This is a genomic window from Mycobacterium sp. smrl_JER01 (assembly GCF_048513595.2).
Taxonomy (GTDB): Bacteria; Actinomycetota; Actinomycetes; order Mycobacteriales; family Mycobacteriaceae; genus Mycobacterium.
The window spans coordinates 340,199-453,011 of record NZ_JBLXXK020000001.1 but is presented as its reverse complement, the minus strand read 5'-3'; the positions used below and the strand labels follow the sequence as shown (position 1 = coordinate 453,011).

At 68.7% G+C, this 112,813-nt stretch carries 111 protein-coding genes and 1 tRNA gene (2 of these 112 cut by a window edge); 55 read left to right on the top strand and 57 right to left on the bottom strand.

Going from position 1 to position 112,813, the window contains the following annotated elements; translation table 11 throughout:
• From ACNUDN_RS02165 to ACNUDN_RS02155, 3 genes are all read right to left on the bottom strand, one after another.
• Positions 1-363, bottom strand: partial view of a DUF7159 family protein gene (locus ACNUDN_RS02165; RefSeq protein WP_419120412.1) — the start only. Its footprint begins 1,341 nt before the window's first position; the window shows 363 of its 1,704 coding nt (coding positions 1-363); the start codon lies at positions 361-363; the stop codon falls past the left edge of the window.
• 230 nt (positions 364-593) lie between these two features.
• Positions 594-1,166 (bottom strand): dCTP deaminase, encoded by a 573-nt coding sequence (gene dcd / locus ACNUDN_RS02160; RefSeq protein ID WP_431959247.1) that lies wholly within the window; start codon positions 1,164-1,166, stop codon positions 594-596.
• 43 nt (positions 1,167-1,209) lie between these two features.
• Positions 1,210-1,629 (bottom strand): ChaB family protein, encoded by a 420-nt coding sequence (locus ACNUDN_RS02155; protein WP_419120411.1) that lies wholly within the window; start codon positions 1,627-1,629, stop codon positions 1,210-1,212.
• A gap of 163 nt (positions 1,630-1,792) precedes the next feature.
• Here ACNUDN_RS02155 and ACNUDN_RS02150 point away from each other — a divergent pair.
• The 3 genes from ACNUDN_RS02150 to ACNUDN_RS02140 all read left to right on the top strand — a co-directional run bounded on the left by ACNUDN_RS02150 (position 1,793) and on the right by ACNUDN_RS02140 (position 4,596).
• A tRNA-Gly gene (locus ACNUDN_RS02150) sits at positions 1,793-1,866 on the top strand.
• A 227-nt stretch (positions 1,867-2,093) separates the two neighbouring features.
• Positions 2,094-3,488, top strand: coding sequence for a GntP family permease (locus ACNUDN_RS02145; RefSeq protein WP_419120410.1), 1,395 nt, complete (start codon positions 2,094-2,096; stop codon positions 3,486-3,488).
• Positions 3,489-3,504: 16 nt separating this feature from the next.
• Positions 3,505-4,596, top strand: coding sequence for an FUSC family protein (locus ACNUDN_RS02140; protein ID WP_419120409.1), 1,092 nt, complete (start codon positions 3,505-3,507; stop codon positions 4,594-4,596).
• 14 nt (positions 4,597-4,610) lie between these two features.
• Here ACNUDN_RS02140 and ACNUDN_RS02135 read toward each other — a convergent pair whose 3' ends face one another.
• The 7 genes from ACNUDN_RS02135 to ACNUDN_RS02105 form a co-directional block, all read right to left on the bottom strand.
• On the bottom strand, positions 4,611-4,991 hold the full coding sequence (locus ACNUDN_RS02135) for a sensory rhodopsin transducer (RefSeq protein WP_419120408.1): 381 nt from the start codon (positions 4,989-4,991) through the stop codon (positions 4,611-4,613).
• The gene (locus tag ACNUDN_RS02130; RefSeq protein WP_419120407.1) at positions 4,988-6,211 is read right to left on the bottom strand and encodes a D-arabinono-1,4-lactone oxidase; all 1,224 of its coding nucleotides are present in this window, start codon (positions 6,209-6,211) and stop codon (positions 4,988-4,990) included. Before ACNUDN_RS02130 ends, ACNUDN_RS02135 begins: the two co-directional genes overlap by 4 nt.
• A gap of 126 nt (positions 6,212-6,337) precedes the next feature.
• Complete coding sequence (locus ACNUDN_RS02125) at positions 6,338-7,291, bottom strand: carbon-nitrogen hydrolase family protein (protein WP_419120406.1); 954 nt, start codon at positions 7,289-7,291, stop codon at positions 6,338-6,340.
• Entirely contained in the window at positions 7,279-8,220 is a 942-nt protein-coding gene (locus tag ACNUDN_RS02120; protein ID WP_419120405.1) for a LysR family transcriptional regulator, read from the bottom strand. Before ACNUDN_RS02120 ends, ACNUDN_RS02125 begins: the two co-directional genes overlap by 13 nt.
• 8 nt (positions 8,221-8,228) lie before the next feature.
• Positions 8,229-9,299, bottom strand: coding sequence for a phenylacetaldoxime dehydratase family protein (locus tag ACNUDN_RS02115; RefSeq protein ID WP_419120404.1), 1,071 nt, complete (start codon positions 9,297-9,299; stop codon positions 8,229-8,231).
• Complete coding sequence (locus tag ACNUDN_RS02110) at positions 9,296-10,654, bottom strand: MFS transporter (protein WP_419120403.1); 1,359 nt, start codon at positions 10,652-10,654, stop codon at positions 9,296-9,298. The genes ACNUDN_RS02115 and ACNUDN_RS02110 overlap by 4 nt, the downstream gene beginning before the upstream one ends.
• A gap of 293 nt (positions 10,655-10,947) precedes the next feature.
• Complete coding sequence (locus ACNUDN_RS02105) at positions 10,948-11,610, bottom strand: GntR family transcriptional regulator (protein ID WP_419120402.1); 663 nt, start codon at positions 11,608-11,610, stop codon at positions 10,948-10,950.
• Positions 11,611-11,763: 153 nt separating this feature from the next.
• Here ACNUDN_RS02105 and ACNUDN_RS02100 point away from each other — a divergent pair, with 153 nt between their 5' ends.
• Genes ACNUDN_RS02100 through madM form a run of 3 tightly spaced genes read left to right on the top strand, consistent with a single transcriptional unit; the run spans position 11,764 to position 15,773 of the window.
• The gene (locus ACNUDN_RS02100; protein ID WP_419120401.1) at positions 11,764-14,577 is read left to right on the top strand and encodes an AMP-binding protein; all 2,814 of its coding nucleotides are present in this window, start codon (positions 11,764-11,766) and stop codon (positions 14,575-14,577) included.
• Positions 14,578-14,605: 28 nt separating this feature from the next.
• Positions 14,606-15,007: a malonate transporter subunit MadL gene (gene madL / locus ACNUDN_RS02095; RefSeq protein ID WP_419120400.1), complete on the top strand. Its 402-nt coding sequence runs from the start codon at positions 14,606-14,608 to the stop codon at positions 15,005-15,007.
• A gap of 1 nt (position 15,008) precedes the next feature.
• Positions 15,009-15,773, top strand: coding sequence for a malonate transporter subunit MadM (gene madM, locus ACNUDN_RS02090; RefSeq protein WP_419120399.1), 765 nt, complete (start codon positions 15,009-15,011; stop codon positions 15,771-15,773).
• Here madM and ACNUDN_RS02085 read toward each other — a convergent pair.
• Positions 15,770-16,657 (bottom strand): lysophospholipid acyltransferase family protein, encoded by an 888-nt coding sequence (locus ACNUDN_RS02085; RefSeq protein ID WP_419120398.1) that lies wholly within the window; start codon positions 16,655-16,657, stop codon positions 15,770-15,772. The genes madM and ACNUDN_RS02085 overlap by 4 nt on opposite strands.
• A gap of 134 nt (positions 16,658-16,791) precedes the next feature.
• Between ACNUDN_RS02085 and ACNUDN_RS02080 the strand changes: the two genes are divergently transcribed.
• From ACNUDN_RS02080 to ACNUDN_RS02060, 5 genes are all read left to right on the top strand, one after another.
• On the top strand, positions 16,792-17,793 hold the full coding sequence (locus tag ACNUDN_RS02080) for a Bug family tripartite tricarboxylate transporter substrate binding protein (protein ID WP_419120397.1): 1,002 nt from the start codon (positions 16,792-16,794) through the stop codon (positions 17,791-17,793).
• Positions 17,790-18,305: a tripartite tricarboxylate transporter TctB family protein gene (locus tag ACNUDN_RS02075; RefSeq protein WP_419120396.1), complete on the top strand. Its 516-nt coding sequence runs from the start codon at positions 17,790-17,792 to the stop codon at positions 18,303-18,305. Before ACNUDN_RS02080 ends, ACNUDN_RS02075 begins: the two co-directional genes overlap by 4 nt.
• The gene (locus ACNUDN_RS02070) at positions 18,305-19,840 is read left to right on the top strand and encodes a tripartite tricarboxylate transporter permease (protein WP_419120395.1); all 1,536 of its coding nucleotides are present in this window, start codon (positions 18,305-18,307) and stop codon (positions 19,838-19,840) included. The genes ACNUDN_RS02075 and ACNUDN_RS02070 overlap by 1 nt, the downstream gene beginning before the upstream one ends.
• 95 nt (positions 19,841-19,935) lie before the next feature.
• A complete protein-coding gene (locus ACNUDN_RS02065) occupies positions 19,936-20,799 on the top strand; it encodes a glycoside hydrolase family 16 protein (protein WP_419124980.1) in 864 nt (287 codons plus the stop codon).
• 104 nt (positions 20,800-20,903) lie between these two features.
• Entirely contained in the window at positions 20,904-22,739 is a 1,836-nt protein-coding gene (locus tag ACNUDN_RS02060; protein ID WP_419120394.1) for a lipocalin family protein, read from the top strand.
• Here the strand turns inward: ACNUDN_RS02060 and ACNUDN_RS02055 are convergent.
• Positions 22,718-24,118: a wax ester/triacylglycerol synthase family O-acyltransferase gene (locus tag ACNUDN_RS02055; RefSeq protein ID WP_419120393.1), complete on the bottom strand. Its 1,401-nt coding sequence runs from the start codon at positions 24,116-24,118 to the stop codon at positions 22,718-22,720. The two genes, ACNUDN_RS02060 and ACNUDN_RS02055, sit on opposite strands and share 22 nt — an antisense overlap.
• A gap of 15 nt (positions 24,119-24,133) precedes the next feature.
• On the bottom strand, positions 24,134-26,725 hold the full coding sequence (gene adhE / locus ACNUDN_RS02050; RefSeq protein WP_419120392.1) for a bifunctional acetaldehyde-CoA/alcohol dehydrogenase: 2,592 nt from the start codon (positions 26,723-26,725) through the stop codon (positions 24,134-24,136).
• Between the two features lie 231 nt (positions 26,726-26,956).
• Between adhE and ACNUDN_RS02045 the strand changes: the two genes are divergently transcribed.
• The 4 genes from ACNUDN_RS02045 to ACNUDN_RS02030 are packed head-to-tail and all read left to right on the top strand — an operon-like array spanning position 26,957 to position 30,063.
• The gene (locus ACNUDN_RS02045) at positions 26,957-27,268 is read left to right on the top strand and encodes a DUF3303 domain-containing protein (RefSeq protein ID WP_419120391.1); all 312 of its coding nucleotides are present in this window, start codon (positions 26,957-26,959) and stop codon (positions 27,266-27,268) included.
• Between the two features lie 22 nt (positions 27,269-27,290).
• Positions 27,291-28,520 carry an FAD-dependent oxidoreductase gene (locus ACNUDN_RS02040; protein ID WP_431959238.1) on the top strand — a complete coding sequence of 410 codons (1,230 nt, stop codon included), beginning with the start codon at positions 27,291-27,293 and terminating at the stop codon, positions 28,518-28,520.
• Between the two features lie 10 nt (positions 28,521-28,530).
• Positions 28,531-29,310 carry an SDR family NAD(P)-dependent oxidoreductase gene (locus tag ACNUDN_RS02035; RefSeq protein WP_419120390.1) on the top strand — a complete coding sequence of 260 codons (780 nt, stop codon included), beginning with the start codon at positions 28,531-28,533 and terminating at the stop codon, positions 29,308-29,310.
• Positions 29,311-29,352: 42 nt separating this feature from the next.
• Entirely contained in the window at positions 29,353-30,063 is a 711-nt protein-coding gene (locus ACNUDN_RS02030; protein ID WP_419124979.1) for a hypothetical protein, read from the top strand.
• On the opposite strand, the gene ACNUDN_RS02025 is transcribed toward ACNUDN_RS02030, so the two are convergent.
• Together ACNUDN_RS02025 and ACNUDN_RS02020 are read right to left on the bottom strand one after the other, a co-directional pair.
• Complete coding sequence (locus ACNUDN_RS02025) at positions 30,052-31,005, bottom strand: L-lactate dehydrogenase (RefSeq protein WP_419120389.1); 954 nt, start codon at positions 31,003-31,005, stop codon at positions 30,052-30,054. The two genes, ACNUDN_RS02030 and ACNUDN_RS02025, sit on opposite strands and share 12 nt — an antisense overlap.
• A gap of 190 nt (positions 31,006-31,195) precedes the next feature.
• Positions 31,196-32,971, bottom strand: a complete 1,776-nt coding sequence (locus ACNUDN_RS02020; RefSeq protein ID WP_419120388.1) for an Hsp70 family protein — start codon at positions 32,969-32,971, stop codon at positions 31,196-31,198.
• Positions 32,972-33,043: 72 nt separating this feature from the next.
• Here ACNUDN_RS02020 and ACNUDN_RS02015 point away from each other — a divergent pair, with 72 nt between their 5' ends.
• Entirely contained in the window at positions 33,044-33,502 is a 459-nt protein-coding gene (locus tag ACNUDN_RS02015; protein WP_419120387.1) for a nuclear transport factor 2 family protein, read from the top strand.
• A gap of 19 nt (positions 33,503-33,521) precedes the next feature.
• On the opposite strand, the gene ACNUDN_RS02010 is transcribed toward ACNUDN_RS02015, so the two are convergent.
• The 3 genes from ACNUDN_RS02010 to ACNUDN_RS02000 are packed head-to-tail and all read right to left on the bottom strand — an operon-like array spanning position 33,522 to position 35,611.
• Positions 33,522-34,220 (bottom strand): L,D-transpeptidase family protein, encoded by a 699-nt coding sequence (locus tag ACNUDN_RS02010; protein ID WP_419120386.1) that lies wholly within the window; start codon positions 34,218-34,220, stop codon positions 33,522-33,524.
• The gene (locus ACNUDN_RS02005; protein ID WP_419120385.1) at positions 34,198-35,010 is read right to left on the bottom strand and encodes an SRPBCC family protein; all 813 of its coding nucleotides are present in this window, start codon (positions 35,008-35,010) and stop codon (positions 34,198-34,200) included. The genes ACNUDN_RS02010 and ACNUDN_RS02005 overlap by 23 nt, the downstream gene beginning before the upstream one ends.
• Positions 34,988-35,611, bottom strand: a complete 624-nt coding sequence (locus ACNUDN_RS02000; protein WP_419120384.1) for an ArsR/SmtB family transcription factor — start codon at positions 35,609-35,611, stop codon at positions 34,988-34,990. The genes ACNUDN_RS02005 and ACNUDN_RS02000 overlap by 23 nt, the downstream gene beginning before the upstream one ends.
• Before the next feature lie 63 nt (positions 35,612-35,674).
• Here ACNUDN_RS02000 and ACNUDN_RS01995 point away from each other — a divergent pair, with 63 nt between their 5' ends.
• Complete coding sequence (locus ACNUDN_RS01995; protein ID WP_419120383.1) at positions 35,675-37,168, top strand: bifunctional phosphatase PAP2/diacylglycerol kinase family protein; 1,494 nt, start codon at positions 35,675-35,677, stop codon at positions 37,166-37,168.
• Here ACNUDN_RS01995 and ACNUDN_RS01990 read toward each other — a convergent pair.
• Positions 37,122-37,787 carry a phosphatase PAP2 family protein gene (locus ACNUDN_RS01990; RefSeq protein WP_419124978.1) on the bottom strand — a complete coding sequence of 222 codons (666 nt, stop codon included), beginning with the start codon at positions 37,785-37,787 and terminating at the stop codon, positions 37,122-37,124. The genes ACNUDN_RS01995 and ACNUDN_RS01990 overlap by 47 nt on opposite strands.
• Before the next feature lie 88 nt (positions 37,788-37,875).
• On the opposite strand from ACNUDN_RS01990, the gene ACNUDN_RS01985 reads away from it, so the two are divergent.
• Entirely contained in the window at positions 37,876-38,358 is a 483-nt protein-coding gene (locus ACNUDN_RS01985; RefSeq protein WP_419120382.1) for a hypothetical protein, read from the top strand.
• A 13-nt stretch (positions 38,359-38,371) separates the two neighbouring features.
• Here ACNUDN_RS01985 and ACNUDN_RS01980 read toward each other — a convergent pair whose 3' ends face one another.
• Entirely contained in the window at positions 38,372-39,892 is a 1,521-nt protein-coding gene (locus ACNUDN_RS01980; RefSeq protein WP_419120381.1) for an HNH endonuclease signature motif containing protein, read from the bottom strand.
• Positions 39,893-40,058: 166 nt separating this feature from the next.
• Here ACNUDN_RS01980 and ACNUDN_RS01975 point away from each other — a divergent pair, with 166 nt between their 5' ends.
• Genes ACNUDN_RS01975 through cysC form a run of 4 tightly spaced genes read left to right on the top strand, consistent with a single transcriptional unit; the run spans position 40,059 to position 45,084 of the window.
• Entirely contained in the window at positions 40,059-41,447 is a 1,389-nt protein-coding gene (locus tag ACNUDN_RS01975) for a sulfatase family protein (RefSeq protein WP_419120380.1), read from the top strand.
• Positions 41,448-41,498: 51 nt separating this feature from the next.
• Positions 41,499-42,302 carry a trehalose 2-sulfotransferase gene (stf0, locus tag ACNUDN_RS01970; RefSeq protein ID WP_419120379.1) on the top strand — a complete coding sequence of 268 codons (804 nt, stop codon included), beginning with the start codon at positions 41,499-41,501 and terminating at the stop codon, positions 42,300-42,302.
• Positions 42,299-43,219: a sulfate adenylyltransferase subunit CysD gene (cysD, locus tag ACNUDN_RS01965; protein ID WP_419120378.1), complete on the top strand. Its 921-nt coding sequence runs from the start codon at positions 42,299-42,301 to the stop codon at positions 43,217-43,219. Before stf0 ends, cysD begins: the two co-directional genes overlap by 4 nt.
• The gene (gene cysC / locus ACNUDN_RS01960) at positions 43,219-45,084 is read left to right on the top strand and encodes an adenylyl-sulfate kinase (protein WP_419120377.1); all 1,866 of its coding nucleotides are present in this window, start codon (positions 43,219-43,221) and stop codon (positions 45,082-45,084) included. Before cysD ends, cysC begins: the two co-directional genes overlap by 1 nt.
• Here cysC and ACNUDN_RS01955 read toward each other — a convergent pair whose 3' ends face one another.
• Complete coding sequence (locus ACNUDN_RS01955) at positions 45,085-45,849, bottom strand: trans-aconitate 2-methyltransferase (protein WP_419120376.1); 765 nt, start codon at positions 45,847-45,849, stop codon at positions 45,085-45,087.
• Positions 45,849-46,181: an ArsR/SmtB family transcription factor gene (locus tag ACNUDN_RS01950; protein ID WP_419120375.1), complete on the bottom strand. Its 333-nt coding sequence runs from the start codon at positions 46,179-46,181 to the stop codon at positions 45,849-45,851. Before ACNUDN_RS01950 ends, ACNUDN_RS01955 begins: the two co-directional genes overlap by 1 nt.
• A gap of 89 nt (positions 46,182-46,270) precedes the next feature.
• Between ACNUDN_RS01950 and ACNUDN_RS01945 the strand changes: the two genes are divergently transcribed.
• Together ACNUDN_RS01945 and ACNUDN_RS01940 are read left to right on the top strand one after the other, a co-directional pair.
• A complete protein-coding gene (locus ACNUDN_RS01945; protein ID WP_419120374.1) occupies positions 46,271-48,289 on the top strand; it encodes a heavy metal translocating P-type ATPase in 2,019 nt (672 codons plus the stop codon).
• A gap of 9 nt (positions 48,290-48,298) precedes the next feature.
• Entirely contained in the window at positions 48,299-49,504 is a 1,206-nt protein-coding gene (locus tag ACNUDN_RS01940; protein WP_419120373.1) for an alpha/beta hydrolase family protein, read from the top strand.
• On the opposite strand, the gene eccE is transcribed toward ACNUDN_RS01940, so the two are convergent.
• From eccE to ACNUDN_RS01880, 12 genes are all read right to left on the bottom strand, one after another.
• The gene (gene eccE, locus ACNUDN_RS01935; protein ID WP_419120372.1) at positions 49,491-50,369 is read right to left on the bottom strand and encodes a type VII secretion protein EccE; all 879 of its coding nucleotides are present in this window, start codon (positions 50,367-50,369) and stop codon (positions 49,491-49,493) included. The two genes, ACNUDN_RS01940 and eccE, sit on opposite strands and share 14 nt — an antisense overlap.
• Complete coding sequence (gene mycP / locus ACNUDN_RS01930; RefSeq protein WP_419120371.1) at positions 50,369-51,763, bottom strand: type VII secretion-associated serine protease mycosin; 1,395 nt, start codon at positions 51,761-51,763, stop codon at positions 50,369-50,371. The genes eccE and mycP overlap by 1 nt, the downstream gene beginning before the upstream one ends.
• A 16-nt stretch (positions 51,764-51,779) precedes the next feature.
• Entirely contained in the window at positions 51,780-53,252 is a 1,473-nt protein-coding gene (gene eccD / locus ACNUDN_RS01925) for a type VII secretion integral membrane protein EccD (RefSeq protein WP_419120370.1), read from the bottom strand.
• The gene (locus ACNUDN_RS01920; protein WP_419120369.1) at positions 53,240-54,115 is read right to left on the bottom strand and encodes an ESX secretion-associated protein EspG; all 876 of its coding nucleotides are present in this window, start codon (positions 54,113-54,115) and stop codon (positions 53,240-53,242) included. Before ACNUDN_RS01920 ends, eccD begins: the two co-directional genes overlap by 13 nt.
• Before the next feature lie 9 nt (positions 54,116-54,124).
• On the bottom strand, positions 54,125-54,412 hold the full coding sequence (locus ACNUDN_RS01915; protein ID WP_419120368.1) for a WXG100 family type VII secretion target: 288 nt from the start codon (positions 54,410-54,412) through the stop codon (positions 54,125-54,127).
• Between the two features lie 36 nt (positions 54,413-54,448).
• On the bottom strand, positions 54,449-54,742 hold the full coding sequence (locus ACNUDN_RS01910) for a type VII secretion protein EsxS (protein ID WP_419120367.1): 294 nt from the start codon (positions 54,740-54,742) through the stop codon (positions 54,449-54,451).
• Positions 54,739-56,328 (bottom strand): PPE family protein, encoded by a 1,590-nt coding sequence (locus ACNUDN_RS01905; protein ID WP_419120366.1) that lies wholly within the window; start codon positions 56,326-56,328, stop codon positions 54,739-54,741. Before ACNUDN_RS01905 ends, ACNUDN_RS01910 begins: the two co-directional genes overlap by 4 nt.
• A gap of 2 nt (positions 56,329-56,330) precedes the next feature.
• Complete coding sequence (locus ACNUDN_RS01900) at positions 56,331-56,639, bottom strand: PE family protein (protein ID WP_419120365.1); 309 nt, start codon at positions 56,637-56,639, stop codon at positions 56,331-56,333.
• Positions 56,639-60,637 carry a type VII secretion protein EccCa gene (gene eccCa / locus ACNUDN_RS01895; RefSeq protein ID WP_419120364.1) on the bottom strand — a complete coding sequence of 1,333 codons (3,999 nt, stop codon included), beginning with the start codon at positions 60,635-60,637 and terminating at the stop codon, positions 56,639-56,641. Before eccCa ends, ACNUDN_RS01900 begins: the two co-directional genes overlap by 1 nt.
• A complete protein-coding gene (gene eccB / locus ACNUDN_RS01890; protein ID WP_419120363.1) occupies positions 60,634-62,178 on the bottom strand; it encodes a type VII secretion protein EccB in 1,545 nt (514 codons plus the stop codon). Before eccB ends, eccCa begins: the two co-directional genes overlap by 4 nt.
• Positions 62,175-64,046: a type VII secretion AAA-ATPase EccA gene (gene eccA, locus ACNUDN_RS01885; protein ID WP_419120362.1), complete on the bottom strand. Its 1,872-nt coding sequence runs from the start codon at positions 64,044-64,046 to the stop codon at positions 62,175-62,177. Before eccA ends, eccB begins: the two co-directional genes overlap by 4 nt.
• 165 nt (positions 64,047-64,211) lie before the next feature.
• Positions 64,212-65,072 carry an oxygenase MpaB family protein gene (locus ACNUDN_RS01880; RefSeq protein WP_419124977.1) on the bottom strand — a complete coding sequence of 287 codons (861 nt, stop codon included), beginning with the start codon at positions 65,070-65,072 and terminating at the stop codon, positions 64,212-64,214.
• Between the two features lie 93 nt (positions 65,073-65,165).
• On the opposite strand from ACNUDN_RS01880, the gene ACNUDN_RS01875 reads away from it, so the two are divergent.
• Positions 65,166-65,795, top strand: a complete 630-nt coding sequence (locus tag ACNUDN_RS01875; RefSeq protein ID WP_419124976.1) for a TetR/AcrR family transcriptional regulator — start codon at positions 65,166-65,168, stop codon at positions 65,793-65,795.
• On the opposite strand, the gene ACNUDN_RS01870 is transcribed toward ACNUDN_RS01875, so the two are convergent.
• Positions 65,792-66,367: a VOC family protein gene (locus ACNUDN_RS01870; RefSeq protein ID WP_419120361.1), complete on the bottom strand. Its 576-nt coding sequence runs from the start codon at positions 66,365-66,367 to the stop codon at positions 65,792-65,794. The two genes, ACNUDN_RS01875 and ACNUDN_RS01870, sit on opposite strands and share 4 nt — an antisense overlap.
• A gap of 130 nt (positions 66,368-66,497) precedes the next feature.
• Here ACNUDN_RS01870 and ACNUDN_RS01865 point away from each other — a divergent pair, with 130 nt between their 5' ends.
• The 9 genes from ACNUDN_RS01865 (at position 66,498) to ACNUDN_RS01825 (ending at position 75,606) form a co-directional block, all read left to right on the top strand.
• Entirely contained in the window at positions 66,498-67,136 is a 639-nt protein-coding gene (locus ACNUDN_RS01865; protein WP_419120360.1) for a TetR/AcrR family transcriptional regulator, read from the top strand.
• A complete protein-coding gene (locus tag ACNUDN_RS01860) occupies positions 67,133-68,269 on the top strand; it encodes an alpha/beta hydrolase (protein WP_419120359.1) in 1,137 nt (378 codons plus the stop codon). The genes ACNUDN_RS01865 and ACNUDN_RS01860 overlap by 4 nt, the downstream gene beginning before the upstream one ends.
• Positions 68,266-69,222, top strand: coding sequence for a 2-hydroxyacid dehydrogenase (locus tag ACNUDN_RS01855; protein WP_419124975.1), 957 nt, complete (start codon positions 68,266-68,268; stop codon positions 69,220-69,222). The genes ACNUDN_RS01860 and ACNUDN_RS01855 overlap by 4 nt, the downstream gene beginning before the upstream one ends.
• A gap of 59 nt (positions 69,223-69,281) precedes the next feature.
• Positions 69,282-71,477 (top strand): acyl-CoA dehydrogenase family protein, encoded by a 2,196-nt coding sequence (locus tag ACNUDN_RS01850; protein ID WP_419120358.1) that lies wholly within the window; start codon positions 69,282-69,284, stop codon positions 71,475-71,477.
• A gap of 113 nt (positions 71,478-71,590) precedes the next feature.
• Positions 71,591-71,800, top strand: a complete 210-nt coding sequence (locus ACNUDN_RS01845) for a hypothetical protein (RefSeq protein WP_419120357.1) — start codon at positions 71,591-71,593, stop codon at positions 71,798-71,800.
• A 9-nt stretch (positions 71,801-71,809) separates the two neighbouring features.
• Entirely contained in the window at positions 71,810-73,036 is a 1,227-nt protein-coding gene (locus tag ACNUDN_RS01840) for a cupin domain-containing protein (RefSeq protein ID WP_419120356.1), read from the top strand.
• A 7-nt stretch (positions 73,037-73,043) separates the two neighbouring features.
• Positions 73,044-73,925, top strand: coding sequence for a ferredoxin family protein (locus tag ACNUDN_RS01835; RefSeq protein WP_419124974.1), 882 nt, complete (start codon positions 73,044-73,046; stop codon positions 73,923-73,925).
• Positions 73,926-73,997: 72 nt separating this feature from the next.
• Positions 73,998-75,248, top strand: coding sequence for an FAD-dependent oxidoreductase (locus ACNUDN_RS01830; RefSeq protein WP_419120355.1), 1,251 nt, complete (start codon positions 73,998-74,000; stop codon positions 75,246-75,248).
• Positions 75,249-75,276: 28 nt separating this feature from the next.
• On the top strand, positions 75,277-75,606 hold the full coding sequence (locus ACNUDN_RS01825) for a hypothetical protein (RefSeq protein WP_419120354.1): 330 nt from the start codon (positions 75,277-75,279) through the stop codon (positions 75,604-75,606).
• A 12-nt stretch (positions 75,607-75,618) separates the two neighbouring features.
• Here the strand turns inward: ACNUDN_RS01825 and ACNUDN_RS01820 are convergent, their stop codons facing one another.
• The 6 genes from ACNUDN_RS01820 to fadD2 form a co-directional block, all read right to left on the bottom strand.
• Positions 75,619-76,893: a cytochrome P450 gene (locus ACNUDN_RS01820; RefSeq protein WP_419120353.1), complete on the bottom strand. Its 1,275-nt coding sequence runs from the start codon at positions 76,891-76,893 to the stop codon at positions 75,619-75,621.
• A 16-nt stretch (positions 76,894-76,909) separates the two neighbouring features.
• Positions 76,910-78,304 carry an NAD(P)/FAD-dependent oxidoreductase gene (locus ACNUDN_RS01815; RefSeq protein WP_419120352.1) on the bottom strand — a complete coding sequence of 465 codons (1,395 nt, stop codon included), beginning with the start codon at positions 78,302-78,304 and terminating at the stop codon, positions 76,910-76,912.
• A complete protein-coding gene (locus ACNUDN_RS01810; protein ID WP_419120351.1) occupies positions 78,301-78,516 on the bottom strand; it encodes a ferredoxin in 216 nt (71 codons plus the stop codon). The genes ACNUDN_RS01815 and ACNUDN_RS01810 overlap by 4 nt, the downstream gene beginning before the upstream one ends.
• An 82-nt stretch (positions 78,517-78,598) precedes the next feature.
• Positions 78,599-78,883 (bottom strand): hypothetical protein, encoded by a 285-nt coding sequence (locus ACNUDN_RS01805; protein WP_419124973.1) that lies wholly within the window; start codon positions 78,881-78,883, stop codon positions 78,599-78,601.
• Positions 78,884-79,025: 142 nt separating this feature from the next.
• The gene (locus tag ACNUDN_RS01800; protein WP_419120350.1) at positions 79,026-79,805 is read right to left on the bottom strand and encodes an SDR family NAD(P)-dependent oxidoreductase; all 780 of its coding nucleotides are present in this window, start codon (positions 79,803-79,805) and stop codon (positions 79,026-79,028) included.
• Positions 79,806-79,933: 128 nt separating this feature from the next.
• On the bottom strand, positions 79,934-81,625 hold the full coding sequence (fadD2, locus tag ACNUDN_RS01795) for a long-chain-fatty-acid--CoA ligase FadD2 (RefSeq protein WP_431959225.1): 1,692 nt from the start codon (positions 81,623-81,625) through the stop codon (positions 79,934-79,936).
• A 55-nt stretch (positions 81,626-81,680) separates the two neighbouring features.
• On the opposite strand from fadD2, the gene ACNUDN_RS01790 reads away from it, so the two are divergent.
• The 6 genes from ACNUDN_RS01790 (at position 81,681) to ACNUDN_RS01765 (ending at position 87,756) form a co-directional block, all read left to right on the top strand.
• Entirely contained in the window at positions 81,681-82,922 is a 1,242-nt protein-coding gene (locus tag ACNUDN_RS01790; RefSeq protein ID WP_419120349.1) for a DNA polymerase domain-containing protein, read from the top strand.
• A 167-nt stretch (positions 82,923-83,089) separates the two neighbouring features.
• Entirely contained in the window at positions 83,090-83,497 is a 408-nt protein-coding gene (locus ACNUDN_RS01785) for an STAS domain-containing protein (RefSeq protein ID WP_419120348.1), read from the top strand.
• Between the two features lie 149 nt (positions 83,498-83,646).
• Complete coding sequence (locus ACNUDN_RS01780; RefSeq protein WP_419120347.1) at positions 83,647-84,837, top strand: acyl-CoA dehydrogenase family protein; 1,191 nt, start codon at positions 83,647-83,649, stop codon at positions 84,835-84,837.
• Positions 84,830-86,059 carry an acyl-CoA dehydrogenase family protein gene (locus tag ACNUDN_RS01775; protein WP_419120346.1) on the top strand — a complete coding sequence of 410 codons (1,230 nt, stop codon included), beginning with the start codon at positions 84,830-84,832 and terminating at the stop codon, positions 86,057-86,059. The genes ACNUDN_RS01780 and ACNUDN_RS01775 overlap by 8 nt, the downstream gene beginning before the upstream one ends.
• 11 nt (positions 86,060-86,070) lie before the next feature.
• Positions 86,071-86,334 (top strand): hypothetical protein, encoded by a 264-nt coding sequence (locus tag ACNUDN_RS01770; protein ID WP_419120345.1) that lies wholly within the window; start codon positions 86,071-86,073, stop codon positions 86,332-86,334.
• Between the two features lie 9 nt (positions 86,335-86,343).
• A complete protein-coding gene (locus ACNUDN_RS01765; RefSeq protein ID WP_419120344.1) occupies positions 86,344-87,756 on the top strand; it encodes an NCS2 family permease in 1,413 nt (470 codons plus the stop codon).
• A gap of 38 nt (positions 87,757-87,794) precedes the next feature.
• Here the strand turns inward: ACNUDN_RS01765 and ACNUDN_RS01760 are convergent, their stop codons facing one another.
• The gene (locus ACNUDN_RS01760; protein WP_419120343.1) at positions 87,795-89,402 is read right to left on the bottom strand and encodes a diflavin oxidoreductase; all 1,608 of its coding nucleotides are present in this window, start codon (positions 89,400-89,402) and stop codon (positions 87,795-87,797) included.
• A 76-nt stretch (positions 89,403-89,478) separates the two neighbouring features.
• A complete protein-coding gene (locus tag ACNUDN_RS01755; protein WP_419120342.1) occupies positions 89,479-90,231 on the bottom strand; it encodes a TetR/AcrR family transcriptional regulator in 753 nt (250 codons plus the stop codon).
• A 9-nt stretch (positions 90,232-90,240) separates the two neighbouring features.
• On the opposite strand from ACNUDN_RS01755, the gene ACNUDN_RS01750 reads away from it, so the two are divergent.
• The 4 genes from ACNUDN_RS01750 to ACNUDN_RS01735 are packed head-to-tail and all read left to right on the top strand — an operon-like array spanning position 90,241 to position 92,689.
• Positions 90,241-90,834: a TetR family transcriptional regulator gene (locus ACNUDN_RS01750; RefSeq protein ID WP_419120341.1), complete on the top strand. Its 594-nt coding sequence runs from the start codon at positions 90,241-90,243 to the stop codon at positions 90,832-90,834.
• Positions 90,831-91,604, top strand: a complete 774-nt coding sequence (gene cobM / locus ACNUDN_RS01745) for a precorrin-4 C(11)-methyltransferase (RefSeq protein ID WP_419120340.1) — start codon at positions 90,831-90,833, stop codon at positions 91,602-91,604. The genes ACNUDN_RS01750 and cobM overlap by 4 nt, the downstream gene beginning before the upstream one ends.
• Positions 91,601-92,239 carry a 5,6-dimethylbenzimidazole synthase gene (bluB, locus tag ACNUDN_RS01740; protein WP_419120339.1) on the top strand — a complete coding sequence of 213 codons (639 nt, stop codon included), beginning with the start codon at positions 91,601-91,603 and terminating at the stop codon, positions 92,237-92,239. Before cobM ends, bluB begins: the two co-directional genes overlap by 4 nt.
• A complete protein-coding gene (locus tag ACNUDN_RS01735) occupies positions 92,240-92,689 on the top strand; it encodes a VOC family protein (protein WP_419120338.1) in 450 nt (149 codons plus the stop codon).
• A 9-nt stretch (positions 92,690-92,698) separates the two neighbouring features.
• Here the strand turns inward: ACNUDN_RS01735 and ACNUDN_RS01730 are convergent, their stop codons facing one another.
• From ACNUDN_RS01730 to ACNUDN_RS01710, 5 genes are read right to left on the bottom strand one after another with little or no spacing between them, the layout of a single operon-like run.
• Positions 92,699-93,223 carry a bifunctional adenosylcobinamide kinase/adenosylcobinamide-phosphate guanylyltransferase gene (locus ACNUDN_RS01730; RefSeq protein ID WP_419120337.1) on the bottom strand — a complete coding sequence of 175 codons (525 nt, stop codon included), beginning with the start codon at positions 93,221-93,223 and terminating at the stop codon, positions 92,699-92,701.
• Positions 93,220-93,957 (bottom strand): cobalt-precorrin-6A reductase, encoded by a 738-nt coding sequence (locus ACNUDN_RS01725; RefSeq protein ID WP_419120336.1) that lies wholly within the window; start codon positions 93,955-93,957, stop codon positions 93,220-93,222. The genes ACNUDN_RS01730 and ACNUDN_RS01725 overlap by 4 nt, the downstream gene beginning before the upstream one ends.
• A complete protein-coding gene (locus ACNUDN_RS01720) occupies positions 93,957-95,429 on the bottom strand; it encodes a cobyric acid synthase (protein WP_419120335.1) in 1,473 nt (490 codons plus the stop codon). Before ACNUDN_RS01720 ends, ACNUDN_RS01725 begins: the two co-directional genes overlap by 1 nt.
• Positions 95,426-96,190, bottom strand: a complete 765-nt coding sequence (cobF, locus tag ACNUDN_RS01715) for a precorrin-6A synthase (deacetylating) (RefSeq protein WP_419120334.1) — start codon at positions 96,188-96,190, stop codon at positions 95,426-95,428. The genes ACNUDN_RS01720 and cobF overlap by 4 nt, the downstream gene beginning before the upstream one ends.
• Before the next feature lie 24 nt (positions 96,191-96,214).
• Positions 96,215-97,084, bottom strand: coding sequence for a LysR family transcriptional regulator ArgP (locus tag ACNUDN_RS01710; protein WP_419120333.1), 870 nt, complete (start codon positions 97,082-97,084; stop codon positions 96,215-96,217).
• A gap of 92 nt (positions 97,085-97,176) precedes the next feature.
• Between ACNUDN_RS01710 and ACNUDN_RS01705 the strand changes: the two genes are divergently transcribed.
• Positions 97,177-98,115 carry a GGDEF domain-containing protein gene (locus ACNUDN_RS01705; protein WP_419120332.1) on the top strand — a complete coding sequence of 313 codons (939 nt, stop codon included), beginning with the start codon at positions 97,177-97,179 and terminating at the stop codon, positions 98,113-98,115.
• Between the two features lie 21 nt (positions 98,116-98,136).
• On the opposite strand, the gene ACNUDN_RS01700 is transcribed toward ACNUDN_RS01705, so the two are convergent.
• From ACNUDN_RS01700 to ACNUDN_RS01690, 3 genes are all read right to left on the bottom strand, one after another.
• Positions 98,137-98,874: a cutinase family protein gene (locus ACNUDN_RS01700; RefSeq protein ID WP_419120331.1), complete on the bottom strand. Its 738-nt coding sequence runs from the start codon at positions 98,872-98,874 to the stop codon at positions 98,137-98,139.
• 170 nt (positions 98,875-99,044) lie between these two features.
• Positions 99,045-99,854: a DUF5718 family protein gene (locus ACNUDN_RS01695; RefSeq protein WP_419120330.1), complete on the bottom strand. Its 810-nt coding sequence runs from the start codon at positions 99,852-99,854 to the stop codon at positions 99,045-99,047.
• A gap of 27 nt (positions 99,855-99,881) precedes the next feature.
• Positions 99,882-100,397 (bottom strand): helix-turn-helix transcriptional regulator, encoded by a 516-nt coding sequence (locus tag ACNUDN_RS01690; protein ID WP_419120329.1) that lies wholly within the window; start codon positions 100,395-100,397, stop codon positions 99,882-99,884.
• Positions 100,398-100,515: 118 nt separating this feature from the next.
• On the opposite strand from ACNUDN_RS01690, the gene ACNUDN_RS01685 reads away from it, so the two are divergent.
• Positions 100,516-100,677 carry a hypothetical protein gene (locus tag ACNUDN_RS01685; protein WP_419120328.1) on the top strand — a complete coding sequence of 54 codons (162 nt, stop codon included), beginning with the start codon at positions 100,516-100,518 and terminating at the stop codon, positions 100,675-100,677.
• 4 nt (positions 100,678-100,681) lie between these two features.
• Here the strand turns inward: ACNUDN_RS01685 and ACNUDN_RS01680 are convergent, their stop codons facing one another.
• Together ACNUDN_RS01680 and ACNUDN_RS01675 are read right to left on the bottom strand one after the other, a co-directional pair.
• Complete coding sequence (locus ACNUDN_RS01680) at positions 100,682-100,975, bottom strand: DUF3618 domain-containing protein (RefSeq protein WP_419120327.1); 294 nt, start codon at positions 100,973-100,975, stop codon at positions 100,682-100,684.
• Positions 100,959-101,336 carry a phage holin family protein gene (locus ACNUDN_RS01675; protein WP_419120326.1) on the bottom strand — a complete coding sequence of 126 codons (378 nt, stop codon included), beginning with the start codon at positions 101,334-101,336 and terminating at the stop codon, positions 100,959-100,961. The genes ACNUDN_RS01680 and ACNUDN_RS01675 overlap by 17 nt, the downstream gene beginning before the upstream one ends.
• A gap of 210 nt (positions 101,337-101,546) precedes the next feature.
• Between ACNUDN_RS01675 and ACNUDN_RS01670 the strand changes: the two genes are divergently transcribed.
• The 9 genes from ACNUDN_RS01670 to ACNUDN_RS01630 all read left to right on the top strand — a co-directional run bounded on the left by ACNUDN_RS01670 (position 101,547) and on the right by ACNUDN_RS01630 (position 108,772).
• The gene (locus ACNUDN_RS01670; RefSeq protein ID WP_419120325.1) at positions 101,547-102,155 is read left to right on the top strand and encodes a LysE/ArgO family amino acid transporter; all 609 of its coding nucleotides are present in this window, start codon (positions 101,547-101,549) and stop codon (positions 102,153-102,155) included.
• Between the two features lie 49 nt (positions 102,156-102,204).
• A complete protein-coding gene (locus ACNUDN_RS01665; protein ID WP_419120324.1) occupies positions 102,205-102,729 on the top strand; it encodes a hypothetical protein in 525 nt (174 codons plus the stop codon).
• A gap of 7 nt (positions 102,730-102,736) precedes the next feature.
• Entirely contained in the window at positions 102,737-103,696 is a 960-nt protein-coding gene (locus ACNUDN_RS01660) for an ABC transporter substrate-binding protein (RefSeq protein ID WP_419120323.1), read from the top strand.
• Between the two features lie 21 nt (positions 103,697-103,717).
• Positions 103,718-104,434: a queuosine precursor transporter gene (locus tag ACNUDN_RS01655; protein ID WP_419124972.1), complete on the top strand. Its 717-nt coding sequence runs from the start codon at positions 103,718-103,720 to the stop codon at positions 104,432-104,434.
• A 120-nt stretch (positions 104,435-104,554) separates the two neighbouring features.
• Positions 104,555-105,238, top strand: a complete 684-nt coding sequence (locus ACNUDN_RS01650) for a 5-oxoprolinase subunit B family protein (RefSeq protein ID WP_419120322.1) — start codon at positions 104,555-104,557, stop codon at positions 105,236-105,238.
• Positions 105,235-106,161: a 5-oxoprolinase/urea amidolyase family protein gene (locus ACNUDN_RS01645; protein ID WP_419120321.1), complete on the top strand. Its 927-nt coding sequence runs from the start codon at positions 105,235-105,237 to the stop codon at positions 106,159-106,161. The genes ACNUDN_RS01650 and ACNUDN_RS01645 overlap by 4 nt, the downstream gene beginning before the upstream one ends.
• A 77-nt stretch (positions 106,162-106,238) precedes the next feature.
• Complete coding sequence (locus tag ACNUDN_RS01640) at positions 106,239-106,781, top strand: GNAT family N-acetyltransferase (RefSeq protein ID WP_419120320.1); 543 nt, start codon at positions 106,239-106,241, stop codon at positions 106,779-106,781.
• A gap of 120 nt (positions 106,782-106,901) precedes the next feature.
• Complete coding sequence (locus ACNUDN_RS01635; protein WP_419120319.1) at positions 106,902-108,044, top strand: uroporphyrinogen-III synthase; 1,143 nt, start codon at positions 106,902-106,904, stop codon at positions 108,042-108,044.
• Positions 108,041-108,772: a sirohydrochlorin chelatase gene (locus ACNUDN_RS01630; protein WP_419120318.1), complete on the top strand. Its 732-nt coding sequence runs from the start codon at positions 108,041-108,043 to the stop codon at positions 108,770-108,772. Before ACNUDN_RS01635 ends, ACNUDN_RS01630 begins: the two co-directional genes overlap by 4 nt.
• Here the strand turns inward: ACNUDN_RS01630 and fdxA are convergent.
• From fdxA to ACNUDN_RS01610, 4 genes are all read right to left on the bottom strand, one after another.
• Positions 108,743-109,096, bottom strand: a complete 354-nt coding sequence (fdxA, locus tag ACNUDN_RS01625; protein ID WP_419120317.1) for a ferredoxin — start codon at positions 109,094-109,096, stop codon at positions 108,743-108,745. The two genes, ACNUDN_RS01630 and fdxA, sit on opposite strands and share 30 nt — an antisense overlap.
• A 100-nt stretch (positions 109,097-109,196) precedes the next feature.
• Positions 109,197-109,544: a nitrite reductase small subunit NirD gene (gene nirD, locus ACNUDN_RS01620; RefSeq protein WP_419120316.1), complete on the bottom strand. Its 348-nt coding sequence runs from the start codon at positions 109,542-109,544 to the stop codon at positions 109,197-109,199.
• Positions 109,545-109,550: 6 nt separating this feature from the next.
• Entirely contained in the window at positions 109,551-112,133 is a 2,583-nt protein-coding gene (nirB, locus tag ACNUDN_RS01615; RefSeq protein WP_419120315.1) for a nitrite reductase large subunit NirB, read from the bottom strand.
• A 121-nt stretch (positions 112,134-112,254) separates the two neighbouring features.
• Positions 112,255-112,813: the 3' portion of an isocitrate lyase/PEP mutase family protein gene (locus tag ACNUDN_RS01610; protein ID WP_431959211.1), read on the bottom strand. It continues 227 nt past the right edge of the window; 559 of the gene's 786 nt are visible here — the last part of the coding sequence; its start codon lies off the right edge, out of view; it ends in the stop codon at positions 112,255-112,257.

Sequence of the window (112,813 nt, the reverse complement as noted above, 5' to 3'; positions counted from 1 at the left end):
CGCGGTCCTCTGGTAGCCGACGGCGCGTCCCACCGCCTGCGCCAGGGAGGCCGCGGCGTGACTTTCCGCGACGAGCATCACGTCGCCGATACCGTGGGCGGCCAGCGCGTCCCGCAGTGCGGTCGCCTCGGCGTGATCGCTCCACGCGACACCGACGGATTTGAGGTGATGGCCCCCGGCCTCGGCGCTCTCCATGGTGCCCAGCACCGCCGCGACGACGTGGTCTGCGGCGTTTGCCGCACCGTCGGCTGACGTGACGTCGAAGGTGTCGTGATCGACGGTGACACCGTCGGCCTTTTCGCCTTCGACCAGCGCCATGCGGACCGTCGTTGGTGTCATCGACACACCAAGTACGATGTCCACTCCACCCCTCCAAGATGTTTGCTGCAGCTTCGCTGTCGGCCCTGCTCACCCGGGCGCGGTCGGCCGACAACTAGATACTTCATCGGTGCGGCCGGCTGATGCGTTACAGCCCATGCTGTTAGCTGGCCGCCGTTGAAGACCTGGCCGGGACACGTCGGCACGAATGACCGGTGGCGCCGGTCTGTCCGACACTACTCGCCGGAATCGAGACCCGTCTGTGACGTTTCGGGTCAGCTGCTCTTGACGAAGTTCTGGTACGAGCGGGACGGGGTGGGGCCGCGCTGGCCCTGGTATTTCGAGCCGACCGAACTGCTGCCGTAGGGGTGCTCGGCGGGGCTGGTCAGGCGCAGCAGACACAACTGGCCGATCTTCATGCCGGGCCACAGCGTGATCGGCAGGTTGGCGACGTTGGACAGCTCCAGGGTGATGTGCCCGGAGAAGCCGGGGTCGATGAAGCCCGCCGTCGAGTGAGTGAGCAGGCCGAGACGGCCGAGCGAGGACTTGCCTTCCAGACGTCCGGCGAGGTCGTCGGGCAGCGTGCAGCGCTCCAGGGTGGCGCCGAGCACGAACTCGCCCGGATGCAGCACGAACGGCTCACCCTCTTTGGGCTCGACCAGGGAGGTCAGGTCGTCCTGGCGCTGCGCCGGGTCGATGTGGGTGTAGCGGGTGTTGTTGAACACCCGGAACAGGTTGTCGAGACGGACGTCGACGCTCGAGGGCTGCACCAGGCTGTCGTCGAACGGATCGACCCCCAGCCTGCCGGCAGTGATCTCGGCCCGGATATCGCGGTCGGAGAGCAGCACCGCACGAGCGTAGCCGTCACAGAGGTGTCCCGGGTGGGTCGACTCAGCGACTGCGTGCCGTCTGGCGGCGGTTGGCCCGCTGGATGGCCGACACCAGCTCCCTCTTGTCCATCTTCGAGCGACCCGAGATGTCCAGGCGACGCGCGACCTCGGTGAGGTGCTTCTTGGTTGCGTTCGCGTTGACACCCTCGGCGGTTTCACCCTTGGCGTCGGGACCGCCGCTGCGGGCGCGCTCATCGGACGGGCCCTTCTTGTCCTTCTTCTCCCAGCGGTCGCCGACCCGCTCGAACTTGCTCTTCAGGGCGCTGTAGGCGACGCGGTAGGCTCGCTCGGCGTCGCCGTACTCCTGCTCGGCGGCGTCGTGGGCCTTGGCGAAGGTGCGTTGGGCCTTCTTGCCCGACTTCTTCAGGGTGCTGGGCAGCTCACTTTTCCTGGGCTTGCCGTTCTTCTTCGTGATCGGCATACCGCTCCTTCCCGGTGGTGGGACACCTCGGTGTCCGCAAGCCGTGATCGTCGGTTGATTCCTGCGCAAATGCAGTCCAGAACCGGCTACCCGGCGAGACGGCGACCAAACGGGCGCCGGCAGCGGCGCGGCCGGCCGCCCTGCTAATCTGTCAAGCCACACCGCCGATGTAGTTCAATGGCAGAACATCAGCTTCCCAAGCTGAATACGCGGGTTCGATTCCCGTCATCGGCTCCATATCTTCCTCGGCATATTTGCCTCACCCTGACTTCTCCTCACCCGCGGCACAAGCGCATCAGCGCGCCGCACCAGATCCGTCTTCAGATCACGCATGGTCGCGCCGCGTCCGGGTACCGGTCGCAAAACCCCACCTCGCGCCGGACGTCGTCACCGCGACCGAACTCGCATGGGGCCGCCAAGACCGGGACGGACCCGGACGCAACGACCACGAGGAGACGAAATCCATGTCCGGTGCCGTGTTGGGGCTCATCGTCGCGGGTGGAGTCGCGATGCTGCTCTTCCTGGTGATGGGCCTCAAGTTGCACGCCTTCGTGGCGCTGCTGGTGGTCAGCATCATCGTCGCGCTGCTCACCGACATCCCGCTGGCCAACATCGCCAACGTGGTCGAGGACGGGATGGGCGGCACCCTGGGCTTCGTCGCCGTCGTGGTCGGCCTGGGCGCGATGTTCGGCGAGGTGCTGCGGTCCACCGGCGGCGCGGAACGCATCGCCGAAACCCTGGTCGACCGCTTCGGCGAACGTCGGGTGCCGTGGGCGTTGGCGCTCACCGGCCTCATCGTGGCGATCCCGGTGTTCTTCGACGTGGCGCTGGTGCTGCTGATCCCGCTGGTGTACTCACTGGCCCAGCGCTACGGGCGGTCGGTGGTGTACTACGGCATCCCGTTGCTGGCCGGCATCAGTGCCGGGCACAGTCTGATACCGCCCACGCCGGGCCCGATCGCCGCGGCGGGCGTCATCGGTGCCGACCTCGGCTGGGTAATCCTGTTCGGCCTGGCGGCCTCCATTCCCGCCGTCATCGTCGGTGGCGTCTTCTACGGCAAGTGGATCGGCAGTCGGATCGAGGTCGGCGTGCCCGAGGAGATGGCCGCCGAGCACGGTCAGCGCGGCTCGGGCAGCGCGGGCGGTGACGGGGGCACCGACGAGGACTGCGAACAGGACACCAGGCCGCGACCCAGTTTCCTGTTGGTGCTGACCATCATCCTGGTGCCGCTGGTTCTCATCCTGCTCAACACCGGGTCCGAGGCGCTGCTCCCCGAGGGCGACACCGTCCGCGAGGTCCTCGGCTTCGTGGGTGACCCGTTCGTCGCGTTGATCGTGGCGGTGCTGCTGGCGTTCTACGTGCTCGGCCTGCGCTACGGCCAGTCTCGCTCCGATCTGCAGAAGGTGGCGACCAAGGCGCTCGAGCCGGTGGGAATGATCCTGCTGGTCACCGGCGCCGGCGGCGTCTTCGGTGAGGTGCTGCAGGAAAGCGGCGTCGGCGACGCGCTCGAAGACGTGCTGCAGGCGACCAACGTCCCCGTCATCCTGCTGGCCTTCGGTGCCGCCCTGCTGCTGCGCGTCGCGCTCGGATCGGCAACCGTCGCGACCGTCACCGCCGCGGCGATCGTCGCACCGACCATCGAGGGTGCGGAGATGTCGGCGCCGATGCTGGGCGCCATCGTCGTCGCGATCTCCGCCGGCGCGACGATGCTCTCGCACGTCAACGACTCCGGCTTCTGGCTGGTCAACCGGTTCCTCGGGCTCACCGAGAAGCAGACGCTGCAGTCGTGGACGGTGATGCAGACCATCCTGGGGCTGGTGTCGTTCGGCGTGGTGCTCGCGGCGACCCCGTTCCTGTGACGGTCCCGCCCGGCTGATGAGTGGCTGGAGTCGGTCCCGACGCGCGGCTCGGCGACTGCGCGACGCCGCACCCGCACTGGCGCAGGCGGCGGTCGCCGCCGGAATGGCCCACCTGATAGCGACCGCGGTGGTGGGCCGCGAGGAGGGGTTCTTCGCGCCGATCGCCGCAGTGCTATGCCTGTCGGTGGCCACCGGCCGGCGGCTGCTGCGGGCCGCGCAGGTGGTGGTGGGCGTGGCGCTCGGTGTCACCATCGGTGACCTGTTGGTGCGAGTGCTCGGCACCGGACCCGCACAGATCGCGCTGGTGGTGCTGCTCGCGGCCGGTGCCGCGGTGGCGGTGGGCGGTGGGCCGCTGTTGGTGAACCAGGCAGCGATCGCCGCTCTGCTGCTGATCGTGTTGGAGCCTCCGAGTGGCCCGATTCCCTGGGCGCGGCCGGTGGACGCGCTGATCGGCGGCGCGACGGCCCTGGCCGTGGCCGCCGTCGGCGCGCGCGACCCGCGTCGCTCGCTGGCCCGGGCCGCCAAACCGCTGTTCGAGGATCTGGCCGCGGTGCTGCGCGGGGCCGCGGACATGTTGCGCAGCGGCGACCGCACCGGCATCGAGGACGCACTGGTCGCCGCCCGCGACCTGGACCGGCGGTTGGAGAACTTCACCGGCGCCCTGGCCGCCGCCACAGAAGCGGTGCGCCTGTCGGGGCGACGCACCACACCGGAATGGCTGACCCGCTACCACGCCGCGGCGCGGCGCGTCGACCTCACGGTGCTCGACGGTCGCACGGTGATCCGCGCCACCGCCAACGCCATCCGGCACGGACATACGGTTCCCGAACCGCTGGTGGATGCGGTGCTGGATCTGGCCCGCGCCGTCGAGGCGCTGCCCGGCCAACTCGACGGCCGCACGACGCCCGACCCCGTCCGGTCACTGGCGTGCCAGGCGGCGACCACCGCATCGGGAGTGGTCATCCGGCCGCATTCGTTGACCAGCAGCGTGCTCGTCGGCGCGATCCGCTCCACCGCCCTGGACGTGTTGTACGCCTCCGGAATGGACCACGTCTCGGGCCTGCAGGCGCTGGAGGATGCGGCCGGCCGCGCCGCCGACCTGGGCTGAGACCGCTGCCCGGGTCAGCCCGTCGCGGGGAAGCCGGACGCGACGAACAGCGAGTCTTCGGCCCGGCGGGTGTCCAGGTGCAGGTGCTGGACGACCACCTCGCGGTCCGACCGCACGACCAGGCCGTAGGGCGTGTCGTAGGGCACCGCTTCCGGATCGATCAGGTCGTTGACCCGCACGCGGCACACCCGCTGGGCGGCGACCTCAATCTCGTAGGGGCCGACGGGATCCTGGTCGTCGTGGAACACCGTGATCGTCAGCTGAGCCGGGTTGGTCCCGGTGTTGAGAATGCAGAGTTCGTCGCGGCTGGTGAACTCCGGTTCGCGCCCAGTGCTGTCCGGTGGGATACGGCCGGCCGGAAACACCCAGACGGTGGCGCCCAGCGCGTCGGTCATGCCGCCTCCTCGTCCAACAGGTGGCGCAGGTGGTCGTTCAAGAACGTTCCCTGCGGGTCGAAGCGTCGCCGGGTTTCCCGGAACGCGTCGTAGTGCGGAAGTGACTGGCGCAGTTGATCACTGCCCGCGGAGTGTTTCTTACCGAAGTGGGGCCGCCCGCCGTGCGCGACGAGGATCGGCTCCATGTCGCCGAAGTACTCTTCGTAGGGCAGCGTGTTGTTCTGCAGTAAGGCGATCGTCATCGAATCCCGGCCCGAGAACGGGCTGAGATAGCCGTCGTCGGCCGCGACGCTTCGGCACAGAATGCGCCAGCCGACGTTCTGCCGGTGCCGGTCCTTGACCCGGGCGCGGACCTCGGCGAAGCAGTCGCCGAAGGCCTCGACCGGGATCGCGTACTCCATCTCGTCGAACTTCATGCCACGCTCGGCCGGTTGGACGAAGCGGCTCCAATCGAGTTGGTCCTTGCGGAGATTGCTTTTATCGCAGCCGCCGAGACGATCCAGCAGCTCCAGTGGCTCCCGCTCCGGTTCGTTGAGGGTGCGCAGCTGGGCCTCGTCCCGGCGGTGGTGCCAGTAGAAGTCGAAGTTGCGGTTCTGGTCCATCAGTTCGTCCAGATGCTCCAGACAGTCGTCGATGTGCACGCACCACTCCCGGCGGCGCAACCGCAGCGCCGGCACCACGCGCAAGCGCAACTGGGTGAAGATGCCCAGCGCCCCGAGGGCGACCCGGCCGGCCCGCAATTCGTCGTCGTCCGGACCGACGTCGCGCACCCGTCCGTCGCCGGTGACGATGCGATAGCCGAGCAGGTTGCTGGAGAAGTTTCCGAGCCGGATGCCGGTGCCGTGGGTGCCGGTGCCGATCGCACCCGAGAGTGCCTGGTAATCCACGTCGCCGTAGTTCTCCAGCGCCAAACCGTGTTCGTGCAGGCCGTCACCGACCTCGACGAGGCTGGAGCCGCCCCGGATCACTGCCTCGTGTCGCTCCTTGTCGACCGAGACGACCCCACTCATGCGGTGCAGATCCACCAGCACGTCGTCGGTTTCGACGAGCGGCATCGAGGAATGCCCTTTTCCGACCGGGCGCACGCGGCGCCCCTCGGCCGCGCAGTCGGCGACCAGTTCGGCGACGTCGTCCTCGCTCTGCGGCTCGACGGTCTGCCCCGGGGTGAACCGCAGACTTTCCGACCAGTTCACCCATTCTCGCTGTTCCGTGGACTTCATTCGGCTCGGTCCCCTTTCATCTGATCGGGGTAGTGCCCGCAGCGAACGCGCTTACACCTCAGTTGGCCGAAAGACCTCGCCCTGTCCGGATCAGCCCGGGTCTCCCACAGCCCCGCACACCTCCGCTCAGGGTGCGATCCCCTCTGCGCGCGGCGAGGCCGAGGAGAACCCCACGGCGTTCTTGGCCTCGGCATCGACAAGCAGCCGGAAGATGTCCGCGCGGGCGTAATGGCCCACCGCGTCGAAGTCGAGCGACTGCCGCGCTATCTCGTCGGTGTCCAGATCGGCGTAGAAGATGCGCTCCTCGTTGTAGACCGGACCGGCCAGCACCTCACCGCGCGGCGAGATGACCGCGCTGCCGCCGCGCATCAGGATGTCCTCGGGCGCGGTGCCGAACTGCGGGTGATAATCCTGCGGATAGTCGCTGCGGCGCATCACCTGACACGCGGTGATGACGAAGCAGCGGCCTTCCAGGGCGATGTGCTGCATGGTGCTCATCCAGGTGTCCCGATCGTCGGCAGTGGGTGCGCAGTAGATCTCGATGCCCTTGCCGTACATGGCGGCTCGCATCAGCGGCATGTAGTTCTCCCAGCAGATCACGCTTCCGAGTCTGCCGGCCGGGGAGTCGACCACCGGCATCGTCGAGCCGTCCCCGAACCCCCAGATGAGACGTTCGGCTCCCGTGGGCATCACCTTGCGGTGATATCCGGCCCGGTCGCCGTGCTCGTCGATCATCACCACGGTGCAGTAGCAGGTTCGACCAGCCCGCTCGACGATGCCGATGACGACGAAGATCGATTCCAGCCGGGCCGCCTCGGCAATCTCGGCCAGTTCCGGCCCGTCGAGTTCCACCGCCCCCTTCCAGGAGCGCAGGTAATCGTCACGCCCCTGCTCGGTGCGGCGGCCCACCGGGCTCCCGAAGTCCAGCCCCTTGGGGTAGGTGCCCAGAAATGCCTCCGGGAACACCACCACCTGGGCGCCGGATCGGCCCGCCTCACGCACGGCGGCGACGGCCTTCTCGGTGGTCGCGACGCTGTCGAATGCGACGGAACCCAGCTGGGCTACTGCTATACGTACCATTGATCATCCTTGAGTTCGGTTGCGATGCCGTCGATTACACGAACCATCCATTGCAGTGCGGGCGAATTGTCCTGCGACTGGTGCCAGAGCGTGTTGACGGTGAATCGAGGGAGTTGGATCGGTGGACGGCTGACGGTCAGCTCGAAGGACTCGGCGAAAACCCTGGCTGCGAACTCGGGCATCGTCGCGACCGCCGGCACCCTGCTGAGCAGAAACGGCACCATCGCGAAGTGCCCGGTCGACGCCGTGATGTGGCGCGTCTGGCCTTCGGCCTGCAGCACGTCGTCGACGATCCCGCGGGTTCCGTCCGCGGAGATCATCAAGTGCGGCAACGCCAGATAGTCGGTGTAGGAGAGCTCACCGCGCCGGTCGATCAGAGCGGGGTTGTACACACACGCATACGACGATTCGAACAGATCTCGAGACCGGATCTCCGACCCCCACGCCGACGACGCCGCGATGCCGATGTCGATGTGCCCGGAGGTGACCAGTTCCTCGACGCCGGCACGACGAGTCTGGATGCAGTGCGCCGACGAGCTGGGGCTCATGGCGGTGAGTGTCTGGATGATCTTCGGCATGAAAACAGACTCCAGGTCGTCCGACATCCCCAGCCGGAACACCGCCCGCTCGCTGGACGGGTCGAATGACGGTGCACCGTCGATGGCCTCGTGCAGGTTCACCAGCCCCGCCGAGATGGCGCTGTGGATCTGACGCGCCTTGGCGGTGGGGGCCATACCACCGGTGGCACGGACGAAGAGCTGATCGTCGAACATCTTGCGCAGGCGTTGCAGACTGGCACTCACCGCCGCCTGGCTCATGTTGAGACGCATCGCGGTTCTGGTGACGTTCAACTCTTCCATCAGCACCGCGTAGACGACCAGTAGGTTCAGATCGTGCCGGCGCAGGTGGACGGGGCCCTCGGTGACCATCTGGGTTCCTATTCCACGGCGAGTACGTTTCGGGCCGAGGGAAGCAGCCCGGTGGTGGGGTCGCAGTTCACGTATTCCGCTCGGGCACTGCTGGGTTGGATGAACACCTCGTGCCACGTGGTCACTTCACGATCCGCGCCGTACTCGCGGTTCTTGGCGATGGCGTGCTCGTAGATCGCGTGGTGGGTCGGGTGGTTCTCGGCCCACGCCTCCAGATCCGTCAGACTCTGGAAGTGCGCGTAGGTGCTGGTTTCCCGCCGTGGCTGCAGAGTTTCGCGGTCGAGGCTGGTCATGACGCGCAGCGCGAGCGTTCCGGTGGCTTCCTTGTGGTCGGAGAGGTGGCGCATCCCGGCCGACAGCTTCGGCTCCAGGCTGTGCTCATAGTCGGCGAGTTGCTCGGCGCCGGCGGTCGCCCAGAACTGCCCGGACCTGATGATCGCCATGTTGTGGTGTGACTCGGCACGCAGCCGGCGGCCCCGCGTCTCCCGGTAGGTGCTGGGCGACCGTTGTGGTTGTGCGACTTCCAGCGGGTCGATCGCCGACACCGGCAGCCGGTCGCGTGCCGCTCCGAAGTAGCCGTTGACCGTCATCGGCTCGACCTGCGTTCCGAGACAGGCCGCGAGCCCGAATCTGCCACGCGGATCGGAGTAGATGGTCTCGGCGTGGTCGAGCGGGACCTGTGCCACCTCGTGCCAGGCTCCGAAAGCGATTGAGCCGGCGTCCAATCCGTCATACCAGCGGCCCAGCGCCGAGGACATCAGCCACTGTTCGTGGTGGGTCGGGTCGCGCCAGTAGGCCAGGTGGATGATGTTGAGCAGGCCGGCATCGTCGGTACAGGTCAACAGTTCCCACGCTTCCGGCGCGAACTCCTCGGGATCGTCATGGGACACCCGCAGCCGCTCCAGGAAGGCCTGGACGCCCACCGATTCCCATGATTCGACCTGGATGGCGAGGTAGTCGCTGGTGATCAGCGTGATCGGCTCGGTGTAGACCAGGGTCCAGCGCGGGGCCCGCGGCTGGTGGCCGTCGGGCTTTCGCGCCGGCAGCAGCCTGGGATAGCTGATGTTGCTCCAGGTCATGGTGTGCTCATCTCCCTTTGGCGTGCTTTCGATGTCCAGGTGCGGTAGGGCCATTGCACGGTTCCGAGGTCAGTGCCGCGGGTCTCCTTCACCAGCAGTCCGCCGACGATGGCAAGACCGGCGAGCGCGGCCGTCCACACCCAGAACACCCAATCGTTTCCGCTGTCGGCGGACCAGGTGAGCAGATAGGGTGCGGTCCCACCGAACAACGCCACCGACACCGACGTGGCGAAGGCAACGCTGGTGGCCCGGATACGGGTGGGGAACAGCTCGGAGATGAAGGCCGGATACATCGCAGCCCCCATGGCCCACACGCTCATTCCGACCGCCTGCGCCACGAACAGCGTCCACGGCTCGTCGGTGATCATCGCCGACAGAGGATAGAAGAGGACAATGGCGAAGACGCCGAACGCGATGATCATGGGGCGCCGGCCGAACCGGTCGGCCAGCCGGCCGCACAGCACCAGCGACCCGAGCGCGACCGCCTGGGCGAGCAGGCTGGCGGTGAAGGCGTCGGTGGGATCCATCCCGCGGTCCGCGATGGCCAGGGAGGACGCGAAGATGGCCCAGATGTAGTAGGCGCAGTTGTGCCCGCAGGAGAGCAGAACGACCAGGACGCCGGCTTTGAACTTCCGACCCGGCGACCACCGGGGGCCTGCGGCCGTGTCCTCGGACATGTTGTCCTGGCCGTCCTGGGCCTGGAATTCCTCTGTTTCGGTGGCGGCACGGCGCAGCACCAGAACGAACAGGCCGAAGGCGGCCCCGAGCACGAACGCGTACCGCCAGCCCCCGTCGGCGACGGCCTGCTGGCCCATGACGCTGTTGAACAGTGCGCCGAGCATGGTCGCCAACATGACGCCGAGGGTGACGGCGAAGAACACCGAGCTCGACCACAACCCTCGTTTGGCCGGTGGGGCGAGTTCTGAAACATAGGTGTACGAGACCCCGGATTCGCCACCGTGCGCGAGTCCTTGCAGCAGGCGGGCGAGCAGCAGCAGCACCGACGCCCACACCCCGATGCTGTCGTAGCTCGGGATCAGCGCAATACCCAGACTCGCCACCGACATGGTGCTGATCGTCGCGACGAGGACGAATTTGCGGCCCCGGGCATCGGCCAGCCGGCCGAATACCAGACCTCCCAGCGGCCGGGCCAGAAATCCGGCAGCAAATACCGCCAGGGTCGACAGCAGAGCCGACGTCGGTTCGGAATTGTCGAAGAAATGGGCCGCGATGTAGGTCGAGAAGACCGCGTACAACGTCCAGTCGAACCACTCGAGGACGTTACCGGCGATGGCCGCACGCAGCGATCTCAGTTGGTTCTTCGCAGGCGGCGCATGAACATTGGGGGCGGACACTAGTGTCCCTCCTGTGTGTGGGTTCGGATGTGAACACGCCCGGGTCGCGGAGAATGTGAGTTCCGGGCAGTGCATTGCGCGCAAACCCAGATTAAGTGAGATTCACCGTGAGCAGAAACAACTTGTCGTTATAGTGAATATCGCTCAGCGTGATGTTACGACGTTGTTAGCCCGTCGTTTCGGACTCCTGACACCGCGCAAGCGGACACCACTGGCCCGAAATAGTTGCTCGCACAAGGGCTTAATCCAGTTCCTGCGCAAATAGCGACTACCCCAACGATTTCCGGGCCAGGTCAGCTGGCCGAGAGATCCCGCCACTTCCGGATCAGGTGGCCGAACTCCTTCACCTGAACCAGAACGTGGTCGCGGGCGGCGTTCTCGGCCGTGCCGGCATCGCCATCGGCGATGGCGTCGGCGATCGCTCGGTGCTCGGCCAGCGAGCGCCGCATGCGATCGGGGACGCGCAACTGCAATCGCCGGTAAGGCTGAAGTACCCGCTTGAGGGCGTGGGCTTGTTGGCGCAGGTACTCGTTGCCGCAGGAGTCATAGACGATCCCGTGGAAGCGAGCGTTGGCGTAGTAGTAGGCATCGGCGTCGCCGCTGATCGCGTGTTGTTCGCATTCCTGTAGCGCGAGTTCGAGTTCGGCCAGGGCCTCACGATCGATCCGGCCGGAGGACAGCCGCGCCGCCATACCCTCCAGCTCGGCCATCACCTCGAAGCGTTCCGACACCTCGGAGATGCTCATCTCGGTGACGTAGGTGCCCTGTTTCGGCCGGATCTGCACCAGCCCCGACCGCTCCAGTGCCTGCAGGGCTTCGCGGATCGGGGTCCGCGAGCACCCGAACTCCTTCTCCAACTGTGCCGGGTCCAGCCTCTGGCCTGGGCGGTAGTGCCCGTCGACGACGGCGTTCTCCAGCGCGTCTCGCACGCGCTGAGATTCCGGTACCCGAACCATGCCCACCTCCGCGGCCCAGATTATCCGACGGCGGGGGTGGTGTGACCCAGTTATATCCGCTAGGGTACCTGTTATATATATCACGCCAGTGTATGTATATGACCGCGCTCACCGGGGCGCCTCGGGTCAGCGCTGGCGGTCAGGAGGACCCGGATGGGATGCGAAGAGCGACGGCCACTCGCCCGGTTGCTCGCCGCCTGCGAAATCCTGATGAGCGACGTCGGCGAGGCGTCGATGCGCGCGGTCGCCGCATCGGCGCTGGCCGCCTACGCAGAGCTCGACGACGCCGACAAGCTGCGCTTCTTCGGCCATGTCACCACTGCCTACGACGTCGACGCCGAGCAGGTTCGCTCCGCGTTCCACCGCTGGGACGGCGCCCGCGGCACCGGCGAGCAGGCCGGCGACGAGCTGGTCGAACTGTTCGCCGTGGTCGAACCGGCGCGTCAGCAGCTGCTCCGGCGCATCAACCACGCACCCGGCGCGACGCTCGCCCTGGTCGAGATGCGCGCCGATCTACGCCGGCTGATGCGGCATCATCCCGAGCTGCGTCCACTGGATCACGACTTCCACCACCTGCTCACGTCCTGGTTCAACCGGGGCTTCCTGCAGATGTCGGAGGTCACCTGGGACTCACCGCCCGCGCTGCGCCGACATCTGCTGCGCTACGAAGCGGTGCACCCGATGGCCACCGAAGCCGAGCTGCGCAGGCGACTGCTGCCCGAAGACCGGCGGGTCTATGCGTTCTTCCATCCCGCGACCCAGGACGTTCCCCTGATCTTCGTCGAGGTCGCTCTGGTGCAGGGCATCCCGCACCACATCGCCCCACTGCTGGAGCCCGGACCGGCACTGGACCCGTCGGCAGCAGACACCGCTGCGCTGTACTCGATCAACAACGCTCTGGACGGACTTGCCGGAGTCTCCTTCGGCAGCTTCCTGATCAAGCAAGTCATCGAACAGGTGAGCCGGCAGCTGCCGCACCTGCGCGATTTCGTCACCCTCTCCCCCATCCCCGGCTTCCGGCACTGGCTCGCCGACCGCGCCCGCGACGACGCCGAATTACGTTCGCTCGCAACGGCCCTGGAGGCCATCACCGATCCTGAGGAGCTCACCCCGGCCGAGACCGACCGGATTCGTGGCCGGCTGCTTCCTGCCCTGCTCGCCTACCTGACCGCCGAGCGGCGCGCCGACGGACGGCCGGTGGATCCGGTCGCCCGCTTCCACCTGGGTAACGGGGCGACCGCGTGGCGACTGAACTGGCCGGCGAACACCTCAGCAAGCGCCTGGCGCCAGTCCTACGGGGCGATGGTCAATTACCGCTACGAACCCGGCCTGCTGGAACGCCGCCACGAGGACTTCGTGCGCCGCCGCACCGTGGCGGTCAGCGGACCTCTCCAGGAACTCCGCGGCACCGTCCGAACGCCGCAACCGACGAAAGGAACACCGCCGATGGCGTCCTACCGCACCATCTACCGATCGTTCGCCGAGCAGGCGCAACGGCATCCGGACAAGCCTCTTTTCGAGCTGCCCGACCGACAGTCGGTCAGCTACTCCGAGACAGCCGAACTCACACACCGGATCGCGGCCCGGCTGCGCGCCGACGGGGTGCAACCCGGAGACCGGGTGGCGATGCAGGTCGCGAAATCACCTGAGGCCATTGCACTTTACCTGGCCACCTTGCAGATCGGCGGCGTCTTCCTGCCGCTCAACACCGCCTACACCGGCTCCGAGATGCGGTACTTCCTCGCCGACGCGCAGCCGCGGGTCCTGGTCTGTTCCCCGGACCGCGCCGAGGACTACGCCGTCGATCAGGACGGGCTGGTTGTCGAGACGCTCGGCGAATCCGGCGACGGCAGCGTGCTGGACAGCGAGGAGGGGTACGACAGGGTTTTCGACGCCGGAGCCGGCGATCCCGCCGCGATCCTCTACACCTCCGGGACCACCGGGCGTTCCAAGGGTGCGGTGCTGACGCACGAGAACCTGGCCGCCAACTGTCAGGCACTGCTGGATGCGTGGCACTACACCGCCGAGGACCGGCTCATCCACGCCCTACCCATCTTTCACATCCACGGGTTGTTCGTCGCGGTCAACATGACGCTGGCGGCCGGTGCCTCGATGTACTTCCTGCCGAAGTTCGACACCGAGGCGATCCTCGACCTGTTGCCGCGCGCCACCGTGTTGATGGGGGTGCCGACCTTCTACACCCGGCTGCTCAAGAGCGAGCGGCTGACCAGACAACAGTGCGCGCACATGCGGTTGTTCGTTTCGGGTTCGGCACCGCTGCTCGCCACCGATCACACGGCGTTCGCCGAGCGCACCGGGCACGCGATCCTGGAACGGTACGGCATGACCGAAACCGGGATGAACACCACCAACCCGTACGACGCCGGACCGCGTAAGCCCGGAACAGTCGGAAAGCCGTTGTCAGGTCAGGAGATCCGCGTGGTCGACCGCGAGACCGGACAACAACTGCCCGACGGCGAGGTCGGCATCGTTGAGGTCCGTGGGCCCAACGTGTTCTCCGGATACTGGCAGATGCCGGAGAAAACGGCGGCCGAGTTCCGGCCGGACGGCTTCTTCGTCACCGGCGACCTGGGCCGTATCGACGAGGACGGCTATCTGTGCATCGTCGGCAGAGACAAAGATCTGGTGATCTCCGGCGGATACAACATCTATCCCAAGGAGATCGAGGAGCTGCTCGACAGCCACCCCCAGGTGCTGGAGTCCGCCGTGATCGGCGTGCCCCATCCGGAGTTCGGCGAAACCGTGGTGGCCGTGGTCGTCCCGACACCGGGTGAACAGCCCCGGGACCGCGAGTTGCTGGAGTTCGTCGCCGGCGACCTGGCACGGTTCAAACAGCCACGGGCGGTGCGCGTGGTCGAGGCATTGCCCCGCAACGTCATGGGCAAGGTGCAGAAAGCCGAACTTCGCAAGCGCTACGCCGATCTGTTCGACGGCGTGGACGCCTGATCCCCATTTCCCAGTCAGGAGTACAACGATGGTTCTCTATGGAGTGGCAGCGCTGGCCCTCTGCATGCTCGCGGGCATGCTGGTCGGCGAACTGCTCGGTATCGCGGTAGGTGTCGACGCCAACGTCGGCGGAGTCGGCTTCGCCATGATCATGCTGATCCTGGCCACCGACTGGCTACGCCGAAAAGGGCTGTTCCCCAAACCAAGTGAGCAGGGCGTGATGTTCTGGAGCGCCATGTACATCCCCATCGTGATCGCGATGGCCAGCATCCAGAACGTCAAGAAGGCGATCTCGGGGGGGCCGATGGCCGCGCTGGCGGGTCTGGGAGCGCTCGCTGCAGGCGCCGCACTGGTTCCGCTGTTGTCCCGGATCGGGGAGAAAGCCGAACCGCTACCGCCGATGACCGAAGAAGAGAAGCAGGAGGCCTGAGATGGATGTGCTGAGCTCGGTCTTCGAAAAGAACCACCTGCTGGTGGCGTTCGTGGTGGTCGGGGCATTGATGCTGCTCTCCGGCTGGCTGTCCAAGACGTTGACCCGCGGCCGGCTGCAGGGGTCGGCCATCGCGATCATCCTCGGTCTGGCACTGGCCTACTGGGGCGGTGCGGTGACCGGCGGCGACCAGGGATTGGCCGATATCGCCATGTTCTCCGGGCTGGCCCTGATGGGTGGCGCGATGCTGCGCGACCTGGCGATCGTGTCCACGGCCTACGGTGTCGATCTGCAGGAGATCAAACGCTCAGGACTCGCCGGCGCCCTGTCGATCGTGCTGGGCGTGGTGGTGTCTTTCATCGTGGGCGCCGCGGTCGCCGCGGCGTTCGGCTACCGGGACGCCGAATCGCTGGCGACCATCGGGTCGGGGGCGGCCACCTACATCGTCGGCCCGGTGACCGGGACCGCGGTCGGCGCCAGTTCCGAGGTCATCGCGCTGTCGGTGGCGGCGGGCCTGGTCAAGGCCGTGGTGGTGATGGTCGGTACGCCGATGATCGCCCCACTGATCGGCTTGAACAATCCGAAGTCGGCGATGGCCTACGGCGGCCTGATGGGCACCACCTCCGGGGTTGCCGGCGGTCTGGCCGCCACCGACAAGCGGCTGGTGCCCTACGGAGCGATGACCGCCACGTTCTACACCGGCATGGGCTGCCTGCTCGGCCCGTCGGTGCTCTACGTGGCACTGCGGGCCATCGTGGGTGGTTAGAGCACCGCTCGGCGCCACATCAACGGGTTCAGCGATCGGTAGGGGTCGGTGCTGCGCACCACCTGCAGATCGCCGAGCACCGTTTCCAGCGCGGCCTGTGTGCGTTCCTTGACCGTGGCCTCCCACGTCGCGGCGCTGCGGCGCGGTGGCCGGGCCGTCTCGATGGGCTCCCCGAAGCGCAGGTACATGCGTTGTGGCCGCGGCACCAGGGTGGGCCCGATGCCCTGCACGAGCGGCATGGCCATCTCGGACTTACCCGAAAGCTGTTGCGCGACAGCCTGGCTGAATCTTCCCAGCGCGCCGTCGCGGGTGTTGAGGCTGCGGTAGACGTCGTCCCCACCGACCAGGCCGACCGGCACGATCGGGTAGTCGTGGGCGATCGCCACCCGGGCGAACCCGCTGCGGCCCTGCCACCTGAGCTGATACTCCTCGCCCATGAACTTCGAGATCTCCCGTCCGCCGCCCGGGAAGACCAGGATTGTCTGATCGTGGCGCATCAGCTCGGCGGCGGTGTCGGGATGACCGATCACCGCGCCACAGGCGGCCAGCAGGTCACCGGCGAATCCCGTCAGCTGGGCGAAGCCCCGTTCGGCCAACGGCCGGACCCGGACCCCGAGCTCGCGGTAGGTGAAGTACGGGGTGAGCAGCACCTCCGGGTAACCGGCCTGAGTGTGGTTGCCCACCAGCAGGAACCGTCCGTCACGCGGGAGCGTGGCCAACCCGTCGACATAGGGCCGGTACAGGCCGACCAACCAGTCGAGCCGATCCACACCGCGCAGAATCCGGTCGGTGAGCCCGCGCACCCGCGGCGTCGGGTTCATCACCTTGTCCAGATCCTCGGCGCTCACCGCCCTCGCCTGCCCGGCACCCGGTGGGCGTCCCATATCCGCTCCTTCGTTCGCGTCGCTCGGGTTCACAACGATCGCAGCGACCAATATGTTCATAAGGGTGATCTGAGTCACAGAGTGCGGAAGGATCACCGGGTAGCTCGACATCGAGGGACGTGGAGGGGATTGCCTTGCGGGTCACAGCGGCCGTGCGGTGGACCGTCGGCCTGCTCTGCGTCTGCGTGCTGGTGGTGGCGGCGGCAGTGGAGGCCAACCGGTCGGGATCCGGCGCCGACGCCCGCGCCAAGCTGACGTTGATCGCCCCGGCCGCAGCCGGTGGCGGGTGGGATCTGGTTGCGCGGGAATCCCAACAAGCGTTGCGCACCGACCGGATCGTCAACAACGTCCAGGTCGTCAACATCCCGGGCGCGGGCGGGACGATCGGGTTGGGGCAGATGTCGCGGCTGGCCGGGGACTCCAGCACCATGATGGTGACCGGCACCGTCATGCTCGGCGGCATCACGCGCAACGCCTCACCGGTCGACCTGTCGGACATGACCCCCATCGCGCGGCTCGCCGAGGATTTCGAAGTCATTGCTGTCCAAGCGGACTCGCCCTTCCAGACGATCGATGACCTGGTGGGGGCCTGGCGCGCGGACCCTGCCGCGATGCCCATCGGCGGCGGATCGGCGGGCGGTATCGACCATATGATCGCCGCCCAACTCGCGGTGGCCGGCGGCATCGACCCGGGTGAGGTGCGCTATGCGGCTTATGCCGGTGGCGGCGAACTCACCATCAATCTGCTCTCCACCGCACCCGGCACCCCCAACGTCGGCATCAGCGGCTACAACGATTTCCGGGATCTCCTGCTCGACGGCCGGCTGCGCGCGTTGATGGTGGTGGCACCGCAGCGGCTGGAAGGGCTCGACGCGCCGACCGCCGACGAGGCCGGGTACCCGGACGTCGACCTGGTGAACTGGCGCGGCTACGTCGCACCGCCCGGGATCGACGAAGCGCACCAGGCCGAGCTCATCGACATCGTCACCGAGATGGTCCGAACCCCTCAGTGGGAGAGCGCCGTCGAACGCAACCGCTGGGAGGAGTCCTTCCTCACCGGCGACGAGTTCGGCGCTTTCCTGGTTACCGAGCAGGAACGGGTGACGACCATTCTGCAGGATCTGGGGTTGGTATGACGACAGACGACCAGGTCTCCGCCGATTCGGCGAACCCCGCCTCACCGCAACGGTTCTGGGCCGGCAGAAGCGCGTTGATCATGCCGGCGCTGCTGATCACGCTGGGGGTGTTCCTGATCTGGGGGATCGTCGACATGGAGGTCGCCGACGACTCGGAGATCTTCGGGCCCAAGGCTTTTCCTGCCATCACCGCCGGGCTGTGCTTTGTGGTGGCGGCGCTGCTCACCGTCAGCATCCTGCGCAATCCCGAGCTCGGCGGGCCCGAGCAGTCGAGCAACTGGCGGGCCGCCGGCATCACGATCGGCTCGCTGGTGGCGTTCGCGGTATTGCTGCAACCGGCAGGCTGGATCATCGCCGGGGCCGTGGTGTTCTGGGGTGTGACCGTCGGCCTTGGCAGCACCCGCTACGTCCCGAACATCCTCATCGGGCTCGGAGCCTCATCGGTGATGCAACTCATCTTCAGCGGATTGCTCGGCCTGAACCTGCCCGCGGGCGTCATGGGGCTCTTCTGATGGACGCATTGACCGGTCTGCTCGGCGGATTCGCCGAAGTCCTGACACCGACCAACCTGCTCTACGTTCTCATCGGTGCGCTGATCGGCACGGCGGTCGGCGTCCTGCCCGGTCTGGGCTCGGCGATGGCGGTGGCGCTGCTGTTGCCCGTCACGTTCACGCTGGACCCGTTGGCGGCCCTGGTCATGTTCGCCGGAATCTACTTCGGCGGTCTGTTCGGCGACGCGATCGCCGGGATCCTGATGAACACCCCGGGCAACTCGACCGCGATCGCCGGTTCCATCGAAGGTCACCGGATGGCACGGCGTGGCCGCGGCGCGCAGGCGCTGGCCACCTCGGCGATCGGAGCCTTCATCGGCGGCATGATCGCCACCGTGCTGGTGGTGTTCTTCGCACCGGCGCTGGCCGACTGGGCCACCAAGTTCGGCCCCGGCGAGTACTTCGCGCTCGCCGTGTTCGCCTTCATCGCGACCTCGGCCGTGGTGTCGGAATCGGTGCTCAAGGGGCTGGCCGCGCTGCTGATCGGCCTGGTGCTGGCGATGATCGGCACCGACCAGGTCAGCGGATCGCAGCGCTTCACATTCGGCAGCGTCGCGTTGTTCGACGGCGTCAGCATCGTGGTGATCACCGTGGCCATGCTGGCCGTGGGCGAGGTCATCTACGTCGCATCCCGCATCGGACGCCCCGATGATCGCAGCTTCACCCCGTCCTCGGGCCGGCCCTTCCTGTCCCGGGCCGAGTACCGCGACGCGCTGCCTGCCTGGTTGCGCGGCACGGCGATCGGGGTGCCGTTCGGCGTGATCCCGGCCGGCGGCGCGGAGGTGCCGACCTTCCTGGCGTACGGCCTGGAGAAGCGACTGGACCAGCGGCGGGCCAAGCCGCTGTTCGGCACCGGCGCGATCCGCGGGGTGGCGGCCCCCGAGGCCGCCGGGAACTCGACGGCGGGTACCGCGATGGGCGCGCTGCTGGCGCTCGGGTTGCCCACCTCGGCCACTGCGGCGCTGCTGCTGGCCGCGTTCCAGCAGTACGGCATCCAACCGGGGCCGCTGCTGTTCAGCCGCAACGCCGAACTCGTCTGGGCCCTGCTGGCCAGCCTGATCATCGGGATGGTCGTCCTGCTGATCCTCAACCTGCCGTTCGCCCCGCTGTGGGCCCGGCTGCTCACCATCCCCAAGGAGTACCTGTACGCCGGTATCGCGATGTTCGCCTGCTTCGGGGTGTACGCCGCCAGCGCAGCCATGGTCGATGTGCTGTTCATGCTGGTGCTCGGGCTCATCGGGTTCGGTATGCGCCGCTACGGCGTGCCGATCGCCCCGGTGCTGATCGCGGTGATCCTGGGCCCGCTCGCCGAGTCGTCGTTGCGGGCCGCGATGAACAACTCACAGAACAATCCGCTGACCCTGGTCAGCACACCCATCACCATCACGCTGTACACGCTGCTGGTGATCGTCATCGGGATCAGCGCGTACAACAAGCTGCGCCTGCGCTCACAGCTCAACCGCGCCAACGCCGAGGACGACGTCGAGATCAGCTGAGCCGACCCCGGCGTTTCGGGACGCAGATCCCGCCACACCGGCGGTTTCGCGACCCAAATCGCGCCCGCTGCGTTTACCGTTTGGGGGTGCCAAGCGTGGATCGTCGCAGCGCCATGTTGATGCTGGGGTTCGGGGTGGCGGCTGCCGCTCTGCCGCTGCCCAGCGCCGGAGCCCAACCGGTGATCGGTGATGCGCCGGCTCCCGGACCGGGCGGACCCGGGGTTCCCGAGGCCGCCGTGCCCGGGTTGCTGTTCGCCGACGAGTTCAACGGCCCGGCCGGTGCACCCCCAGACCCTGCGTCCTGGTTCATCGTCCCGGTCCGGGAGACCATCCGGAATCCCGTCGAATGGGACAAGCCCTACAACATGGGGCGCTACGTCACCGACCAGGAGCACGTCTTCCAGGACGGGGCGGGCAACCTGGTCATCCGCGCCACCCGGGGTGAGGGCGCCAACATCCAGGAAAAGTACGCCAGCGCGAAGATCGTCGGGAACTGGCGGGGCGGCGTCGGGACGACGTGGGAAGCCCGGATGAAGCTCAACTGTCTCACCGACGGCGCCTGGCCGGCGTTCTGGTTGATCAACGACAACCCGGTGCGCGGCGGTGAGATCGACATCGTGGAGTGGTACGGCAACCGGGACTGGCCCTCGGGCAGCACCGTGCACGCAAAGCTCGACGGCACCATGTTCCAGACCCACAAGCATCCGATCGACGGAGACTGGCATACCTGGCGTATGACCTGGCAGCCGGCCGGGATGTATTTCTGGAAGGACTACCAGCCCGGGATGGAGCCCTTCTTCACGGTTCCGTCCAACTCGTTGCCGGAATGGCCTTTCAACGATCCCGGATTCACCATGGCGCCGGTGTTCAACATCGCCGTCGGCGGTTCCGGCGGTCGTGAACCGGCCGGTGGCACCTATCCCGCGGAGATGCTGGTGGACTGGATCCGGGTCTTCTGACCGACGGTTCCGGCAGTCGCAGCCGAGCGGGTGCATCATGACGTGTCGCTGACGTCGGCGACAATTCTGTTCACCGGGGACTGATCCCCGGTTACATTGCCGCGGTGACATCGACACGATGGGCGCTCTGGTTGGGGACCTTCGGCGCCGGCGCCTGCATCGCGCTGGGGACCGGGGCCGGTATCGCCGCGGCCGAGTCCGACTCGCCCGCCGGCACGGCGCCGTCGGGTGAACCGGCGTCACAGACCGCCGGCTCAGACACCCGAGCGCACACCGACGACACCGACACCGACACCGACGCCGCGGACGAAGACGCCGAAACCGCAGACACCGCAGACGCCGACGCCGACGCCGAAACCGCCGACACCGACGCCGACACCGACGCCGAAACCGCCGACACCGACGCCGACGCCGACGACGCCGAAACCGCAGACATCACCGAAACCATCACCGCCACCGAAACCGCCGCGAAAGCCCCCGAGCACACTCCGGTCGAGGACACTCCGGTCGAGGACACTCCGGTTCAGGACGGCCCGGTTCAGGACAGTCCGCTCCAGTCCCTGGCAGCGCCCGCCACGGTCACCGGCGTCAGAACCGGTCAGGCCAAGCTGACGATCCCCGTGACGTCCAAGGGCTTCACCACCCGCGCCGACTGGTACTTCCCCACCCAAGCGGACGGTTCGGTCTCGGCGACCGGAGTGATCTGGCTGCAGCACGGATTCCTCGGCACCAAGTCGTTCTACTCGGCGCTGGCCAAAACGCTGTCCCAGCAGACCAACAGCGTCGTGGTGGCCGCCAACCTGCCCTCGTTCCCGTCGTTGCGCTGCGGCGGCTGCTGGATCAACGGGGTTCCCACGCAGCAGGCCGTCGCGGCGATGTTCCTCGGCGACCGTGGGGCGCTGAACGTCAGCGCGAACGCGGCGGGCCTGCCCGGCCCGCTGCCGGAGGACTTCATAATGTCCGGGCACTCGGCCGGCGGTGGTTTCGCCACCGCTGTCGGCGGCTTCTATGCCGCCGATCCCGGCAACGATCGGGATCTGCGCGGTGTGGTGATGTTCGACGGCTTCTCGTTCACCGGCGTCGTCCCGGGTGCGTTGCAGAAGCTGGCCGATCCCTATGTCCCGGTCTACCAGGTCGCCGCGCCGCCCCAGTTGTGGAACCTGTTCGGCGCCACCACCAAGGAGCTGGTGGCAGCGCGCCCGGACAGGTTCGTCGGTGCGACGCTGGCCGGGGGCTCGCACGTCGATTCCCTGATCGGCAGCAACCCGCTGATCGACTTCTTCGCCCAGCTGGTGACCGGCTTCTCCCCGGCCGCCAACACCGCAGCGGTCTACACGCTTGCCACCGGCTGGATCAACGACATGTACCAGGGTCTGGGTCCGCTCGACGGCAACGGGATCTACGGGGCGCCCGACGAGTACATCGTCATGGGCGACACCGCCGCCGTGGTGCTGGCCCCACCACCGGTGGTCGACCTCGACCGCTATCTGGGCACCTGGTTCGAGGTCGGCAGCGTCAAACAGTTCTTCTCGATCGGACTGGTCAACACCAAGGCCGTCTACAGCCTCAACCCCGACGGCTCGATCAAGGTGGTGAACTCCGGGAACTACTTCGTCAACAACGGCCCGAAGTCCTCCATCGTCGGGTCGGCCCTGCCGGTGGACCCCGACAACAACAAGCTCAATGTGCGGTTCTTCGGTCCCGCCTCAGCCAACCCGCCGGGTAACTACTGGATCGTGGATCTTGACCCCGACTACCAGTGGGCCATCGTCAGCGACCCGAGCGGCTTCAGCGGGTTCCTGCTCACCCGCAGCGCGGTGGTGTCCGCCGCCTTCTACCAGGAGCTGCTGGATCGGGCCTCGGTGAAGGGAGTGAAGGGACGGATCACGCCGACCCGGCAACCCGGTGCGGGCCAGGGTCACGTCGCCGCCGAGGCCTGAGTGGCGTCCTCCAACTCGGTGAGCACCCGCTCGGTCAGCGCGACGAGCGAACCGATGTCAGGCACCACGTCGCTGCCGGAGACGTAACCGAACGTCACCCGGTCGGCGTAGGAGCACATCGTCACGTTCAGCGCCTGCCCGTCGATGGCGGTCGAGACCGGGTAGATCTCTTCCAGATGCGCCCCGTTCCAATACATCTCGACGTCAGGACCGGGTACGCCGGAGATCGAGACGTTGTAGCCGCGCCGGATGCGCGGCGCGAACGGCACATTCGCCGTCAGCACGGTCCACGCGATGCTGGGCGCGAGGAGCAGCATCGTCGCATTCGGGCCGCGGTCGGCCACCTGGCGCTTGACCCACGACATCGCCCGATGGATGTGCTGCAGCCGGGCGGCCGGATCGGACAGGTCGGTGCCCAACGGGCACAACTGCAGACCGAACAGGTTGCCGTGTTCGTCCTCGGCGGCGCTGTGCTCACGGCCGCGCACGGTCACCGGGCAGATGGCCACCAGCGATGCCTTCGGTAGCTCGTCGCGTGCGAGGAGCCATTCGCGCAGCACTCCGCCGACCACCGCGGTGAGCACGTCGTTGCCGGTCACCCCGGCTGCGGCCTGGACCGCGCGGATACGGGATTTGGGCCAGCTCCCGCCGGCGAAGGTGCGGTCCCGCCCGACCCGGCCGTTGAACCTGGTGTACGGGGCAGCGAGCGGCAGCACCGCGGTCCCCGACACGAGACTGGTTGCCACCGTGGACACTTCGCCCAGGGCCAGCTGCAACGTGAACCGGGCCAACGCACCGGCCAGGGACAACGGATTGGGAATCGGGCCACCCCGGCCGGCGCCGCCCCGGCCTGGCTGCTTCGCCTCGTTGGCGTAGATCGGCCGCATGCAGCGCCGGTCGGGGTCGGAGCTCAGCGCGTCGGCGATCATCGCCAATCCGGCCACACCGTCGATCACGGTGTGGTGCACCTTGATGTAGAACGCGAAACGGCCATCTGGCAGACCGTCGATGATGTAGGCCATCCACATCGGCCGGGACCGCTCCAGGGGTTCGCTGTGCAACCGGCTGATCAACTGCCACAGCTCGTCGCGGTCAGCTCCGGCGGGCAGGCTGCACCGGCGCAGATGCGCTCGCATGTCGACGGTGTGGTCGGTGCGCCACACCCACAGGCCCGCGGTGTCGATTCCCGCGTGCGGGTGCCGGCGGAATCTCGGATCCAGGTCGGCGGTCTCGGCCAACGCGGCCCGGTAGAGCACGTCGGCGTAGTCGGGTCCGGCTCCCGGCGGCGGGCACAGGATCAACACCGCGGCAGTGTGCAACGGTTCGGAGAGCACCTCCGCGGTGATCATCGCCGCGTCCAGCGGTTCCAGCGGTTCCATCGGCCGGCACCCCACTCACTCCGGCGCAGCGGGCCCGTCGTAGCCCAGCCGCAACAACTCCGCGATCTCACTCACCAACGGCATCCTCGGATTGGTGCGATTGCTCAGATCCTCGAATGCGGTCATCGCCAGTTCGGGCAGGCCCGCGGCGAACGCATCCTCGGGCACGCCGAGTTCCTTGAGTGAGCGCGGCATCCCGACCACCGCCAGCAGGTTCCCGACGCCGCGGAACAACCGGTTCCGACAGTCGTCGGGATTGTGGCCACCGAAGATGAGTCGGCCGATCTGGGCGTATTTGTCGGGGGCGACGTAGGCCGAGTAACCGGGTGCGGGCATGAACTTGCTCGGCAGCGCCGCGTTGTAGCCGAGCACGTGCGGCAGGAAGATCGCGTTCGCCCGGCCGTGCGCGATGCCGAACCGCGCTCCCACGGCGTGGGCAAGCGCATGGTTGGTGCCGACGAAGGCATTCGAGAAGGCGAGCCCGGCCAGCGTCGCGGCGTTCGACATGTCGGTCCGCGCGGCCAGATCCTGCGGATCGGCATACGCCCGGGGAAGAGCGTCGAAGATGAGCCGCGCCGCCTGCGCGCACAGCGCGTCGGTGTACGGCGACGCGAAGATCGAGACGGCCGCCTCCAGCGCATGGGTCAGCGCGTCGACGCCGGTGTCCGCGGTGAGGGTGGGCGGCATCGAGGACGTCAGCACGGGGTCGACGATCGCCAGGTCGGGCACCAGGCTGTAGTCGACCAGCGTCTGCTTTCTGCCACGGACGGTGAGCACGGCCGCCGGTGACACCTCCGATCCGGTGCCCGACGTCGTCGGGACGGCGACCAGCTGCAGCCGGTGCCGGTCGGTCGGATACTCCGCCACCCGCTTGCGGGGGTCCAAGAACGGCATCGTCAACTCGTCGAGCGTCTTCTCCGGGTGTTCGAAGAACAACCGCATCGCCTTGCCGGCGTCGAGCACCGACCCGCCTCCGACCGCGATCAGCACCTGCGGTTGTGCGCGCTCCAGCGACTGCACCCCGCGCCGGATGGTCACCTCGTCCGGTTCCGGGGGCACCTCGGCGAACACCTGCACATGGTGGGCGCGCAGTTTGCCGCGAATCAGGTCGGCCACACCGCGCTCGTCCCCGTCGGCGTCGGTGACGATGATGGCGGACTCACAGTCGAGGTCGCGCAGGTTCTCCAGGGCTCCGGCGTTGAAATAGGTGTTCGACGGCACCCGGAACCACTGCGGTGGGGTCCGGCGCCGTGCGACGGTTTTGATGTTGAGCAGCTGTCGATAGTTGACGTTCTCGGTGGTACTCGACCCGCCCCAGGTTCCGCAGCCCAACGAGAACGTCGGAGTCAGATTGTTGTAGACACCTCCGAGGGCACCGACCGCGGTCGGTGCGTTCACCAGGATGCGGCCGGTCCGCACCGCCGCGCTGTAGGCGTCCACCACGGCCGGGTCGTCGGCGTAGACCGCCGAGGTATGTCCCAGCCCGCCGTGTTCGGTGACCAGTACCGCGACGTCGATGGCGTGCTCGACATTGCGGGCCCGGACCACGCCGAGGACCGGCATCAGCTTCTCGGCCAGCAGCGGGTGCGCGGCGAGCTCGCTCAACTCGGCGGGCAGCGGCGCCAACAGCACCGTCACCGTGGGCGGCACCGTGAATCCCGCCCGCGCGGCCAGTTCCGGGGCCTTCTGTCCCAACGCATCGAGTGAGATGGTGTCGCCGCATCCGAACGCGAACCGGATGATCGCGTCGGTCTGCGCGTCGGTCAGCAGGCGGGCACCCATCCGCTCGAACTCCGCGATCATCGCGTCGTAGATCTCATCGTCGATGATGCAGGTCTGCTCCGCCGGGCAGATCACCGACGAGTCAAAGGTTTTCGAGATGAGGATGTCAACGACGGCGCCTTTGACGTCGGCTGTTCTGTGGAGGTAGATCGGGGCGTTTCCGGGACCCACGCACAGTCCCGGTTTGCCTGCGGCGTTCGCCAGCGCGACGATCCTCGGCCCACCGGTGACCCAGATGAAGTCCACCTCAGGATGTCTGAACAGGTAGTGGGTCACCTCGTGGTCGGCGTCCGGGATGACTTGAAGCGCACCGGCCGGCATTCCGGCCGCCTCGGCGGCCTCGCGCAGGATCTCGACGCTGCGTTGGCAGCACCGGACCGCGTGCGGCGAGGGCCGGAAGACGATGGCGTTGCGGGTCTTCGCGGCGACGATCGCCTTGAACAACACCGTCGACGTCGGATTGGTGACCGGGGTGATCGCCAGCACCACACCGATCGGTTCGGCGATGCGCACGATGTTGTTCTCGACGTCTTCCTCGACGACCCCGACCGATTTCTTGTCGCGTAGGTAGTCGTGCAGGAACTCGGTGGCGACGTAATTCTTGACGACCTTGTCCTCGAACACTCCGAAGCCGGTCTCCTCGATCGCCACACCGGCCAGTTCGGCCGCCGCGCGGAGGCCGGCCCGCACCATGGCTTCGACGATGTCGTCGACCTGGCACTGGTCGAGTTTGCGGAACTCTGCGGCCGCGGCGGACGCGGAGTCGACCGTCGCGTCGATGCCCTCGGGGGTCCACGCTCTCGCCGGCCTGTGTGTAGTCGGCATAACCCGAACCTTTCGCCAGTGCTTGCCGGCGCCATCGTCGGTGACACCCCGCGGACTCCGATAGAGGCGAAAGTCCCCGCGCCGATGTCGTTCGGGGTAGCTAAACCCCATTGTGCGAACTAACTTTTGGGGGTTCAAGGAGCCGACGACGGGCTCGGCGGTTTCACCTCCGCGCCACCGTCGGCGGAGGACACTTGGCTCGGGCGATCCGCCCAGCGACAGGAGGATCCGATGAAATACGCCATGACCTGGACGTCGCGTCTCGGCGCTTCCGGGAAAGACAACGAAGAAGCCCTGCAGCGCGCTCTGGAGCTGTTCTCGAAGTGGCAGCCGCCGGCCGGCACGACCTTCCACCAGTTCGTCGGACGGGTTGACGGTGAGGGCGGATTCGCAATCGTGGAAACCGTTAATCCGACCGAACTACTCACCGAGACAATGAAGTTCGCTCCGTTCAACGCCTTCCAGATCCATCCCGTGGTGGACATGAACGAATGGGCGCAGGCAGCCCAACAGGGAATCGACTACCGGAGTTCCATCGACTGAGCGCACATGTCACCATGATCGGGTGAGCGGGAGAACCACCTGCGCCATCGTCGGTGGCGGGCCGGCGGGCATGGTGCTGGGTCTGCTGCTGGCCCGCGGCGGCGTCGATGTCACGGTGCTGGAGAAGCACGCGGATTTTCTGCGTGACTTTCGTGGTGACACCGTGCACCCCAGCACACTGCGGCTGATCGACGAACTCGGACTGTGGCCGCGATTCGCCGCCCTACCGCACAGCCGGCTGCAGCGCGCCACGATCGAGCTCACCCCGGGCCATCCGGTGACGATGGTGGACTTCGGCCGCCTGCGTCAGCCGCATCCGTATATCGCGATGGTGCCGCAATGGGATCTGCTCAACCTGCTCGCCGAGGCCGGACAGGCCGAGCCGACGTTCACCCTGCGGATGCGCACCGAAGTGACCGGACTGATCCGCGAGCGGGGCCGCGTCGTCGGGGTGCGGTATCAGGGAGCCGACGGGCCGGGGGAACTGCGCGCCGACCTGACCGTCGGCTGCGACGGTCGCGGTTCGGTGCTGCGCGAGCCGGCCGGGCTACAGGTACGCGAGTTCCCGGTCAGCTTCGACGCATGGTGGTTCCGGCTGCCCCGGCCGTCCGACGACACCATCTTCACGCTGCTGCCCCGGATCGCCCCGGGCAAGGCCATGATCGTCATCCCGCGGGAGGGCTACCTGCAGATCGCGATGCTGATCCCGAAGGGCGCCGACGCCCGACTTCGGGCGCGCGGACTCGATGCGTTCCGCGCCGACGTGCTGGCACTGCTGCCCGAGGCCGGGTCCACCGTCGACACCATCACCACCCTCGACGACGTCAAGCATCTCGACGTCCGGGTGAACCGGTTGCGGCGCTGGCACACCGCGGGGTTGTTGTGCATCGGCGACGCCGCCCACGCGATGTCACCGGCCGGCGGCGTGGGCATCAACGTGGCCATCCAGGACGCGGTGGCCGCGGCCCGGATACTGGCCGCACCGCTGCGCAGCGGTGCGGTAACCGATCGCGACCTGGCCGCGGTGCGACGGCGCCGGGTGCTTCCGACCGCACTCACCCAGGCCGTGCAATGCCAGGTCGACAAGCGGTTCCTGGGTCCGATCCTGCGCGGTGAGTTGTCCGGCCCGCCCCCGGGCGCGGTTCGTACCGTGGCGCGGGCGCCGTGGCTGAGCGTGCTGCCGGCGTTCCTGGTCGGGGTGGGGGTACGACCCGAACGCGCACCCGAGTTCGCGAAGCGGGCGCCCGCGTAGGGTCGGCCTGGTGACCGACGCCGCCGCCAACCCGTTCGATCTCACCGGCCAGGTGGCCGTCGTGACCGGCGGCGGGTCCGGGATCGGGCTGGGTATGGCCGAGGGTCTGGCCCGGGCCGGCGCATCGGTTGCGATCCTGGGCCGCTCCGCACCGCGGTTGGATGCCGCCGCGGCGGCGTTGCGCCGCCACGGCAACGCGGTGCTGCCCCTGGTATGCGATGTCACCGACGAAGCGGCGGTCACCGACGTGATGGCCCACATCAGAGCCGAATTCGGTTACCTGGATTCATGTTTCGCCAATGCCGGGGTGGGCGGAAGATTCACCCCGGTACTCGACACCTCATTGGCCGAGTTCCGGGAGGTCACCCGCGTCGACCTTGACGGGGTCTTCGTCACGCTGCGTGAGGCGGCCCGCCAGATGATCCAGGCGGGCCGGGGCGGCAGCCTGGTCGGGGTGTCGAGCCTGGGTGCGCTGCAGGGCATGCCGCGTCAACCGGCCTATGCCGCGTCCAAGGCCGGCGTGACCTCGCTGATGGACAGCCTCGCCGTCGAGCTGGCCAGACACCGGATCCGGGCGAACACGATCCAGCCGGGCTGGTTCGACACCGAGATGACCGCGCATGCATTGGCCGACGAGCGGTTCGGTGCGCGGGTGCTGCCACGGGTACCACTGCGCCGCTGGGGCGCCGCGAACGACATCGCGGGTGTCGCGGTGTACCTCGCGTCCCCGGCCAGTGCCTACCACACCGGCGATGTGCTGCGTCTGGACGGCGGCTACCTGAAGTTCTGACGTTTGAGGATCCGGTCGGCAGGACATGAAAAGACGGTGACCATGCTGCCGACCCGGTTGCCGACGCCGGCTGTCCAGATCACCGATGCCGGCGTCGAGGCCGCTCTGACTGCCGCGGTGCGCATCATCAATCCGTTGCTCGACGGTCTGGCCGGGCTGGATCCGCTCGCGCTGAAACGACGCGACGACGGTGTCGGCCGGCTGCTCAACGCCGCCGATCTGCCCGGCACCCCGGCCTGGGACGAGATGAGCACCGACGCCAGGATCCACTGGTGGGTGTGGCGCGTCGGCGCGCTGAACAATCTCGGGGTGGCGTTCCCCGGGGCGTTCGGGATTCTGGCCCGTCGGCTGCCGATCCAGGATCTGCTGGGGTTCGTGAGCCAGGCCACCGTGCTGTGCGCGGTGGCCGGTGAGCTCGGCGTGACCGACCATCGCACCCAGGTCCGCATGCTGGCCTCGGTGCTGTGCGACCGCGACCTGTCGGTCGTGGTGTACGAACCGAACACCGGTCAACCGCTGGCAGAGATTCCGCAGCATCCGCTGGGGTTGGTGCGGGCATTGTGGAATCTCATGGGTCTGTTCGACGCCATCGGCGACGAACTCGCCAAGCGACCCCACCCGCGTGCTCCGTTCCGGATGCTCGGCCTGATCCCGGGTGTCGGCGCGCTGGCCGCCTACTTCGGTGAGTGCGGTGCCTTGGCACGCGCGGCCAAGATGGGACGCGGCTGGCTTGAGCGCCGGTCACAGCCCTAAGGACTGCTGCGCGGCGTGCAGCGTGCTCGCCGAGGCCTGCAGTCCCGCCAGCTCCGGCTCCGAGAGCGGAACCTCCAGCACCTGACCCGCACCCCGGGCGGTGACCACCGTCGGCAGCGACAACGCCACCCCCGAGATGCCGTGCGCGCCGTGTTGCACGGTGGACACCGGCAGCACCCGGTGCTGATCGCCGAGCACGGCCTCGACGATGCGCGCCGTGGAGAGCCCGATCGCCAGGTTGGTGGCGCCCTTGCCTGCGATGATCTCGTACGCGGCGTTGACGACCTCCGCCGAGATGCGGTGCCGGTTCGCCTCGTCGAACACCGGGGCGCCGTCGCGACGGAACCGCGCCGCGGGCACCCCTCCGACCGACACACTCGACCACAGCGAGATCTCCGAGTCTCCGTGCTCACCGACGATGAACCCGTGCACGTTGCCGACCGCCAAGCCGGCCCGCTCGGCGATCAGATAGCGAAACCGGCTGGAGTCCAACACCGTTCCCGATCCGAACACGTGCCCGGCCGGGGCGTCGACAGACTGGGCGGCAGCGAAGGTGACCACGTCGACCGGGTTGGTCACCAGTACGACGACCGCATCGGGAGAATGTGCCAGCAACTGGGGTGTCAATGTCTTGGCCATCGCCACGTTGGCCGCCGCCAGCTCCAGCCGGCTCTGACCCGGTTTCTGTTTGGCCCCTGCTGTCACGACCACGACGGCTGCATCGGCCGTCACGGCGATGTCGTCGGAGCCCGAGATCCGGCAGTGCGGGACGAACTGGCTGCCATGGTTCAGGTCGAGCATCTCGGCCCGCACCTTGGCGGCGTTGACGTCGTAGAGCGCCAGCGATCCGGCGGAGCCGCGGATGAAACAGGCATACGCGATCGCGGTGCCCACGCTGCCCATCCCGACGATCGCGACCTTGGTGTTCTGTTCGACGGCCATGCCCTCATTCTCGTGCAGGTCGCCCCGGTCAGCCTCCTACGCGCGGCATCGAGATCGGCCCGATCGGCTGTCCCCTCCGCAGCCGATCGAACCGACGCTGCAAACATAGGCGTGCGGCCACCCGGGAGGAATCGGGGAAATCCCTATTTCTTGACGCGGGAATGACCACCTGGACGCCCGACTGCGCCGGTCAGGGTGCGTCTGGAACCGGGATGGGGATGGGGACCGGGACGAACGGCACGTCCAGATAGGTCGTGGTCACCGGATTGGTCGTCGGGGGCGGGGTCACCGGGTTGGTCGTCGGGGGCGTGGTCGTCGGGGGCGGGGTCGTCGGCGGGGTCGTCGGGGGCGGGGTCGTCGTTTGCGGGGTCGTCGTCGTGGGGGTGGTGGTCGTCGTGGTGGTCGTCGTGGTGGTCGTCGTCGTGGTCGTGGTGGTGGTCGGCGTCGTGGTGGTCGTGGTCGGCGCGGTGGTGGTCGGAGCCACCGTCGGCGGCGTGGTCACCACCGGCGGTGCGACCGTCTCCGGCGGGGGCGGCTGCACGGTCTGCTGCGGGACGGTGACCGTCTCTGCAGGCGGCGGTTCGGCCGACGGCACCAAAGCGCTGCTCAGCGGCACGTTGCCGGGTGTCGGCGTCGTAGGCTCCGAACTGTCGACGCTGGTCAGCGCGATGGCGGCACCGCCGACCGCGAGCAGGGCCAGCGCTGCCACCACTCCCGTCACCGACAGTGGCACACGCGGGCCGGACGCGGTCTCGCGGTCCCGGTCGTCGGGCGGGATGACCTCGGTTTCGTAGGCACCCGAGAGCGCATACGGATTCGGCCGCTCCTCGGGAATCTCTCCGGTGTACGGGACGACATCATCGACCGGTGAATCGTCCTGCGACCAGGCCAGCGCGTAGGTGCTGTCCGCCTCGGGGGTGGCGACGGTGGCCGTCTCGGCACTTCGGCCGTACGCGGCGACCAGCGCGGCGCCGGCCGCCGCATCCAGCGCGGGCCGCGGGGTGGTTACCACGGGAACCTGCAACCGCTGTGAAACCTGTTCGGTGACAAAGGGGATAGCGGCACCGCCACCGACAAGCGCGACCGTGGAGACGCTGCTCCAGCCGATGCTCTGACGCGCGAGGGCGTCCTGAAGTGCGCCGAAGACACCGTCGAGCGGGCGGGCGATCAACTCCTCCAGCTCACCCCGGGTCAGTCGGATGTCGCCGTAGAAGCCGGGCAGATCGGCTGTCACCTCGGTCGCGGTCTGCACCGAGAGGCGCTCCTTGGCGGCCCGGCACTGCTCCCGCAGCGCGCTCAGCGATCCGACCGCGGCGGTCTGGGCCGGGTCGACATCCCCACCGACACCGACACCGTCGAGCACATGGGCGAGCACCGCCTGATCGATCTGATCACCGGCGAAGTCGGGGAACCGTTCGGTCCCTCCGATCACCGTGAACGCCGATGCCGCGTCGACGAGCGTGATGCTGGTTCCGCCACCGCCGAAGTCGAGCAGCACCGCCACCCCGCGACGGTCCAGACCCGGGTTGGCGTTCAGCGCGGTCAGCGCGGCCTCGCAATCCGGGATCAGCCGCGGACGGGTCCCGCCCGGGCTGAGCACATCGCTGGCCCGCAGTGTGTCGGCGAGCGCCGCGGTCATCTCCGGTCGCCAGTAGGACGGCACGGAGATCGCGACGTCACCGGGGGCCTGCGCCGACGCCAGCCCGGCCATCGTTTCCAGCGCCTCGACCACCAACTGCTCGGCCGGATAGCTGTTCCCGTCACCGGCGACCAGCGGTACCGAGTCGCCGACGCGCTCGACGAACCCGTGCAGCATCACCCCGCCGGGACGAGCAGCGTCGGCACCGACCTCGGGGGCGGCGTGGCCGTACAGGGTGAGCACGGAGCGCCGGATCACCGGCTGGCGGCCGACTGTCGCCGCGGCGAGGTTGGTGGTTCCGACGGACAACCCCAACGCATCGCTCATAACTCAGGCCACCCTAGACGATTTCGCGACCGCAGCCACGAAACCGCTACGCGGTGTGCTGCAATGTCGGCCATGAGTGACATCGATGACATCAAACTGGTCAAGTACCGCTACCTGCGCGCTCTGGACACCAAGCACTGGGACGAGTTCGCCGACACTCTCACCGAGGATGTCATCGGTCGCTACGGCGAGTCCATCGGCGAGGAACACCACTTCACCAACCGCGACGAACTGGTGGATTTCATGCGCAGCTCGCTGGGTGCGTCGGTGCTCACCGAGCACCGGGTGACCCACCCCGAGATCACCGTGGACGGTGACGAGGCGACCGGCATCTGGTACCTGCAGGACCGGGTGATCGCCCCGGATTTCCACTTCATGCTGATCGGGGCCGGTTTCTACCACGACCGTTACCGCCGTACCGCCGACGGTTGGCGGATCAGCGAAACCGGCTACGACCGTACCTACGACGCGTCGATGAGCACGGAGGGGCTGAATTTCAAGGTCAAGGCCGGCCGCGCGCTGAATCTCTGACTCACTCGGTATCTCTGACTCACTCGGTGATGGCGATCATCGCGCCGGGTCGGAGCCAGCGCATGATCGTCACCAGGGTGGCGTCGTCGATCGCGACGCAGCCCGCGGTGGCGCCGCCGTCGGTGCTGTGCACGAAAAATGCGCCGCCCTTGCCGGGAATGCGTTCCTTGTTGACACCCATCACCACTGCGTGCGCGTACTGCGGGATGTCGAGGTTCTCGGTGCCGGCGCTCAACGACGTGTCGAACGGGCAGTTCTGCCTGTCGCACACCTGCATGGTGTTGTAGGTCGGGCTGGACATGTCGCCGTCCCACCAGTGATTCGGACCCACCTGCACATACCTGAGACCACCGCCGGGATCGGGCTGCGTACCGAAGGCGAAGTCCAGTGTGTAGATCCCCTTCGGTGTCATCATCGACCCGTCGAAGTGATTGGGTGACATGCCTTTCTGGCCGATCTTGGCCGGTATGCCGACCCCGCCCGCCACCGGCTGCCAGCCGGCCGCGGTGCGCTGCCAGACGTCGAGTTTGGCGTCGGATCCACCGGTGCCGGTGACGGCGAGCACCTGGGTGGCCGGCCCGACCGAGTTCGCGAACCACGGCGAGAACGCGGCCGCCTGCGGTGCGGCGAGGAAGGCGCACAGCAGCGTCAGGCAGACCGCGATCGGTAGCCGGCGCGCGATGGTGCGGCGACGATCAGGTCGCGCAGCTTTCGGCATGCGTCAACTGTGCCATCCACGTGTGCCATTTCCGGGTTTCTGCGTCGGCGGTGTCGGCGGCGCCCTCCCCGTACAGATAGAGGCTGATCATCAGCCTGGTTCGGCCCCCTGCCAGGCAGCCCCCCACCACGGCGATGCCCGGGCACGGCGCGTCCAGCCGCACCATGACGTCGCGGAAATCGGGGGTCTGCTGGATGCGTTCCACCACGCCGGCCAATCGCGGTGCCGCCTTCGGGCTTTCGACCTTCTGCCCCACATCGACTCCAGCGACTCCCAGCGCGGGCGCCAGCGCTGCCCATGCCTGTACCAGGCCTCCGGGGTGGGTGGTGGCCACCATCGCGTTGGCCGCGGGCTGTCCCGCGAACTCGCGCAGATACAGCCGCAGCACCTCGAAGAACCCGGGCCAACCGGTCTCGAAGCTCTCCAGTTCGCCATCCCAGTCGTCGCGATCGGTGAACAGACTGTGCACCATGCGGACCACACAGCGGTCGCCGGAGTGGCTCGTCACCACCACCTCGGTGGCCACCGGTGGCGCGTCACCGCTCCACCCGTGCTCCTGGTAACCCAGGCGCTGCGGGGGTTCCCATTCGGTGATCACTCCGGAACTGGTCTGGCCGTCACCGAAGTCGAAGTGGATCTCGCCGCCCACGCGTTCGTCGACGGTGGTCGGTGTGAACCAGGCGCTCATCCCCGGGCCGGTGGCGATCGCGGCCCAGACCTGCTCGGGAGTACCGGGGACGAGGAACTCCATCTCGACGCGGCGGTGGTCACCGTCCTTCTTCAGCACCATCTGGCTCTCCTTTCGGTTGTTCGCCGGCCGGCATCGGGTAGGCGGCCAGCACCACCCGGTGCGCGCGCCCGCGCGGGTCGGATTCGTCGTGGTAGCGCGCGACCAGCGTGGTCACGGCGTCGGCCAGCTCTTCGGTGAACGCAGCCCGGTCGGCGGCGGAGCGGAACCGCACCGCGGTGTCGATGGACAGCGTGGCCAGTCGCTTGTTCTTGGCCCTGGCGGTGCGCCACAGCTCGCCGACCTCCTGGACCGCGCGGGCGGCGACCGCGATCAGGTAGCTGGCCGACATCCGGTCGCGCGTGCGATCAGGATCGGCCGAGATGGGGCCCAGTGCACCGGGTGCGATGACGTAGGACGAGGCCGTCGCGACCAGCAGGCGCTCGGTCAGCCCGCCCCACCGGCGTTCCCCGGCGGCCTGTACCAGCTGGTGGGTTTCCAGGGCCCGCAGGTGATAGTTGACCTTCTGGCGGGAGATACCGACCCGGGTGGCCAGGGTGGCCGCCGAGGCCGGTTCGCCGAGTTCGGCCAGCAGCCTGCCGCGGATCGGGTCGAGCGCGCTGACGGCCGCCGCGGGGTCGGCGATCACTTCGACATCGAGCACGCACCCACTATCGGCGTTGACAAATAAATTTGTCAATAGGTTCCGGCGGCTAGGTTGGGCGTCATGGACCTTCTGCCTGGGCGACGTCGCGGCCGTGGCATTCGACAGATCGGGGCCGGCCTCGGCACGTTGGACCGCGAGGTCTTCGAGGCGGTGGCAGAGTCGCCGAGCCCGCTCATCGATGCCGTGATGCCTCCGCTGACCAGGGCCGCAGACCATTCGAAGCTGTGGTTCGCGATCGCGGCCGGATTGGCGGCGTTCGGCAGTCCCTCGGTGAAGCGCGGCGCGGTGCGCGGTGTCGCGTCACTGGCCGTGACCAGCCTGCTCACCAACCAGGGGGCCAAGCGGGTCTGGAAGCGTGATCGACCGAATTGGAGCTTCGTTCCGCTGGCGCGCCAGACCCACCGGCATCCGACCTCGAACTCACTGCCCTCGGGTCATTCAGCCAGCGCCGCGGCGTTCGCGGTCGGGGTCGGGTTGGAGAATCCCCCGGCGGGTCTCGGGCTGGCATTGCTGGCAGGGCTGGTCGGAATGTCGCGGGTGGCCACCGGCGCGCACTACCCCGGTGACGTACTGGCCGGTTTCGGCATCGGAGCCGGGATCGCGGTGCTCGGAGCACGGATCGTGCCCCCGATCGTGGAAACCCGACTGCCCAGCGCAGATCCGCTGCGCGTGGAAACACCGCCGCGTCCCCACGGAAAAGGCGTCACCCTCGTCATCAACCCGGCCTCCGGCAGCGGCACCGGCGCGCGGGTACTCGACGAAGTCCGCGCGGCGCTGCCGGACGCCGAGATCGTGGAACTCGACGAGGACGACGACGTGGAGGAGGTGCTGCGGTCGGCCGCTGAGCGCGCAGAGGTGTTGGGCATCGGTGGCGGCGACGGCACGGTGGCCGCGGCCGCGGCCATCGCCATCGAGGTCGGCGTACCGCTCGCGGTCTTTCCCGCGGGCACGTTCAACCACTTCGCCAAGGACATCGGGTGCGAGACCACCGCGCGAACGGTCGCCGCGATCCAGCAGGGCATGGTGTCATGCGTCGACATGGTGTGTCTGAACGAGAAGCAGATGGTGATCAACACTGCGAGCATCGGTGCGTATCCGCGGTTCGTCCAGACCCGCGAGAAGTTGGAACACAAGATCGGTAAGCCGCTGGCGGGGATCTACGCGATGTTCTACACGCTGCGCCGCGGCGAACCGGTCCGGATCTGCTACGACAACAAGACGTTGCAGACCTCGCTGTTCTTCCTGGGTAATTCCACCTATCTGCCAACGGGTTTCGCTCCGTCGCGGCGCACCCGGATGGATGACGGCCTGCTCGACGTGCGCATCCTGGAGACCGGGCGCCGCTTCAGTCGACTGCGGATCCTCACCGCAGGGGTGCTCGGCCGACTCACCCGCAGTCCGCTCTACCACGAGCTGCGGGTACCGGAGTTCGCGTTCCGTTCCGTGGACGGGCCCACAGTGCTGGCGCTCGACGGCGAGGTGGGCACCGAATTGTCCGAGGCGAGCTTCAGCGTGCGCTATCGAGCGCTGCCGGTGTTTCGTCCTGTGCCGTGACGGCCGGCCACGGCGGCACCAGCAGCAGGCACACGACGAAGTAGGCGTACCCGAGGGCCCAGCCGGCGATGACGTCCGAGGGGTGGTGCACGTTGAGCACCACCCGGCCGGCGCCGATGGTGAGTATGACCACGATTCCGAGCGCGATGAGCCAACCGCGCAGCCCCGGGCGCACCGCCGGCAGTGCCACGGTCAGCACCGCGGCAACCGACACCATCACGCCCAGGGCGTGACCCGACGGAAACGAGGTCGACAGCGCGGACACCATCGCGGTGTCCGGCCGGGGCCGGTCGACGATGTACTTGGCGGCCTCGGTCAGCACACCGCTGAGTTCCACGCTGAGCAGCAGGAACACCGCGAGCCGGAACCGGCGGCGGATCAGCGCGACCACGATGACGACCATGACCGCCACCCGGAACGCACCAGGACCGAGAACAGTGCAGAACACGTCCCACGCCGTCACCCAGGCCGGGCGCGCGTCGCCGAAGCGGTATGCCGGGTCGAGCACGTCGGCGTCGATACCGGCCAGCCAGGACCAACCCTGGACATAGCCCATCCACATCAGCAGGTAGACCCCGACGGCCGCCGCAGCGCTGCCGAGGAGCCAACCGGTGTGCATTCTCACGTGACCACCTGTACCACCTGCACCACCACGCTGTACCAACACACGGTCCCGGAGCGCTCGGGTGCTGAGCTACCGTTCGAAGATGGCCGTATTTCTGCGGAAGCTGTTCCGGATCGGCAAGCTGCCCAGTGCGTTGCGCGCCGAGGTCGAAGCCGAGGGCGTGTTGTTCATGTCCGAATACGTGGCTGTCACCCGCCGCTTCAAGGGCACCGTGCCGGGGCTGCGCTCCGGGGGCAGCATCGCCAGCTACGTCGGTTCGCTGGTCGTGACCAACGAACGCGTACTCGCGACCCTGTCGTCGTTGCCGAAGCTCGCCGGCCGAACCATCGACCTGCGCTGGGATGCGCCGGAGTCCGGCGCGGTGAAAGCCGAGCTGTCCGAAACCGGGCTCACGCTCGACGTGGATGTGGCTGCCGTCGACCCGCGCTGCTCGGGCGAGCTGTCCCTGCATTACAAGGAACACCTTCCGTCGGACGTGCTGGCACGGCTGACCCGCAGAACGCTGGCCTTCGACGTGCCACCCGAGTACATTTTCCGCGCCGTCGGGGTCCCGTATCACCCCTGACCCTTCGGCCCGGTCAGAAGAGGGGATCATCGCAGTCCTCCCCCGGCGATCCGCAGACCTCCCCCAGCGCCTCGTTCTCGCGGCGCTGATCGGCGATGTGACGAGCGCGGTCCTGCGCGCGGGTCCGCGTGCGTCGCGGCATACCCAGCCCGGTGGGCCGGGTTCCTTTTTCGGGGCTGCCCGGTTCGACCACCACGGGCGCCGTCGGCCGGCACAACGCCGGGAACAGCACCCTACTGCCGGGATGCGTGGTGAAGATCTGGCCGCCCGGCGATGTCCACTGCAGTGTGCCATCCGGGACCTGGACGTCACGCCAGCCCCAGAAAGTCTTGAGCAAGTGGTGTTTTCGACATAGCGCCTTGAGGTTCGACGCCTGCGTCGGCCCCGCCGGATAGGCGATCGTATGGTCGATGTCGCAGCGATCGGCGGGTACGTCACATCCCGGGAACCGGCATGTCATGTCCCGGCACCGGACGAAGTCGGCGAGCTTGCGGGAGGGCAGGTGACGCGGCTCCGGCGGCGACTGCCCGGGATGGACCAGCCGCCGGATCACCGCGGTGACCGCAAGTGTCGCCGTGACCAACGGCCCGGGCAGCAGCGCGCCACCGATGATCACCGCGGGCTTGGTCTGCGCGGGCCCGGTCGGGATCGGCGGCGCGAGCAGGTGGCGGTCCTTGGCGGATCCGACGGGTTTTTCGCCGTGCACGAGCACCGGCGTGGAGTCCGACAGACTGGACTCTTCGGCAATCACGTGCACGACAACCGATGACGGTGTGCGCTGTGCAGCAACGCAATCAGCAAGACCGCACTGGCACACCAGGCGGTCTGCCTTGTCGGCGAGGGCCCCCAATGCATCTGACCGGAGTTGGTCGAGTGTGCGGGGGTCCCGAGTGCACACACTGCCGGCCATCGCATCCAGTCGGCGGTCCAGTAGCTCGCCGTCCTGGGCGCTCAACACCGCTTCCACGAAGCACAGCCCGGACCCGTCCTGGGCCCGGGTCACCTCCACGTGTCGTGAGCGGGCCGACCCTTCAGAGCGCACCACTGCCGACGGATCGAACCGGTCGACCCAGTGGTCGACGGCGGCATCGGACTTCGCCGCAGATTGTGGCCCCCATCCGATGATCTCGGCGGCGACTTCGACGTCGACCTTGGCCATCGCATCGGCATCGACGATCAGCCGAGTACGCTTCACCACCGACCTCACCAGCCGTAGCGAGATCGCACCGGAGGCGAAGACCTCCGACACCCGAGGCAAACGCTGCCGCAACGCCCAGGCATCCAGCAGCTCGTTGGACGCGACGCCGAGCGAGACGCTCTGCGCCGCGGCGACCTCGGCCGAGACCGCAGCCCAGTTGTCCAGGCACCACTGATCACGCTCCGCACTGTCCTTGTCGGCCAGTCTGTCCTCCAGCAGGTCGGCCATCGCCGACAGCCGGCGTGCAGCGGCGGCGTTCTCGAGCCGAGCCCACGCCCCGACGGCCTCGGCGGCTCCCCTGCACCGCTGCGCCTCTTCGAACACTTGTTCGATCATGTTTTCGATATTACGAACAGGCGGGGCCCTCACGCTCCTCGACTGTGCCGCCCTGTGGATGAAATCGGCATTGGGGATAACGTTGCACAGGACAACTTGCCTGTGCGCTCGCCGCCGCCGGCACGAAGATGCCGGCAGGTGGAGTATCGACGAAGAAGGGACGGCAGTGACCACACCCCGCCGGGACAACGTCCTGCTCGTGCACTGGCATGACCTCGGCCGCCACCTCGGCGCCTACGGGCACCAGGACGTGTCCAGTCCACGGCTCGACCGCCTGGCCGCCGAAGGCATCCTGTTGACCGCCGCACACGCGACGGCGCCGTTGTGCAGCCCGTCGCGGGGATCTCTGTTCACGGGTCGATATCCGCAGAGCAACGGTCTGGTCGGCTTGGCCCACCACGGCTGGGAGTACCGGGCCGGAGTCCGCACACTGCCCCAGATTCTCTCCGAGAACGGCTGGCATACAGCGCTCTTCGGGATGCAGCACGAAACCTCCTACCCGGCCAGACTGGGATTCGACGAGTTCGACGTCTCGAATTCCTACTGCGAGTACGTCGTCGAGCAGGCCGCCCGGTGGCTCTCCGACGCCCCCGGCACGCCGTTTCTGCTGACCGCGGGGTTCTTCGAGACCCACCGCCCCTACCCCCACGACCGATACCCCCCGGCCGACCCGAACGCCGTCTCGCTTCCGGACTATCTGCCCGACACCGACGACGTCCGCCAGGATCTCGCGGACTTTTACGGATCGATCACCGTCGCCGACGCCGCGGTCGGACAACTCTTGGACATGTTGGAGGCCACCGGCCTCGACCGCACCACGTGGGTCGTCTTCGTCACCGACCACGGGCCGGCACTGCCGCGGGCCAAGTCCACCCTCTACGACGCCGGCACCGGAATCGCGATGGTGATCCGGCCACCGCGCAACACCGATGTCACCCCGCGGGTCTATGACGACCTGTTCAGCGGCGTGGACCTGGTTCCGACACTGCTGGAATCGCTCGGCCTCGACATCCCTGACGACGTCGAAGGTGTCTCGCACGCAACGCAATTGGCCGGTGCCGCGGCGCAACCGGCACGAACCGAGGTCTTCACGATGAAGACCTATCACGACTCGTTCGACCCGATCCGGGCCATCCGTACCAAAGAGTTCAGCTACATCGAGAACTACGCGTCGCGGCCACTGCTCGACCTCCCGTGGGACATCGCCGACAGCGCACCGGGCCGGATCGTCGAACCCTTGTCGCGGGCGATGCGTCCCGCGCGTGAGCTCTACGATCTGACCGCCGACCCCGCCGAGACACACAATTTGCTGGAGCGCGGCGCCACCGACCCTGCCGAGGCGGTTGCCACCGAGCTGTCCCTGCTCCTCAACGACTGGCGCGAGCGGACCGGTGACGTCATTCCCTCGGACTTCGCCGGGACCCGTGTCGCCGACCGCTACACCCGCACCTACGCGCACATCAACAGGATCGAATTGCCCAGTCGCTCAGCTATTTCGACCGGAAGAGGGATAGACATCGACCGTAGCTCCGGGCAAGGGTTTCCCTCACGCTGATCGTAAAACCCGCCCGTGCCGCCCCGGCGGAATGCGGTTATGCTCTCGCGCATGTCAACCGGCGCCGCGGCGTACTTGGTGCTCGCCTCCCAACGCAGTGGTAGCACGTTGCTGGTCGAATCTCTGAGAGCCACCGGTGTCGCCGGCGAACCCGGTGAGTTCTTCCAGTACCTGCCCACCACCAGCCAGTCGCCTCAACCCCGACAATGGTTCGAGGGTGTCGAGGACGAGTCGATCCTGCGATTGCTCGACCCACTCGACGAAGGCAGACCCGACCTGGCTCCGCCGGAGATCTGGCGCGACTACGTCCGCACCGTCGGGCGCACCCCGAACGGGATCTGGGGTGGCAAACTGATGTGGAACCAGACACCGCTGTTGGTGCAGCGCGCCGCGGGACTGCCCGACCGGTCCGGTACCGGGCTGTTGTCGGCGATCCGGGACGTCGTCGGTAGCGACCCTCTGCTGATTCACGTCTACCGTCCCGACGTGGTTTCCCAGGCGGTTTCGTTCTGGCGTGCGGTACAGACCCGGGTCTGGCGCGGGCGCCCCGACCCGGTGCGCGACGCCCGTGCCGAGTACCACGCCGGCGCGATCGCTCACATCGTCACGATGCTGCGCGACCAGGAAGCCGGATGGCGCAACTGGTTCGCCGAGGAGAACGTCGCGCCGATGGAGGTCCCCTACCCCGTCCTGTGGCGCAACCTCACGCAGATCGTCGCCGAGGTCCTGGAGAAGATCGGCCAGGATCCGCGCCTGGCGCCCGAGCCTGCACTGGAGCGTCAAGCCGATCAGCGCTCCGACGAATGGGTGGACCGCTACCGCGCCGATGCCGAGCTGAAGGGCCTGCCGTCATGACCACAGGCACATACGAGACCGTGCACGTCGACGAGCTGCGCCTGCTGGAAGCCGAGGCCGTGCACATCATCCGCGAGGTTGTCGCCGAGCTGGAGCGCCCAGTGCTGCTGTTCTCTGCCGGCAAGGATTCGATCGTGCTGTTACGGCTGGCGGAGAAGGCCTTTCGGCCGAGCCCACTTCCCTTTCCGGTGATGCACGTCGACACCGGGCACAATTTTCCAGAAGTGATCGACTTCCGGGACCGCAGGGTCACGTGGGAAGGGCACAAACTCATCGTCGCCTCGGTGCAGGAATCCATCGATTCAGGGCGGGTCCCTGATCCGGGGCCCGGAGCGTCGCGCAATCGGCAGCAGACCCGTACCTTGCTCGACGCACTGGAAGCCGGCCGGTTCGATGCCGCATTCGGTGGCGCCCGGCGGGATGAGGAGCGAGCCCGCGCCAAAGAGCGCATCCTCAGCTTCCGTGACGAGTTCGGCCAGTGGGATCCCCGGGCACAACGACCCGAACCGTGGTCGCTGTACAACGGGCGCATCCGCAGAGGCGAGCAGGTCCGGGTCTTCCCGCTGAGCAACTGGACCGAGCTCGACATCTGGCGCTATATCGAGCTGGAGAACCTTGCGCTGCCGTCGATCTACTTCGCCCATGAACGGGAGGTTTTCCAGCACGACGGCATCCTGCTTGCGGTCTCCGAGCACACCCGTCCCGAGCCGGGCCACACCTCCTCGGTGGAGTGGGTGCGGTACCGGACCGTCGGTGACCTGACGATCACCGGCGCCGTGCGCTCGACGGCAACGACCATCAGCGACGTGATCGCTGAGATCACCGCGGCCACCGTGTCCGAGCGCGGGGAGACGCGCGCCGACGACCGCACATCGGCCGCTGCGATGGAGGACCGCAAACGTGAAGGGTACTTCTGATGAGCCCACAGACAAGACAGCTATTGCGGATCACTACCGCGGGGTCGGTCGATGACGGTAAGAGCACCCTGATCGGCCGCTTGCTGCATGACACCGACAGCCTGCCGACCGACCATCTGGAAGCGGTGACGGATGCTGAGGGCGTCGCCGACCTGGCCGCACTCTCCGACGGTCTACGCGCTGAGCGTGAACAGGGCATCACCATCGATGTTGCCTACCGGTTTTTCTCCACGGACACCCGCAGCTACATCCTCACCGACACCCCCGGCCACGAGCGCTACACCCGTAATATGTTCACCGGCGCCTCCAATGCCCATGTCGCCGTTCTGCTGGTCGACGCCCGCGCCGGTGTGCTGCGCCAGACCAATCGTCACGCCCGCATCGCGAAGCTGCTCGGTATCAAGCACTTCGTCGCCGCGGTCAACAAGATCGACCTTGTCGACTTCGACCGCAGCAGGTTCGAAGATGTCGAGGCCGAACTGCAGCGGGTGGCGGCCCGACTGGGTGGCACCGACATCACAGTGATCCCGATCGCGGCGAAGCTCGGGGACAACGTGGTGCACAGATCCGGCAAAACACCCTGGTACCAGGGCCCGACCTTGTTGGAGTATCTGGAAGCAGTGGAACTGGTTGCACCGCAGGCGCAATCACGCAGCCTCCGGCTTCCGGTGCAGTGGGTGTCACGACCCAGTTCGCAGCAGCGCAGGCGCTACACCGGCCGCTTGTCCGCGGGCACCCTCGGTGTGGGAGACCCTGTCGTCAGCCTGCCCGCAGGCACCCGGTCCACTGTCACCTTCATCGACACACTCGACGACGACCGGACCACTGCCGTTGCCCCGCTTTCTGTTTCGATCGAACTTGCCGACGATATCGACATCGGTCGTGGCGATGTTCTGGTCAGCGGCGAAGTCGACGCGGTGTTACCGGTCCTGGCTCGCGAACTGGACGCGACCGTGTGCTGGTTTCGTGACACCCCGCTGCGCGCCGGTGACCGTCTCGCGCTGAAGCAGGGCACCCGCACCGTGCGTGCCACCGTACAGGCGTTGCACTCCCGTCTGGATCCCGAGACGCTCGACGATCTGGACAACCCGGTGGAACTCGTGCTCAACGACATCGGCTCGGTGACGCTGCGCACAAGTTCGGTCGTCGTCACCGATCCGTACGCGGAGAACCGGGACAGCGGCGCCTTCATCCTCATCGACGAGACCTCCAATGACACCGTGGGAGCCGGCACCGTCCTGGAGCCGCGCGAGGTGAAGCCCGGCGCGCAGACTCGTAACGACATCCGCTGGCACCCTTCCTCGTTGGACCGGGAGTACCGCCGGTCGGCGACAGGACAGCGCGGTGCAACAATCTGGTTCACCGGTTTGCCTGCATCAGGCAAGTCCACGGTCGCCGTCGCGGTCGAACGCGCACTGGTTGATTCGGGCCAGGTGGCCTATCTGATCGATGGTGACAACATTCGTCATGGGTTGTCCGACGATCTCGGTTTCACCGCCGGTGATCGCGCCGAGAACATCCGCCGCGTAGGGCATCTGACCCGATTGTTCGCCGATGCCGGGGTAGTTGCACTGGCGTCGTTGGTGTCGCCGTTGAAGTCGGACCGGGAGATCGCCCGCGCCCTCAACGACGCGGCGAAACTACCGTTCATCGAGGTATACGTCGCAACGCCGCGAGAAGAATGCGAGAAGCGCGATCCCAAAGGTCTCTACGCCCGAGCCCGCGCCGGTGAGCTGAAGGGGTTGACCGGCGTCGATGCGCCTTACGAGCCGCCGGAGAACCCCGACCTGGTGCTCGACACCACCGGCGCGGAGATCGATGGCCTGGTTGCGCAGGTCATCGATCTCCTCGACTCCCGTCGGTAATCACTTCACCTGCACCACAACGAAGATCCGCCGGAACGGATAGAAGGTGACACCGTCGGCGCGCTGCGGGTAGGCGGCGGCCAGCATCGGGGCCAACTGGGATCGGAAACGCCCCCACTGCGGGGCGGTCAGGGCGGCGCGCACCGGACGCAGCGCCGTACCGTCAATCCACTCCAGCACCGGGTCCTCGCCGGTGAGCTGATGGACGTAGGTGGTCTCCCAGGCGTCCACCGCGCAGCCGGCTCCGGTCATCAATCCGGCATATCCTGCCGGCGCACGCACCACATCGTCCTTCTCGAACGGGAAGTCCTGCAACGCTTCCGCCCATTCCGGCCGGCGCACCAACTCACGAACCGCACGGTGGGAGGGGGCATCGAAATTCCCCGGCACCTGGAACGCGATCCACGAGCCCGCGGGCAGCAGGGCGGCCCAACGGGTCAACAGCTCGGTATGCTCGGGAACCCAGTGCAACGTCGCATTGCTCACGACGACGTCGGTGTCGGCGGCCGGCGTCCAGTCGCGGACGTCGCCCACCTCGGCGGCCACCCCGCGCCGCCGCGCCGCATCGACCATCTCCGGTGCGCGATCCCACGCCTCGATCACCGCCGCCGGCCAACGCACCGCCAGCGTCTCGGTGAGATTGCCTGGGCCGCAACCCAGGTCGACGATCCGGCGCGGATTGTGGGCGTTCACCCGGTTCAGCAGTTCGTGATAGGGCCGGCCGCGGTGATCTGCATAGGTCAGGTAGACCTCGGGGTTCCACATCAGCGAGGCGGTGAGGGTTCGCGCGTCGCGGCGCCGAACAACGCCTGGTTGAGAATGCGCAACACATCGCCGTCGACGGCCGAGTAGTACACGAAGGTGCCCTCGCGCCGCCCCTTCACCAGGCCGGCCAGTCGCAGCTTGGCCAGATGCTGGCTCACCACCGCAGGTGCCACGTCGGCGAGCTCGGCCAGGCATGCCACCGAGGTCTCCCCCTGCAGTAGGGCCCACAACACCTTGATCCGGGTGGGGTCGCTCAGCATTCGGAATGCGTCCGCAGCCCTGAGCACCTCGTCGTCGTCGGGCATCGAGAAGCCGGGAATCGCGCTGTGCACGGGGCCAGCATACTCTCAATACTTCTGATCAGTTGTCAAGCTGATAATGTGTCTATGAATATGCGCGTATATGCCGATAATGTGGCGGTATGTCTTGCGCCACCCACTGCCCGCCCGGGGACGCACCCGCGCCACCTCCACACCCCCATCCGGGGGTCGTGGCCCACGCCGGGCACGAACACGAGAACGAACAGCACACCGATGCCGGCGACCGAACACCGAGCCTGATCGCAGGCGCCCGGGGCCTGCCCGAGGTGCGCTGGGCGCTGACGGCGCTGATGTTGTTCGCCGCCGGCGGCGCCGCCCACCTGGCGGGCGCCCCGGACTGGCTGTTCTGGTCGCTCTACCTGGCCTGTTACCTCAGCGGCGGATGGCTCCCCGGACTGGAGGGGGCCAGAGCACTGCGCGGGGGCACCCTCGACGTCGACCTGCTGATGGTCGTCGCGGCGATCGGGGCCGCGGCCCTGGGGCAGGTTTTCGACGGGGCTCTCCTGATCGTCATCTTCGCCACATCGGGTGCGCTGGAGGCGGTCGCGACCCAGCGGACCGAGGACTCGGTGCGGCGACTGTTCGACCTCGCTCCCCCGACCGCGACCCGCCTGACCGCCGGCGGCGACGAGGAGTCGGTCGACAGCGCCAGTCTCGATGTCGGCGATGTGCTCATCGTCCGGCCCGGCGAGCGGATCGGTGGCGACGGCGTCGTGCTCGACGGTTCCGGTGAGGTCGACCAGGCCAGCATCACCGGCGAGTCCTCGCCGGTGATCAAGACCCCGGGCGATGGGGTGTTCGCCGGAACCGTGAACGGGACCGGTGCGCTGCGGGTTCGGGTGACCCGCCCGGCAGCCGACACCGTCATCGCCCGCATCTCTGCGATGGTCACCGAAGCCAGTGCCAGCAAGGCGCGCACCCAGCTGTTCATCGAGAAGGTGGAGCAACGCTATTCGGTGGGCATGGTCGTCGCCACTGTCGCGCTGTTCGCCATCCCGATGTTGCTCGGCGAATCGCTGCAGTCCGCACTGCTGCGCGCGATGACCTTCATGATCGTGGCCTCACCGTGTGCCCTGGTGCTGTCCACCATGCCTCCGATGCTGGCCGCGATCGCCAACGCCGGCAGGCACGGAGTGCTGGTCAAGTCCGCGGTGGTGCTGGAGAAACTGGCCACGGTGGACCGGGTGGCATTCGACAAGACCGGCACTCTGACCACAGGCACTCCGCAGGTGGTCGCGGTCCTGCCGGTGCCGGACTCGGGATGGTCGCATGCCGAGCTGCTCTCGGTGGCCGCCGCCGCAGAAGCGTCGTCCAGCCACCCGCTGGCCGGCGCCGTCGTCGGCGCGGCACGGGCCGCGGGGGTGCGGTCCCGGCACGCGACCGAGTTCTCCTCCGCAACCGGCCGGAGCGTGACCGCGACGGTGGACGGCCACGTCGTCGAGGTGGGCAGTCCGGTGCTGCTCGACGACTCGGCAGCGGCCCGCGCCACCGTCGAAGAGTTCGAGGATGCCGGCTACACCGCGGTCGTCGTCCGGATCGACGGCCGCAGCGCGGGGGTACTCGGTCTCGCCGACCGCGCGCGGCCGGAGGCGGCCGACGCCGTCACCGCACTCACCGAACTCACCGGTGTCCGACCGGTGCTGCTGACCGGTGACAACGCACGCGCGGCCACCCAGCTGGCCGACACGGTGGGCATCACCGACGTCGGGGCGGGCCTGCTACCTCAGGACAAGGCCGCCGCGGTGCGCGACCTCGAGGCCGGCGGCGCCCGGATGCTGCTCGTCGGCGACGGGATCAACGACGCCCCGGCGATGGCAACCGCCCACGTGTCGATCGCCATGGGGCGTACCGGCTCGGACCTGGCGCTCGACACCGCAGACGGCGTGATCACCCGTGACGACCTGTCCACGCTGCCCGCCGTGGTTGCGCTGGCCCGGCGCGCGCGACGGGTGGTGGTGGCCAATCTGACCATCGCCGCAACGTTCATCGTCGTCCTGGTCACCTGGGATCTGGTCGGACATCTGCCGCTCCCGTTGGGTGTGGCCGGGCATGAGGGATCGACCATCCTGGTGGGCCTCAACGGTCTGCGCCTGCTCAGAGAGCAGGCGTGGCGGCGCTGACCGGCTAGCATGCCCCACGTGGAGCCTGACAGCGTGCCCGCCGAGGCGTCGCCCATCCCGGTTCCGGACGTGCCCGGCGCCGATGCCACCGCACGCGGTCTGCCCAGACGGGTCGACCTGACGCTCAAGCAGCGCCTGATCGTCGACTCGTCGGCGGTCGCCGATCTGGCGCTGCGCACCTCCATCGCCTCGCTGCTGAGCGTGACGATGGTGCCGGGGGTGGCCGCCGCACTGCGCGGCTCGAACACCACGACCGAGCGCGAACACCTGAAGTTCTACGCCGAACTGGCGGCCGCCCAGGACCCGGCGCTGGCCTTCCCCACCCCGGCGTCGCCACCACGGGTGTCGTCGAGGCCGGCCGACCCGATTGCGGAATGGGTGGCCCGCGGCACCGTCCGCAACATCCGCTTCAACAGCAGCTTCCAGGCGGTCAACCCGGCCTTGCGGGACCAGTGCGCGGGTTTCGTCCGCAACAACGTGGTGCACGCCCAGCACTGGCGTCACGACGACGGGCCACGGCCCACGCTGTGCCTGATCCACGGCTTCATGGGATCGGCTTACCTGTTCAACGGGCTGTTCTTCTCGCTGCCCTGGTTCTACCGCAGCGGTTACGACGTGCTGCTCTACACGCTGCCGTTTCACGGGCGCCGCGCCGAGAGGTACTCCCCGTTCAGCGGACACGGTTACTTCGCGCACGGCATGGCCGGTTTCGCCGAAGCGATGGCGCAGGCGGTACACGACTTCCGCTCGATCATCGACTACCTCGAGTTCACCGGCGTGGACCGCATCGCGTTGACCGGAATGTCGCTGGGCGGATACACCGCCGCCCTGATCGCCAGTGTCGACGACCGGATCCAGGCGGTGATCCCGAACGTGCCGGTCGTCACCCCGGATCGTACGGTCGAGGAGTGGTTTCCCGCGAACAAGGTTGTCGCACTGCGTGATCGGATCGCACGAACCGATTCCGAACTGGTCGGCGGCGCCACCAGGTACTCGTCACCGCTGAACTACCGACCGCTGGTTCCCAAGGATCGCCGGCTGATCATCGCAGGGCTCGGCGACCGGCTGGCGCCCCCCGAGCAGGCCGAACTGCTGTGGCGGCACTGGGATCGCTGCACGTTCCATTGGTTTCCCGGCAACCATGTGCTGCACGTCAGCCAGCCCGACTACCTGCGCCGGATGACCCGCTTTCTCGGTGCGTTCATGTTCGACTGAGCGGAATCGGGGTCGCGGCGCCGAGCAGGCGCCGATGCGATCCGGGCGCGGAAGCGGCCAACGCTGCTGCGTGGCGTCCGTGCTCGGGGGTCAGCCCGGCCAGCGGGGCCCGGGCACCCGGTCGTTGCGAGGTGCGCAGCACGCACACTGCCGCGAGCGCGGGCCGGGTTCTGCTGCCGGTGAATTCGACGACCGTCCAGGTCTCGGCGGCGTCGGCGGCGCGCACCGCAGACAGCGTCTCGTCGAGTCGCTCGTCGACGGTGATCCGGTAGGCCACCAGGAAGCCCTGGCCGTCGTCGACACCACGCCATCGCTCGGTGGCCGAGGCGGACACCGGGGCGTCCGGGGTGTCGTCGACCACCACCTCCCAGCCGGCTTCCCGGAGATGGTCGGCAAGCCGGCGGCCGGCCAGTTCAGCGGTGTCCCGCAACGGGATCCGGGCCGACCGGGCGGACAGCGCCGCGACGTTGTCGGCCGCGCCGAGGGTCAGACCCACCCAGGTGACACCGGTACCGGCCACGTCGCGGCTGGTGATGCGAACCTTGTCGAAGCTGATGCCGTAACGGTCCAGGTAGCCGGCCGCCAGATCCAGCGGCAACTCCGCGGTCATCCTCGGTTCGATGCGCAGGGTGACGGTGGCGTACTCGTCGGACGTGCCCGGCGTGCGGATCCTGCCGCGGCGCAACAGCATTGCCAGCCGGCGTCCTACCACGGTGGTCAGGAATGCGCCGCGCCAGCGCGCGAACAGCACGATCACCACCGCGACGGAAACACCGAGCAGCCACCTGTCGGGCACCGACTGCCACGGGTATGCCATCGCCGCGGCAACGGCGAACAATGCGGCCAGGGTGAGCCGGACGGTCATCACGATGTCTCCTTACGTTTGCCCCGCACCACGCCTGCGGCCAGCACGATGAGTGCCAGCAGACCGACCCCGGTGAACGCGACGGCCCGCGGCACCGGATCCCTGGGCGGGGCGGCGGGCGGGGCGGCAACCGCTTCGGTGATCGAACCCGGTGAGCGCGGGCCGATCTGTTCGGCGGATGGGATATTCCACGTCAGCGCTGCGACCGGGTCGATACGGCCGGCGCCCACCAGGTTCGACGGCGATCGGGCCGCCGATCGCGCGGTACCGGTGAGACGCTCGACGACCTGCCCGGCGGTCAGGTCCGGAAACCTGCTGCGCACCAAGGCCGCGACACCTGCCACGTACGCCGTCGCATATGCGGTGCCCCGGATCGGGTCGAATTCGTCCTGGTTGTTCGGCATACCGTTGGCCAGCCCGCCGGCCGCGTCGTTGCTCACCGACGCGATGGCCTCTCCGGGGGCGGCGGTCCCGACCCAGGGCCCGGCCATGGTGAACGACGACGGCGTGCCGTCGGCGCGCAGGGAGCCGACCGACAGCACGAAGTCGTGCCACCACGCCGGAATTGACACCGCGCCCACCCCGGACCAGTTGCGCGGATCCGAGGGTGTCGCCGGATCGGACAACGGATTCGAGCCGCATCCGGTCGCGGAGGTGCCCCCGCCGTCACCCGCGGCCGCGACGATCACCACGTCCTTCTCCACCGCGGCGTAGCGCAGTGCTGCCCCGAGTTCGGTCTGGTCGAAGTTCTTGCCGGCCGGCACACAGGTCACCGCGGAGACGGCGATCACCCGGGCGCCCAGGTCCGCGGCACGCACGATCGCGCGCGCCATCGCCTGCGTTTCGAGGTTTGCGCGGGTCAGAGCGGGGTCCTCCCCGCCGGCGCTCGGCGCGTAGCGGGCCGATGCCACCCGGATCGCCAGGATCCGGGCTGCCGGCGCCACCCCCGAGAAGCCGTCGGTCGCAGGCTTTCCGGCGATGAGCCCGGCGACCAGGGTGCCCTGACCGTCGCAGTCGGTCAGCCCGTCGCCCGATGCGACGTAGTCGCCACCGGCGTCGACGTCGGGAAGCCGCGGACCCGGTGTGACCCCGCTGTCGAGCACCGCGACCGTCTGACCCTCACCCCGGCTGTAGGTCCAGGCCTCGTCCAGGTTGAGCGCCAGCTGATTCGGGTTGACCGCCCCCGGGTCGGTCCCGGGGAGCACGGCGCTCTCCACACACGGATTACGCTGACTCATGGCGCCGACCGGACCGGCGCTGCCGCTCGGCGGGGGCACGGCCGGATCCAGCTCAGGGGGTGCTATCGCGGCCGCGGGCGAGGCACCGGCCGCCAGCACGGTGGCGGTCACCGCTGTCAACGCACCCACGCGCCGGATCACCGTTCGATGGATCATTGCTGCGGAATCACTCTCAGAATCCGTTCAGTGCCCAGGCGAAAAGCCCTACCAGGTAGGCCATCACCGGGATCACCGAGGCGTCTACCGCCGCGGCGGCGAAACCGAGCAGCCGGCGCATGGGCAGCGAATACGTCTGCGGTTCGGCGATGCGTGGGTTCAGGGCGGCCACCACCCACGCTGCGGCCAGCACCACCATCGCCCCCAGCGCCCACCAGGCCGCGGTGTAGCGGCCCGACACCGCGAAGATGCCCAGCAGCGCGACGGCGACCAGGAACGGCTGGCCGAGCAGCCACGCCTTGCAGGACGCGGAATCCCAGACCCGCGCCCGCAATACGGCGCCGAGAGCGCTGGCCCCCACCAGGAACCACGCCCACGGCGACGCACTGCCGTCGCCTCCGAGACCGGGCCACACCACGAACACCGAACCCGCCGCCGCGAGCAGCACCCCGGCGGCGATGAAACCCGTCTGATGCGCGTCGCTCACCCGGATACGACGGGGCAGGTCGGCGAGCACCCGCAGCGGCGGTGCCGACGGGGTGGGGTCCCCGGGCGCGGGAATCACCGGCACCGGCAGGCGGGCGCACATCGCGGACAACTGCGCGGCCTGCACCGTGACGAACAACGCCACCAGGATCAGCAGGCAACCGATGTGCACCGGCGTCAGCGTCCACAGCGCCGCTGCCGCGGAGACCAGCAGCACGCCCAGCGCGGAGGCGGCCGCAGTGGTGAACAGTGCGACCGCACGCTCCCCGACGGTGATGCTGATGACCGACCAGGCCGCCACCCCGGCTGCGCCCAGCACGATGTTGGACGCGCCGAAGGCCCCCGGCACGGCGAGGGCGAAGGCCGCTGCCACCGACGGCAGCGCAGCGGCGGCCAGCACGGTGGCCAGTCGCGGCGAGCGGGCGCGGGCCACCAGCGCACCCAGCACCGCCCCGATGGCCACTGCGCTGACCGCGAACAGGCCGACCAACGAGTCGGTGAACACCCGGTGCGCCACAGCCAGACCGGTGGCCACCAGCAGCACCGCGATCACCGCAGCGGTCGCTCCGCGTCGGATGTGGGCTGACCCCCAGGGCTTTTCACGGGAGGTGGAGAAGATCATCGCGGCGTCGGCGATGTCCTCGACGATCCGGGGTGCGGGCGGACCCGCCGGCACCGGCTGCAGCGCCAGCAGATCGCCGTCGACCACACCGACGGTGTTCAAGGTGGCGTCCAGACTGAACGGTGCACCGCCGATCGGTGCGAGGCTGAGCTGCTGGGCAGCACCGGACGAGTCGTCGCCCGGCGCCACGATGCGCTGCACCGCGGGAATGATCTCGCGCAGCGCGAGTGCGGCGGGCAACGCGATCTCGGTGATGCGACCGGGCTGCTCGCCGCTGTCGTCGTCGCCGAGCGCGGCGGTCAGTACGGCGACGCGGACGATCGGTATGGCGACGCCGGCGGCGCCGACGGCGGTCGCGGTGTTCGGATCTAACGGTGGCATATCTCTTCTCTCCGGCTTCTGGTGTCGACCGTGCGGTCCTCGAAGTCTCTGGTGACGGCCTGGTCCGGGAACCACGGCCCGTCCGGCAATGCTCCGGTCAGCCGCTCCACCGCGGCGGCCACGGCGAACGGCGTGCCCGGCGCGAAGGTCGAGATCCATTCGCCGTCGGGGGCCCGGGTCGGGCTGACGAGCACCCGCCCGGCCGTCGTGTCGACAATGCTGACCCCCACGTCGGTGCTCAGGCGGTGTCCGTCCCGGTGCTGGCCGGCCACGATCTCGACGTAGCTGCGGGACTCCTCGAACGCGGCCACCACCACAGGGCGCGCGGACGGGGGGACACCGAGGTAGTCGAGCAGCTCACCGACCGGGGTGCCACGGCGGATCTGGTCGTCGGCGCGGGCACCGACCCGAGCGGGCAACGAGAACTCGGGGAACTGCGCGGGCGCCCGGCCGGAGAGCCCGGCGGTCAGCACCGGCACCAGTGCCTGCGGATGATCGAGCTGCATCTCGGTCAGCGTGACCAGACCTGCGCTGCGCATCGCGACGACCGTCCGCGACCCATCCCGGGCGATGATGCCGCGCAGCATAGCCCCGCGGGTGCCGACGAATCTCAGCTCCAGCCACTGCAGCGGTCGGCATACCAACCGAATCCACCGTGCCACCGCAGGATTCACGGTGCGGTCGGCACTCATCACACCCAGATCCATCAGTCGCTGCAGCTGCTCATCTTCGAACCGGGCCCGCTGTGAGTGCTCACTGTAGGGCGGGGTGATCGCCAGCACCCAGGGGAAGGTGCCGGCACCGAGAATGTCCGCCAGGAACCAGGCCGTCTCGGCGTTCAGTTCGACGGCATCAGCGCGCACGGGTACCGATCAGCCCCACTTGGCGCCTTCGGCCTGATCGCGCGCGGCCATCGAGGTGGTGTTCATCTCGTGGGTACTGGCCATCGCGCGATAGGCCCGGACCAGCTCCTCCATGGCGGCGTTCCACTGCGCCTGCCAGGCCTGGTACGTCATACCGGTATCGCCCTGCCAGGCACTCTGCAGCGCGGTCTGTTCGCCGGCGATATCGGCACCCACGGCGTGCAGCGCTCCGGCGTAGCCGTTCATCTCGCCGGCGTGCGCGAGCATCGCCGGGTAGTTGTACATGATCTGCGACATTGCGGTCTCTTCTCCTGTGGTGGTCGGCGGACGGGGTCAGATTGCGGTGTAATTGCTTGCCGCAGCGGCATCTTCGGCGACATAGGAGCCCGCGGCGTCACCGATGTTGGCCTGCGCCAGATCCAGCAGGGCGTTGATCTTCGCCGAGGCCTCCACGAAGCGGGCGTGCGCGGCCTGGAACGCGGCCGAGGACTCTCCCATGTGGAAGGCCTGAGCGGACTGCGCTGCCTGTTCGGCCTGGGCGATGGTGCTGCGCATCAGACCTGCCTTCGCGCCGAAAGCGGCCTCCGACGCGACCAGTTGCGGGATGTGAGCGTCCAGCATGCTCATGGTTGTTCCTTTCCATCGGGGTGTCCATCGGGGTGGTCGTGATGATCATCGGGCTCGGTGTCGGCGTCCCAGCCGGTAGGCAGCATCGGGGCTTTCGGTCCGCCCCCGAACGCGTCGCCGGACAGCGCGGTCAGCCCCGCGGCTCGTTCGGTCTCCCTGGACACGGTGCCGGCGAAGCCCATCGGACCCGCTCCCCGTCCGGTGGCGGTGATCCGCGGCTCCCGGGGTGCCGGCGGTTCGTCGTCGGGTTCGGGCTCGTAGTCGGCGTACGCATCGGCGTAGGCGCGGCCGGTGATCTCGTCCTTCTGCCGGCGCCTGCGCTTGCGCCGCTCGGCAGCCGAGGCCGCCACGCCGGCCGCCGCGGCCGGGATGCCCGCGGCCGGAGCCTTGGCACTGCTGGAATCACGCACTGTCGGCGAGAAACCCGTGCCGGGGTCCCGGCCGGCCACGGCGTACGGCACAAACGGGGCGGCGGCGGTCGCGGGAGCACCGGGAGCCGGTGCGGTTCCGGTGGTGACGGTGCTGACCGTCGCCGCCACGCTGCTCGGTGGTGGAGGTGCGGAGATCGCGACCGCGGGACCGGGCTGGTCGGCGCGGGTGGGAGCGGGCGCCGGCGATGCTGCGGGCTCCTCGGCGGGGGTGTCTTCGGCGGGGGCCGGCAGGTTCTCCAGCAGGTACGCACCGACCCCGAGCACGATCGCGAGCGTGGTCGCCAACAGCGGCAGCAAGAGCAGTGACGGATACAGGATCGACGCTCCGACCCACGAGATCGCCTGATAGGCCACGGCCGACAGGAACGGCCCCCAGACGATCAGCGCCTGCGCCGGGTTGGTCAGGAAGTCGGTGATGAGCCTGATCGTGTTGCCCAGCGGATCGCGCAGGAAGTCGAAGATCGGCTCGAACAGGGTTCTCAGCAGCTCACCGTAGGCCCGGATCAGGTCGGCGATGATGTTCGACAGGTCCAGGGCAGAGCCGGCCTCGGCGGCCTGGACCTGGGCGGCGGATGCGGTGGCGTCGGCGGCGGCCCGCCCTGCCTCCCCCACCCCGGGCGTCAGCACGAACGGTGCCGGCGTCGCGGCGGGGCTCGCGGCCAGCGCGGCACCGGAGACGGCCTGGTAGGTCGCCATCGTGGTCGCCGCCTGGATCCACATCCGGACGTAGTCGGCCTCGTTGAGCGCGATCGGGATGGTGTTGATGCCCAGGAAATTGGTGGAAACCAGCACGGCGTGGGTGGTGTGGTTGAGCGCCAGTTCGGGCAGCGTCGGCATGGTCGCCAACGCGGTGGCGTACGCCGCTGCCGCGGTCTCGTGCTGCACCGCCGAGGCGGCACTGTTCGCACTCTGACGGGCCAGCCAGGCCAGGTAGGGGGTGTGCGCCGCGACATACTGCTCGGAGCTGGGACCCTCCCAGGCACCGCCCTGCACCCCGGCCAGAATGCCGGTGAGTTCTGCTGCCGCCGAGGCGTACTCGGCGCTCAGCGACTGCCAGGCCGCCGCCGCGGCGAGCAACGAACCCGGGCCGGGGCCGCTGCTGAGCAGCGTGGAATGCACCTCGGGTGGCAGCGCCATCCAGACCGGGGAGGACACCCTCAGCCCCGGGCGATCAGGTAGGCGGACGCGGCCATCGCGTCACCGCCGGCGTAGGACGCCGCCGACTCTGCGACCCCGAGACCGGACCGTCCGAGCTCCTCGACGCCGTGGGCGGCCACGGTCTGGTGCTCGGCCGCGGTGGCACTGAAACCTGCTGCGGTGTGCAGGGATACCGTATCCGCCGCCGGCGGGAGCACTGCGGTGACCACGGGCGCCGCGGCGGCGTGTGCCGCCGCCATACGGGCAGTGAGTGCCTCCACCGCCGCCGCGGCGGCGGTCAGGCCCTCAGGGACTACACGCAGGGTCATCAGCTGTATTCCTTTCCGCTGCGGCCGGATCGGGCGGCCGTGTCCTCGGCCAGTGGGTTGACGAGCTGGACGAACGTCGGGCTGTCGGTGTCGTCGAGCAGCATGGCCCGGCCGACCGGCAGCCGGGCGAAGCGGTGACCGCGGATCTTGCCGCTGTCCTGCGGGTTGCCCGACAGCAGCAATGTCATGGCCTGCAGATCGTTGAGGCGGCGCAGCAGCGGTGCGGTCATCACCGCGTGTGCCGACCCGGCTGCCCGTGCGGTGACGATCACGCGCAGACCCAGATCCGACGCCTGCGCCAACAATCCGATCAGCGCGGTCCACGGCCGCTGCCCGGCGAAGGGGCCGCTGACGGCGGGACCGTCGGGTATCTGGTCGACGTCGTCGATGATCAGGTAGTGCAGGTGGCTGCCCGCACCGTTGGAGCCGGCACGGAAGTCCCACCGGCTCAACTCCTGTGGGCTCAGACCCGCAGGCGGACGGCGTTTTTCGAGCAGCGCCGACAGCCCGAGCATCGCCGGGGTGATCCGGTCGATGTTCGGCGTGTACTCGTTGTCCGGGAAGAGGGGTTCGTCGACCAGTTGCAGGCGACGGTCGATCACGGTGAACGCGACCTGGTCGGGGCGTGAGTTCTCCCGGATCGTGCGGATCAGATGCCGCAGCAGGGTGGTCTTGCCGGTTTTCGCATCGCCGAACACCATCATCAGCGGGTTGTCGGTGAAATCGACGGTGACCGCGGCGAGGTCCTCTTCGCGCCGGCCGACGACCACTCGCTCCGGGGCGGGGTAAAGCGTCGGGAAGGCAGCCGGTGACAGGTCCTTCGGCAACAGCCGGACCGGCGGCGCACTCTGGTCCGGGTAACGGGCATTGAGTGCGGGGATGGACTCCGTTGCCGGAGCGGCGAACAGGAAGTGCTCGGCGGCCATGGTGAGGCCGCGCCCGGGTTGATCGGCGGGCACGCTCTCGGCGGGCCGGCGCAGGGCAGCGTCCTTGGCGACCACCCGCACATTGCTGTCCCGGGCGTCGTGCAGCCGCAGCTCCAGTCGAAGTCCGAGCCCGTCGCGCATCGCCAACGGCACCTCGAGCCAGTTCGGGGTGGTGATCACCACGTGGATGCCGTAGGACAACCCGGTGTTGACCAGCTCGGTCACCTTGGCCAGCAACGGGTTTCGTGCGTTGAAGGTGTCGGTGTTGTCCCGGCTGAACGCGTAGAGGTTGTCGATCAGCAGGAAGACCTCACCGTAGCCGTCCCGGTATCCGCCGCCGCCCGCGGTGGCGCTGTGCTGCTGACGGGCGCGCAGCAGTTGCTCCAGCTCCCCGAAGGTACGCCGGATGCGCTCGGGCTCCAGCGGGGAGGCCACGCTGCCGACGTGGGCCAGGCGCTCCAGTTCTCGCAGCCGGCCGCCGCCGTAATCCAAGCAGTAGAAGGACACGTCGCCCGGCGCGTGCAGGGCTGCTGCCGACAGCACGAATGTCTGTAGCGCGCTGGACTTCCCGGACTTCGGGCCGCCGTGGATCACCACATTGGCGGCCGCCGAGGTGGCGTCGAAGACCAGCGGATCGCGGCGCATCTGGAACGGACGGTCGATCTCACCGAGCGGCCAGCGCCACTGCCGCGCATCGACTCCGGAGCGCTCGAGCACGTCGCGCAGCGGGATGGGATCGTCGAGCGGGGGCAACCACAACTGCGGCGCGCGCGGGCCGTAGTGGGCCAGTTGCTCACCGATCGTGGTGATCAACTTGCGCGGTGGCAGCACGTCGACATCGGCGCCATCGTCGACGATCACCGTGTCCGGTTCCGGATCGACCCACCCCGCGCTGAACAGCTGCGGCTTCGGGACGGCGTGCACCACGATGGACCGGTCCACCCGGGGTGGTTCGTAGATGCCGTCGACATAGGTGCTGCGGAACTTGATCGGCCGGGCCCCGGGGGCGGGCACCAGGAAGCCTTCCCCCTTGTGGTCCCGGCCGGACTCGATGTGGTAGGCGTCCTCGACACCGATGATCTGGCGGGACACGCTGGGGCTGGCCACTTTGAGGCCGATCCGGTACGAGGTGTTCTTGTCGATGTCCTTGATCCGACCGACGTCGAGCGTCTGAGATGCGAACAACAGGTGGATCCGGAACGACCGGCCTTTGCGGGCGACGTAATCGAAAAGTTCGGCATACTCCGGGTGTTCGGCCAACATCAGCGTGAATTCGTCGGCCACCACGAACAGCGTCGGTATCGGCGGCAGGTCCGCGGCCGCTCCGACGCCGGAAGCGCGGGCGTTCTCGTACTCGGTGACCGAATTGAACGCGCTGCCCTGGACCCAGCGGCCGCTCTCCTTGAGCAACTGCTCACGTCGGGCCACCTCGCCACGCAGTGTGTCGGCGAATCGGTCGGCCAGTGACCGCTTCTCGGCCATGTTGGAGATCACCGCGACCACCTGGGGGAAGTTGCGGAAGATATCGGCCCCCGCCTCACCCTTGAAGTCCGCGTAGATCACGATCAGCCGGTCCGCCGGGTGGGTTGTCAACAGCGACAACAGGATCGCCATCAGGGTCTGCGATTTGCCCGATCCGGTCATGCCGATCATCAGGCCGTGCGGGCCCATCCCGCCCTCGGCTTCGTCCTTGAGGTCGAAAATCAGCGGTTCTCCGGTCGCGGTCACCCCGATCGGCACCCGCAGTTCGTCGTCTCGGTTGCGGGGCGCCCACAACGCGGCGACGTCGAGCGCGGACGCATCCGCGATGCCGAGCAGCGTGGTGAACGCCGCGCCGCCCGTGCTGGCAGACCGGCCGTGGTGCGGGTTGGAATCCCACCGGGCGAGCCGCCGCGCGAGGTGCCGAACATCCTCGGATGCCATCCGGTCGGCGGTGTCGACGAACGGTGCCCAGCTCCCGTTCTGCCACCGCTCGATCCGTCCCGACGCCAGACGCAGCACCGGCCGTTCCGGATCCGCGTACTGATCGGGGTCGGGTTCGGAGTCGGTGCGGTGGATGACGGTCATGCCGGACAGGCCACGGCCGACGAACTGGCCGGGGTCGGCGGCGGGATCGTCGAGCACCACCAGCAGATGCCGGGTGTCCACGGGCCCGTCACCGGTGAACGGGCCCCGTCCGGCCAGCGCCGGGGCCAGCAGGCCTAGTAGGTCGTCGGGGTCGGCGGCCAGGTAGCGGGCCCGGCCCACCCCGTCCACTTGTCCGGGTACATCGGTGTGCGGCAACCACTTGAGCCAGGACCACGAATCGGTTTCCAGGCGGGCACCGGCGAACGCGACGCCGAGCACCGACGGGTCGTGCCAGGTCACTGCCTGCGCGATCCAGGCCCGGACCGCGCTGGTGAAGTCGGCCTCCGCACCGACCACGGTGATCCGGGCCACCTTGGTCAGGTCGATGCCTGCGGGGGCGTCGTGAACGGTGCGCTGGGTGTCGAGCAGGCTGCGCAAAGTGCTGTGCGACACCGGTTCCAGGTCGATCTCATCGGCGGTGTCCTTGACCCGCAGCGTGGTGGCCAGCGGTTGATCGTGCAGGCCGGTGCGCAGCACCAGGAAGTCGGGGTCGTGCGGATCGCGCTCCCACTGCCGCCGAGTGCCGGCCACCGCGCCGAGGGCGTCGGGCGCCGGGTGCGACCATTGCAGCGCGGCTCGCTGCTGGTCGGCGTGCGCACGCACGTTGTCGCGCACCACCGACAGGTACCGCAGGTAGTCGGCGCGCTCGGCGTCGACCTCCTCGGTTCGCATCTTGTTGTCGGTTCCCCGGTACAGCGCGGTCGCCGCGAGCAGCAGTACGAACGGGAAGAACAACATGGTCGGCGAGACCATCCGCAGACCGGTCGCCACGAGCGCGACGATCATACCGACGATGAGGATGACGATCAGATACGGCAGCGCACGCCGCAACAGCGACGGCGGCACCACCCGCGGCAGTTCCGGGGGCGGCTCGATGGTGACGGTGCCCCTGGGGACTGCCGGCGCGGGCACCCGCTTGCGGTGCTCGAAGATCAGCCTGCTCATGGTCCCTCCAACGCAGAGGTCGTCTCCACCCGGGCCGGTGCCGGGTTGGGGGCCAGCGAATCGTGGGCCAGCAGCGCGTCGGCCCGCGACAGGGTCGGCCCGGCGGCGAACTGGGACAGCACCGACCACGGGATCGGCAGCGGCGCGGTGGTGAGCCCGAGGGCGGCCACCGAATCCGTGCCGCCAGTACCGGTCTCGGGGCCGGTCTCGATGCCGTAGCGCACGCCGGTGTCGCTGATCCAGAACAACGATCCGCCGCTGTCGACGAAGTAGCCGCTACCCGGCGGGAGCGCCACCCGGTCCGCGGGTCCGCCCGGGACGCCGGAGCTGACCAGTTTCACGGTGTGCACGTCTTCGGCGATCGGCAGCATCGCGCCGGATCGCAGGGTCACCGAACTCTCCCGGGCGCCTTCGGGTTGCGCCCACGTCGAGCAGACGACCGGGCGGGCAGCGAGGTCGACGAGGGTGACCCGCTCACTCGGGTAGGCGGCCGAGTCCACGCCGGTGACCTGCGGGATCCGGGCCACCACGTCGGCGTCGAGCCGCGGCGGCTGGGCCAGCCCGTAGGAGTTGGTGTTGCGCAGGATCGCCGCCACCACCGGCGAGATCGGCTGCACACCGTCGGCGAGGACGACATAGTGCCGGAGGGCGGTGTCGGTGTCGTAGGAGACCACGACGGCGCCGACCGGAAGGGGTTCTGGCAGCGCGGCCGCCGACGGTTGGCCGGCGTCGGCGATCACCGGCGTGACCAGGGCCGGGGCCTCGGGGATGGCGTTGAACAAGCCATCCGAGATGGGTTGCGGCGCAGCAACGTCGGCACCGATGCCGAGGCCACTGGTGACCGCGCGGTCGGCGAGGTCGACCGCGCTGCGCTTGCCGTCCCACAGCAGCCAGGTCCGGCCGCCGTTCTCGACGAGCACGGCGGTCCCGGCGGGCAGCACCGCGGCCCGCTCACCGCCGTCGGCGGGCGCTCCGGCGATCAGCGTGACTCCGGTGGCTGCCCCGGTGGCGGCGTCGCACACCGTCCAGTAGGCGTCCCTGCTGGTGGTGGCAACCATGCGTTCCGGCGCACCGGGGATACCGATCATGTTGCCGCGGGCGAGCCTGTCCAGTTCACTGCTCTTGACCATCGTCGGATTGTCGGGCCGGCCGGTGATCAGACGAGCCGAGGCGAGGTTGAGCACCGGGTGCAGCTGCTCACCGAGACGGACGTAGAGCGCCGCGGTGTCACGGTCGGCGAGCACGGCGTCGGTACCGGCGGCACCTGACGGCCGGATCAGCGAGAACAGGAAGCAGCCGATCAGTCCGGTCACCAGGATCAGCGCGCCGACCAGCACGGAGCGGGACTGGGTGCGCAGCGGGTCCACCAGCATCCGGGTGTCGTGCAGGGCCACCCCGGATGCGATGCGGCGCATCACGAATCGCCACCCGGTGACCTGGTGCCGGGTGACGAACCCGCGCCGATAGTTGACCCGATCGGGGTTCTCGTTGTCGGGCGTGCGGGAGCTGAACGACCGCCGCTGCTCGTCGGGCGTGCTCACAGTTGTTCCGAAAGATGTTGGGGCATGGACAGACCCAGCCCGCGCAGCAGCGGACCGGCCGAATTGGCCACGTCGGTGGCGGTGATCGTCATCAGCTCGTCGTCGGTGAAGTCATCCGAATCCGAGTGGTCGAGCCGGTACTCGCGCTCCTCCTCGGAGCGCTCGACGAGGTTACGGACGAAGCGGCCGTTGCCGGCGATGTCGAGGCTGCGCCGATCCACTCCGGCGGCATCGGGTGTGGTGGCCTGCGCCAGATACTCGAAGAGCTGCTCCATGTTTCTGCGGGCCGCGTCCTCGAAGCGCGAGTCACGCTTCTCGGCCATCCGGGTAGCGATCTCGACGAGCTCCTTGCCTGAGTACGAGGGGAAGTCGATGCTTCGGGTGAATCGGGACCGCAGGCCCTCGTTGGTGTCGAGGAAGGTGTCGAGGTCTTTGCGGTATCCGGCGACGATGACGACCAGACGGTCGCGGTCGTTCTCCATCCGGGCCAGCAGCGTGTCGATGGCCACCAGTCCGAAGTCGTTTTTGGCACCGGTGGACACCAGGGCGTATGCCTCGTCGAGGAACAGCACTCCGTCGAGAGCGCTGTCGATGATGGCGTTCGTCTTGGCCTCGGTCTCACCGATGTGCTGACCGATCAGATCGGCCCGGTGCACCTCACGGACGGTCTCCTTCTTCAACAGGCCGAGACCGCAGTAGATCTTGGCGACCACGCGGGCGATGGTGGTCTTACCGGTTCCGGGCGGGCCGGCGAACACCAGGTGGTTGGTGCGCTGCGCCACGGCGAGCCCGCGCTCCTGGCGACGGATCGCCATGGCCACCGAGCTCTTCAGGCGTGCCACCTGGTACTTGACCTCGTCGAGGCCGATGAACTCGGCGAGTTCGGCTTCGGCCTCGATGAGCAGGTGGGCCTTGCGGTCCTTGGCGCCCGGGTCGACGAAATCGGCCTCGCCGGGCTCGGTCGCGGGATCCCACGGGTTGCTGCGTGCCTCGATGCGTGCCGCGGTCGTGGTCGGGATGCCGAAGCTGGTGTCCGACAGCGCCTCCTCGATCTGCGCGTTCTCCGGATTGGCGGCGTAGATCTCCTGCAGCAGCTCGGTGGCGTCGTCGTCCTCACCCTGGGCGCGCAGGCACAGCGCCTGGACCAGGGCGCCGTCCACGGCCGCGGCCGCCACGGGTCCCTCGGGCCGTTCCAGATGGGACAGTGCGGGCGCGAACATACCCAGCCGGGCCAGCGCGGTGCCGAGCGCCACCCGCGCGGCATGCGCGGGGGTCTCTGCGAGGGACCGGTCGGCCACCAGCGGGGTCAGCATTCGGACCACATCGGACCACCGCGCTGTCCGGTAGTGCAGCACCGCACGCACCCAGCGTGCCTCCCACCAGGCCGACCGGTGTTCGAGTAGCCCGGCGATGAGTTCGTCGGCTTCCTCGTAGCGGCCCGCGTCGCACAGCCGCACGGCGTAGGCCAGCGCGAAGTCGTCCCGGGTGGTCGCACGGAACTCCAGGTACAGCCCGGTGTCGTAGCCGAATCCCAGCGCATCGGGCGCCAGATCCACCTGCTGCTGCAGCACCCCGGCTGTTCCCGATGTTTGCCACACGGCTTCGATGACCTGCGGGGAGGTGGCGCCCGCGGCGGCCAGCCCGGTCCAGGCGTCGCACTGTTCGTGCGCGATGCGCGTCAGCGCGGCGAAGCCGCTTCGGGCCGCGGCCAGATCAGCAGGTCGCCGACGGTCGTGTACCGACAGGCCCAGCGCGCGGCAGCAGGTGGCGAACCTGCTGACGACATCCGGATCGACGCGCAGCGCCGACCCCGCGTCGACGCGCGTCGGTGCGCCCGCGCCCGCGATCGTGTCACTCCCAGATTCCATGAACTGTGTTCGCGGCGCGTGATCCGCGACGTGCCCGGATCCCGTCCCCCGCATCTCCTTGCGACGACTTATGTATGGCTAAGCTAACTTTTGCTGAAGTTAGCATCGCATAGCCTAAGTGTCGAGACGCACGCGGCGCTGGGTGCCCGTGAACCGGGTCACCGATCAGACCAGCGGGCGGCCGGTCCGCATGCGCCAGTCGAGGTCGGCGAGCAGGATGTTGAACGGGAACTCGCGGACACACCGTGGTGAGACGCGGTTGATCAAGCGCAGCGCCGTCATCAACCGGTCGAACCTGCGCTGGTGCAGCGGGTCCCAGGGCAGCCGCATTTCCTCACGGAAGCGCTGCGGCAGGAACCCGGTGGTGATCAGCAACGCCACCTTGTCCAGTTGACGTTGCAGCGGCCCCGGCAACGCAAAGCCGGGTAGCCGAGACGCCGCGATCGGATAGAGGAACTCCCGCACCGTGTCGTCGATGTGCACCTCATCGAGCGCTGCGTGCCAGTAGCGATCGAAGGCGGCGCGGTCCGGCGGCCACATGTCCTCGGGCACCTGCAACATCGTCGCCAGAGCGCGCCCCTGCAGATACAGCCGGTCTGCGCTGCGCTCGTCGAGCTCCCCGCCGAACAACCGGTGCACGTCGACGACACCCTGGTAGAGGCAGGCACCCACCCAGAGCTGCAATTCCTTGTCGAAGGCGTGGTAGGTCACCGGGCTGTCCTCGGTGGAGTACACCTGCGCATGCGCCCGGTTCACCGCGCGCCGGAAGGCCGCCTGCTGTTCGGGCGTGCCGTTGGTCGACACCGCCAGATAGGTGAACGTGGTGCGGGCCCGCTTGATCGGGTGGCGGTCGATGCGACCACTCTCGACCCGGCTCTCCACCACGCCGTACCCGACGCCCGGACGGGCCAGCTGCATGATCACGTTGGCCGGACCGGCGAGCAGGCCCAACCCGAGCATGCCCTCGTCTCGGGTGGAGCCCCGATCTTTGTCCTGAGCTGCCGACGCGCGGACCGGTTCGTCCAGAGTCACGAGCGGATCTCCTCTCGGCGGGCAGGACGGGGCAATTCTGCGAACGCCTGTTTCCTGATATTGCCCCTCACTGTGACGGGTGTCAATATGGGTTTCATGGGTCAGGTTCGTCCGTACCGCGGCGTCCAGGCGCCGCAGCGGGTCGCCGAACGCCGGAGGCGCCTCTTGGAAGCCGGTCTCGACCTGCTCGGTGGACAGTCGACTCCGGCGGATCTGACGGTGCGGGCCATCTGCACCCGGTCCGGGTTGGCCGCGCGCTACTTCTACGAGAGCTTCCCGGACAAGGACGCTTTCGTCGGGGCGGTCTTCGACTGGGTCGTCGCCGACATTGCGGCCACCACCCAGGCTGCCGTCGCCGCGGCACCGGCCCGCGAGCAGAGCCACCAGGGTATGGCCAACATCGTCGGCACCATCTCCGGCGACGCCCGGGTGGGCCGACTGCTGTTCAGCACCCGCCTGGACAACCCGGTGGTGGTCCGCAAGCGCGCCGAGTCCGGAGCGCTGTTCGCCTTGCTGTCCGGCCAACACGCCGGTACCGCGCTGCACCTGGAGGCCAACGAACGGATCCGGGCGGCCGGCCATTTTGTGGTCGGCGGGGTGGCCCAGACGTTGAGCGCGTGGCTGGCCGGCGATCTGGACTTCACCCCGCACCAACTGGCCGCGCAGCTGGGTGCGTTGATCGACCGACTGGGCGACCCCGCGCTGTACCGGGATTAACCGGAGATCGGCACCCGGCGGTCCGCGCCGGTCTTGGGCACCGTGGCCGCGTCAGCCTCCCCGAATTCCTTGGTCCAACAGGCGAATTCGAGGGTGATTCCGTCCGGGTCGAGGAAATAGAACGACCGCACGTACACCCCGGGATGCAGAGTTGCCGATACCTGTGCCGGGCTCTCATCGTGATTGAGGATCGGCCCGACACGCACCCCCTTGTCCTTGAGGCGCCGGCGGTACTCGTCGAACTTGTCGGCAGGCACGTGAAAAGCCAGGTGATTCATGGTGCTGACGGCGCTGACGATATCCCCGATGCCCGGAATGGCCTCCGGTGACGAGATTCCCGGAACGCGGTCCGGGGCGTCGGCGAACCAGAAGAACGCCACACAGTCACCGTTGCCCGCGTCGAAGAAAAAGTGCTGCCCCATGCCGCCGGGAAGATCGAGCGACTTGACCAGCGGCATCCCCAGCACGTTGCTGTAGAAGTCCACCGTGCGCTGCATGTCCGAGCACACCAGGGCTACGTGGTTGATGCCGCCGAGTTCGAATTCGGTGTTGCGATTGTTCGGCTTGATCACGTTCGCACCTTCCCTGACCGTCCGAGGCCTGGCCACGGAGCGAAACTGAATCTAACATCAGGTTCAGTTTCAGTTCAACGATCCGCCGGGTCCGAATCGGTTCGAAAGGGGCAGCGCACGTGATGGCCACGTGAGTGTCAGTCCGCGCGAGGAACTTCCGACGCTGCGCGGGCGCCAGACCCAGGCCGCGATCGACGCAGCGGCGCGCGCGGTCATCGCACGGAAAGGGATCCTGGCGACCACCGTCGCCGATATCGCCGGTGAGGCCGGCCGGTCCACGGCGTCCTTCTACAACTACTACGACTCCAAAGAGGCGATGGTCCGCGAGTGGGCCGTCCGCTTTCGCGACGAGGCTCGCAGCCGCGCGCAGGCGGCCGCCCGGCCCGGCCTGAGCAACCGGGAGCGGTCCCACCACGCCGCAGCAGCGCACTGGAACACCTACCGCAACCGGCTCGCCGAGATCATCAGCGTCAGCCAGCTGGCGATGATCAACGAGGATTTCGCCGAGTACTGGAACCAGATCTGCTCGCTTCCCATCGCGCTGATCACCTCGTTGGTCAAACAGGCACAGCGACAGGGCTTCTGCCCCGGCAACGATGCCGGACTGGTGGCAGTGGCGTTGGTGTCGATGCTCAACCAGTTCTGCTACACCCAACTGTCCGGGGTGGGGGGCCGTCCCGTGACCGACGTCGACGACGAGGCCTGCATCAAGACCCTCGCCGACATCTTCTACCGCACCATCTATCACTCGGAGGGCGTCCAGCCATGAGCCGAACAAGCTCTGCCACCGCCGCCGGAGTCACCCGCGAGTTCGTCGGGCTGGACTCTCCCACCGCCCGGCGGGCCGGCTCCGGCGGACATCCGTGCCAGGGCCTCTATCACCGCGGGATGGGCCGCAAACCCCGGGTCGCGATGGTCGCGACGCACTACCAGATCGACTTCTCCGAGCATTATCTGGCCGACTACATGGCCACCCGCGGCATCGGCTTCCTGGGCTGGAACACCCGATTCCGCGGATTCGAGAGCAGCTTCCTGCTCGACCACGCCCTCGTCGACATCGCCGTCGGGATCCGCTGGCTGCGCGACGTTCAAGGTATCGAAACCGTGATCCTGCTGGGCAATTCCGGCGGCGGGTCCTTGATGGCCGCGTATCAGGCGCATGCCGTGGACGGGCACGTCACACCGCTGGACGGGATGCACCCAGCCGCCGGCCTCGACGACCTGCCGCCGGCCGACGGCTATATCGCCAGCGCCGCGCACCCCGGACGACCCGATGTGCTCACCGCGTGGATGGACGCCGCCGTCGTCGACGAGAATGACGCCGTGGCAACAGATTCCGACCTCGACCTGTTCAACGAACGTCACGGACCCCCTTACGACGAGGAGTTCGTCACGAGGTACCGGGCCGCCCAGGTCGCCCGCAACGAGGCGATCACCGACTGGGCTGAAGCGGAGCTGATCCGGGTCCGTGCGGCCGGTTTCTCCGACCGGCCGTTCACGGTCATGCGCACCTGGGCCGACCCACGCATGGTCGACCCCACCCTCGAACCGACGCGGCGACCCGCCAACATGTGCTACGCCGGCGAGCCGGCCAGGGCCAACCGCTCCACGCACGGCATCGCCGCGGCATGCACCCTGCGCAACTGGCTGGGCATGTGGAGTCTGCGGCACGCACAGACCCGCGCCGAGCCGCACCTGGCCCGCATCACCTGTCCCGCGCTGGTCATCAACGCCGACCAGGACACCGGCGTCTACCCCTCCGATGCGCAGCGGATCCACGACGCGCTCGGCAGCGCCGACAAGACGATGTGCTCGGTCGACACCGACCACTACTTCACCACGCCGGGCGCCCGGTCGGAGAAGGCCGATACGATCGCCAGGTGGATCGCACGCCGGTGGTGAGAGTCCTCGCACACTTCGACCCCGGTGGCGCCGACAGCAGGGTCTCGAAATTCCTTGCTCCATACACCGATTGGCTCGATCTGCGGTTCTGCGCCGAAGATGACGAGGAGACCTTCTACCGGGAGCTGCCCGAGGCCGAGGTCATCTGGCATGTGCTGCGCCCGCTTTCGGGGGAGGACCTGGCCCAGGCCCACCGATTGCGCCTGGTACAGAAGCTGGGCGCGGGCGTCAACACCATCGACGTGGACGCCGCGACGGCACGCGATGTCGCGGTGGCCAACATGCCGGGTGCCAATGCCCGATCGGTCGCCGAGGGCACACTGCTGCTGATGCTGGCCGCGCTGCGCAGGCTGCCCGAGCTGGATCGCGCAACCCGGGCCGGGCACGGCTGGCCGCCGGATCCGACGCTGGGCGAGACGGTACGCGACATCGGCGGTTGCACCGTCGGACTGATCGGTTACGGCAACATCGCCAGGCAGGTCGAGCGCATCCTGCTCGCGATGGGCGCCGAGGTGATTCACACCAGTACCGGCGACGACGGCAGCCCCGGCTGGCGCACCAGAGCGGACCTGTTGACGCAGAGCGACATCGTCTCGCTGCACCTGCCGCTGACCGACGCCACCGCCGGCCTGCTCAACCGCGCGGAGCTGGGCAACATGAAGCCGGGCGCGGTGCTGATCAACACCTCCCGGGGGCCGATTGTCGATGAACGCGCGCTGGTCGAGGCCCTGCGCACCGGGCGGCTCGCCGCCGCCGGACTCGACGTGTTCGCCGTCGAGCCGGTGCCGGCCGACAACCCGCTGCTCGGGCTGACCAACGTGGTGCTCACCCCGCACGTGACATGGTTCACCGCCGACACCATGCGCCGGTATCTGGAGTTCGCGGTGGACAACTGCGAACGACTCCGTGACGGCCGCGACCTCGCCAACGTGGTGAACCAGGTATCCAGGTAACCTCGGTCCCAACCAACCGGTTGGGACGAGTCACAACGATGTGAAGAGGTGCAGCAGCAATGCCCATCGCGATCCTTGAAGAGCACAACGACCTCGCCGACTCGGTGCGGGCCTTCGTCGAACGGGTGGCCCCGTCCGAGGTGCTCCACGAAGCGCTGGAGAACCCGGTCCCCAACCCACCGCCGTACTGGAAGTCGGCAGCCGAACAGGGCTTGTCCGGGGTTCATCTGGCCGAGTCGGTCGGCGGGCAGGGCTTCGGCATCCTCGAACTGGCCATCGTCGTCGCGGAATTCGGCTACGGAGCGGTCCCCGGCCCGTTCGTCCCGTCCGCGATCGCCAGCGCGCTGATCGCCGCCGACAACCCTGACTCCGCGATGCTGGGCGACCTCGCCTCGGGTGCGGTGATCGCGTCCTACGCGATCGACTCCGGGCTGACCGCGACCCGCCACGGTGCCGGTCTGGTGATCCGTGGCGAGGTGCGGGCGGTACCGGCCGCCGCGCAGGCGTCGCTGCTCGTGCTGCCGGTGGCCATCGAGTCCGGTGAGGAATGGGTGGTGCTCGACGCCAGCAACAACCCAGCGCTGGAGATCGAGCAGGTGCGCAGTGTCGATCCGCTGCGGCCGGTGGCCCACGTTCGGGCCAACGCCGTCGAGGTCGGCGACGACCGGGTGCTGGCCAACCTCAGCCGCGTCCACGCGCGCGCCCTGATCTCGACACTGCTGTCCGCCGAAGCGATCGGTGTCGCCCGCTGGGCCACCGACACCGCATCGGCGTACGCGAAGATCCGTGAGCAGTTCGGCCGCCCGATCGGCCAGTTCCAGGCCATCAAGCACAAGTGCGCGAACATGATCGCCGAAACCGAGCGGGCCACCGCCGCGGTCTGGGACGCCGCCCGCGCGATCGATGAGGCGCGCGAAAACTCAGCTTCCGCTTATGAATTCGCGGCCGCAGTGGCGGCCACGCTGGCGCCGGCGGCGGCCCAGCACTGCACACAGGACTGCATCCAGGTGCACGGCGGCATCGGCTTCACCTGGGAGCACGACACCAACGTCTACTACCGCCGCGCCCTGGTCCTGGCGGCGTCGTTCGGGCGGGCCTCGGACTATCCGCAGCAGGTCGTCGACGTCGCCACCACGACCGGGATGCGCCCGCTGAACATCGACCTCGACCCCGAGACCGAGAAGCTGCGCGACGAGATCCGCGCCGAAGTCGCCGCGCTCAAGGAGATTCCGCGCGAGAAGCGCAACGCGGCCATCGCCGAGGGCGGCTGGGTGCAGCCGCACCTACCCGTCCCGTGGGGTCGGGCATCCACCCCGATCGAGCAGATCATCGTCGCCCAGGAGTTCGCGGCCGGTCGGGTCAAGCGTCCGCAGATGGGCATCGCGGCGTGGATCATCCCGTCCATCGTCGCGTTCGGCACCGACGACCAGCAACAGCGTTTCCTGCCGCCGACGTTCCGCGGCGAAATGATCTGGTGCCAGCTGTTCTCCGAACCCGGCGCGGGTTCGGATCTGGCCAGCCTGACCACAAAAGCCACCAAGGTCGACGGCGGGTGGCGGATCACCGGCCAGAAGATCTGGACCACCGGTGCGCAATTCTCGCAGTGGGGTGCCCTGCTGGCACGCACCGACCCGAGCGCTCCCAAGCACCAAGGCATCACCTATTTCCTGCTGGACATGGCCAGCGAGGGCGTCGAGGTCAAACCGCTGCGCGAGCTGACCGGCAACGCCATGTTCAACACGGTCTTCATCGACGACGTGTTCGTGCCCGACGACATGGTGCTCGGTGAGGTCGACCGGGGTTGGGAGGTCAGCCGCAACACGCTGACCAACGAGCGGGTCTCCATCGGCAGCAGCGAGCCGCCGTTCCTGCCCAGCCTGGACGATTTCGTCGCGTTCGTCGCCGAGGGGCAGTTCGATCAGATCGCGCAGAACCACGCGGGGATCCTGATCGCCGAAGGGCACGCCGCCAAGATCCTGAACATGCGGTCCACACTGCTGACACTGGCCGGGGGCGACCCGATGCCCGCCGCCGCGATCTCCAAGCTGCTGTCGATGAAAACCGGTCAGGGGTATGCCGAGTTCGCGGTGTCCTCGTTCGGCACCGACGCCGTCGTCGGCGACCCCGGGCAGCCCACCGGCCGTTGGGCCGACTACCTGCTGGCCAGCCGCGCCACCACGATTTACGGCGGCACCTCGGAGGTGCAGCTCAATATCATCGCCGAGCGTCTGCTCGGGCTGCCCCGCGACCCGTAGGCCGTCGGCAGAGTCGGTCGAGCCTGGCGTTTCAGCTCTGTCGCGGCGGGGCAAACCCTCCTGGCGCGCGCAGTCCGCGCTCCGCATGACTCGACAGTGAAAAGAGAAACCTCATGGCGTTAGACGACGACGACATCACCACGTCCTCGGCCGGCGGCGAGGGACCCGCCGACGGCGGGAGCAACCCCGAAGGCCACGACGGCGGCGCTGACGGCACCGCGACCGGCGAAGGACCCGCCGACGGCACCGCGGCCGGCGAGGGAACCGCCGACGGCGGAAGCAACCCCGAAGGCCACGACGGCGGCGCCGACGGCACCGCCTGAGTCACTGCCGTGCTCAGCCGTTGCATCGGCGTCGACCCCGACGTCTTCGCCACCGAGTACTGGGGGCGTAAGCCACTGCTGAGCCCGGCCGACGCGCTACCCCGCGATTTCGCCGACCTGCTCTCACCCGAGACGGTGGACGAGCTGATCGCCGAACGCGGGGTCCGCGCGCCGTTCATCCGGCTCGCCAAAGAGGGACAGGTACTGGCCAAGGAGTCCTACCTGGGCCCGGGTGGCTTCGGCGCCGAAATCGCCGACCAGGTCGACTCGGGCAAGGTCGCCGCGCAGTTCGACTCCGGCGCCACCGTGGTGCTGCAGGGGTTACACCGGTTGTGGCCGCCGCTCATCGGGTTCGTCGCGAAGATGGTGACCGACATCGGCCATCCGGTGCAGGCCAATGCCTACATCACCCCACCGGGCAACCGGGGTTTCGACTTCCATCACGACGTGCACGACGTGTTCGTCCTGCAGGTGTCGGGCGGTAAACGCTGGGTCGTGCACGAACCGGTCCATCGCCATCCGCTGCCGGATCAGCCGTGGACCGACTTCCGGGACCGGATCGCCGAACGGGTGGCCGCCGAGCCGGTCCTCGACACCGTGCTCAACGCAGGGGATGCCCTGTATCTACCGCGCGGCTGGGTGCACGCCGCGCAGGCGATCGACACCACCTCGATTCACCTCACCATCGGAGTATCGGCGACTACGGGCCTCGATGTCGCGCGCGCCGTGGTCGAGGAGCTGGGGCGCTTCGACGAATTCCGCGCTCCGCTGCCGATCGGCACCGCTCCCACCGACCGGGACGCCGTCCAGGCGACTACCGCCAAGGTGATCGCAGCGATGGTCACCGCGCTGCGCGACACCGCCGAAACGTTGAGCGCCGAGGCCGCCGAACGGTTGGCCGCCCGGCACGGGTCCCGCACCCGGCCCGAGGCCCTGCGCCCGCTGGCGATGCTGCGCGCCGCCGAAAGCGCAGGCACGGTCGCGGTACGGATGCGACGCGGCCTGCAGACCCGCCTGCGCCGAGACGCCGACGGCCGGATCATCGTCGCGACGGCCGACAAAACCCTCACGTTCCCGGCGTCCTGCGCGGCCGCGCTGGAGCAGATCCTCGGCGGCCGTCGCAGCTCCGCGGACACGCTGCCCGGCCTGGACGCCGCGGACGGCGCCGTCGTGATCCGGCGCCTGCTCCGCGAAGGCGTCGTGGTGCCGGCGGAGGACACCGCGGCCGCTCCCTAGGCTGGCCATCGTGACCGAGCAGCGGCTGCCGTGCAGTGCGGAATCGCTGGCGCGCGACGAGCCGATGTACGGCACCGCCTCGGCCGGCACGTCCTGGCTGCTGCTGGAGTTGGAGGGCGGCTGGGGTCCCTCTGCCTTTCTGCAGTCACCGGGCTGTATCGACGCCGGTCTGGGCCGGGCGATCGTGCGCCGCGCCGAAGCCGCCGGCATGCGGATCGCCGCGATCCGCCGGCACGGTCGTCGCCGGCAGCAGCCGCGGTGGCGGTGGTTCGTCGCCAGATCCGAGGTGGGACGGCACGCGCTGTTCCACGGTGAGGTGGACAGCGCGAGCGACTACCTCGAGCTGGACCTCACCGGCGGTGACGGCACAGAGTCGGGTGACCCGGTCGTCGCGGTGTGCGCACACGGCAGACACGATCAGTGCTGTGCGGTGCGCGGGCGTGCGGCGACCGCTGCAATCACCGCCCGGTACCCCGAAATCACCTGGGAGTGTTCACATCTGGGTGGCGACCGGTTCGCCGCGACGATGCTGATCCTGCCCGAGGGACTCTGCTACGGCCGGGTGGACAGTACCGACGGCGCCGAACTGGTCGCGCTCTACCTCGCCGGCCGGCTCGACGACCGCTTCCTGCGCGGCCGGACCTCGGTCCCGCCCGCTGTGCAGGCGGCCCAGCACTTCGCGCGCGTGGCCCGTGGTGATGACCGCATCGAGGCCTGGCAGCCGCTGTCGGTCGAGCCGCTCGACGGTGCCGTCCGGGTGCTGCTGGCCTCCGAGACCGGGCCCGTCGAGGTCTGGCTGAACCAGCAGATGAGCGAACCCCTGTTCTCCCAGTGCCGGGCCACCGCCGCCGGCCCGGTCCGCAGGTTCACCCTGCGGTCGCTGCGTTGAGGACTCTTACCGGATGGTGACGTCACCGTCGCGGCGCGCCGGACAGCGGGCCGGTACGGGTATGTACGGGCCATGACGCACGGCGATTACGAGGTCCTCGTCATCGGAGCCGGCCTGGCCGGGCTGAGGTGCGCATCCCTGCTGGCCACCACCGGAAACGCGGTGGCAGTCTGGGAGTCCGGCGACGCGGTCGGCGGCCGGGTGCGCACCGATGTGGTCGACGGCTTCCGGTGCGATCGCGGTTTCCAGGTGCTCAATCCGGCCTACCCCGAAGTGCACCGCGCTCTCGACGTTTCGGCACTGCGTCTACAGTCGTTCGCCCCCGGGATCGCGGTCCGCGACACCGACCGCGCCCGGCACTGGTTGCACCCGCTGCGCGCCCCGCGTGCGCTGCCCCGGATGCTCACCGACGGCGGACTCAGCCCGCGGCAGGTGTTGTCCCTGATGCGTTGGGCCGCACCGGCTTTGCGGCCCGCAGCGCTGACCGCGGCCCGCCACGACGGGACCGTGGCCGAGGCCCTCGACCGAAGCGGCGTGCACGGGCTGCCCCGCCGGGTGGTGGACCGGTTCCTGGCCGGTGTGGTGCTCGACGACCGGGGCTCGACCTCCAACGCATTCACCCTGCTGCTCGCGCGCATGTTCGCTCTGGGCGTGCCCGGTCTGCCCGCCGCGGGAATGCAGGCACTGCCACGACTGCTGGCCGAACCGATCATCGACCGAATCGCGCTGAACCGGCAGGTGACCCGGGTGGCACGCGACGGTCGAGGATGGGCCGTCACCGACGGTCGGGACACCGTGCGCGCACCGCACGTCGTCGTCGCCACCGACCCGCGAACCGCCGAAACCCTGACCGGCACACCGGCACCGGCGATGAAGGGCGTGGTCACCGACTGGTGGGCCACCGACGATGTTGCCCCACCCGGGCCTGCCCTGCTGTGGGTCGACGGCAGGCCGAACCCGCCCGGGCCGGTGGTGAACACCGCGATCATCAGCGGGGTGGCACCCGGGTACGCACCCGCGGGACGGCACCTGGTCGCCGCGTCCGCCCTGCTCGGCCCGGGCGGGCAGCCCGCACCGGAGTCGGCGACCCGTGCGCACGCGGCCGAGATCCTGGGCGTCGACGGATCACGATGGTCGTTGGTCACCCGCCATGTGGTCGGCGAGGCGTTGCCGGTGCAGCCGCCGCCGCTGCGGGTCCGCCGCCCGGTGCGCACGCCGGACGGGCTGTGGGTGTGCGGTGACCATCGCGACACCGCTTCCATCCAAGGGGCGCTGGTCAGCGGCCGCCGGGTCGCCGAGGCAATCGCAGGCAGCCACGCATAGGCCACCCAAACCGGGGAACACCATCGGGATGACCAACGATCGTGATTTCGCCGAGAAGCGCCTGGACCATCCCGGGTCCCACCGCGCCGCGGTCACCTACGCGCTCACCGTCGTCGCCGTGGCCGCCGTGGCCTTCGCGTTCTTCGCGTTCGGGGCCCGGGATTCGGTCTTCGCCGCCGCGCTGGTCCCGGCCTCCCTGTTCCTCGGCGGGGTCGGTGCGCTGATCCGCGCCTACCGCGGATGGAAGGCCAGCAGCGGCTGGACCTCCTGGCAGGGCGCGGCCTGGTTCCTGTTGTTGCTGATGCTGGTGACCCTCGCAGTGCCCGGCACCGCCATCATGGCGGGCGCAGTCGAGTGAGCGCGCGTCGAGTCAGCGTGCTCGGTCACCGATGCCCTCGATGTCGATGAGCACGTGCCGCGGACCGCGGAAGATCTGACTCTGCCGGTACGGCGGGGGGTCGGCAACCAGGCGGGGCCGGTGCACACGCCGCAGGAAGATCTCCAACGCCAGGTTGACCTCCAGGCGTGCCAGCGGACCTCCCACGCAGGTGTGAATGCCACTGCCCCAACCGAAGTGCTCGTTGTCCGGGCGGAAGACGTCGAAACGGTCCGGGTCGGCGAACCGGCGCGGATCACGATTGGCCGCGCCGTACATCAGATGCACCGCCGCACCCTCGGGGATCACGGTGCCGCCCACCTCGATGTCGGCAGTGGCGCTGCGGCTGGGGAAGAACTGCACCGCCGACTGCAGGCGCTGCACCTCCTCGATCGCCCGGGGGATCAGCTCGGGGCGGTCGCGCAGCAGTTCGACCGTGCCGGGGTTACGCAGGAAGGTCAGCACGCAGTTGGAGATGGTGTTGACCGTCGAATCATGGCCGGCGATGAGCAACAGCACCGCGTTGGCCAGCGCCTGGCCGGGCGGCATCGCACCGTCCGGCCCGGACGCGTCGTTCACCAGCGCGGCCAGCAGTCCCCCGGCGTCTCCGCCCCGGTAGCCGTCGATCAACCCGGCCAGATAGTCGCGCAGCTCGGCCTGAGCGTCGCGGGCCTTGGCCGCGCGGAGCTGCCCCTCGGTGGTGGTGGCGTCGGGACCGAGGTCGACACCGGCAAGCATGTCGAAGATCCAGGCGTGAAAGCGTGGCTCGTCGGCCAGCGGCACCCCGAGGATCTTGCAGATCACCATGACCGGTACCGGATAGGCGTAGTCGTCGACCACGTCGATCCTGGTGCGCGCGTCGGCTTTCGCCCGGTCCAGCAGCTCGTTGCACAACGCGACGATCGCGGGCTCCATCCCGGGGATCAACTCGGGCGCGTGCGGCGGGGCAAAGTGCCGGCTGACCTGGCGGCGCGCCCGATCGTGACTGGGCGGGTCGGTGACGATCAGGCTGGGCTCGGAACCGTAGCCGCCGACGTCGTCGGCCGGCTCGGCCGGTGCCCGCCCGCCGTGCAGCGGACTGCGCCGGATGTCGGAGCTCACCCGCGGGTCGTGAGCGAGCGCGAGTAGTTCGTAATAGCCCGTCACCACGTAGAGGTCGTCGGCCACCCGGGCCACCGGCGTCTTGCGCAGTTCGGCGAAGAACGGATACGGGTCGGCACGGTGGGCGAAGGCCATCGCCTGCGCCCACGCCTGCGCTGCGGTCGTCATCGGGTTTCCTCGGGCGTCACCGGCGCAGGAATTCCGCGCCGCGTTCAGTGGGGTCGTGCCCGGTGAGAACCACATCGGGAATCCCGGTGGGCACCCGGGGGTCCGGGAAGCGGGCCGGTACGGGCTCGCTGCGCACCGGACGGTCGAAACCGGGCGGCGGGGGCGGGAACGGCGCCGAGCGCTGGATCAGATCGGCGTAGTACGGCAGCCACTTGCCGTGGTTGAAGGTGACCGCTCCAACGATGCGTCCGCGCCGGCCGTATGCCGCCGCGAAGCGGAACTCCTCGGGTGAGCCCTGGGTGAAGACGATCTCGTCGCCGAACGAGCACACCCCGACGCCCTTGATGTTCACCCCGAACTGGCCGGACCAGAACGACGGCAACGGCAGGTGCGGGCGGCGGCCGGTCTCGAGGTTGATCATGTTGTTGGCCGCGACCTCGCCGCCGGAGACGGCGTTGTCCCAGTGTTCCAGCGACATGAACTGGTATTCGTAGAGCACGTGTGGCGCTCGGGCGACGTCACCGGCGACGAAGATGTTGTCGGTCACCACCCCGTTGACGTCGAAGGCGCGGCAACCGGCGTCGCAGGCCACGCCCCAGAACCCGGTCGCCAGTCCGGCATCGTCGAGCCATTCGACGTTGCGGATCGAACCCAGCGAGGCCACCACCACGTCCACCGGCAGGGTGGTGCCGTCGGACAACCGCGCGTGGCGCACGTGCCCGGCGTCGTCACCGTCGAGGCCGAGCACCGATACCCCGGTGCGCAGGTCGACTCCGGCCCCTCGTTGCAGTTCGGCGGCCAGCTCACCGATCACCCCACCCAATGCGCCGACCAGCGGCGCGGGCCCGCGTTCGGCGACCGTGACGGCCAGATCGAGGTCGCGGCACACCGAGGCCATCTCGGACCCGATAAAACCCGACCCGACGATCAGCACCCGGGCCGGTCGGGCACGCAGCGCAGCCTGCAACGCGGCGGCGTCATCGCTGGTGCGCAGCGTGAACACGCCGTCCAGGGCGGCCTCGTCCGGATTCGGCCACTGCCGTGCGCGCACCCCGGTGGCGATCAGCAACCGGTCGTACTCCACCGCCGAACCATCGGCCAGCAGGACGCGTCTGGTGCGGCGATCCAGACCGGTCGCGGCGACACCGAGGCGCCAATCGGCGTCGACTCTGCGCAGCCGCGGCAGCTTGGTGTGGTCGGCCGCGACCCAGCCCTTGAGGACCTGTTTGGACAGCGGCGGCCGGTCGTAGGGTTCGTGCGGTTCGTCCCCGATGATCGTCAACGGTCCGCCGAACCCGCCGTCGCGCAGTGCCTCCGCGGCCCGCAGACCGGCCAACGAGGCACCCACGATGACGATGCGGCCGGTCCTGCGGAACGAGTCGACGAGTTCGCCGATCAGGTCGGCGGTCACACGCTGTCCCTGTCCTCGGGCGGGTCGACCTCGACGACGATCGCCTGCACCGGACAAGACGCGGCGGCGCGCAGCACGCGTTGTCGCTGGGAGACATCGGGATTCGGGTCGTAGGCCAGTGCCTCTTCACCGAGCATCTGCAACACTTCGGGGGCCAGCGGAACGCACTGCGCGTAGCCCTGGCATCGGTTGAGGTCGACCACGAGTCGCATCGGAGTCGCTACCCGCAGCGCCGGCGGCAGTCGGCGGACGGCCCGGGGTGGGCCAACGGCGCCGGGCTCGGTCCGGTGCGCACTAGACGCAGCCGCTGACGCTGATCCGACGCCCGACGCTGGCGCAGACGTTGATGTCGGGCGGAGGGGGCGGCGGCGGAGGCGGCGGTGCGGCCTGATAGTCCTCGGGCAGCGGTGCGTAGGCCGCAGGTGGTGCCACCCAGGGGGCCACCGCGTCGGCGACGTTCCCACATCCGCTGACCGACACGAAGCGGCCACCCACCCCGGCGCACACATCGGCACTCGCGGGCGCGGACTCGGCCAGCAACGTGAACCCGGCGATGCCCGCACACACGAAGGCCAGCATCGCCAACCCACGACGCAGCCGACCGTGACCCAGAGGTTCCATGCGCCAATTCTGACGCGGTGGTCAAAATACGTCTCGACTTCCGCGACATCGCGGGGGAATTCGCGCGATGTTCACCCGCGTCTGCAACCGCTGGTTCTGATCAGGGCAGGATCGCGTCGACGTAGCCGCCGTCGACCCGCAGCGCACCACCTGTGGTCGCCGACGCCAGCGGCGACGCCAGGTAGGTGACCATGTTGGCGATCTCCTCCGGCTCGATCAGCCGCTGGATCAGCGACTGTGGCCGGTGCGACCGCATGAATTCGCGCTGCGCCTGTTCCCAGGGCAGGTCCTTGTCGACCAGCTGGTAGACGAACTCCTCCACCCCGGCAGTGTGGGTGGGCCCGGCGATGACGGAGTTGACGGTGACACCGGTGCCCGCCGCATCCTTGGCGAAACCCCGGGACAGCGCCAGCAGCGCGGTCTTGGACACCCCGTAATGGATCATCTCCTCGGGGATGACGATCGCCGAATCGCTGGCGATCTGCAGCACCCGGCCCCATCCGCGCTCCACCATGCCGGGCAGGTACTGACGGATCAGCCGGGCCGCGGCGAGCACATTGACGTCGAAGTAGCTGCGCCACTGGTCGTCGGTGATCTCGCGGGCAGGCACCGCCCCGAAGATGCCGAGGTTGTTGACCAGGATGTCGACGCGCGGCAACGCTGCGAGCAGATCCTGCGCACCGTCAGCGGTCGCCACATCAGCGGCGACCCCGACGGTGTCCCCGCCGATCGTCGCGACCGCCTCGTCCACCCGGTCCCTGTTACGCCCGTTGACCACCACCTGGGCGCCGCTGGAGGCGAGCCGCCGGGCGATGGCCAGTCCGATCCCCTGGGTCGAGCCGGTGACGAGTGCGGTCTTTGCGGTCAGATCGATGTTCACGCAGCGGTACGACGATCACCGGCCCCCAGGTATTCCAACCCCGGTACCCGCGCGAGCGTGCACGAACTCTTGAAATCCTGCGGCGCGGCGGCCGCAGACACGCTCGCTCGCGGATCAGGCTCGAGGTATCAGTCGAGGCCCATCTCGCGCAGCTGGCGCTTGAGGATCTTGCCGGTCGGATTGCGCGGCAGCTCGTCGAGGAAGACCACGTCACGCGGAACCTTGTAGCGGGCCAGGTTGTCACGCACGTACGCCTTGATCGCGTCCTCGTCGATCGACGCACCCTCGACCCGGACCACGAAACAACGCAGCCGAGCGCCCCACTCGGTGTCCTCGACCCCGAGCGCGGTCGCCTCCACCACCTCGGGATGGCCGCTGACGAGGTCCTCGATCTCGGCGGGGAACACATTCTCGCCGCCGGAGACGATCATCTCGTCGTCGCGACCGCTGACGTAGAGCAGATCGTTGTCGTCGAAATAACCCACATCGCCCGATGACATCAACCCGTCGATGATCTGCTTGCCGCCACCACCGGTGTACCCCTCGAACGGGAAGAAGCTGCCCACGAAGATCCGGCCCACCTCACCTTTGGGCAACTCGTGCCCGTTGTCGTCGAGGATCTTGACCTTCATCCCCTTCACCACCGGGCCCACCGTCGCCGGGTTGATCGAAAGGTGCTGCGGTCCAGCGATTGTCGCGAACGACACCTCGGTCGAGCCGTACAGGTTGTAGATCACGGGTCCCAGTTCCTTCAACGCCCTGGTCGCCAGCTCGGCACCCAGCTGGGAGCCGGAGACGAACACGATGCGCAGCGAGGACAGATCGGGCTTCGGCGTGGTCTTGTCGAGTTCGTCGAGCAGCCGGGACAACATCACCGGGACCACGACCATCGCGGTGGCCCGGTGCTTCTCGATGTCGGCGAGCACCGTGGCCGGCTTGAACCGCCGGCGCAGCACCAAGGTGGTGCCCAGCATCGTCGCGATGGTGGCGTGCAGGAAGCCCAGGGCGTGGAACATCGGCGCCGGCAACGACGTCACTTCCCCGCCCTTGAACGGAACCGATGACAACACGCCACCGATCGGGGCCAGCGACGGCGGCGCACTGCGATTGGCGCCCTTGGGGGTGCCGGTGGTGCCACTGGTCAGGATGATGATCGAGGAATGCCTGGTGGCTTTGGGCGGCGGGTTCGAGCTGGTGCGCGCGATGAGCTCCTCGAGGGTTTCGTCAGTGCTGCCCGACGGCTCATCCTTGTCCGGGTTGACGCCCAGGGCGCGCAGCTTGCCGAGTTCGGGCTCGGCCTGGGCGACCGCCGCGGTGTACTCGTCGTCGTAGATGACGAGCTTCGCGCCCTCACGCTCGGACACCTCTTTGATCTGCGGACCGGAGAACTCGCTGTTGAGCAGGATGATGCGCGCGCCGGTCTTCGCCACGCCGAACCACGACACCAGGAACCACCGGTGATTGCGGGCCAGGATCGCCACGCCGTCACCGCCCTTGACGCCTTTGGCGCGAAGGCCGTTGGCCACCGCGTTGCTCGCATCGTCGAGCTCCTTGAACGTCATCTCGCCGAAGTCGTCGATGACCGCTGTTCCGTTGGGATTCCGGCGCGCGTTCAGGCCGGGCATCATCCCGAACTCGCCCCACCGGCGGATGTCGGCCACCAGCGCGGCGATGTTCTGCGGCGGCTCCAGCCTCAACGCACCGGCGGCGAACATCTTGCGCGCGTAGTGCAGTTCAGCCGAACCCCGATCCCACGCCTTCCCGACGGTCTGCTGGATCTTGGCGGCGGCCTGCAACGGGACATCGCTGAGCTTGGACATGCGTCAACCTTATGTGACGAGGGTCGCACCGCGGCCTGGAACCTACGATGAAGCAATGGCCGCTCGCGAGTCGTTCGAGATCGCGGGTACCCGGGTGCCGATCACCAACCCCGACAAAGTGGTCTTCCCGGATCTGGGATTGAGCAAGATCGACCTGATGCGCTACTACGCGGCGGTGGCCGACGGCGCGCTGCGCGGCGTCGCGGACCGACCGATGATCCTGAAACGTTTCGTCAAGGGCATCGAAACCGAAGCCGTATTCCAGAAGCGGGCCCCCGAGAAGCGGCCGGACTTCGTCGATGTCGCCGAGTTGAAGTACGCGTCGGGGACCTCGGCCAAAGAGGCGGTACTGCACGACCCCGCCGGACTGATCTGGGCGGTGAACCTCGGCTGCGTGGACCTCAATCCCCATCCGGTGCGCGCCGACGACCTTGACCATCCCGATGAGCTGCGGGTCGACCTCGACCCGATGCCCGGCGTCGGATGGCGTCAGATCCTCGACGTCGCCTTCGTCGCGCGCGAGGTACTGGAGGACCACGGGCTGGTGTCGTGGCCGAAAACCTCGGGCTCGCGCGGCTTCCACATCTATGCGCGCCTCCACCGCCGCTGGCCGTTCACGCAGGTCCGCCTCGCCGCCGAGGCCGTCGCCCGCGAGGTCGAACGGCGCGCACCGGAGTCGGCGACCGCGCGGTGGTGGAAGGAGGAGCGGCACGGAGTGTTCGTCGACTTCAACCAGAACGCGAAGGACCGCACCGTCGCGTCGGCCTACTCGGTGCGCGCCACGCCGGACGCCCGGGTGTCGATGCCGCTGCTCTGGGACGAGGTGGCCGGTTGCCGCCCCGAGGAGTTCACCGTGCACACGGTGCCGGCCCGGTTCGCCGAACGGGGGGACCCGTGGGAGGGCATCGACGACGCCGCGGGCGGGTTGGACGCCCTGCTGGACCTGGCCGACCGGCTCGGTCCGGCCGAGAAGGCCCCCCGGGGCGCCAGGAAGTCCACGGACGGCCGCCGGGTTTCGGTGATGCCGTTGATCGAGATCGCCAGGACCAAAACCAAGGACGAGGCACTGGCCGCGCTGCAGCAGTGGCGCCAAGCGCATCCCGCGGCGGCCGAAAAGCTCACGCCCGCAGATGTTCTCGTCGACGGCATGCGTGGCCCCAGCTCGATCTGGTACCGGATCCGGATCAACCTCCAGCACGTGGCGGAACACGACCGCCCGCCGCAGCAGGAGCTGCTGGCCGACTACGACCCGTGGGCCAACTACACCGGACGGCAGCACCACCAGCCGCCGACCTGAAGGTTACCGGGGAGAAAGTTACCGGCGAGTTTGCTGAGCGTCGGCGGGAGCAGTTCTTACCGAAGTATTAGTAGATACACCCAGCCGCCTTAGATTGCCTCACTACCTTGAGTTATGTGACGCCACCGACGGCGCGCTGTGTCACCAACAGATCGAGGGAGGCTGCGATGTACGGCAATCCGACGTTTCACTGCGATGGCGCCGGCATTCGGGCGCACTGCCGTCAACTGGCCACCGTGGTGACGATCGCGGGTCATCTCGACGGCGCCAACGTCGAGCGGGCCAGCGAATACACCGACCGCTTCATCCTTGCCGAGAAGCCCTTCGTCCTCGACCTCAGCGGCGTAAATTCCTTCACCCGCGAAGCTGTTTCGCTGCTCTTCGCCGTCGACGACGTGTGCACCGCCGCCGGTGTGGAGTGGTCGATGATCGCCAGCCGCGCGGTGGAACAGACCCTGCGCGACGCCGGCATCGAGTTCCCCGCGGCGGGCTCGGTGCCCGAGGCGCTCAACCACTTCGCCGATGCGATGGTGGCGCGCCGTCAACTACTCCCCCTGCTGACCAAGACTGCGTAAGGATCACTGTGTTACTTGATGTTCGATGGCTCCGGTACCTACTCCAGCGTCGCCACAGGTCCCAGTTCGAGCACCTCGCCCTCACCCATTCCTGACCCGACCGACCCGTCGGACGACGAGGGCGGCCCACCCTGATTTAGTGTGCAGGCATGGGCACTGATGCCGACCGGGTTGCCGACGCCGCCCGCCGGGTGGTCGATGAGCACAACCCCCGGACCGTTCCTGTTCAGGAGTTTCTCGGCGCCTGTTTCGACGCCGGTCTGTCCTGGGTGCACTTTCCCGAAAGCTTCGGCGGTCTGGGGGTGTCACGCGGACTCCAGGCGGTGGCCGACCGGATCCTGCAGGGCGCCGGCGGTCCGGTGCCGCTCGGGCTCAACCCGATGGGCTACGGCATGGCCGCACCCACGGTTCGCGAGCACGCCCAGACCGACTCTGTCCGGCAACGGCTGTTACGGCCGCTGGCGACCACCGAGGAAATCTGGTGCCAGCTGTTCTCCGAACCCGGCGCCGGCTCCGATCTCGCCGGTCTGGCCACGTCGGCCGTGCTCGACGGCGACACCTGGGTCATCAACGGCCAGAAAGTGTGGACCAGCCTCGCCCACCGCGCCCGGTGGGGACTGCTGCTGGCCCGGACCGACCCCGATGTGCCCAAGCACAAAGGGCTGACCTACTTCGTCATCGACATGCACGGCGACGGGGTCCAGACCCGGCCGCTGCGACAGATGACCGGGCACGCCGAGTTCAACGAGGTCTACCTGAGCGACGCCCGCATCCCCGACACCTACCGGCTCGGTGCCGTCGGCGACGGGTGGCGGGTGGCGATGACCACGCTGATGAACGAGCGCAGCGCCCTCGGCGGCAGCGGCAGCAGACGCGGCGCCGGCACCATCTCCGATGCGGTCGCGTTGTGGGCGTCGCGTCCCGACCTGCACACCCCGGTGCTGCGTGACCGGCTCAGCAGTCTGTGGCTCCGATCCGAGGCGCAGCGGCTGACCTCCGAACGGTCCCGGGCGGCGGCCACCGTGGGCGGCCCGGGGCCGGAGGGCTCGATAGGCAAGCTCGTCGGCGCCGAACTCAATCAGCACATCTACGAATTCTGCATGGACCTGCTGGGTCCCGAGGGGATTCTGTACGACGGGTACGGCACGGACCGCACCTCCACCGACGGCGCGGACTGGCGGGGCCCGATCCAACAGCGGTTCCTCCGCAGCCGCGCCAACACGATCGAAGGTGGCACGTCCGAGGTGATGCGTAACATCCTCGCAGAGCGGGTCCTTGGCCTGCCTGGAGATCTGCGCGCCGACGCCGGGATGCCGTGGAAGGAGGTCCCGCGTGGCTGACTCGACGCCGTCCACTACCCAGGGGCACACCGAGCTCGCCGGGCGCGAGTTCGTGTTCACCGAAGAGCAGGGCCAGCTGCGCGCCGCGGTGCGCAAGTTCTGCGCCGACCACATCGACGAGAACGCCGTCCGCGCCCAGATGACCTCCGATCCCGCATTCGACGCGAAGATCTGGACTCGGCTGGGTTCGGAGCTGGGAGTGCTCGGAATGTCCGTCCCGGAGACCGCCGGAGGCGTAGGCGGCACCCTGATCGACCAGGCCGTGGCGGTGGAGCAACTGGGCGCCGCACTGGCCTGCGGCCCGCTGTTGGGCACCGTGTATCTCGCGATCCCGGCACTGGTGGCGTCCTCGCAGCCCGGGGACCTGTTGGCGCCGTTGATCGAAGGAACCCGCACCGCCGCTTTCGCCGTACCCGACGACGCGGCACGATTCGAACCCTCAGCTGTCACGGTCGACGCCACCGGCGCCGACGGTGGCTGGATCCTCAACGGCACCGTCCCCCGGGTGGTCGACGCCGGCAGCGCCGACGTCATCCTGGTCGCTGCGAACGCGCCCGACGGACCGGGGCTGTACGCCGTCGAGACGACCGACACCGCGGTGCAGCGCATACCGCTGACCACTCTCGACCTGACCCGGCGCCAGGCCACGGTCGGGCTCGTCGATGCGCCGGCCCGGCTGGTGGCCGGCCCCGCCGAGGCCCAACGCGTGATCGACCATGCGTTTCAGGTCGGTGCGGCGCTGCTGGCGGTCGAGCAGGTGGGCGCCACCCAGCATCTGCTCGACCTCACCGTCGACTACGCCCGCAGCCGGTTGCAGTTCGGCAGACCGATCGGATCCTTCCAGGCCGTCAAACACCGTCTCGCCGACGACCTGGTCGCGCTCGAACACGCCCGCTCCACGGCGTATCACGCGGTGTGGGCGCTCACCGACGGGTCCGACGATCCGGCGCTGGCGGTGAGCATCGCGCAAGCCACCTGCTCGGCGGCGCTGCTACGGGTTGCGAACGACACCATCCAGGTACACGGTGGTATCGGCTTCACCTGGGAACACCAGGCGCACCTGTATTACAAGCGGGCCTACACCGATGCCGCGCTGCTGGGCGGCGCCGAACAGCACCGGGCCCGGGTGGCCGAGCTGGTGCTCGACATCGGTTCGGAGAAGGCCCTGGAAAAGTCCCTGGAGAAGGACGCACCGCGCGTGGCAACCGGACTGCCGAGCTGAGAGGAAGCGAAGTGAGACATCGAGTTTCGCGATATCTGGGCGCGGCGTTCGTCGCGACTGCCGCCACCGTGGCGCCGTGGGCGGCGACGGCGCTCATCTCTGCTTTGACGCCGTCTGTGGCGCAGCCGTCCACGGCGGTCGCCCAGTGCCCGCCCGGTCAGACCGGGGTGATCTACGGGTGTGCGCCGTTCTGTGTGGAAGGCAAGTTCCTCGACACCCAGACGGGACTGTGCACGCCGGTCGCACCACCCCCACCCCCCGCGCCGCGGTACTAGGAACCGCCGGTGAACGCAGTGGACCGTTTCTTCGAGATCACGGCCCGCCAGTCCAACCTGACCACCGAGATCCGCGGTGGCGTCGTCACGTTCATCGCGATGGCCTACATCATCGTGTTGAACCCGATCATCCTGTCGGGGTCGGCGGACGTCGAGGGCAACACCCTCGACTTCGCGCAGGTGTCGGCGACGACGTCGCTGGCGGCCGGTGTGATGACGATCCTGTTCGGCGTGATCGCCCGGTTGCCGTTCGCGCTGGCCGCGGGTCTGGGCATCAACTCGTTCCTGGCCACCACCGTGGTCGGCGAACTGACCTGGCCCGAGGCGATGGGCCTGGTGGTGATCAACGGCCTGCTCATCGTGCTGTTGGCGGTCACCGGTCTGCGGCGCATGGTGTTCGACGCGGTGCCCATGCAACTCAAACTCGCCATCACCGCCGGTATCGGACTGTTCATCCTGTTCATCGGGTTGGTCGACGCCGGCTTCATCTCCTCGACCGGCGTCCCGTCGCCGCCCGTCGGTCTGGGCAGCGGTGGACAAGGCTCCATCAGCACCATCCCGACGCTGATCTTCGTGCTCACACTTCTGCTGACCGGCATTCTGGTGGCCCGCCGAGTGCGGGGCGGTATCCTGATCGGACTGGTGGTGGGCACCGTCGTCGCGGTCGTCGTCGAGGCGATCTGGCATCTCGGGTCGGCGGTCGACAATCCCGGCGGGTGGAGCCTGTCGGTTCCGACGCTGTCCGGATCGCCGTTCGCGCTTCCGGACCTGTCGCTGGTCGGTGAGGTCAGCCTCAACAGTTTCAGCCGCATCGGGGTGCTCGCCGCGGTGATGCTGGTGTTCACGCTGGTATTCGCCAATTTCTTCGATGCGATGGGCACCATGACCGGGCTGTCGAGGGAAGCCGGACTGTCCGACGACCGGGGCACCTTTCCGCGGTTGCGGGGCGCGCTCGTCGTGGAGGGCGCCGGCGCTGTCGTCGGCGGTGCGACGTCGTCGTCATCGAACACCGTGTTCATCGAATCCGGCGCCGGCATCGAGGAAGGAGCCCGCACCGGGCTGGCCAACGTGGTGACCGGCGTGCTGTTCCTGGCCGCGATGTTCATCTCACCGCTGGCCTCCATTGTGCCGACCGAGGTCGCCGCCGCGGCGCTGGTGGTGGTCGGCGCGATGATGGTCTCGCATCTGCGCCACATCGAGTTGTCGGAGTTCTCGGTCGCGTTGCCCGTCGTGTTGACCGTCGCGGTGATGCCGTTCAGCTACTCGATCGCCAACGGAATCGGTGTCGGCTTCATCAGCTGGGTGGTGATGCGCACCGCAGCGGGCAAGATCCGTGAAGTGAGCCCGCTGTTGTGGGTCGTGGCGGCCGGCTTCACGATCTATTTCGCCCGCACCCCGGTGGAGTCGCTGATCGGCGCCTGAACGCCCATGACCGCCACCGGCTTTCGGCGGCCGGACTCTCAGTACACATCGCGCAGATAGCGGTGCGTGGTGATCAGATCGTTGACGTAGGCGTGCGCATCGTCGTCGCTGCACCTACCGGCGGTTCTGACGACCTCGTGGAGCGCGCGGTGAACGTCCCTGGCCATGTGTTCGTCGCCGCACACGTAGAAGTACGCACCATCCTGCAGCCACCCATAGAGCTCGCCGGCATGCGCGGACATATGGTGTTGCACATAATCTTTCGCGAAGCCTTCGCGAGAGAAAGCGCAATTCAGGCGCGTGAGCACGCCGGCCCGGTGCAACGAGATCAGTTCGTCACCGTAGAGGAAATCAGTCGTCCGGCGCCGGGCGCCGAAGAACAGCCAGGATCGCCCCGCGGCCGCCGTCGCCTGCCGCTCCTGCAGGAACGCGCGAAACGGTGCGATTCCGGTACCGGGGCCCACCATGACGATCGGCACGTCGGCAGCCGGTAGTCGAAAGGAGTCGTTGGGAACCAGATGGATTCGCACGTCCCGGCCCCGTTGCGCGAGGAAACCCGATGCGACACCGCGATGGGATCGCCCGCGGGCCCGGTACTCCACCGCGGCCACCGTCAGGTGAATGCACCGCGGGTGCACCAGCGGGCTGGATGCGATCGAATAGTCCCGGTGTTGCAGCGGTCGCAGTGTTGCGACGACGTCGTCGACGCCGAGATCGGCGAGCGTGAGCAGGTCGAGAACGTCGCGTCCGTGCGCCCAACGACTCAGCGCGACAGGGTCGCCCCCGGACAGTATCGCCGCCGCCGCCGTGTCCCGGGTGTGCGCCGCAACCAGCTGTCGCAATGCCGCGGTGGGAATCCGGATCTCCAGATGCTCCGTCAGCAGAGTGCCCAACGGGTGTTCCCGCCCGACCACCCGGTGATCGAAGCCCACCCCCAACCTGCCCAGGATTGCCGCGACGAGGGCCGGATCGTTGACCGGGTGCACCCCCACCGAATCGCCCGCCTGATACGCGATACCGCTGCCAGCGAGGTCGATTTCGTAGTGGCACACCGTCTTGTCCGATGCCGGACCGGTCAGCCGGTGCGCGGCGACCAGTTGGGCCGGATACGGGTTGGTCCTGGTCCACACCGCAACCGGCGGTCCGGCAACGCCTTCGGGGGCCGGAGCGGACGTCGTCGGGGGACTCGCCTCGGCGAGCAGTCGCACCACGTGCGAGGTCCAGGCCTCGGCGGGCTCTTCGAACTCGAGATCACAGTCGACGCGCTCGGCGAGCCGGCGGGCCCCGAGCTCTTCCAGACGGGCATCGATGATCTTGCCGGCATTGCAGAACAACGGATAGAAGCTGTCCCCCAGACCCAACACCGCGTAGGTCAGATGGTCCAGACGCCGGCTGCTCTCGGCGCTGAGCTCCTCCCAGAACACCTCGGCGTCGTAGGGCACCTCACCGTCGCCGTACGTCGCGGTGATGACCACGAAATGGGTGACCGAGGCCAACGTGTCGAGGTTCAGATCGTTGAGGTATTGCGGTTCGACGTCGATGCCCGCTGCCGCGGCAGCCTGTGCGAACCTCTTCGCGACCATGGTGGAGTTCCCGGTCTCGGTGGCGAAGCCGAGCACCAACGAGAACCGCGGATTGTCAGGCATCGGTCGTGTCACCCTTTCCGACTGCGGACGAGTTAGGGTGACCTTACTTAGGAATGCCCCCGCCGTGCGGGCTTCCTCATCCCGCCCTGGATCCCCTCGTGGCGTGCTCTGCGGCGACACCGGCGATCACCGCACGCAGCTGTCGCTGGATGTCGGCGCGGCTGATGGAATCGGGCGAGTCGGTGGCAAACGCGAAGGCCAATCCGCCCAGGTAGGTCAGCACCACTGCAGCCTGTTCGTCGAGGAGGGACTGGTCCAGCGGTGCACTTCGGTCGTTCTGCAGGGCCAGGAGCAGGCGCTCCACCAACGCCCGATAGCTGTCGGAGACCTGCGCGAACCCGGCGGCGATATCGGCATCGCGGTTCGCGAGCATGGTCAGCTCCAGCCGGGCGCGGGTGCGCGACAACACCGGTTCTTCGCGGATACGCAGCAGCTGATCGGCGAGCAATCCCAGGATGATCTCGCCCGGGCTGTCGGGGGCGTCCTTGAAGGTCTCGGCGAAGACCTCCGCGTCGTAGCGCACCAGCTGGTCGGCGACGCCGTGCAGCAGCGCCAACCGGGTCCGGTAGTAGAAGGACGTCGTTCCATCGGGCACGCCCGCGCGGCGATCGACCTTGAGATGGCTCAACCCGCGGGGACCCTGTTCGGCCAGCAAGGCGATTGCGGCGTCACACAGCAGGTGACGCCGCTGCGCGGCATTGTGCTTTCGACGGGTGTCAACGTCCTCGATCTTACGGCCGCGCCCGGACCAGCCGCCCCAGCGCGGATTCTGCACCATCGCAGCCACCGCGGTCGGGTGGATCGGATCGTGGCCGCGCGCTACTGCCACAATCGAGGGATGACGACCGGTGAACGGCCCAGTTTGCGGGAGCGCAAGAAGTCGCGCACCCGCGAGACCGTCCGGCGGGAGGCGTTCCGGTTGTTCCAATTGCACGGCTACGCCCAGACCACCGTCGACCAGATTGCGCAGGCCGCCGACGTCTCTCCGAGGACGTTCTTCCGGTACTTCCCGACCAAGGAATCGGTGTTGTTCTCCGATGACCTGCTGGCGCCGATCCTCGAGGCGTTCCTGGCCGCCCCTGCGCAGCTGTCCCCGGTGGCCGCCTACCGGCACGCGGCCGCCGAGGTGTTCGCCGCGATGGCCGGACCCGAGTTCGATTTCGTGATCGCCCGCCAGCGGCTGCTGTACGCGCTTCCCGAAGCGAAGGGGGCGTTGTGGAATGAGCACGTGAAGGCGATCAGATTGCTCGCGGCGGCGATCGCTCAACGACTGCGGCGACCGGAGGACGACTATCAGATGCGGGTGACCGCCGGCGCGATCATCGGGGTGTTCATGGCTTCCTCCGACGACGCACCGCTGGACGGCGAGGAATTCCTGCGTGCACTCGAGATCCTGGACCAGGGTCTCCCCGACGCGCCCGCATATCGATGACCGATCGTGCGGTGCATTTCGTCGGCGCGGGGCCGGGCGCGGCGGATCTGCTGACCGTGCGCGCCGCCCGGCTGCTCGCCGACGCCGGACTGGTGCTGTACCCGGGCTCCTACCTCGACCCGGCCATCCTCGCCGACTGCTCACCGGAAGCCGAACTCGTCGACACCGAGCACCTCGACCTCGACGCGATCGTCGGCCGGCTGGTCGACGGGCACCGGGCCGGTCTGCCGGTGGTGCGGTTGGTCTCCGGGGACCCGTCGGTGTATTCGGCGATGTCCGAGCAGACACGCAGGCTCGACGCGGCCGGGGTGCCGTGGGATGTGACACCCGGGGTGCCGGCCTATGCGGCGGCGGCCGCTAGGGTGGGTCGCGAGTTGACCGTCCCGCTGATCGCGCAGTCGGTGGTGCTGACCCGCACTCGGCAGCGCTCGACCGCCATGCCGGAGGCGGAGTCGCTGACAGCGTTTGCCGCCACCCGGGCGACGCTGGTCCTGCACCTAGCGATCACCCGGGTTCGGGAGCTGATGGCCGAGATCGAACCCGAATACGGCCCGGATTGTCCCGTCGTCGTGGTGTACCGGGCATCCCAGCCGGGGGAACTGGTGCTGCGCGGTACCATCGCGGACATCGCCGACGCGGTGCAATCGGCCGCGTTGCGGCAGGCCGCGGTGATCCTGGTAGGGCGGGCCCTGGCGAGCCGGCCTGATCCGGCCGCCGGTGAGAGCCACCTGTACGACCCGGCACGCACCCGCGGCGGGCAGACACCGTGAACGAAGGTGCCGCGGCGTTGTACGACGTCATCAACCGTCGCCGGGACACCCGAGGTGAGTTCACCGGCGCGCCGATCCCCGACGATGTGCTGCAACGGGTGCTGCTCGCCGCGCATGCGGCGCCCTCGGTGGGGATGTCCCAGCCGTGGGATTTCGTTCTCGTACGGTCACCGCAGACCTTGCGCTGCTTCCGAGATCACGTGGCTGCAGAGCGCGAGGCGTTCGCGGCGCAACTGTCCGGCGAACGGGCCGCGACATTCGACCGGATCAAGATCGAAGGCGTGTGCGAGTCCGGCCTGGGAATCGTGGTGGGCTACGACTCCACCCGCGCGGGTCCGCAGGTACTGGGCCGGCATGCGATTCCCGACGCCGGTCTGTACTCGGTGGTGTGCGCGATCCAAAACCTTTGGCTGGCAGCAACTGTCGAGGGTCTCGGGGTCGGCTGGGTCTCGTTCTACCGCGAAGAGTTCCTGCGCTCCCTGGTCGGGATGCCCGACCATGTGCGGCCGGTCGCCTGGTTGTGCGTCGGTCCGGTGGCCGACCTTCCCGACGTCCCGGATCTGGAGCGCTTCGGCTGGCGCGCTCGCTCCTCGCTCGAGGCGGTACTGCACCAGGAGCGCTACCGGGCGCGTTGAATGGAGGTCATGGCGGTCCGCGAGATCCAGGTGACGTTCGACTGCGGCGACCCCGGCGCGCTGGCCGGGTTCTGGGCCCAGGTCCTCGGCTACGTCGTGCAACCTCCGCCGGCCGGATTCGACAGCTGGGAGGACGTCCTCGCGTCGATGCAGGTGCCGCCCGCGCGATGGAATGACGCGTCGGCGCTGATCGACCCCGAGGGGCGGAGGCCGGGGGTGTTTTTCCAGCGCGTGCCTGAGGGCAAGTCCGCCAAGAACCGGGTTCACCTCGACGTGCGCGTGGCCGAGGGTCTCGAGGGCGCCGAGCGGATGGCCGCACTGGAACGGGAGTGCACGCGGCTGGTCGCGCTGGGTGCGACCCGCCTCAAACGCCATGAACCGGTCTCGATGCTGCAGGGTGGCCACATCGTGATGGCCGATCCGGAGGGCAACGAGTTCTGCCTCGACTGACCGCGCCCGTCAGATCTTGAGCACCCGGCCGGCGATCACCAGATGCACTTCGTCGCAGACCGCCGCGACCCGCTGATTGACGGTGCCGAGCAGATCCCGGAACAGCACCCCGGACCGGTGCGATGGCACCACCCCGAGCCCCACCTCGTTGGTCACCACGACGACCTGACGCCGTGCGGCCAGCGCGTCGCACAGCGCCGTGAGCCGGGCGTCGACCGCCTCATGCACCTCATCGGAGCTGTTGTCCCACAGGTTGTTCCGGTCCAACATGGCCGTCAGCCAGGTGCCGAGGCAGTCAACCAGTAGCGCGCCGTCGGCGGCGCGAACCGCGGCTGCGACGTCGCGGGTCTCCACCGTCCGCCAGTGCGCGGGCCTGCGCGCACGGTGGCCGGCGACACGCGCGTCCCAATCGGGATCGCTACCATCGGCGGGACGGCCCGGGGCCAGGTAGGTGACCCGCGGTGCGTCCTGCAGAAGGTGTTCAGCGTGACGGGATTTGCCGGAGCGGACACCGCCGGTGACCAGGACCCTCATCGTGCCGTCCCGGGAAGGCTCCGGACCCAGGCGACGGCCTCGTCGAGATCGTGGACCGTGGGCACCCCTGCAGGGCGGGCCGGGCGGCGGACCACGACGACGGGCACGCCCAGCTGTGCGGCGGCCTGCATCTTGGGCCAGGTGTGCTCACCACCCGAGTCCTTGGTGATCAGGACGTCGCTGCGATGCTCGCGCATCAGCTGCAGCTCGCCGGGTAACGCGTACGGCCCGCGGCTCATGACGAGTCGCCAGGTCGGCGGAAGCTGCGCGTCGGGGGCTTGCACCACCCGGGCCAGTACGGCGTGTTCGTGCAGGGCGGGCACGAACCGGTCGATCTCCTGGCGTCCGACCGTCAGGAACGGTCGCGCCCCGAGTTGCGCCGCGGCGCGCGCAGCTTGCTCGTGATCGTCCACCCAGTGCCAGTTCTCCCGGCTGCGAAGCTCCCAGCCAGGACGTTCCAGCCGCAGCAGCGGGGTGCCGACACAGGCGGTCGCGGCGTTGGCGGAGATGCGCTTCGCGAACGGATGGGTGGCGTCGATGACGGCGTCGTACCCGGACAGCGCGGCGCGCAGCCCGTCGACCCCGCCGAAGCCGCCGATGCGGACCTCGCCGACCGGCAGGCGGGGGTCGTTGACCCGCCCGGCCAGCGAGGTGGTGACCTCGACGCCGTCGGCGGTCAGCAGTTCGGCCAGGGCCCGCGCTTCGGAGGTGCCGCCCAGCAGCAGAATCCGCATCACGGCGCTCCGGGCGGCAGGAACGGAAGTCCTTGCGGTGGACCATGTTCGGCGAGGCGCAGCAACGCGTCCACGTCGAGATGCTCCTCGACGAGATCACCGAGCAGGTCCAGGCGGTGTTCGCGGGCCTTCGGGAACGAGGCACCGGACGCCGGCACGCGGAGGGTTTCGGTCAGGAAGCGTGCGCGCAGTGCATCACCCTCGAATGCGCCGTGCCACATCGTGCCGAACACCGGGCCGCACCGCAGGCCGCCGGGAAAGGGGTCGCCGTCGGGACCCGGGGTGATCCGTCCGTGGTGGATCTCGTAACCGGAGGCCGTGGCGCCCTCCCACTGCCCCTCGGGGAGCCGAAGTGCCTTGTCCGCAACGAAATCGGTTTCGACGTCCAGCAGTCCCAGCCCGTCGGCCTCGGCGGCGCCGCCCTCGACGCCGTGCGGATCGCGGATCACCCGGCCCAGCATCTGAAAGCCGCCGCAGATTCCGAGCACCGGCCGGCCTGCCGCGGCGTGGGCCAGCACCGCCCGGTCCAGCCCGCGGGAGCGCAGCCAGGCCAGGTCGGCGATGGTCGAGCGGGTTCCGGGCAGCACCACCAGGTCGGCATCGGCCAGAGCGCTTGGGTGCGAGGCGAATACGACGTCGAGGTCGGGTTCCAGACCGAATGCGTCGACGTCGGTGAAGTTGCTGATCCGCGGCAGCCGCACCACCGCGACCCGGCGGGCGCCCGGGCGGGCGGACCGGCGGCCCTGCAGTTCCAGGGCGTCCTCGGAATCGAGCCAGAGGTCGGGGTGCCAGGGCAGGGTGCCGTACACCCGTCGGCCCGTGAGGCGCTCCAGATCACCCAGTCCGGGCGCCAGCAGATCGAGCTCGCCCCGGAACTTGTTCACCACGAAACCTGCCATCAACGCCTGATCCTCGGCCGACAGCAGCGCGACCGTCCCGAAGAACGCGGCGAACACCCCGCCCCGGTCGATGTCGCCCACCACCACGGTGGGCAGTCCGGCGTGGCGGGCCAGCCCGAGATTGACGTAATCACCTGCCCGAAGGTTGATCTCGGCGGGACTGCCGGCCCCCTCGGCCACGACGAGGTCGTAGCGGGCAGCCAGGTCGTCGAACGCGGCGTGTGCGGCCTCGGCCAGTGCGCGCCGACCGTCCAGCCAGTCCGAGGACGACACCTGCCCCCACGGCCGGCCCATCAGCACCACGTGGCTGCGGCGATCACTGCCCGGTTTGAGCAGCACCGGATTCATCGCGGCCTCGGGTGCGGCACGCGCGGCCAGTGCCTGCACCCACTGTGCCCGCCCGATCTCCACCGCACCGCCGGGTCCGGTGCAGACCATGGAATTGTTGGACATGTTCTGCGCCTTGTACGGCGCGACCTTCACACCGCGGCGGGCAAGTGCCCGGCACAGGCCGGTGGTCACGGCGGTCTTGCCGGCATCGCTTGTCGTCCCGGCGATCAGTAGGCCGGTCACCGGGTCCTCCTGACCAGGAAGACGTCCATCACCCAGCCGTCCTGAGCGAGGGCGGCGCGCCGGGCGCCCACGATGTCGGGCAGCGCGTCGGGCAATCGGCCGGTCACCAGGTGCTCGCCCGCGGCACCGAGGTTGGCGCCCCACCAGATCGTCCATCGATCGAGCCCGCTGAGATCCAGCCGCTCCGGTGGCGGGTTGAGCATGGCGACGATGTTGTCCATACCGGCCGCGACGGCTTCGGGCAACCGACGGCCGGTGGTGATATGGACCGGGCGCCCGACCTCGTGCAACACGATGCGGTGCCGGGCGGCCAGCAGCTGAGGTGCGCTGATCCCGGGCAGCACGTCGATGTCGACGTCGACCTGCGGGCCCAGCAGTGCCCGCACCTTCTCCGCGACGCGGATGGTCGAGTCATAGAGCGATGGATCACCCCACACCAGGAATGCGGCAGTGCCGCCGCGATCCCGCAGCACCCCGGCGTATTGGGCGGCGCGCGCATCGTGCCAGTCGCCGACGGCTGATTCGTAGCCGCCGGTGCTCAATCCCTCGGAGCGGTCGCGCTCCGGGTCCGGTAGGGCGACCAGTTCGGCGCCGCCATGACGTGCGACGATCTCGCGGCGCAACGCGAGCAGGCGGTCATCGTCGGCCTTCTGCGCGGCCAGCACGTAGTCGACCGAGGCCAGCGCGTCGGCGACCTCGGCTGTGACGTGCTGCGGGCCCATACCGACGCCGAGAATCCGGATCCTGACCGCGGCGACCATGCCGACGATTGTCCCTGTCCTCGGTCACCGATCGCGCAGCAGCCCCGCCGCGGCCGACTCGACGGCGGCGGTGACCTCCCGGACGGTGTCGCTGTCGAGCTTCCAGCACTGCCAGTACAGCGGCACGTCGAGATGCTCGTCGGTGATCGGCACAAAGGACCCGTCGAGCAGCTGGATCGGGTACATGCCCCAGCCGAGGCCGGCGTGTACGGCCGCCCCGAAACCCGCCGCGGTCGGGACGTAATGCACCGGGCGGGCGATAGACTTGCGGAATACCTTGCGTACCAACTGATCCTGTAGGGCATCGGCGCGATTCCAGGCCAACGACGGCGCCCGCGCCGCGGCCTCACGGGTGAAACCGTCAGGCAGGTGGTGTCGCACATAGGCAGGTGAGGCGACCGGGACGTACCGCATCACCCCGAGCGGCTGCACGCGGCACCCGGCCACCGGAGCGCGTTCGGTGGTGACCGCGCCCATCACCGCACCCTCCCGCAACAGCCGCGCCGAATGATCCTGGTCCTCGATGTGCACGTCGAACAACACCCGGGGCAGACGGGCGAACACCTCGGTGAACCAGGTCGCCATCGAATCGGCGTTGACCGCCAGCGCGATTCGCGGCAGGTCGGCGCTCCCACCGCGCATCTCGGCGAGCGCCTCGCTCTGCAACACCGCCATCTGAGCCGCCAAGCGCAACAGCGGAATGCCGGCCGGTGTTGCCACACAGGGCTTTTCCCGCAGCACCAGCACCTGGCCGACTCGCTGCTCGAGCGCCTTGATGCGCTGACTGATCGCCGACGGCGTGACATGCAACCGTTCGGCGGCGGCGTCGAAGCTGCCGAACTCGACAACCGCCGACAGCGCTGCCAGCTGCCCGGAGTCGAGTCGGTCAACCACATCAGAGATGCTAATCAACTCACAGGTCTCGGCGATCGGTGATCTCGCTCGCTGCACCATCGGCCGTCCGCTGATCCCACTAAGCTGCTGCTGTGGTGCCACTGGACGAACTCCTGCGGCGCAAGATGCTGATCATCTACCTCACCTTGATGTCGGTGACGTACTCATTGCCGGCAGCTCAGGCGGTGATCCTGGGCCCGCGCGTGTCCGACGCGCAAGGTGAGCTGATCGCCGTCGCGTTCAATCTCGCGGGTCTGCTGCTGGCGGCGCGCAGACCGCTGAGCGGCTGGCGCTATGCGGCAGCACTGACCTGTGTGGGCGTGGCACCGAGCGTGGCGCTGCTGTTCCATGACCAGATTGCCGCGCAGGTCTGGTCGGTGGTGCCGCTGATGTTCGTGGCGATCTTCATCCGGACCTGGCACAGCGCCCGGACGACACGGATCGCGGTGGCGGCGTTGACGGGCACAGCGGCCGTCGCGCTCCTCGTCGCACCGGCTCCCATCCCGCTGCTGTGGGTGGCGTTCTACGCGGTGAGCGTGCTGGGGGCCGCGGAGGTGTTCGGATTGTGCAACTCGGTGCTGCTGGACGCGGCGTTGCGGGATCCGCTCACCCTGGTGTGGAATCGCGCCGGCATCAGCCACCACGCTGATCGCCTGATCACCCGGGCGCGGCGCCGACGCCAGGATGTCGCGGTCGTCGTGTTCGACGTCGACGACTTCAAGGGCGTCAACGACCAGCGCGGACACGCAGTCGGCGATCTGATGCTCAGTGAGCTGACCCGGCATTGGGTCGCGCGGATACCACCGTCGGCTGTCCTCGGCAGGATCGGGGGTGACGAGTTCGTGCTGATCCTCGGCGGGCACGACATCACCCGGGCACGTGCGCTGGCCGACGAACTGACCGACGGCCTCAGCGTCGGTGTCACCTACGGCGTTGCGGCGGGGCGGCCCGATCGCAATGCCGGACTCGACACCTTGTTCGCCGCCGCCGACCACGACCTCTATGAACGCAAGCGGGCGCGGAAACGATGACGCGGGTCGGCGCTCAGGCGGTCAGCCCACCGCCGCCGCGTTGACGACCACGTCGGTCCGGCTGTGACCGGACACTCGGGCCGTGACGAAGTTCGCGGCCTGCTGCGCCAGGCCGGCCTGCACATACTGGCTGTGAGCCGGGCGGTCGTCGCCGTTGGAGCACACCGGGTCCGCACCGTTGCACAGGTCGATCGTCTTGGCTCCGTAGAGCGGGCTGACCGCGGTCAGCGGCCGACCGATCTTGGCCGACGGGTTCCCGAATACGGCGACCGCGGCCACATGGTCCGCGACCGCCGGAGGCAGCGGACGACCGAATCCGAAGGTGGCGTTGGGATCTGCGGTGATCAGGTCGACCGCTGCGGCCCCCTGCGAATATCCGCCGATCACGATGCTGGTGTCGGGGCAGGATGCCGCGACGGCCTGGATGTGCGCACTGGCGTCGTCGGCGGCGAGCGGGGCAGACTGCAGAAAGTCGTAGGACGCAGGGTAATTCACCCCGTAACTGCTGACCGTGCGGTTACCCAGGGCGCTCTGCAGATCCTCGACGAACGCCTGGCCCACGCGTCCCAGACCCGCGGGTTCGGCTGTGCCACGGGCGAAAACCACCTCCACGTCAGGACAGGACTCCGCGGCGTGTGCGCTCGCCGTACCCGGGCCGATGAGGCCGGCGGCGAGAACCCCGCCGACACCTGCCAGCACCAGCGCGCGGCGGACGGACTTTCCGGAGACCGCTGCGGCGGTCGAGCGGCGATCGGACATGTCGGGTCTCCTCGGTCGTGGCCGCCCCACTCGGCGACAACCTATGAAAGCCCGGTACTCCGGCAGAAATTCCACCCGATGGCGAATATCTCGCAAATGGTGGTTAGCACCCATGCCCGGCACCGGCTGGCTGGTGCCGGGACATCCGACGTGCGGGTGGGCGTGCGGCGCTACTCGACGCGCTGACGCAATTCCGAGGCGGCGTCGCCGACGGTGTCGTACACCCGCACGATCGCCTCGTCGCCGGGCTTGAGGAATGTGGACTCGCCGAGGGCCGTGTACCGCGTCGCGCCGATGCCGATCAGCACGTGCTCGGGATGTCCGCTGGCGACCATCAGTGCGCCGACGTCCTCGAGCGGGGTTTCCGGGGAACCTTTCTGGTTGGCCAGCCGCTCCACGATCCAGTCCAGTAGGACCTCACCGTAGTACGAGTAGCCGATGAGCGGGCTGTCCACCCCGTAGGCGCGCTCCTCACCGTCGCTGTTGAGATGACAGACCAGGCGCAGGGTCGCCGTCGGCCCGTCCGGCGTGAGGTCGCTGATGTCGAAGAACCGCGCCGCCACCCCCTTGGATGCCGGACCCCAGTTCTTCTTGTGGCTGATCTTCGGCGCACCCGGGCGACGGATCGAGCAGTCGTTGAACGCGCCCAGCGCGAACGGCTGCAGCGTCACGACGGTGTCGCCGTTCCAGACCACCGTGCAGGCCAGGCCTACCTCCGGTTCGATCTGCAGGTTCAACGGCCCCGAGAATTCCGGACTCGCGCCCGGCAGCACGATGGCGTCGTTGGACAACGGGAACTCACCGAGGAAGGTGTCCGATCCCGGCGCATACCACGGAAAAATCCCTTTGGGCGCAGCGCCTTCGCTGGTGACGTTCACGAAATCGGCGGCCTCGCCGGCCTGTTCGAGGTGCCCGGCGAAATTGCCCGCGACTCCGAAACCGAACCAGCTACGCATCTCGCTCAGGGCGATATCGATCACGGGAAGCAGCGTACGCGCCGGCCCGGGTCAGCTTGCCAGCGTGGTTTCCGGCCGGGTGCCGTACTCGCTGCGGTAGTGCAGCGCGAAGACCTCGACGGTGCCGAATCCCCAGCGTGCGGCGATGCCGGCGACCGAAGCGGTCGCGGGACTGTGTGTCACGAGGTCGCGGTGTGCGTGGTGCAAACGCACCCGGCGCAGGTAGTCCCTCGGTGTGCAGTTCAGGTGCCTGGTGAACATGGAGTGCACGGACTGCGGCGTCGCCCGGGCCGCGGCGGCAACATCGAGAAGCGAGATGTCGGTGTCGGCGTTGTCGTCGATGAAGGCGAGCGCCCGCTCCAACTGGCGCCGTCCGCTGTTCTCGGTGCGCCGCGGGGCCGACGCGGTGGTCGGAAACGCGGCGAGCACGCAACCTGCCAGGTAGCGGGACAACGGTCCGGTCACCAACGGTTCGGAGGCGGCGTGGACGTTGGACGCGACCTCGAGCCGCAGGTGCGACATGACATCGGCGACGTGGCGGTTGGCCTCCTCCGACACCGGCGCCATCGGAACGACCCGACGCACCGGATTGCGCCAGGGCCTCGCTGACGGTGACGTCACGTTCAGGCGGTGGACTGAGGGCCGGCGGATCTGGGTATGGCATGCGCAGACGGAAGGAGCCCCTATGCCCGGTGAGACCGGCGCCGAGAAGCCAGCAGGTCACCGACACCGCCCCGAAGACCCGCCCGGCCCTGAAGACCCGCCCGGCCCTGAAGACCATGGCCGCGAGGGGGGCATGGCCACCCGCGAAATCGCCCCGGAACTGACCGAGCCCGACGACGCCTGACAGGTCAGCGACGACGCAGCCAGACGACGACACCGACGCCCGCCGCCACGGCGAGCAGCACTCCGATGGGGACGGCGGGCCTGGACTGCACCGCGTGCGCCGCCTCGTGACCGTGCTGCGCGACGGATTCCTTGGCTTCGGCGACCGCCTGTTGGGTGCGACCTTTGACGTCGAACTTGTCCGACAGCGCTCCCACGGTCGCGCCGAGTTCGGCGCGCGTCTGTTCGATGTCGGCCTGCAGCTCGTCCACGCCGGCGTCGGGCCCGGGCTCGGGTCGCGGATCAGGTCCTGCTGCCATGGCTTGCCCCCTTGATCTCCTCGATGTCGGTCTTGACGCTGTCCAGCGATTGCGCCGCCGGCGGGGGGACCTGCTCGACCTGTTTCTTGCTGATCAGGGCGGCGATCCCGGCGGCGGCGAACAACGCGACGGCGACGATGACCGCCGACAGCCAGACCGGCAGGGCCAGCGCCAGGGCCGCCACCGCAGCGGCGACGAGTGTGGCCAGTCCCAGCACGCCGAGCAGCGCCGCAGCGCCGACCATTCCGGCGCCCCATCCGGCGTGCTTGGCCGACTGGCGCATCTCCTGCTGGGCCAATCGCATCTCGTCTCGGACCAGACGTGACGTCTGTTCGGAGAGCTGACTGACCAGCTCACCCATCGATGGCTCCGTTTTCGAGTGCGTCACCACTTCACCTCCTGAATGCCGGCGGGTCGTGCCCGTCGGGTGCCCGCTGCGCAGGGCTCGAAACAACCGGACGGCCGATACCGGCGGGCCCGCGCGCCACACCCACCTCAAGATCAGTTCTGCTAATCCAGGTGAAGAATCTTTAGCTGTACTGCATAGTCGCGGGTCCCTAACGTTGCCGTCGTGAACCCTGCATACGTCGTCGTCCTCAGCGGTTTCGCCACCACCCTGGCGCTCATCGCGGCGATCGGCGCGCAGAACGCGTTCGTGCTCCGCCAGGGCATCCGGGGCGAGCACGTGCTCCCCGTCGTGGCGGTGTGCACGGTGTCGGACCTGCTGCTGATCTTCGCCGGCATCGCGGGTTTCGGGGCCCTGATCGCAGCCCGTCCCGACATCGTGACCATCACCACCTACGGCGGCGCCGCGTTCCTGATCGGCTACGGCCTGCTCGCCGCGCGGCGCGCGCTCAGGCCCGGTGTGCTCACTCCGGCCGACGCCGCACCGGCGCGGCTGACCGCCGTGCTGGCCACCTGCCTGGCGATGACCTTTCTGAACCCGCACGTCTACCTCGACACCGTCATCCTGCTCGGGGCGCTGGCCAACGAACACCACGACAGCCGATGGCTGTTCGGCGGCGGAGCGGTCGCCGCAAGCGCCCTCTGGTTCACCTGCCTGGGCTTCGGCGCCAAACGGCTGCGCCATCTGTTCGCGTCGCCGCGGACGTGGCGTCTGCTCGATGCGGTGATCGCCGTGACGATGATCGGCCTCGGCGTCTCCCTGGTCATCAGCTGAGCCGCCGGAAAAGTATCGACATGTAACGCCAGGCGTTAGCCTCGTCGATGTGACTGTTGTGCAGGTAGCCAAGATCGCGGTGTTGAACGCGCTCCTCGGCGGCGCCGCTGTGGCCGCCGCGACCCAGGCCGGTGCCCAGCCGGGACCGGTGGACCCGGCGCTGCCGCCGGCCCCGCCCGCCATGGCAGCTCCGGTGCCGCCCGGCGCTCCGGTGCCGCCCGGCGCCCCCGACGCGCCCGCGCCGGTCTTCGCCTACACCCCGGGCGCCCCGGGCGACGTCCCGCCGCCCGCCCCACCGCCGATGGGTGCGCCGGCGATCCCGCCGGTGCCCAACGCCAACTACGGCAACACCGGTCAGTTCGACTTCCTCCGCGACCTGTGGAACATGCGTAACTCCGCCGAGTTCTTCCAGTCGGTCGGCCCGGGCTCGCTCGATCCGGCGACCTGGCAGCCACCCACCCCGTACGGCACTCCCCCGCCGGCGCCGGAGATCGCGCCCGGCTCACCACCGCCTCCCGCTTCGGCTCCGCCGCCGGTGTGGCCCCCCGTCCCGGTTCCCGCACAGGTCCCGTAGCGACCGAATGTCCGAGGCGCCGCGGGCGGTGTCCCGGCGACGGTTCCTGACGACGGCCGCGGGCACGGCGGCGCTGCTGAGCGCATGCGGTACCGACACCCCCGGCACCGTCGCCGACGACGGCTCGGTGACCGTCCGCCATGCGTTCGGCGAGACCCGGATCCCCGCTCGCCCGACCCGGGTGGTCAGCGCCGGGTTGACCGACGCCGACGACCTGCTGGCTCTCGGTGTGGTGCCGATCGCGGTGACCGACTGGTTCGGCGCTGAACCGTTCGGCGTATGGCCCTGGGCGCAGCCGCGACTCGGCGGCACGCAGCCGGTGGTGTTGTCCCTGGCCGACGGCATCCAGGTCGATCAGATCGCGGGCCTGACCCCGGACCTGATCGTGGCCACCGACGCCGGGCTGGACCGCGCCACCTACGAACAGTTGTCCGGGATCGCACCCACGCTGGCCCAGGCCGGTCCGGATGCGTTCTTCGGGCCCTGGCGGGAGCAGGCCGGCGCGATCGGGCAGGCGGTGTTCCGCCACGACCACATGCAGCGACTGATCGCCGACGTCGACGCGGGTTTCGACCGGGTCAGGAACGACCATCCGCAGTTCAGCGGGAAGCGGGCGCTGCTGCTCGGTGGCGCGCTGTACCGCGACAGCGTGCAGGTCAGCGACCCTCCGTGGCGGCGTGAGTTCCTGACCCAGATGGGGTTGACAGTCCAGGACACCGACGGCGCGCTGATCCCGCGGGATCGGATGGCGGCCGTGCTCGGCGAAACAGACGTGCTGATCTGGGCCACCGAGAGCGACCAGGAGCAGGCGACCCTGCTGGCGGACCCGACGATCGCGGCGCTGCCCGCGCAGCGCCATGTGTTCACCGGCAAGGAACTCGCCGGCGCCATCGCCTACGCCTCGACACTGTCGTATCCGGTCCTCGCCGACCGACTGCCGGCGCTGCTGACCCCCGCCCTCGGCTGATCTAATGACCCGGTGACCGACCTGAACGAAAACCCGAGGCACCACGACGCCTCCTTCGCCCGCGTCGGGTCGGCCTACTATCCGGTCCTGGTCGCGATCTTCACGGCGTTGGTGATCATCTCCAACGTCACCGCGACCAAGGGCGTCGCGTTCGGGCCGATCATCACCGACGGCGGTTTCATCGTGTTCCCGCTGACCTATGTCATCGGCGACGTGCTCTCCGAGGTGTACGGGTTCAAGGCCGCCCGGCGCGCGATCTATACCGGATTTGCGATGAACGCCCTGGCTGCCCTGGCATTCTGGGCCACCATCTATCTGCCCGCCGCCGACTTCTACCCCAACCAGGAGCACTTCGAGAACGTCGTGCACGCCTACACCGGCCTGATCATCGCCGGGATGGCGGGTTTCCTCGTCGGCCAGACCCTCAACGCGTGGTCTCTGGTGCTGATCAAGGAACGCACCAAGGAGAAGCACCTGTGGGCTCGGCTGGTCGGCTCCACCTTCGTCGGGCAGTTGGGCGACACCGTGGTGTTCTGCGCGATCGCCGCGAGCGTCATCGGCATCTCCACCTTCGGCGACTTCATGACCTACACCGCCCAGGGCTGGCTGTACAAGACGCTCATCGAGGTGGCCATCCTGCCCGTCACCTACCGGGTCATCGCCTACATCAAAAAGCGCGAACCAACCTACGGAACACTGCCGCCCCCGCTGCCCACCGCACGACAGAGCCGTCCCTGACCCGGTCACCGACGCTCGTCGGCGCGCCGATTTTGAGCCTTCGGTAAGGACGCTCTGGCAGAGCTCAGAGAGCTTCGCCGAGACTCCGATTTCAAAGCTACTCGACGGTAACGTTGCGTTATGAGCGTGACTGCAGATGCGACAGACATTGTGCGCAACGGAAGCGCACGACGGGTTCTGGACTACGGCGATCGGGCGCTGCTGCTCGAGTTCGACAGCACCGCACGGGTTCTGGCGTGGGCCGACACCGTGCGGGCGGCTGAGTTGCCGGGCGTGGTGGACATCGTGCCCGCCGCGCGAACCGTGCTGGTGAAGCTCGCGGGCGGCCGCTATCAGGCCCCCACCCGGCAGCGGCTGGCCGCGCTGGAACCCAGCGAACGGACCTGGGCCGAAGCGACGGCACCCGAGACCGCCGACGTGGTCATCGACGTCGTCTACGACGGCGCCGACCTCGACGAGGTGGCCAGGCTGACCGGGATGACCCGCGAGGAGGTGGTCACCGCACATACCGGCCGGATGTGGCGCGTCGGCTTCAGCGGCTTCGCCCCGGGCTTCGCCTACCTGGTGGGCGGCGACGACCGGCTCGCGGTACCCCGCAGATCCGAACCCCGCACCAGGGTGCCCGCCGGATCGGTGGGACTGGCCGGCGAGTTCAGCGGCGTCTACCCGCGCGAGTCCCCGGGAGGTTGGCAGTTGATCGGCCGCACCTCGGCGGTGCTGTGGGACGTCGACCGCGAGAACCCGGCCCTGCTCACCCCCGGACGCTGGGTACAGTTCCGAGCCACGCCGGACGTGACGTCATGAGCGCCGTCCGCCTCGAGATTCTCCAGCCGGGGCCACTCGCGCTCGTCGAGGATCTCGGCCGGCCCGGCATGTCGCACCTCGGAGTCACCAGGTCCGGCGCCGCCGACCGGCGCTCACACACGCTGGCCAACCGCCTCGTCGCGAACCCGGACGACCGCGCCACCGTCGAGGTCACGATGGGCGGATTCGCCGCGCGAGTGCGCGGCGGCCGCGACGACGGGGTGGCGATCGCCGTCACCGGCGCCGACGCCGACCCCTCGGTCGACGGAGTGCCGTTCGGCACCAACAGCATTCACTATGTCCACGACGGCGAGGTGATCTCGCTGGGCCCGCCCCGCGCAGGGCTGCGCTCGTACCTGGCGGTGCGCGGTGGCATCGAGGTCGATCCGGTGCTCGGGTCACGCAGCTACGACGTGATGTCGGCGATCGGGCCTCGTCCACTGCGCAGCGGCGATGTGTTGGCCGTCGGCGGGCACACCGACGACTTCCCCGAACTCGATCAGGCACCGGTCGCGGCGATCGAGGACGACGTCCTCGAGCTCAAGGTGGTCCCCGGGCCGCGCGACGACTGGTTCGTCGACCCCGACGTGCTCGTCCGCACCAACTGGCAGGTCACCAACCGCAGCGACCGGGTCGGCATGCGACTGGTGGGCATGCCGCTGGAGTACCGCCGGCCGGATCGCCAGCTTCCCAGCGAGGGCGCGACCCGTGGCGCGATCCAGATACCGCCGAACGGTTTCCCGGTGATCCTGGGTCCCGATCATCCCGTCACCGGCGGGTATCCGGTGATCGGCGTGGTCACCGACGATGACGTCGACAAAGTCGCCCAAGCCAGGGCCGGGCAGACGGTCCGGCTGCACTGGTCGCGACCCAGGAAGCCGTTCGAGCACGACGGCGAGCCGTCCCAATGGGCCCGCGGCTGAGCCGTCCCAATGGGCCCGTGGCTGAGCCGTCCCAATGGGCCCGACGCGCCGCGGCCATCGCTGGTACAACGGCAGGTGTGCGTGCACGCCTGATTCACACCTCCGATCTCGATGACGAAACCCGCGACGACGCGTGCCGGATGGTGACCGAGGCATTCGGCGGCGACTTCTCCGAGGCCGACTGGGAGCACGCGCTCGGCGGTATGCATGCCGTGATCTGCCAGCGCGGAGAGGTGATCGGGCACGCGGCTGTCGTCCAGCGACGCCTCTACCTCGGCGAGCACGCGCTGCGCTGCGGTTACGTCGAGGGCGTCGCGGTCCGAGACGACCACCGCGGCCAGGGACTGGCGCACGTGTTGATGGACGGCGTCGAACAAGTGGTGCGCGGTGCGTATCACCTGGGCGCCCTGAGCACCAGCGAACTGGGCAGACCGCTCTACTCGGCCCGCGGCTGGATGCCGTGGCGGGGTCCGACCGCGGTGTGGACGTCGAGCGGTCCGACCGCGACGCCCGAGGACGACGGATCGCTGTACGTGCTGCCGGGTGACCTGCCGCAGGTTGTGACGCTGGACCCCACCGCCCCGATCGCCTGCGATTGGCGCAACGGCGACGTGTGGTGAGGTGACCTCACAGCGACCCCGCAGTGACGGTGAACGGAATTTCACCCCATGAGCGGGGGTGACACAGCCGCGCAACGAGCGGTTAATCGCACCGAAACACGCCGTGCATAGACATTGGGCATGAGTGATCCGGACTGGGCGCCGCTCACCGGGTTCCGGGTTGCGGTGACCTCCGCACGCCGCGCCGACGAGCTGGGTGCGCTGCTGCGCCGCCGCGGCGCGACCGTGACCAGCGCCGCCGCCATCGAGATGGTGCCGCTGCCCGATGACGACGAGCTGCGCGAATACACCCGCGCACTCATCGACACACCCCCCGACATCGTGATCGCCACCACCGGGATCGGGTTCCGGGGCTGGGTCGCCGCCGCCGACGGCTGGGGCATGGCTACCGACCTGACCCACGCCCTGAGCAAGGCCCGCATCGTCTCGCGCGGCCCGAAGGCCACCGGTGCGTTACGCGCCGCGGGGCTGCCCGAGGAGTGGTCACCGGAATCGGAGTCCTCCCGCGAGCTGCTGCACTATCTCGTCGAGGGCGGCATCTCCGGTTCCCGCATCGCGGTTCAACTGCACGGTGCCACCGCCGAATGGGACCCGTTCCCCGAGTTTCTCGACGAGTTGCGTGCCGCGGGAGCGCACGTGGTGCCGATCCGGGTCTACCGGTGGCATCCGGCGCCCCGCAACGGCGAGTTCGACCAGCTGGTGGCCGGCATCGCGGAAGAGAAGTTCGACGCGGTCAGCTTCACCTCGGCCCCCGCGGTCGCGTCGGTGCTGCTGCGGGCCACCGAGATGGGCCTGGAGGCCGAGGTGCTCTCGGCGCTGCGCAACGGCGTACACGCGATGTGCGTCGGCCCGGTGACCGCGCGTCCGCTGGTGCGGCTCGGGGTGCCCACCTCGGCGCCGGAACGAATGCGGTTGGGGGCGTTGGCCCGTCACATCACCGACGAGCTTCCGCTGTTGCAGGCGCGCACCGTGCGGGTGGCCGGTCACCTCCTGGAGATCCGCGGCACCTGTGTGCTGGTCGACGGCGCGGTCAAAGCGCTGTCTCCGGCGGCGATGGCGACCATCCGGGCATTGGCATTGCGCCCCGGCGCGGTGGTGTCACGCACCGACCTGCTGCGTGCGCTACCGGGAAGCGGCACCGACACCCACGCCGTCGAAACCGCCGTCCTGAGACTGCGAACCGCGTTGGGCGACAAGAAGATGGTGTCGACCGTGGTCAAGCGGGGCTACCGGCTGCCGGTTGACGAGGCGTTCGCGTCATGAGCCTGGTGATGGTGGCACACGGCACCCGCAAGCAGCGCGGCGTGTCACTGATCGCCGACCTGGCCGCACAGGTGTCGAGTGTGCTGCAGCGCCCGGTCCGGGTCGCGTTCGTCGACGTGCTGGGGCCGACCCCGGCCGAGCTGCTGGGCGCGGCGCCCCACGAGCCCACCGTGCTGGTACCGGCATTCCTGGCGCGCGGCTACCACGTGAGCAGCGACCTCCCCGCTCATGTCGCGGCCAGCGGTCACGCTGAGGTCATCGTGACCCGGGCGCTGGGCCCCGATCCCCAGCTGGTCCGGGTCCTCGTCGATCGGCTGATCGAATCCGGTTGGCACCCCGATGATTCGGTGATACTCGCGGCAGCCGGCACATCCGACCCGGCGGCGATGCGCGATCTGCACACCACCGCGACCTGGCTGTCCGCCACGCTCGGATCGCGGGTGGAACTGGCGTTCGCCGCGACCGGCGAACCCCGGATCGCCGACGCGGTGAACACCCTTCGCCGACCCGGAAGACGCGTGGCGGTCGCGTCGTACCTGTTGTCGGAGGGGCTTTTTCAGGATCGGCTCAGAGCCAGCGGCGCCGACGTGGTCACAGATCCGTTGGGCACCCATCCCGGGGTGGCTCGGCTGATCGCCAACCGTTTCCAGCGAGCCGGTTTCGAGCCGCCGGCCGACATGCCGTGCCGGCCGCAGCCCTCAGGGGTGCGGGGTGGTCGACGGCGGTAGCGCCGCGACCAGCGGGGTGTCGGAGCCCACGCGGCCCACCTTGGCCGCACCTCCGGGGTCGCCGAGCGGCTCGTCACGGCCGGGCAGCGTCAGGCTGAAGAACGCGGCGTTGTCCTCGAGGAACGCCAACTCCTCCTCGGGCAGGTCGGTCTCGTAATAGATGGCGTCCACCCGGCACGCGATGCGGCAGGCGCCGCAGTCCACGCACTCGTTGGGATTGATGTACATGGCCCGAGCGCCCTCGTAGATGCAGTCGGCCGGGCACTCCTGCATGCAGGACTTGTCGACGATGTCCACACACGCACTGCCGATCACGTAGGTCATGCCGTCGAGGGTAGAAAGCCGGGGGCCGGCCGGCAGGGGCCGAAAGTCCCTACTTGGATCACGGTCTGGTCGCGGTCCGCAACGTGCAGGTTCGACGGGTTCAGGACGCGATCTGGACGTCGCCTGCGGTGGTGATCCGCGTCTCGTACACCGGCAGACACCGTTGCGCGTCGTCGAGGCAACCGCCGTCGTCGAGCGCGAACGCCTGCTTCTTGAGCGGGGACTGGACGGTCGCCCGGCCGCCGCGGTCCCCGACGATGCCGCGCGACATCACCGCGGCGCCGCTGAACGGGTCGATGTTGCCGACCGCGTGCACCGTGCCGTCGTCGAGGCGGAACAATGCGGCCTGGGCGCCGTCGGGCAGTAGCACGGCGACACCGCGGTTCGGGATCAGGAAGTCGTACCGGCAGGCGGTCGTCCAGGTCGTGACGTCATCGAGCAGGGTCATCGTCGGTTACCTTCCCATCTTGGGCATACCGATATCCGTTGCGCTCCTCGCGTGCGCGACGGAGACCGGTGCGGGCACCATCCGGCCGGCGTTCTCGGTGAACGCGACGGTCGGGTCGGGCACGTCGGGGGCATTGACGAACGACACGAACCGCGACAGCTTGTCCGGATCGGCGAGCACGCCCTTCCACTCGCAGGAGTAGCCCTCGACGTGGCGGGCGATCGCGGCCTCGAACTCCTCGGCCAGCCCCAGCGAGTCGTCGCACACCACCTCGCGCAGATGGTCCAGACCGACCTGTTCCACCCAGGGCGCGGTGCGCTGCAACCGATCCGCGGTGCGGATGTAGAACACCAGGAACCGGTCGATGTAGCGGACGAGTGTCTCGTCGTCGAGGTCGCCGGCGAGCAGTTCGGCGTGCCGCGGGGTCATCCCGCCGTTGCCGCCGACGTACAGGTTCCATCCGGTTTCGGTGGCGATGACGCCGACATCTTTGCCGCGGGCCTCCGCACATTCCCGTGCGCAACCCGACACACCCATCTTGATCTTGTGCGGCGCGCGCAGCCCGCGATAGCGCAACTCCAGGTTGATCGCCATCTGCACCGAGTCCTGTTGGCCGTAACGGCACCAGTCGCTGCCCACGCAGCTCTTCACGGTGCGCAGCGATTTCCCGTAGGCGTGACCGGACTCCATGCCGCCCTCGACCAGCCTGCGCCAGATCTCGGGTAGCTGCTCGACCCGCGCCCCGAACATGTCGATGCGCTGCCCGCCGGTGATCTTGGTGTAGAGACCGAAATCCCTCGCGATCTCACCGATCAGGATCAGGTGTTCGGGGGTGATGTCACCGCCGGGCACCCGCGGCACCACGGAGTAGCTGCCGTTGCGCTGGATGTTGGCCAGGAAATGGTCGTTGGAGTCCTGCAGGGAAGCCTGCTCACCGTCCAGAATGTGCTCGGAGCCGGTCGAGGCGAGGATGGACGCGACCGTGGGCTTGCAGATGTCGCAGCCCTTACCGGTGCCGAACCGCTCGATGAGCCCGGAGAAGGTGCGGATCTCGGTGGCACCGATGATCTCGAACAACTCGGCCCGCGACTGGGAGAAGTGCTCGCACAACGACGTCGACTGCTCGACACCCTCGGCTTCGAGCAGCTGTTTGAGCAGTGGCACACACGATCCGCACGAGGTGCCAGCCAGCGTGCACTTCTTCAGCGCGGGCACGTCGCAGCAACCCGAGGCGATGGCGCCGGTCAGATCACCCTTGGTGACGTTGTTGCACGAGCAGATCTGCGCGCCGTCGGGGAGCGCTCCGACGCCGAGCCCGCCGCCGCTCTCCGCTCCGGCGGGCGTGATCAGCGCGAGTGGGGCACCGGGTAGCGGCTCACCGACCATCGGGCGCAACAGTCCGTACGACGATGCGTCACCGACGAGGATGCCACCGAGCAGGGTCTTGGCGTCGTCGGAGAGCACCAGTTTGGCGTACGTCTGGTTCACCGCGTCGTTGACCACCACGTCGAGGCAGTTCGGGGTGGTCCCCATCGCGTCGCCGAAGCTGGCGACGTCCACACCGAGCAGCTTCAGTTTGGTCGACATATCGGCCTCGGGGAACTCCGCCTCGCCGCCCAGCAGCCGGTCGGCGACCACCTCGGCGCTGGTATAGCCGGGCCCGACCAGCCCGTAGCAGCGGCCTTCGATCGCGGCCACCTCTCCTATCGCATAGATGGCGGGATCATCTGTGCGGCAACCGGTGTCGGTGAGCACGCCGCCGCGCTCGGCGATCTTCAGGCCGGCGTCGCGGGCGAGTTCGTCGCGTGGCCGCACGCCCGCGGCGAACACCACCACGCAACAGTCGATCGAAGTCCCGTCGCTCAAGCTCACGCGCACCGAATCGTCGTCGGCCGAACGCTTCAACGGCCGATTGCGCTGGGTCGGGGTGATCGACTCGGTGCCGACGCCGGTGTGCACGGTGATGCCCAGTTCACCGATCATCGTGCCCAACAACGCCCCGCCCGCCTCGTCGAGTTGCTGGGCCATCAGCCGCGGCGACCGCTCCACGACGTGGGCGTCGAGGCCGAACCCGCGCAGCGCGTTGGCGGCCTCCAGACCCAGTAGGCCGCCGCCGATGACGACACCCACGGGGGTGCCGCCGGACTCGATCGCCCGGCGCGCGTCCGCGTGAATGGCATCGAGGTCGTCCAGGGTGCGGTAGACGTGACAGGACGGCAGATCCCGGCCTGGAACGGGCGGCACGAACGCAGAAGAGCCGGTCGCCAACACCAGCGCGTCATAGCCGAACCGGGTGCCGTCGGCCGACGTCACCGACTTCGACCCAGGATCCACGGCGACTGCCGGACAGCCGAGCCGGACGTCGACCATCGGGTCACCGGCATAGTCGTTGCCCGGCAGCGCAAGCTGCGCCCTGTCCCAGTGTTCGGTGTAGCCCGTCAGCCCGACCCGGTCATAGGCCGCGTCGGATTCCTCGGCGAGCACGGTCACCCGCCACCTGCGCTCGGTGTCGCGGGAACGCAGCGCCTCGACGAAGCGGTGGCCGACCATGCCGTGCCCGACGACGACGACGTGCGATGTGGAAGACATGGCGCACAGGCTATGAAGCCGATATTGCCGCTGTGTCGCCTCGTGTGAAGCGCCCATCACGGACTGCTCACCTACGCCGGGCCGCGGTTGTGAGCCCGTCCGCGCTCGCCCCTACAGCGGGCTAGACCCAGCGGGACAGGATCTCCTTGGCCCGCTCGGCCAACGCCGCCTGCCAGAACGGGCCGAAACTGATCCGCGCCACCCCCAGCGGGCCGAATGACGCCGGATCGGACTGATCCGGCCGCCCGATGGCGTTCACCGGCAGTGGCAGCTCGGAGGTCAACCGGCGCATCACTTCCGGCGGGTGGATACCGACCGGGTAGAGCACGTCGGCACCTGCGGAGGCGGCCTCCCGCAACCGCGCGATCGCCCGGTCCACCCGGTCGGCCTCGTCGCCGTCCTGCCGCAGGAACAGATCCGTACGCGCATTCACCACCACATGGACACCGGCAGAGTCGGCGGCCGCGCGCAACGCGCCGACGAGTTCGGCGTGCTCGGCGGACGACCGCAGCCGCCCACCGTCGCTGTGCACGGTGTCCTCGATGTTGAAGCCGACCGCCCCGACCGACAGCAGCCCGTCGATGAGGCGGTCGGGAGATTCGGCGTATCCCGACTCGATGTCAACCGACAACGGCACGTCCACCGCAGCCGAGATCTGGGCGACCCGGGCGAGCAGATCG

Excerpts from the sequence above, each read along its gene's own strand:
- ACNUDN_RS02155 (WP_419120411.1), bottom strand. The coding sequence starts at position 1,629 with ATGCCGATCACGAAGAAGAACGGCAAGCCCAGGAAAAGTGAGCTGCCC.
- ACNUDN_RS02145 (WP_419120410.1), top strand. The coding sequence starts at position 2,094 with ATGTCCGGTGCCGTGTTGGGGCTCATCGTCGCGGGTGGAGTCGCGATG.
- ACNUDN_RS02140 (WP_419120409.1), top strand. The coding sequence starts at position 3,505 with ATGAGTGGCTGGAGTCGGTCCCGACGCGCGGCTCGGCGACTGCGCGAC.
- ACNUDN_RS02135 (WP_419120408.1), bottom strand. The coding sequence starts at position 4,991 with ATGACCGACGCGCTGGGCGCCACCGTCTGGGTGTTTCCGGCCGGCCGT.
- ACNUDN_RS02130 (WP_419120407.1), bottom strand. The coding sequence starts at position 6,211 with ATGAAGTCCACGGAACAGCGAGAATGGGTGAACTGGTCGGAAAGTCTG.
- ACNUDN_RS02125 (WP_419120406.1), bottom strand. The coding sequence starts at position 7,291 with ATGGTACGTATAGCAGTAGCCCAGCTGGGTTCCGTCGCATTCGACAGC.
- ACNUDN_RS02120 (WP_419120405.1), bottom strand. The coding sequence starts at position 8,220 with ATGGTCACCGAGGGCCCCGTCCACCTGCGCCGGCACGATCTGAACCTA.
- ACNUDN_RS02115 (WP_419120404.1), bottom strand. The coding sequence starts at position 9,299 with ATGACCTGGAGCAACATCAGCTATCCCAGGCTGCTGCCGGCGCGAAAG.
- ACNUDN_RS02105 (WP_419120402.1), bottom strand. The coding sequence starts at position 11,610 with ATGGTTCGGGTACCGGAATCTCAGCGCGTGCGAGACGCGCTGGAGAAC.
- ACNUDN_RS02100 (WP_419120401.1), top strand. The coding sequence starts at position 11,764 with ATGGGATGCGAAGAGCGACGGCCACTCGCCCGGTTGCTCGCCGCCTGC.
- madL (WP_419120400.1), top strand. The coding sequence starts at position 14,606 with ATGGTTCTCTATGGAGTGGCAGCGCTGGCCCTCTGCATGCTCGCGGGC.
- madM (WP_419120399.1), top strand. The coding sequence starts at position 15,009 with ATGGATGTGCTGAGCTCGGTCTTCGAAAAGAACCACCTGCTGGTGGCG.
- ACNUDN_RS02085 (WP_419120398.1), bottom strand. The coding sequence starts at position 16,657 with ATGGGACGCCCACCGGGTGCCGGGCAGGCGAGGGCGGTGAGCGCCGAG.
- ACNUDN_RS02075 (WP_419120396.1), top strand. The coding sequence starts at position 17,790 with ATGACGACAGACGACCAGGTCTCCGCCGATTCGGCGAACCCCGCCTCA.
- ACNUDN_RS02070 (WP_419120395.1), top strand. The coding sequence starts at position 18,305 with ATGGACGCATTGACCGGTCTGCTCGGCGGATTCGCCGAAGTCCTGACA.
- ACNUDN_RS02055 (WP_419120393.1), bottom strand. The coding sequence starts at position 24,118 with ATGGAACCGCTGGAACCGCTGGACGCGGCGATGATCACCGCGGAGGTG.
- adhE (WP_419120392.1), bottom strand. The coding sequence starts at position 26,725 with ATGCCGACTACACACAGGCCGGCGAGAGCGTGGACCCCCGAGGGCATC.
- ACNUDN_RS02045 (WP_419120391.1), top strand. The coding sequence starts at position 26,957 with ATGAAATACGCCATGACCTGGACGTCGCGTCTCGGCGCTTCCGGGAAA.
- ACNUDN_RS02030 (WP_419124979.1), top strand. The coding sequence starts at position 29,353 with ATGCTGCCGACCCGGTTGCCGACGCCGGCTGTCCAGATCACCGATGCC.
- ACNUDN_RS02025 (WP_419120389.1), bottom strand. The coding sequence starts at position 31,005 with ATGGCCGTCGAACAGAACACCAAGGTCGCGATCGTCGGGATGGGCAGC.
- ACNUDN_RS02020 (WP_419120388.1), bottom strand. The coding sequence starts at position 32,971 with ATGAGCGATGCGTTGGGGTTGTCCGTCGGAACCACCAACCTCGCCGCG.
- ACNUDN_RS02015 (WP_419120387.1), top strand. The coding sequence starts at position 33,044 with ATGAGTGACATCGATGACATCAAACTGGTCAAGTACCGCTACCTGCGC.
- ACNUDN_RS02010 (WP_419120386.1), bottom strand. The coding sequence starts at position 34,220 with ATGCCGAAAGCTGCGCGACCTGATCGTCGCCGCACCATCGCGCGCCGG.
- ACNUDN_RS02005 (WP_419120385.1), bottom strand. The coding sequence starts at position 35,010 with ATGGTGCTGAAGAAGGACGGTGACCACCGCCGCGTCGAGATGGAGTTC.
- ACNUDN_RS01995 (WP_419120383.1), top strand. The coding sequence starts at position 35,675 with ATGGACCTTCTGCCTGGGCGACGTCGCGGCCGTGGCATTCGACAGATC.
- ACNUDN_RS01990 (WP_419124978.1), bottom strand. The coding sequence starts at position 37,787 with ATGCACACCGGTTGGCTCCTCGGCAGCGCTGCGGCGGCCGTCGGGGTC.
- ACNUDN_RS01985 (WP_419120382.1), top strand. The coding sequence starts at position 37,876 with ATGGCCGTATTTCTGCGGAAGCTGTTCCGGATCGGCAAGCTGCCCAGT.
- ACNUDN_RS01980 (WP_419120381.1), bottom strand. The coding sequence starts at position 39,892 with ATGATCGAACAAGTGTTCGAAGAGGCGCAGCGGTGCAGGGGAGCCGCC.
- stf0 (WP_419120379.1), top strand. The coding sequence starts at position 41,499 with ATGTCAACCGGCGCCGCGGCGTACTTGGTGCTCGCCTCCCAACGCAGT.
- cysD (WP_419120378.1), top strand. The coding sequence starts at position 42,299 with ATGACCACAGGCACATACGAGACCGTGCACGTCGACGAGCTGCGCCTG.
- cysC (WP_419120377.1), top strand. The coding sequence starts at position 43,219 with ATGAGCCCACAGACAAGACAGCTATTGCGGATCACTACCGCGGGGTCG.
- ACNUDN_RS01955 (WP_419120376.1), bottom strand. The coding sequence starts at position 45,849 with ATGTGGAACCCCGAGGTCTACCTGACCTATGCAGATCACCGCGGCCGG.
- ACNUDN_RS01945 (WP_419120374.1), top strand. The coding sequence starts at position 46,271 with ATGTCTTGCGCCACCCACTGCCCGCCCGGGGACGCACCCGCGCCACCT.
- ACNUDN_RS01940 (WP_419120373.1), top strand. The coding sequence starts at position 48,299 with ATGCCCCACGTGGAGCCTGACAGCGTGCCCGCCGAGGCGTCGCCCATC.
- eccE (WP_419120372.1), bottom strand. The coding sequence starts at position 50,369 with ATGACCGTCCGGCTCACCCTGGCCGCATTGTTCGCCGTTGCCGCGGCG.
- mycP (WP_419120371.1), bottom strand. The coding sequence starts at position 51,763 with ATGATCCATCGAACGGTGATCCGGCGCGTGGGTGCGTTGACAGCGGTG.
- eccD (WP_419120370.1), bottom strand. The coding sequence starts at position 53,252 with ATGCCACCGTTAGATCCGAACACCGCGACCGCCGTCGGCGCCGCCGGC.
- ACNUDN_RS01915 (WP_419120368.1), bottom strand. The coding sequence starts at position 54,412 with ATGTCGCAGATCATGTACAACTACCCGGCGATGCTCGCGCACGCCGGC.
- ACNUDN_RS01910 (WP_419120367.1), bottom strand. The coding sequence starts at position 54,742 with ATGAGCATGCTGGACGCTCACATCCCGCAACTGGTCGCGTCGGAGGCC.
- ACNUDN_RS01900 (WP_419120365.1), bottom strand. The coding sequence starts at position 56,639 with ATGACCCTGCGTGTAGTCCCTGAGGGCCTGACCGCCGCCGCGGCGGCG.
- eccCa (WP_419120364.1), bottom strand. The coding sequence starts at position 60,637 with ATGAGCAGGCTGATCTTCGAGCACCGCAAGCGGGTGCCCGCGCCGGCA.
- eccA (WP_419120362.1), bottom strand. The coding sequence starts at position 64,046 with ATGGAATCTGGGAGTGACACGATCGCGGGCGCGGGCGCACCGACGCGC.
- ACNUDN_RS01875 (WP_419124976.1), top strand. The coding sequence starts at position 65,166 with ATGGGTTTCATGGGTCAGGTTCGTCCGTACCGCGGCGTCCAGGCGCCG.
- ACNUDN_RS01860 (WP_419120359.1), top strand. The coding sequence starts at position 67,133 with ATGAGCCGAACAAGCTCTGCCACCGCCGCCGGAGTCACCCGCGAGTTC.
- ACNUDN_RS01850 (WP_419120358.1), top strand. The coding sequence starts at position 69,282 with ATGCCCATCGCGATCCTTGAAGAGCACAACGACCTCGCCGACTCGGTG.
- ACNUDN_RS01845 (WP_419120357.1), top strand. The coding sequence starts at position 71,591 with ATGGCGTTAGACGACGACGACATCACCACGTCCTCGGCCGGCGGCGAG.
- ACNUDN_RS01830 (WP_419120355.1), top strand. The coding sequence starts at position 73,998 with ATGACGCACGGCGATTACGAGGTCCTCGTCATCGGAGCCGGCCTGGCC.
- ACNUDN_RS01825 (WP_419120354.1), top strand. The coding sequence starts at position 75,277 with ATGACCAACGATCGTGATTTCGCCGAGAAGCGCCTGGACCATCCCGGG.
- ACNUDN_RS01820 (WP_419120353.1), bottom strand. The coding sequence starts at position 76,893 with ATGACGACCGCAGCGCAGGCGTGGGCGCAGGCGATGGCCTTCGCCCAC.
- ACNUDN_RS01810 (WP_419120351.1), bottom strand. The coding sequence starts at position 78,516 with ATGCGACTCGTGGTCGACCTCAACCGATGCCAGGGCTACGCGCAGTGC.
- ACNUDN_RS01805 (WP_419124973.1), bottom strand. The coding sequence starts at position 78,883 with ATGCTGGCCTTCGTGTGTGCGGGCATCGCCGGGTTCACGTTGCTGGCC.
- fadD2 (WP_431959225.1), bottom strand. The coding sequence starts at position 81,625 with ATGTCCAAGCTCAGCGATGTCCCGTTGCAGGCCGCCGCCAAGATCCAG.
- ACNUDN_RS01790 (WP_419120349.1), top strand. The coding sequence starts at position 81,681 with ATGGCCGCTCGCGAGTCGTTCGAGATCGCGGGTACCCGGGTGCCGATC.
- ACNUDN_RS01785 (WP_419120348.1), top strand. The coding sequence starts at position 83,090 with ATGTACGGCAATCCGACGTTTCACTGCGATGGCGCCGGCATTCGGGCG.
- ACNUDN_RS01780 (WP_419120347.1), top strand. The coding sequence starts at position 83,647 with ATGGGCACTGATGCCGACCGGGTTGCCGACGCCGCCCGCCGGGTGGTC.
- ACNUDN_RS01760 (WP_419120343.1), bottom strand. The coding sequence starts at position 89,402 with ATGCCTGACAATCCGCGGTTCTCGTTGGTGCTCGGCTTCGCCACCGAG.
- ACNUDN_RS01750 (WP_419120341.1), top strand. The coding sequence starts at position 90,241 with ATGACGACCGGTGAACGGCCCAGTTTGCGGGAGCGCAAGAAGTCGCGC.
- cobM (WP_419120340.1), top strand. The coding sequence starts at position 90,831 with ATGACCGATCGTGCGGTGCATTTCGTCGGCGCGGGGCCGGGCGCGGCG.
- ACNUDN_RS01735 (WP_419120338.1), top strand. The coding sequence starts at position 92,240 with ATGGAGGTCATGGCGGTCCGCGAGATCCAGGTGACGTTCGACTGCGGC.
- ACNUDN_RS01730 (WP_419120337.1), bottom strand. The coding sequence starts at position 93,223 with ATGAGGGTCCTGGTCACCGGCGGTGTCCGCTCCGGCAAATCCCGTCAC.
- ACNUDN_RS01725 (WP_419120336.1), bottom strand. The coding sequence starts at position 93,957 with ATGCGGATTCTGCTGCTGGGCGGCACCTCCGAAGCGCGGGCCCTGGCC.
- cobF (WP_419120334.1), bottom strand. The coding sequence starts at position 96,190 with ATGGTCGCCGCGGTCAGGATCCGGATTCTCGGCGTCGGTATGGGCCCG.
- ACNUDN_RS01700 (WP_419120331.1), bottom strand. The coding sequence starts at position 98,874 with ATGTCCGATCGCCGCTCGACCGCCGCAGCGGTCTCCGGAAAGTCCGTC.
- ACNUDN_RS01690 (WP_419120329.1), bottom strand. The coding sequence starts at position 100,397 with ATGGCGCCGGTGTCGGAGGAGGCCAACCGCCACGTCGCCGATGTCATG.
- ACNUDN_RS01685 (WP_419120328.1), top strand. The coding sequence starts at position 100,516 with ATGCCCGGTGAGACCGGCGCCGAGAAGCCAGCAGGTCACCGACACCGC.
- ACNUDN_RS01680 (WP_419120327.1), bottom strand. The coding sequence starts at position 100,975 with ATGGCAGCAGGACCTGATCCGCGACCCGAGCCCGGGCCCGACGCCGGC.
- ACNUDN_RS01675 (WP_419120326.1), bottom strand. The coding sequence starts at position 101,336 with ATGGGTGAGCTGGTCAGTCAGCTCTCCGAACAGACGTCACGTCTGGTC.
- ACNUDN_RS01660 (WP_419120323.1), top strand. The coding sequence starts at position 102,737 with ATGTCCGAGGCGCCGCGGGCGGTGTCCCGGCGACGGTTCCTGACGACG.
- ACNUDN_RS01650 (WP_419120322.1), top strand. The coding sequence starts at position 104,555 with ATGAGCGTGACTGCAGATGCGACAGACATTGTGCGCAACGGAAGCGCA.
- ACNUDN_RS01645 (WP_419120321.1), top strand. The coding sequence starts at position 105,235 with ATGAGCGCCGTCCGCCTCGAGATTCTCCAGCCGGGGCCACTCGCGCTC.
- ACNUDN_RS01635 (WP_419120319.1), top strand. The coding sequence starts at position 106,902 with ATGAGTGATCCGGACTGGGCGCCGCTCACCGGGTTCCGGGTTGCGGTG.
- ACNUDN_RS01630 (WP_419120318.1), top strand. The coding sequence starts at position 108,041 with ATGAGCCTGGTGATGGTGGCACACGGCACCCGCAAGCAGCGCGGCGTG.
- fdxA (WP_419120317.1), bottom strand. The coding sequence starts at position 109,096 with ATGACCTACGTGATCGGCAGTGCGTGTGTGGACATCGTCGACAAGTCC.
- nirD (WP_419120316.1), bottom strand. The coding sequence starts at position 109,544 with ATGACCCTGCTCGATGACGTCACGACCTGGACGACCGCCTGCCGGTAC.
- nirB (WP_419120315.1), bottom strand. The coding sequence starts at position 112,133 with ATGTCTTCCACATCGCACGTCGTCGTCGTCGGGCACGGCATGGTCGGC.